Here is a 114598-nt window from a genome sequence, read left to right on the forward strand (position 1 = left end):
ACCACGTCGACGACGTGGCGCAGGACGTCTGCCTCGCCGTGCTGTGCGCCCTGCCCCGCTACCGCGACGAGGGCCGCCCCTTCGAGGCGTTCGTGTACGGCATCGCCGCCCACAAGATCGCCGACCTGCAGCGCGCCGCCATGCGCGGTCCCGCGTCCACCGCCGTCCCCGCCGACGTGCTCCCGGAGACCGCCGACGAGTCGCTCGGCCCCGAGGAGCGGGCCCTCCTCTCCAGCGACGCGGCCTGGGCCCGTGAGCTGCTCGCCTGCCTGCCGCCGCGCCAGCGCGAACTCGTGCTGCTGCGGGTGGCCGCCGGCCTGACCGCCGAGGAGACCGGCGAGGTGCTCGGCATGTCGCCCGGGGCCGTGCGGGTCGCCCAGCACCGCGCGCTCAACCGGCTCCGGGCGCTCGCCGAGGAGGCCGAGGACGCCCCCGGCCTCACCGCCTGAGCCCCGGCCTCACCGCCCGGGCCCCGACTTCACCGCCCGACCGCCGGCCTCGCCGCCCGACCTCCGGCCTCACCGCCCGACCCCCGACTTCACCGCCCGGGCCCCGACTTCACCGCCCGACCGCCGGCCTCGCCGCCCGGGCCCCGCGCCCTGCCCCGGCCCCGCCGCGCGGCTCCCACCGCCGCGCCCCGGCCCCCGCGCCCGGCCCCGCCCGGGGCGCGCCCCGGCCGCCGCGGCCCCCGTCCGGCACGCCCGCCTGCCGCGTCCCGTCCCCGGCGGACGCGCCACCGCGCCCCCACGGAGCGGCGCCCTGTCAAGGGGGCGCGGGAAAACATTCCGTGCCCCGGTAGCATGGAGTACCGGTGCCCGGGCGGAGCCCTCGGCGTCCCGCAGGGTCCAGCTGCCCCCAGCGCCCCCGAGCAGCCCCGTGCAGGTGCCGGTGCGAGCACGCGCGGGCGGACCGGGCCGGACGACCTCCGAACCCTCCGCCGCATCCCCCAGCGATCGCGTCCACTCCGCACATCGGATCGGTCGGGCCCACCACGGGAAGGTATCCATGTCCTCCAACGCCGCCGGCGTACCCGAGAAGTTCGCCATGCTCGGGCTCACCTACGACGACGTCCTGCTGCTCCCGGGCGCGTCCGAGGTGCTCCCGAACCAGGTCGACACCTCGTCCCGGATCAGCCGGAACGTCACCGTCAACGTCCCGCTGCTGTCCGCCGCCATGGACAAGGTCACCGAGTCGCGGATGGCGATCGCGATGGCCCGCCAGGGCGGCGCCGGCGTGCTGCACCGCAACCTCTCCGTCGAGGACCAGGTCAACCAGGTCGACCTGGTGAAGCGGTCCGAGTCCGGCATGGTCACCGACCCCATCACCGTGCGGCCCGACGCCACCCTCGGCGAGGCCGACGCCCTCTGCGCGAAGTTCCGCATCAGCGGCGTGCCGGTCACCGACGCCGCCGGGAAGCTCCTGGGCATCGTCACCAACCGCGACATGGCCTTCGAGTCGGACCGCGGCCGCCAGGTCCGCGAGGTCATGACCCCCATGCCGCTGATCACCGGCAAGGTCGGCATCTCCGGCGAGGACGCCATCGGGCTGCTGCGCCGCCACAAGATCGAGAAGCTGCCGCTCGTCGACGACGAGGGCCGCCTCAAGGGCCTGATCACGGTCAAGGACTTCGTCAAGGCCGAGCAGTACCCCAACGCCGCCAAGGACGCCGAGGGCCGCCTCATCGTCGGCGCCGCCGTCGGCGTCGGCGACGCCGCCTACGACCGCGCGCTGGCCCTGGTCGACGCGGGCGTGGACTTCCTGGTGATCGACAGCGCCCACGGCCACAGCCGCGGCATCCTCGACATGGTCGCCAAGGTCAAGGCCAACATCCGGGTCGACGTGGTGGCCGGCAACGTCGCCACCCGCGACGGCGCCCAGGCGCTCATCGACGCCGGTGCGGACGGCATCAAGGTCGGCGTCGGCCCCGGCTCCATCTGCACCACCCGCGTCGTGGCCGGCGTCGGCGTCCCGCAGGTCACCGCGATCTACGAGGCCGCCCTGGCCGCGCACGCCGCGGGCGTCCCGGTGATCGGCGACGGCGGCCTGCAGTACTCCGGCGACATCGCCAAGGCCATCGCGGCCGGCGCCGACACCGTGATGCTCGGCAGCCTGCTCGCGGGCTGCGAGGAGTCGCCGGGCGAGCTGCTCTTCATCAACGGCAAGCAGTTCAAGTCCTACCGCGGCATGGGCTCGCTGGGCGCCATGCAGGGCCGCGGCCAGGGCCGGTCCTACTCCAAGGACCGCTACTTCCAGGACAACGTCCTCTCCGAGGACAAGCTCGTCCCCGAGGGCATCGAGGGCCAGGTCCCCTACCGCGGCCCGCTCTCCTCCGTCGTCCACCAGCTCATCGGCGGCCTGCGCTCCTCCATGGGGTACGCCGGCGCCGCCGACATCCAGGAGCTCAAGGACAAGGGCCGGTTCGTCCGGATCACCGCGGCCGGCCTCAAGGAGAGCCACCCGCACGACATCCAGATGACCGTCGAGGCCCCGAACTACCAGGGCCGCTGACCCCGGTCCCGCCCCGCGCCGACGCCCGCCCGCCGCACCTCCTGCGGCGGGCGGCCGCCGTTCCGGGATACTGGAGTACGGCCGGGGCGCCGACGCGCCCCGCCGGGACGAACAGCAGACAGCGGAAGGGCTCGAAGTGACCGAGATCGAGATCGGGCGGGGCAAGCGGGGCCGGCGTGCGTACGCCTTCGACGACATCGCCGTCGTCCCGAGCCGGCGCACCCGGGACCCCAAGGAGGTCTCGATCGCCTGGCAGATCGACGCCTACCGCTTCGAGCTGCCGTTCCTCGCCGCCCCCATGGACAGCGTGGTCTCGCCCGCGCAGGCCGTCGCCATCGGCCGCCTCGGCGGCCTGGGCGTGCTCAACCTCGAGGGCCTGTGGACCCGGTACGAGGACCCCGAGCCGCTGCTCGCCGAGGTCGCCGCGCTCGCCGACGAGCGCGCCGCCACCCGCCGCCTCCAGGAGATCTACGCCGAGCCCATCAAGCCGGAGCTGATCGGGCAGCGGATCCGCGAGGTGCGCGACTCCGGCGTGGTCACCGCCGCCGCGCTCTCCCCCCAGCGCACCGCCGAGTTCTCCAAGGCCGTCGTCGACGCGGGCGTCGACGTCTTCGTCATCCGCGGCACCACCGTCTCCGCCGAGCACGTCTCCGGCGCCGCCGAGCCGCTCAACCTCAAGCAGTTCATCTACGAGCTCGACGTGCCGGTGATCGTCGGCGGCTGCGCCACCTACACCGCCGCCCTGCACCTCATGCGGACCGGAGCGGCCGGCGTCCTCGTCGGCTTCGGCGGCGGCGCCGCCCACACCACCCGCAACGTGCTGGGCATCCAGGTCCCGATGGCCACCGCCGTCGCCGACGTGGCCGCGGCCCGCCGCGACTACATGGACGAGTCCGGCGGCCGGTACGTCCACGTCATCGCCGACGGCGGCGTGGGCTACAGCGGCGACCTGGCCAAGGCCGTGGCCTGCGGCGCCGACGCCGTCATGATCGGTGCGGCGCTGGCCCGCGCCACCGACGCGCCCGGCCGGGGCTTCCACTGGGGCATGGAGGCCGTCCACGAGGAGCTGCCGCGCGGCAAGCGCGTCGACCTCGGCACCGTGGGCACCACCGAGGAGATCCTGCTCGGCCCCTCCCACACCCCCGACGGCACCATGAACCTCTTCGGCGCGCTCCGCCGGGCCATGGCCACCACCGGCTACTCGGAGCTCAAGGAGTTCCAGCGGGTCGAGGTCACCGTCGCCCCGCACACCGTCCACAACCACTGACACCGCCCAGGACGCGCGGGGGCCCGGACGCCGACGGCGTCCGGGCCCCGCGCACGCCGGGTCCCGCGGGACCGGGGCGGTCCTCAGGCGGCGGAGCCGATGCGCCGGGTCGGGACGAACCCCTCGTAGCCGGCGATGCCGTAGAAGAGCACGTCCATGACGCCCCGGGAGGCCTTCCACGCCTCGAAGGTCAGGTGGAGCTTGCCGCCGAGGAGGTCGGTCACCTCGTAGCCCAGCTCCTGGTGGGCGTGGAGGGCCACCCCGAAGAGCTGCCCGAGCAGCACGCCCAGCAGCGCCAGGACCGTGCCGGCCGCCGGCAGGACCGGGTTGCGGCCGCCGAGCCTGCCCGGGGCGAACGCGACCGCGGCGCCGATGCCGAGGGCGAGCCAGCCGATCTCGTGGTCGGTCGTCCTCATGACGAAGCCGTGGACCAGCGCGCTCACCAGCATCGCGCCCGCGCCGGCGGCCAGGGCCGCCGCGACGTTGGCCGGGGCGGCCGCGGGGGGCCGGGGCCTGGAGGTACGGGGAGGGCGGCGGCAGGGGGACGGCGGCCTGGCCGGCCGGGGCGGGTGCGGCTGCGGCCTCGACGGGCGCGGGCGCGGCCTCGACGGGCGCGGGCGCGGGCGTGGGCTGGTCCATGGGGTCCCCCGGTGAGGTGGTGAGGTGCGGGCGCGGCACGCCCCGGAGAGCCCGTGGGCGGCCGGTGCGCCGCGCGAGGACAACGGGGCGGAACGCCAGCAGTGCCCTCCGACGGTCCGACAGTGCTTTCGGCCTCCGGACACCGGGGCGAACCCGGCGCGGGCCCGGCGCGGGAACCGTTCGGCAGCCTCCCGCGTCCTTGCACGTGTGCGCCCGGGGGGCACACGCGTGCGCCGGTCCGGACCGTCGGGCGAGGGGCCGACTTCGGGTCCGACGGGGGTTCAGGGGATGATGGTCGCCCGGGCACCCGGGGTGCCGCGCCGCACGCGCACGCCGAACCGCCCGGACCACCGGTCCTCCGGCCGCGCCGCCCGCGCGGCCGCGGGCCGACGCACCGTCATGTCGACTGGCAGCAGTAGGGGATCGCATCCATGACCCAGGCGCAGGGCTCCACCGGCCGACTCCTCGCCGGCCGCTACCGGCTGGACTCGGTGCTCGGGCGCGGCGGCATGGGCACCGTCTGGCGCGCCGAGGACGAGATGCTGGACCGCGTCGTCGCGGTCAAGGAGCTGCGCTTCCACGGCGGCGTGGACGAGGAGGAGAAGCGCCGCCTCATCACCCGCACCCTGCGCGAGGCCAAGGCCGCCGCCCGGATCCGCAACAACGCCGCCGTCACCGTCTTCGACGTGGTCGAGGAGGACGACCGGCCCTGGATCGTCATGGAGCTCGTCGAGTCGCGCTCCCTCGCGGACGTCATCAAGGAGGACGGCCCGCTCGACCCGGAGCGCGCCGCCCGCATCGGCCTCGACCTCCTCGGGGTCCTGCGCAGCGCCCACGGCCACGGCATCCTCCACCGCGACGTCAAGCCCTCCAACGTCCTCATCGGCGACGACGGCCGGGTGGTCCTCACCGACTTCGGCATCGCCAGCGTCGAGGGCGACCCGTCGGTCACCTCCACCGGCATGCTCGTCGGCGCCCCCTCGTACATCTCGCCCGAGCGCGCCCGCGGCCAGAAGCCCGGCCCGCCCGCCGACCTGTGGTCGCTCGGCGCGACCCTGTACGCCATGGTCGAGGGCAAGCCCCCGTACGACCGCGGCTCGGCCATCTCGACCCTGACGGCCGTGATGACCGAGGACCTGAGGACCCCGCGCAACGCCGGACCGCTGCGCCCGGTGATCGAGGGCCTGCTGCGCAAGGACCCCGACGAGCGGCTGGACGAGCCGACCACCCGGACGATGCTGCGGCGCGTCGTCGCCGAGGCCCGGCGGCTCGCCGAGGCCGCCGCCGCCGCCGAGGCGGCCGTCGCGGCGACCGCGGTGCTCCCGGCCGCCGGCGCCGGGGACGCGAAGCCCGCCGGCGACGCGGCGCCCTCGGTGCCCCGCCAGGCCGGCGCGCCCGAGAAGGCCGCGCGGGCGGCCGGGGAGGGCGGCGCCCCGGCGGCGGACGCCTCCGCGGCGCCCGCGGCGAAGCGCGCGGCGGGCGTCCTCGGCGGACTGCTCGGCACGGTCCGGGTCGGCAGCCGTACGGCGGCTCCCGGGGGGGACGGGGACGCCGGACAGGGCGGCGAGGCCGGACAGGGCGGCGAGGCCGAGGGCTCCGCCCGGGCCGCGGTGCCCGGGGCCCGCCGGGCGCCGGGGAGCGCACCGGCCGAGGGTGCACCGGACCAGGCGTCGCCGGCTGGGGGCGGGGCCGGGCCGTCGGGGAGGGCCGCCGCGGCGAAGGCGGCCGGGACCTCCGGTGCCGGTGCCGGTGTCGGTGCCGGGAAGACCGGGTCCGGCGATGCGGCTGCGAGGAAGGCCGCGGCGAAGAGGACCACTGCGAAGAAGGCCGCACCCGAGGGGGCGGCGCCGAAGGGGGCCGCGTCCGCGCAGGCCGCCCGGCCCGCGGGCACCGCGGCCGCCGCCGGTGCCGCGGCGACCGCCGGGAAGGACCGGGACGCCGCCGGGGCGTCCGAGGCGCCCGCCACCGCCGTCCTGCCCGTCACCGACGCCGCGGGCCCCGCCGCCCCCGGCGGCGGCCTCGGGGACCGCATCCGGGAGTGGCGGTCCGCCCCGCCCGCCGAGCGCAGCCCCTCCCCGAAGGCCCTGGCGGCCGGCGCCCTGGCGCTCGTCGTGCTGGTGGCCGCCGTCCTCCTGGGCGTGCGGTCCATGGCCGACTCCGCCGGCGGCACGGACGGCTCCCGGGCCTCCGGCGGCCGCACCGCCGGCCCCGGCCCGAAGCCCTCCGGCTCCTCCCCGGCCTCCGCCGCCCCCGGCGGCGCGGCCTCGCCGGGCGCCTCCGCGTCCGCCCCGGACACCGCCGGCGGCGGTTCGCCCGCCGCCCAGCAGGGCTCCGGCCCCGCCGCCACCCCGTCCGGCGACGGCGGCGGCAGCGCCGGCGCGGACGGCACGGGCGCGGACGGCTCCGGGGACGCCGTCCCCGCCGGCTTCACCCGGTACACCAGCGACCGGGAGCACCTGTCCGTCCTGGTCCCCGAGGGGACGCACTACGTGAAGGACAAGGACCGCGGCGTCGAACTCCACTACAAGGACTGGGTCCTGATCCTCGACCACCGCGACGACGCCACCGGGGACGTGCTCGCGGACTGGCGCGACCGGGAGGCGAATGCCTCGAGCGGCTACCCGGACTACCGGGCCGTCGGCTCCGTCCACCGTGTCGGCTACCGCGGCTGGGACGCCGCCGACTGGGAGTTCACCTTCAACCGGCCCCCGGCCCTCAAGCGCGTGGTCAGCCGGGCGTTCCTGGTCGGCGGGGACACGGACAAGGGCTACCTCATCCAGTGGATCATGCCCGACGGCCAGTGGGGCACCAAAAAGGCCAGGAAGGCCCGCGACATCTCGTACGCGAGCTTCCGGGCCGAGGACTGACGCGGCGCGGCCGGGAGTCCGCACCCGGCCGCCGGGGCAGGCGCCGTCGGTGATCGTCGGCGCCGCCCCGTACGCTGGGCCGCCGTACGCCGAGCAGCGGAGGGAGGGCCAGTGCCATCGGAGTCGGGACGGCTGCTGGCCGGGCGCTACCGGCTGACGGGCCGTCCGGAGGGCTCCGGCGTGCCCGGGCGCCGCCGCGCCGTCGACACCGCGACCGGCCTGCGCGTCGTCCTGGAGGCGACCCCGCTCCCCGAGGTGGTCGGCGCCGAGCTGGTCGACGACCCCGCCGCGCACCCCGGGGACCCGGCCGGCCACCGCGCCCGTGCCCGGTACCCCCGTGACCGGTACGGGGACGATCCGTACGGGGGCGACCGGTACCCCCGCGACCGTCACGGCGACGACCGGTACGACGACCGGTACGACGACGGGGACGACACGGTCTACGCGGACTCCCGCCGCGGGGCCGCCTTCCCCGCCGCCTCCCCCGCCGCGCCCCCCGCCGCGGCCGCCCGCGCGGTGGACCACGCCGCGCGGGTCGCCGACGCGGTGCCGTCGCACCCCCGGCTGCTCCAGGTCTTCGAGGTGTTCGACCAGGACGGCTTCCTGTGGGTCGCCGGCGAGCACCTGCCCGGGGTGCCGCTGGCCCGTCTGCTGGAGCGGGGCCCGCTGCCGGTCCACCGCGCCGCCGAGGTCGCCTCCGACGTGCTGGGCGCGCTGCGCGCCGTGCACGCCGCCGGGATCGTGCACGGCAACGTCACCCCCGAGACCGTGCTCGTCTGCGAGGACGGCACGGCCATGCTGGGCGGCCTGAGCACGGGCGCCGCCCAGGAGACGCTGTGCGGCGGCCCCGGCGCCGACCTGCCCGGCGCCGCGGTGCCCCCCGCCGACTGGACGCCCGCCCGCCTCCGGGCCCGCGACGTCCGCGCCGGGCTGGCCGGCCCCCGCGCGGAGCGCTGGGCCCCGGAGCAGGCCGGCCCGCGCCCCTCCGGCCCGCAGCCCGCCGGGCCCGCGCCGCAGCCCGGCGCGGCGGTCGGGCCGCCCGCCGACGCCTGGGCGGTCGGGGTGCTGCTCTTCCGCATGGCGGCCGGGCGCGCGCCCTTCCCCGAGGACGGCACCGCCGCCCTCCTCGACGCCGTACGGGCGGGGCGCCCCGCCGCCGACCGGTCCTGCGGACCGCTGGCCCCCCTGGTCGACGCCCTGCTCCACCCGGACCCGGCGGCCCGTCCCGCACCCGCGCAGGCGCGGCAGCGGCTGGGGGAGCTGCTGGCCCGCGCGCCGGAGCCGTACGACCCGGACGCGGCGGGCGTCGCCGCGCTGCTGCCCGCCGTCCGCCCGGCGGCTCCCCTGGAGCGGCGCCGCCGGGGCGGTGCGCCGGTGCCCCGCCCCGGCCGCCCGCCCGCCCCCGCCCGGCACGCGCGCTCCGGGGCGCGCCCCGGACTGCTGGGTCCGCTGCTGGTCGGCGGCCTCCTGCTGGCCGTCCTGGCGGTCCTGCTCGGGGCGGCCCTGCTGTCGGGGTGACGGGCGCCCGCCGCGCGGTCCCGCCGCCGGGACGGGGCGCGCCCCCCCCGGGGCGGCCCTGCGGACGGGCGTGCGGCGTCCCGCTCCGCCGCCGGGACGGTCACGACCGGGTCACACGCGCGGGGGCGGGATGTGCCGCGCCGGAGAGGGCGCCTAACCTGTCACCAGGACGTGCCGGGCCGTCGGCTCCGGCACGCGCCGCGACCGGCGCCGGAGCGACGGGCGACGGGGGTCGTCGTGCAGCGCCGCACCGCCCGCCGGTGCGGCGGAGCGCAGACGAGGGGGACGACCCATGGGCACGCAGGACGGATCCGCGCCGGGCGCAGCCGCGGCCGGGGACCGCGCCGCGCCGGACGCCGGTGCCGCCGGGGACGGCGGGCGGCTGCTGGCGGGCCGCTACCTGCTCGGCGAGCGGCTGGGCCGCGGCGGCATGGGCACCGTGTGGCGGGCCGAGGACCGGATGCTGGACCGCGAGGTCGCGGTCAAGGAGCTGAGCGTCCGCCACCTCCCCGAGGAGGACCTGCAGGTCCTGCAGTCGCGGATGAAGCAGGAGGCCCGCGCCGCCGCGCGGATCAAGCACCCCGGCGTGATCACCGTCCACGACGTGCTGGAGCAGGACGGCCGCCCGTGGATCGTCATGGAGCTGGTCGACGGCCGCTCGCTGGCCGACGTCATCGCGCAGGAGGGCACCCTGCTGCCCCGCGACGCGGCCGGGGTCGGTGTCCAGGTGCTCGCCGCCCTGCACCGCGGCCACGAGGTCGGCGTGCTGCACCGCGACGTCAAGCCCGCCAACGTGCTGCTGGAGCGCGGCACCGGCCGGGTCGTCCTCACCGACTTCGGCATCGCCGTCCTGGAGGGCTCCTCGGCGCTCACCCGGACCGGGGACCTGGTCGGCTCGCCCGACTACCTCGCCCCCGAGCGGGCGCAGGGGCACCGGCCGGGACCGGAGTCCGACCTGTGGGCGCTCGGCGCCACCCTGTACGCGGCGGTGGAGGGCGACTCGCCGTTCCACCGCTCCTCGCCGCTGTCCACGCTGGCCGCCGTCGTCGGCGACCCGCTGCCCGAGCCGCGCCGGGCCGGTGCGCTCGCCCCGGTGCTGCGGGCGCTGCTGGAGAAGGACCCGCACGCCCGGCCCACGGCCGACGAGGCGATGCGGATGCTGGAGGCCGTCGCCGCCGGGCACACCATGGGCATCACCCCGGTGCCGTCCGCGGCGCTGCGCACCCCCACCCAGGCCGTCCCCGTGGTGGACCGCAGCGGCCGCCCCGACGGCGCGCCGGACGGCGCCCCGTCGCCCACCGCGCCCACCGCCGTCGTCCACGCGCCCGCGTACACGCCCGCGCCCGCGCCCGCGCACGTCCCCGCGGCCGCGCCGCTCCCGGCCGGGCCCGCCCCCGTCGGCGGCCCGGTCCGGCGGGCCGGCCGGGGCCGCCGCACCGGCCTGCTGGCCGCCGGGGCGCTGGTGGCCGCGCTGCTCGGCGGCGGCGCCGTGTACGCGGCGCTCCCGCACGGCAAGGGCCAGGAGGACGCCTCCGGGAAGACCGCCGGACTCGCCGGGCGGCCCTCCGCGGGCGGGCCCTCCCGGCGCGGGGCCGTCCCGCCGCAGTCCTCCCCCTCCGCGCCCTCCCCGGACCCGTCCTCCCCGTCCGGCCCGTCCGCGGACCAGGGCGCCACGACCGCCGACCCGGGCGCCCCGGCCCCCGACGGCTACACCTGGACCGACGACCCGGAGGGCTTCCGCTTCCTGCTCCCCAGCGGCCAGGCGTGGAGCCGCACCGTCAACCAGGGGCAGATCGACTACAGCCCGGACCCTCCCCAGAGCCGCCGGCACTTCATCCGGTTCGCGGTCACCCAGGGGCAGACGCAGTCCCCCCTGGAGCACGCCGAGTCCATGCAGCAGCAGGTCCGCCTCTCCCAGGGCTACCACCGCGTGCAGCTCGTGCCCAACGTCTTCAAGGGCCACGACGGCGCGGTGTGGGAGTTCACCTACGAGGCCACGGCGGGCCCCCGCCACGTGGTGGAGCAGCTGTACCGCGACGGGCAGGGCACCGAGTACGCCATCTACCTCTCCTACCCGGAGGAGGACTGGACGGCCGGGCAGCAGCGCTTCACCACCGTCCGCAACAGCTTCTCCGCCGCGGACGGCTGACCCGCGGGGCCCCCGCGCGTACGGTGGAGGGGAGGCCGGGAGCGGGCCCGCCCGCTCCGGTGCCGCGCGCCACGTGCCCGTGCTCCCCCTAGGAGGCCGCCATGGCCGTCACGGACCGGCTGCCGCAGCAGCCCCTGCAGGTCGACGCGGTGGTCGTGGGGATGGGGCCGGGGGGCGAGGAGGTCGCCGGGCGCCTGGCCGACGCCGGCCTGGACGTGGTCGGCGTCGACGAGCGGCTGGTGGGCGGCGAGTGCCCGTACTGGGGCTGCATCCCCTCCAAGATCATGGTGCGCGCCGCCGGCCTGGTCGCCGAGGCCCACCGCATCCCGGGCACGGTGGGCACCGCCATGGTCCACCCGGACTGGCGTCCCGTCGCGCGGCGGCTGCGGGCGGTCACCGACGAGTGGGACGACAAGGCCGCCGTGGACCGCTTCACCACCCGCGGCGGCCGGTTCGTGCGCGGCCGGGGCGTGCTGACCGCGCCGGGCGAGGTCACCGTGGAGACGCCGGACGGCGCCGAGGTGGTGCTGCGGCCGCGCCGGGCGGTCGTCCTCGCCGTCGGCTCCGAACCGGCCGTGCCGCCTGTGCCCGGCCTGTCCGCGGTCCCGTACTGGACCAACCGCGACGTCGTCGAGGCGGACCGGCCGCCCGCCTCCCTGCTGGTGCTGGGCGGCGGCGCCGTCGGCCTGGAGCTGGGCCAGGCCCTGCAGCGCCTCGGCACCGCGGTGACCGTGGTCGAGGCGGCGCCCCGGCTGCTCGGCCGGGAGGAGCCGGAGGCGGGGGAGCTGCTGGTGCGGGCGCTGACCGGGGACGGGCTGGAGGTCCACACCGGGACGGCGCTGACGTCGGTGGCGTACGACGGGGACCGGGTCACCGCCTGCTGCGTGCGCGGCGAACGGCTGGCGGCGGAGCGGCTGCTGGTGTCGGCCGGGCGGCGGGTGGACCTGGCGCGGTTCGGCGCCGGGGTGCTCGGGGTGGACGACACGGCGCCCGCGCTGCCGGTGGACGCCCGGATGCGGGTGCTCGCCCCCGGCGTGCCCGGGGCGTCCGGCCCCCGCGGGCCCGGTCCGGGCGTGTGGGCGGTCGGCGACGTGACGGGGCACGGCGCGTTCACGCACATGGCGGTGTACCAGGCCGACGTGGCGGTGCGGGCGATCCTCGGGCGGGGCGGCCCCCGGGCGGAGTACCACGCGGTGCCCCGGGTCACCTTCACCGACCCGGAGGTCGGCGCGGTGGGGCTGACGGAGGCCCAGGCCCGGGAGCGGGGGACCGCGGTCCGGGTCGGCCGGGCCGACACGGCGGCGACCGACCGCGGGCTCACCCACGGCCCGGGCGCCGACGGCTTCGTCAAGCTCGTCGCCGACGCGGACGCCGGGACCTTGGCCGGCGGCACGGTCGCGGGCCCGTACGCGTCGGAGATGCTGGGCGCGCTCTCGGTGGCGGTGGCGGCCCGGGTGCCGCTGGCCGAGCTGCGGCAGACCGTCTGGGCGTTCCCGACGTTCCACCGGGCGATCGGCGACGCGCTGCGGCAGCTCGCCTGAGCCGGCCGCCGGGCCGCCCGCCGACCGCGCCAGCAATCACTGGCGTTTTCTGCACCAAGTGGTTACCGCCGGGTACCCAAGGCGCCCCGCAGCGCCTACGCTTCCCGGCATGACGGACACCACGCTGGACAGTGAGAACGGTGCCGCGCCCCGTCGGCCCGACCACGACACCGCCCGGGACGGCAACCCCGCCGCGCCCGGCGGCGGCCGGACCGTCGCCGAGGCGGTCACCGCGGACCTCGTCACCCGCCTCGCCCGCGGCGTCACCGCCGCACCCGGGGCCGCCACCGCCCGCACCCGCGCCCCCCTCACCGGCGAGGTGCTGGCCGAGCTCCCCCTCTCCACCCCGGACGACGTCGCGGACGCCTACCGCCGCGCCCGCGCCGCCCAGCCCGCCTGGGCCGCGCTGCCGGTCCGCCGCCGCACCGCCGTCCTGCTGCGCTTCCACGACCTGCTCCTCGCCCGCCAGGACGAGGCCCTCGACCTGGTCCAGGCCGAGACCGGCAAGGCCAGGATCCACGCCTTCGAGGAGGTGCTGGCCGTCGCCGGCGCCGCCCGCCACTACGGCCGCGCCGCCGCCGGATACCTGAGGGACCGCCGCCGCGGCGGCGCGATCCCGGTGCTCACCCACACCGTGGAGGCCCGTCGCCCCAAGGGCGTCGTCGGCCAGATCTCGCCCTGGAACTACCCGCTGGAGCTCTTCGCCGGCGACGCCCTGCCCGCCCTCGCCGCCGGGAACGCCGTCGTCACCAAGCCCGACACCCAGACCGCGCTGACCGCCCTGTGGGCGCGCGAGCTGATCGTCGAGGCCGGACTGCCCGCCGACCTGTGGCAGATCGTGGTCGGCGACGGGCCCGTCGTCGGCCCCGCCGTGGTCGACGGCGCCGACTACGTCTCCTTCACCGGCTCCACCCGCACCGGCCGCGACCTCGCGCAGCGGGCCGCCGCCCGCCTGGTCGGCGCCTCCCTGGAACTCGGCGGCAAGAACGCCATGCTCGTCCTCGCCGACGCCGACCTCGACCGGGCCGCCGAGGGCGCGGTGCGGGCCTGCTTCTCCTCCGCCGGGCAGCTCTGCATCTCCATCGAGCGGCTCCTCGTGCACCGCTCCGTCGCCGACGCCTTCCTGGAGCGCTTCACCGCCCGGGTGCGCGCCATGCGCCTCGGGGGCGGCCTCGCCTACGGCGCCGACATGGGCTCCCTGGTCTCCGGGCGGCAGCTGGAGACCACCACCCGGCACGTCGCCGAGGCCGTGGAGAAGGGCGCCACCGTCCTGGCGGGCGGCCGCGCCCGCCCCGACCTCGGGCCGCTCTTCCACGAGCCCACCGTCCTCGACGGGGTCGAGGAGTCGATGGCCGTCTGCACCGAGGAGACCTTCGGCCCGGTCGTCTCCGTGTACCGCTTCGACACCGAGGACGAGGCGGTCGAGCGCGCCAACGCCACGCCCTACGGCCTCAACTCCAGCGTCTGGACCCGCGACACCCGCCGCGGCCGGGCCGTCGCCGCCCGCCTGCGCACCGGCACCGTCAACGTCAACGAGGCGTACGCCGCCGCCTACGGCTCCAGCGGCGCCCCCATGGGCGGCATGGGCGACTCCGGCCTCGGCCGCCGGCACGGCGCGGAGGGCATCCTCCGCTACACCGAGGCCCAGACCGTCGCCACCCAGCGGCTGCTGCCCATCGCGCCCTCCCTGGGGATGGACGACGAGCGGTTCGCCGCCCTCCTCACCCGCAGCCTCAGGGCGATGAAGGCGCTCCGCCTCAGGTAGCCCCGGCCGCGCCCCCCGCCGGCTCCGCCGGCCCGCCGTCCGCCCGTCCGCAACCCGCCCGCCCGCCGCCCACCCGCCCTGTTTCCGCCGCCCGCGCCGCGCGGTACCGCGGCATGCCCGGAAGGAGCCCCGATGACGAGCACCCCCGAGGAGCCCCGGCAGGCCCCGGAGCCCCCGCAGTCCCCAGGGCCCCGGCAGGCGGGGGAGTTCGACCACGACGTGATCGTGGTCGGCTCCGGCTTCGGCGGCTCGGTCTCCGCGCTGCGCCTGACCGAGAAGGGCTACCGCGTCGCCGTCCTGGAGGCCGGCCGCCGCTACGCCCCCGGCGACCTGCCGAAGAACTCCTGGGACGTCCGCAACTACCTCTGGGCGCCCGCCCTCGGCCTGTACGGCATCCAGCGCATCCACCTGCTGCGCAACGTCCTCATCCTTGCCGGGGCCGGCGTCGGCGGCGGCTCCCTCAACTACGCCAACACCCTGTACGTGCCGCCCAAGGCGTTCTTCGAGGACCGCCAGTGGCGCCACATCACCGACTGGCAGGAGGAGCTCGCGCCCTTCTACGACCAGGCGCAGCGGATGCTCGGGGTGCGGCCCAACCCCACCCTCACGCCCTCCGACGTCCACCTGCGCGCCGCCGCCGAGAAGATGGGCGTCGGCGACACCTTCCACACCGCCCCCGTCGGGGTCTTCTTCGGCGACGGGCAGGACGGCGACGGCGCGGCGAAGGCCGCCCCCGGCGCCGAGACCGACGACCCGTACTTCGGCGGCGCCGGCCCCCGGCGGCGCGCCTGCACCGAGTGCGGCGAGTGCATGACCGGCTGCCGCCACGGCGCCAAGAACACCCTCACCGAGAACTACCTCCACCTCGCCGAGCGCGGCGGCGCCGAGGTCCACCCCCTCACCACGGTCACCCGGATCACCGAGCACGGCGGCGGCTACGCCGTGCAGATCCGCCGCACCGACGCCCGGCGGGCCGGGACGCGCACCCTCACCGCCCGGTACGTCGTGCTCGCCGCCGGCACGTACGGCACCCAGTCGCTGCTGCACGGGCTGCGGGACGGCGGCCACCTGCCCCGGATCTCGCCCCGCCTCGGCGAGCTGACCCGCACCAACTCCGAGGCGCTGGTGGGCGCCCAGACCACCGACCGCCGCTACGGGCAGCGCGCCGACTTCACCCGCGGCGTCGCCATCACCTCCTCCGTCCACCCGGACGAGAACACCCACATCGAGCCCGTCCGCTACGGCAAGGGCTCCAACTCCATGGGCTTCCTGTCGGTCCTCCAGGTGCCCGGCGGCGGCCGCGGACCGCGCTGGCTGCGCTTCCTGGGCGCCGCCGCCGCCCACCCCGTCGCCTTCGCCCTGTCGATGAGCAAGCGCCGCTGGTCCGAGCGGACCATCATCGGCCTGGTGATGCAGTCGCTGGACAACTCCCTCACCGTCTCCGCGAAGCGCAAGGGGCTCGGGAAGGGCAAGCTGACGTCGCGCCAGGGGCACGGTGCGCCCAACCCGGGCTGGATCCCGGCCGCCGAGCAGGCCGCCCGCCTCCTCGCCGCCGAGATCAACGGCTTCCCCGGCAGCACCGTCGGCGAGATCTTCGACATCCCGCTCACCGCCCACTTCATCGGCGGCTGCGCCATCGGCGACAGCCCCGAGACCGGCGTCGTCGACCCCTACCACCGCCTGTACGGGCACCCGGGCGTCAGCGTCGTCGACGGCTCCGCCATCTCCGCCAACCTCGGCGTCAACCCCTCCCTCACCATCACCGCCCAGGCGGAGCGCGCCATGTCGATGTGGCCCAACAAGGGCGAGGCCGACCCCCGGCCGGCCCAGGGCGAGGCCTACCGCCGCGTCCGCCCGGTGGCGCCCGCGGCCCCCGCCGTCCCCGAGGCGGCCTTCGGCGCCCTGCGCCTGCCGCTGCTCCCCGTCCCGTCCGTGCCCGCGAGGCGGACGGCGGGGGAGCCCGGGGCCGCCGGCGCCTGACGGACGGGCCGGGGCGGACGCCGCCGCCCCGGCCCGCGGCCCCGGCCCGCGGCCCTGGCCCCGCCGGCGTGCTGCAACCCCGCGCGCGCCGGTGCCCGTCCGTGGCACGATGCCGCTGCCGTGCAGCGACTGCCAGCGGGGAGCCCATGAACGAGTCCGGCCGGGTGGAGGCGTTCAGCGACGGCGTCTTCGCCATCGCGATCACGCTGCTCATCCTGGAGATCAAGGTGCCGCCCCACGCGGGGGACCACCTGTGGCGCGCGCTCGCCCAGCAGTGGCCCTCGTACGCCGCCTACGTGGTCACCTTCCTGGTCATCGGCATCATGTGGGCCAACCACCACACCGTCTTCGGGTACGTCGCCAGGGTCGACCGGACGCTCGTCTTCCTCAACCTGCTGCTGCTCCTGGTGGTCGCGGCCCTCCCGTGGCCGGCCGCCCTGCTGGCGGAGTACCTGCGCGACGGCCGTGCGTCGCACGTGGCCGCGGCGGTGTACAGCGGGTTCATGGTGATGCACGCGGTCACCTTCGCCGTGCTGTGGTGGTGGCTGACCCGGAACGGCCACCTGCTCGACCCGACGGTGGACGTGGCCGCGGCGCGCCGGACGCGCGCCCGGTTCGCGGCGGGCAACGCCGTCTACCCGGCCCTGGTGGCGCTCTCGTTCGTCTCCGCGCCGCTGACCCTGGCCCTGCACGGGGTGATGGCGGTGTACTACGCCTTCAACCAGCTCTCCGTCCCCATCCGGGGGAAGGACGCGGAGGCCTGACGCGGCGGGTGCGCCCCGCCGGTCCCGACAGGAGGCGGCAGACCGTGGCGACGCAGGACGACCGGAGGCTCCCCGATCCCGCACCGGAGGACCCGGCACCCGAGGGCCCCGTGTCCGAGGACCCGGCCCCGGGGGCCCGGGCGCCCGGGGCCGCCGGCACCCGGGCCCGCGTCCCCGCGCCGGGGGCGCCCGCGGACGCGTCCGCACCCCCGGCTGGCGCCCCCGACCCGCTGCTGGACCACGTGCTCGCGCAGCTGGCCTGGTACGGGCGGTCGCGCGACCGGGCCCGGCGCACCCACCGGGCCGTGGAGCTCGCGCTGCTCACGACGACGTCGGCGACGGTGGTGGCCTCCGCGCTCTCCGCCCCGGCGTTCGCCACGGCCGCGGTCGCCGCCGGGAGCGTCTTCCTCACCGGACTGCGCCAGCTGCTCGGCCCGGGAGAGCGCTGGGCGTCCGCCGGTGTGGCGTGGCAGGAGCTCCAGCAGGCCGTGGTGCGCTACCGGCTGCTGCCGGAGGCGGAGCGGGACGCGGCGGCCCGCGAGGCGCTGCTGGCCCGCGCGGAGGAGGTCGCGCTGAACGAGACCAGGCTCTGGGCGGAGGGCCGCAGGGCGGCCCTGCCCGGCCCCGGCGCGGGAGGCTCCCCGGCGGGGTAGCGGCGGGCGGCGCCCCCCGCCCGGCCCCGGCGGCGAACCCGCCGGCGGCAGCAGGAGCGGCAAAGGCAAAGGGCCCCGCGGGGAGCGGGGCCCTTTGCCGTTCAGCACGCGGCGTCAGGGCAGCGCCGGTGCTGGGGGGACGGCGCCGGGGGAGGAGCGCCGTCCGGGGGAGTGGCCTGGGGTGCGCAGGGCCGGGGTGCGCAGGGCTGTGCGGGAGTGGCGTGGTCGGGAGTGGCGTGGTCGGGAGTGTTCCGGGGTGGAGCGGGTGGCGATGGGGCCTGGGCACGGTCGAGCGATCACTGAGCGTGAGGTGGCGAACGGTGCGACCGTGCCGGCCGCACGGGGTCGCGACCGGTACCGCCGGCTCCGCGACCGCGGTGGCGGTGAACCCCCTCATCAGCATCGTGGGGGACGGAGAGGGGTCCGTGCAACCGGTTCGGCACACTCGGTGACGTCCGTTCCGCCGGGGCGGGCGGCCGCCGGGCGCCGGGGTGGCGCGGCCTGGCGATCGTCACTCTGTGTAAGGATGCTCTCGGGGCGCGCGGGAGAGGTGCGCGCGCCCGTGGGGAGTGGTGGCGCGCCCCGCGTACGTTCGGGGAGGCGCCGTCGGCGGGACGGCCGGCCCGGGCGTCCCCGGGACCGGCCGCCCTTCCTTTTCAGTCGTGACCGGGCCGCTGTCCCCTGCTTTCCGATCACAGCACCGGCGCGGTGTCCCACGGCGCACGGTCCGTCCCGGCCGGCGCGAGCCGGTGGCGGGTCGGGCCGCGCGCCTCAACGCGACGGCGGACTGGAGGTTCCACGCGTGGTCCTGCGTGCCGTACGCAACGGCCCCGTGCGAGGGGCCGGCGCTCCGCCCTGGCTGGTGCGGGGGCGCTCGTACGGTCGCCGGGAACAACGAGCCCGGGCGGTGGCCGGTCACGCCCGCCGCCGCGGCCGAACGGGTGAAAGACCGGGTCGCCGCCTGTCGCACGGGCCCGCCCGCCCCCGGGGACCCGCCCCCCTGCGGTGTTCCGCTACCGACCGGTCCATAATGAGGGCATGTCCAGAGCAGCTCAGCACGTCTTCACCCAGGGCGCCGGCGGGTCCGGATGCCGTCCTGCTGCTGCCGCGTGAACGACTGACGCAGACTCCGCACAGGCGCCCCGGGCCGGAAGGTCCGGGGCGCCCGTCGTTCCCGAGGTCCGCCGGCCGGGCGCCCCGCCTCCAGGAACCCCAGGAACCCCAGGAACGAGGACCCCGTGAACGCCGACACAACCCCCGCCGCCCCCGCCCCCGCCCCCGCCCCCGCCCCCGCCCCCACCCCCGCCCCCGCCCCTGCCGCCCCTGCCGCCCCCACCCCCGCCGCCCCCGCCGTGGACGCGGACGGGGCCGAGGCCGTCATCGCCGCCGCCCGCGCCCGGATCGACGACCTCGACGCCCGCATCATCGACCTGGTCCGGCAGCGCAGGGCCGCCTCCGCCGAGGTCCAGGCGGCCCGGACCGCCGCCGGCGGCCCCCGCCTCGCCCTCACCCGCGAGCTGCAGGTCATGGAGCGCTTCCGGGCCGGGCTGGGCGGCCCCGGCGCCGAGATCGCCAGGCTGCTGCTGGAGCTGTGCCGCGGCCGCGCCTGAACCCGCCCCGCCGCCCCCTCGCGGCCCCCGTGCGCCCCTCCCCGGGCCGTCCGGCGGGCCGCGGGGCGGCGGCCGGTAGACTTGGGGTCCGACCCCCCCCGCACACCCGCCGGAAGGCCGCACGTGGCATCAGCGACCCCCGCACACTCCGACCAGGCGCCCGACACGGTCCTGGTCGTCGACTTCGGCGCCCAGTACGCCCAGCTCATCGCACGGCGGGTCCGCGAGGCCCGCGTCTACAGCGAGATCGTGCCGCACACCATGCCGGTGGCGGAGATGCTGGCCAAGGACCCCAAGGCGATCATCCTCTCCGGCGGGCCCTCGTCCGTGTACGCGGAGGGCGCCCCGGCGGTGCAGCGCGAGCTGTTCGACGCCGGCGTCCCGGTCTTCGGCATCTGCTACGGCTTCCAGGCGATGGCCCTGGCCCTGGGCGGCGACGTCGCCCGGACCGGCCTGCGCGAGTACGGCCGCACCCCGATGAGCGTCTCGCAGCCCGGCTCGACCCTCTTCGAGGGCGTCCCCGGCGACCAGTCGGTGTGGATGTCCCACGGCGACTCGGTCTCCGCGGCCCCCGAGGGCTTCACCGTGACCGCCGCCACCGAGGGCACCCCCGTCGCCGCCTTCGAGTGCGACGAGCGCCGCCTGTACGGCGTCCAGTACCACCCCGAGGTGCTGCACTCCACCCACGGCCAGCAGGTGCTGGAGCACTTCCTCTACCGCGGCGCCGGGCTCGCCCCGACCTGGACCACCAGCAACGTGGTCGAGGAGTCGGTCGAGGCGGTCCGCGCCCAGGTCGGCTCCAAGCGGGTCGTCTGCGGCCTCTCCGGCGGCGTGGACTCCGCCGTCGCCGCCGCCCTGGTCCAGCGGGCCGTCGGCGACCAGCTGACCTGCGTCTTCGTCGACCACGGCCTGCTGCGCAAGGGCGAGGCCGAGCAGGTCGAGAAGGACTTCGTCGCCGCCACCGGCGTGAAGCTCAAGGTCGTGGACGCGCAGGAGCGCTTCCTCTCCGCGCTCGCCGGGGTCACCGACCCCGAGGAGAAGCGGAAGATCATCGGCCGCGAGTTCATCCGGGTCTTCGAGCAGGCCGCCCGCGAGGTCGTCGAGGAGGCGGGCGCCACCGGTGAGCCGGTCGAGTTCCTCGTCCAGGGCACCCTCTACCCGGACGTGGTGGAGTCCGGCGGCGGCACCGGCACCGCCAACATCAAGTCCCACCACAACGTCGGCGGGCTCCCCGACGACATGCAGTTCCAGCTGGTGGAGCCGCTGCGGCGCCTCTTCAAGGACGAGGTCCGCATGGTCGGCCTGGAGCTGGGCCTGCCGGGCGAGATCGTCTGGCGCCAGCCCTTCCCCGGCCCCGGCCTCGGCATCCGCATCGTCGGCGAGGTCACCCGCGAGCGCCTGGAGCTGCTCCGCGACGCGGACGCCATCGCCCGCGCCGAGCTCACCGCCGCCGGCCTGGACCGCGACATCTGGCAGTGCCCGGTCGTGCTCCTCGCCGACGTCCGCTCGGTCGGCGTCCAGGGCGACGGCCGCACCTACGGCCACCCGGTCGTGCTGCGCCCGGTCTCGTCCGAGGACGCCATGACGGCCGACTGGTCGCGCGTCCCCTACGACGTGCTGGCGCGGATCTCGACCCGCATCACCAACGAGGTCGCCGACGTCAACCGCGTGGTGCTGGACGTCACCAGCAAGCCGCCGGGCACCATCGAGTGGGAGTGATCCCCACCTCCCGTCAACGGCCGCGCCGCCACCCGGTTTCCCACGGGTGGCGGCGCGGCCGTTTCCGCCCGCCTACGCTGGTGGACGGCCAGGATCCCGTGCCATGGGAGGAACCATGACCGCAGAGCCGCTGCCCCAGCCGAAGCAGTCGGCCGTCCCGGACTGGCTGATCCCGCCGGAGGACGGCTTCACCGCCGAGGACTTCCTGCGGATGGCCGCACTCCCGCCGCACTCGGAACTGATCGACGGGAGCCTGGTCTTCGTGAGCCCGCAGCGGAGTTTCCACTCCCTGGCGATGTACCTGCTGGAGCACGGCCTGCGCCGGACCGTCCCGGAGGACCTGCGGGTCCGGCGGGAGATGAGCGTGGTGCTCGGGCCGCGCCAGTGCCCCGAGCCCGACCTGCTCCTCGTCCGCGCGGAGGCGGTCGGGGGCTCCGAGGAGACCCACTACGGGGCAGCCGACGTCGTGCTCGCCGCCGAGGTCGTCTCCCCGGACTCCGAGACCCGCGACCGGGAGCGCAAGCCCCAGCTCTACGCGGCGGCGGGCATCCCGCACTTCTGGCGGGTCGAGCGCTCCCCGGAGGACGGCCGCCCGGTGGTCTACGTGTACGAGCGGGACCCGGCCACCCGGGCCTACGGGCTCACCGGCATCCACCACGACCGGCTGCGGCTCACCGTCCCCTTCGGGATCGACGTCGACCTGACGGGGATCGACCGGCTGTAGCGGAGCGGTCCGCAGACCGCGGTCCGGCGCCGGTTCCCTGACAGTGAACAGGGCGGACCGCTGAGCTGGGCCGCGCGGATCCGCCGGGGTTCCCCGCGTCCGACTTGTTGTCATGGACGTGCCGCACGGCTTCACTGCTGCCCATGACGACAACCCTCCGCAGAGTCCTGGTCGGCGCCGCGGCCGCCCTGTCCACCGTGCTCGTCACCGCCACCGACGCCTCCGCCGTCACCAAGCTCACCCAGGCCCAGGCCGAGTCCATGTTCCGCAACGCCGGGATCACCTGGTCCTCCTCCGGCGGCTGCACCAACCGCAACGTCTCCACCTGCACGTCGTTCGACCAGCTCAACCTCACCAGCGCCCAGGGCGCCGTCACCCTCAAGCAGGCCAGCGGCTGCGCCCTCAACATCACCGGCGGCACCGAGACCGGCCACGCCAGCGGCACCTACAGCCACTGGAACGGCTACAAGCTCGACTTCAGCCACTACACCTGCCTGACGAACTACGTGCACAGCGCCTTCTCCTACATCGGCCTGCGGGGCGACGGCGCCCCCCAGTACAAGTCCGGCGCGGGCAACATCTACGCCGACGAGGGCAGCCACTGGGACGTGACCTTCTACAACTGCGGCGGCTGCTGACCCGCCCGCACGACCGCGCCCGCACCCGACCGTCCCCCTCGGACGCCCCGGCCGCCGCACGGGTCACCCTCCGTACGGAACCCTTCACGGCCGGGCCGCGTAGTGACGTGTGGCCGGAGGTGCGCCGCCGGGGCCCGGCGGCGGAGGAGGACGGGAGGGTGCGGCATGGCGGACATGGCGGACTACGGGACGGTGGTCGCGCCCGGCGCGGGCCGGCGCAGGGCGCGGGCCCGGCCCGGCCCCGACGGCGGCGGCGGAGCCCGCGGCAGGGCGGCGCGCCACGCGCTCGTCCCGCTGCGGCTCTTCCTCGGGGCGACCTTCGTCTACGCGGGCCTGGACAAGCTGGCCGACCCGCACTACCTGGCGGGCGCCGCCGACGCGGCGTCGTTCGCCGCGCAGACCCGGGCGGTGAGGGCCGCCAGCCCGATCGGCCCGCTGCTCGACGCCGCCCTGCACACCCCCACCCCCTTCGCCCTGGCCATGGCCTTCGGCGAGCTCGCGGTGGGGCTCGGCGCGCTCCTCGGCTTCTGGACCCGGCTGGCCGCGCTCGGCGGCGCCCTGGTCAACCTCTCGCTCTGGCTGACCGTCAGCTGGCAGGTCCACCCGTACTACCTGGGCAACGACGTGCCGTTCCTGGCGGCCTGGGTGCCGCTGCTGCTGGCGGGGGCGCCGACCCTGTCGCTGGACGCGCTGCTGGCCGGCCGCTCCCGCCGGGAGCGCGCCTCGGGCGCCGCGCCGGGGACGGTCCGGCGGCGGGCGCTGGTCGACGCCGGGGTCGCGGCGGTCGCCGTGGCCGGCACCGGCCTGCTCGCCGGCTCACTGGCCGCCCGGCTCGGGCGCCGCGGGGGCGCGGCGGGCACGACCGCTCCGTCCCCGGGGACGCCGGGGGCGCCCGCAGCGTCCGCGCCGGGCGGCGCGCCGTCCGCCGGGGCCTCCGCGGCGCCCCCGCCGCCCGCCGGGGACGGCGGCGGGCCGACGGTGGCGGCGTCCGCGGTGGCGGTGGGCGGGGCGGTGAAGACCGCCGACCCGGCGACCGGCGACGCCGTCTACGTGCTCCAGCCGGAGCAGGGGCGGTTCACGGCGCTGTCGGCGGTCTGCCCGCACGCCCAGTGCGTGGTCAACGCCCCCAAGGACGGCAAGCTGGTCTGCCCCTGCCACGGCTCGCAGTTCGACGCGGCGACCGGGGCGCTGCTGGTCGGCCCGGCGACGCAGGGCCTGGCCCGGTACGGGATCACCCGCAGCGGCGACCGGATCCGGCTGGGGAAGCGGCAGGCCTGACGGCGGACGGGCGCCCGGACCCCCGGTCCGGCCCCGTCCCGGCCCCGGACCCCCGGTCCGGCCCCGTCCCGGCCCCGGACCGGCGCTCAGTCGGCGGCGGAGGAACCGGTCCCGGCGGCGTCCCGGCACAGGTTGCGGGCCTCCCCGGACAGCAGCGCGCAGAGCCGGTCCGCCGCCTGCCGGGAGTGGTGGTGCACCCGGTAGTAGCTGACCATCCCGGCGACGCACGGGCCGCGCTGGCCGGCCGGGGCCTCCTCGCACCGGTCGGCCGCCCACTGCTCCCGGTCGATGTTGTACTTCATGATCCGCGAGCCCATGCCCCGGGTGCAGGCCTCCCGGCCGCCGTCGCCCACGGGTGCGCCGCGGCACCAGGCCAGCCCGGCGGCGTAGGACTCCGGGTGGTGCGCGTAGTCGTGCCGCTGGAGGAAGTACACGGGGGCGTAGAAGTAGCAGGCGCCGCGGAAGGCGGCGGGCTGCTCCGGGCACGGGTACAGGGGCTCGGCGGCCAGGGCGCGGGCGGGCAGGTTCGCCGCCGCCCGGGGGTCGCTCCCGTCCGGTTCGAAGAGCTGCATGAAGACGCCCTCGGCGCAGGCGGTGACGGCGTAGGCGGCGGTGAACCGGGAGCAGAGCCGCTCGGCGCCGGCGACGTCCAGCCGGGTGACGAACATGGCGCCGTGCCCGATGCCGTGGATGCAGGAGGCGGACTGCTCCGGCGCGCAGAGGGTCGTCACGTCGGTGGCCGGGTGCGGGCTGTCGGCGAGGGTCTCCTCCACGATGCCGTGCAGGTAGCCGGAGCCGCAGACGTCGTCGCGGAAGCGGGCGGCGGCGGCGAAGTCGCCCCGGTACTTCACCAGGGCGGCGTGGCCGAGCTCGTGGGCGATGGGGTGGCAGTACCGGGCCGTGACGGGGTGGGCGCGGGTGGTGCGCTCCAGGTCGGCCAGGGCGCGGCCCGGGTCGGCGGCGTCCAGCTCGGCGGCCAGGCGGTCGCGCAGGGCGGTGCGGCTCCACGGGTCGGCGGCGGGCCGCCGGGACGGCGCGGGCGGCGCGGCGGTGCCACCGGGTGCGGGGCGGGCCGCGGCCGTCGGCTGGGGCGCGGCCGCCGCGGGCGGGGCGGGGGCGGACCAGTCGGTGGTGGCGACGGCGAACACGCCCGCCAGGTAGAGCGCGAACGCGGCGACGACGGCTGTCGGACGGATCAAGGCTGCCCCCGTGGCGTGCTGCGTACGTCCCTGCGGTCACCGGGGAGGACGCCGCACGGGCGGCGGGGGTTGCACGGGCCGGTGCGCCCGGCGCGGGGCGCCGCCACCGCGCCCCCGCGCCGACCCGGTCGCCCGCCGCCCGGCCCGGCGCCGCACTGCCCCGTCCCGCTGCCCCGTTTCGCTGCCCCGTCCGCCGGCTCCCTCCTGCTCCGGGCCGCTGGGCCGTACGGGTGGCGCGGGGCCGTCCCGGGGGCCGCTACGGTGCGGGCGGCCCGGGTGCGCCGCCGCGGGACGGGCCCTGGGGACCGGGCTCCGCGGCCGGGCCGGGGACGGTGACCGCCGGCCCCGTCCCGCCCGCCACGCCCGCCCCGTCCGCCGCGTCCCCCGCGCCGACGGCGTCGGCCGGCCCGCGGCCGCCGCGGCGCGCCATCCGGGCCACGGCCCCGGCCAGGCCCGCCGTGCCCAGCGCGATCAGGGCGACCGGGATCACGATGCGCCCGTTCACCGTCAGGTCGTTGACCGACGCGACCAGGTAGAGGACCGCTATGCCGGTGAACGCCGCCCCGGCGATCAGGGAGAAGACGTCGGTCTCGTGCCGCTTCATCGGCGGACCACCCTTATGGTTCCCAGCCCGACCTGGAGGTCGAGCGTGACGGTGCCCTTCGATTCTGTCCCGGGAGGCGGCGGCAGGTCGGCCCTCCGCTCGTTCCCGACCCCGCCGGAGCGGGTGCCGTCGGGGAGCCGGATGTCCCCGGCGCCGCTGCGCGCGGTCACCACCAGCCGCACGCCGGACGGCACGGTCACCCGCAGGTCGCCCGCCCCGAGCCGCACGCCGGTGGCGACGGTGCCCCCGGCCGGGTCGATGCGGCCGAGGTCGAGGACGGCGTCGCCCGCGCCCAGGCTGTAGGTCCGCTGCACCTGCGCGACCCCGGACGGCGCCCAGGTGCGGTCCCCGGCGGAGGCGTGCAGCGGCACGGCGGAGGTGCCGGAGGCGGCCAGTGCCGCGGTGGTCAGCAGCGCGGGGAGCACCAGGCCGCGCGCCCGGCCCCGGACGGTGGCGAGCAGCAGCGCCAGTCCCTGGACCAGCAGGACCGCCGCCAGCACGGTGGTCAGCCGGGCCCCGCCGCTCCCGCGGCCGGACAGGGCCCACACGGCCGCGCCCGCCGCGAGGGAGAGCGGCAGGGCGGCCGCGCCGAGCCCGCCCCGCCCGCGCCGCCCGCGCCGGCACCCGGACCCGTGGGGGTGCCGCCGGTACGGCGCGTCCGGCGCCGCGGCCGCCGGGGGGTGCGGGGCGCCCGCCGGGCCCGGCTTGCGCAGCGGGTCCCCCTGCGGGAGGTCCTCGCGCTGCCACCAGGCGGCGGGGGCGGTCGGCGGCACCGGCGCGTCGTGGGGCGCGTACGGGTTGCGCTCGGGGTGCCGGGGATCCCAGCGGTACCCGGTCGGGGACGGCGCGGCGCGCCGCACCTCCTCGCGCCCCTCCGCCAGGGCCGTCCGGAGGGCCGCGCGGGCCTCGGCCCACGCCTCCGCGGCGTCCCGGTGCCACGGGGCCCCGCCCCCGCCGTCCGGCCCTCCCGGACCGCCGGCGGTGCCGCCGCCGTCGGCGGTGCCGGCGGGCCGGCCGCGGACACCGGCGGGCGGGCGGCCCGGGCCGCGGCCCTCCTCCTGCCGGCGGCGCCGCTCGGGGTCGTAGCGCATCGCGAGGAAGACGAGCCCCCCGAGCAGCAGCACCGGGAAGAGGTGGTTGCCGTGGTCCATCCAGGAGAAGAAGACGCCGGTGCCGATGACGGTGAGCAGCACCGCGCCGATCGACTGGGCGTCGACGTGGCCGGTGAGGAGCCGCTGGATCTCCGGCCTGCGCTCCCCCTCGGCGGGCACGATCAGCCACGCCAGCCCGTACAGGAAGAGGCCGAGCCCGCCGGAGAGGCAGAGCACGGCGATCACCACGCGGAAGACCACGGGGTCGATGTCGAGGTGCCGGCCGAGGCCGCTGCAGACACCGGCCACCACCCGGTGGCGGTCGCTGCGCACCAGCGGGGGGCGGGCGCCCCCGCCGCCGCCGGGCCCTCCTGCCGCCGGGGAGCCGTCGGGGCCCGGGGCCGCCGTCGAGGCGCGCCCGTCGGCCGGCGGGGGTTGCGTGCGGTCGTCCGTCATGGATCCATCCTGCGGGTGCGGGGGGTCCCGGCCAACCCGTTCCGGCCCGGCCCGGACCCTGATCTCTCCCTGAGGAAGTCCGGGGCGCGACCCTGATGCGCACGCCCCCGCGGACGTGTGACGATCGGTGGCGTGGCAGCACCCGGTACCGAACCCCCCGTGGACACCGCCCCGTCCGAGCCTCCCGCGGCCCCCGCGCCGGCGCCCTCCGCGCCGTCCTCCCCGGGGCCGTCCTCCCCGGGCGCCCCGGCTCCCGGACCTGCGGGCGCGGCGGGCGCGGCGGGCGCGGCGGAGGAGCCGCCCCCGTACCGGCGGCTCTACCGCAGTCCCGAGCGGCGCGTGGTGGGCGGGGTCGCGGGCGGCCTCGCCGTCCACCTCGGCCTGCCGGTGGCGTGGGTGCGCGCCGCGTTCGTGCTGCTCTTCTTCGCGGACGGCATAGGCGTGCTGCTCTACGCCGCCTTCTGGTTCGTGGTGCCGCTCGGCATCGGCGAGCCCGCGCGCGGGGGCGGCCCCGGCCAGTGGGCGTACGTCGGCGGCGCCTTCGTCCCGGGCACCGGCGGGGAGCCGCTGCGCAAGCGCGGCGGCGGCCGGATCGGACGGCTGCGGGAGGCCCTGCAGCGGACCTTCCAGGGCGAGACCTTCGGCCTGCCCCCGGACGCGGCCGCCGCGGCCCCGCCGCGCCGCACCGGCCGGGAGAACGCGGGCCAGCTGGTGGCGCTGCTGGCCCTGGTGGTGGGCGTCCTCACGCTGCTCAACGCCCTGCACGTCCAGGCCGCCAAGCCGTACGTCTGGCCGCTGCTGACCATCGGCGCGGGCGTCGCGCTGGTGTGGCGGCAGGCCGACGACTCGCGCTGGCAGCGCTGGTTCGGCCTGGACGGCAGCCGCCGCCGCACCGCCGTGGCGCGGATCGGCGCGGGCGTCGTGCTGGTGGCCGCGGGCATCGTCGGGCTGCTGGTGCTGCAGGGGTCGGAGACCCAGCTCGGTGCGGTCCTGGAGGCGTCGCTCGCGGTGCTGGCGGGCGTGCTGGTGCTGGTGGGCCCGTACGCGCTGCGGATGTGGCAGGACCTGGGCGCCGAGCGGCGCGAGCGCATCCGGGCGCAGGAGCGGGCGGAGATCGCCGCCCACCTCCACGACTCGGTGCTGCACACCCTCACCCTCATCCAGCGCCACGCCGAGGACCCCCGCGAGGTCGCCCGCCTGGCCCGTGCGCAGGAGCGCGAGCTGCGGGTGTGGCTGTACCGGCCGGAGGCGGCCGCCGAGACCCCCGACACCCTGGCCGAGCGGGTCCGCAAGGTCGCGGCCGAGGTGGAGGACCTGCACGGGGTGCCGGTGGAGGTGGTCTGCGTGGGCGACTGCCCGATGGACGAGCGCCTCGTGGCGCAGATGCAGGCCGCACGCGAGGCCGTGGTGAACGCGGCCAAGTACGGTGGCGGGGGACCGGTCCAGGTCTACGCCGAGGTGGAGGGGGCGACGGTGTGGGTCTTCGTGCGCGACCGCGGCCCCGGCTTCGACCCCGAGGCGGTGCCCGAGGACCGGATGGGCGTCAGGGAGTCGATCATCGGCCGGATGCGCCGCAACGGCGGCCACGCGCGGGTGCGCCCCGCGCCGGCCGGCGGTACCGAGGTCGAGCTGGAGATGGAGAGGGCGGACGGATGACCGGGGCAGGGGAAGAGGCCGGGGCGGCACCGGGCCGCACGGCGCGGGTGGTGCTCGTCGACGACCACCGGATGTTCCGCACGGGGGTGCGCGCCGAGATCGGCGACACCGGGCGGACCGGCATCGACGTCGTCGGCGAGGCCGACGACGTGGAGCATGCGGTGCAGGTGGTCACCGCCACCCGCCCGGACGTGGTGCTCCTCGACGTGCACCTGCCGGGCGGCGGCGGCGTCGAGGTGCTCCGCCGCTGCGCGCCGCTGATGGCCGAGGGGGCGGACGGCGCGGCCGCGGTCCGCTTCCTGGCGCTGTCGGTGTCGGACGCGGCGGAGGACGTCATCGGGGTGATCCGGGGCGGGGCGCGCGGCTACGTGACGAAGACCATCACCGGCGCAGACCTGGTGGCGGCGGTCTTCCGGGTGGCGGACGGCGACGCGGTGTTCTCGCCGCGGCTGGCCGGCTTCGTGCTGGACGCCTTCGCGGCGACGGACACCCCGCCGGTGGACGAGGACCTCGACCGGCTCACCCAGCGGGAACGCGAGGTGCTTCGACTCATCGCACGCGGGTACGCGTACAAGGAGATCGCCAAGCAGCTCTTCATCTCGGTCAAGACGGTGGAGAGCCACGTGTCGGCGGTCCTGCGCAAGCTGCAGCTGAGCAACCGGCACGAGCTGACGCGGTGGGCGACCGCCCGTCGGCTGGTCTGACGGCCGGTCGCCCCGCCGCGGCGGGGCGGGGATGCGGCGTGCCGGTCCCGTGTGGGTCTTTTCACCCCCGCGGTCCGGACCCGGGGTCCGGCCCGCCGCGTGGGTAGGGTCGGCCGGGTCGTCGCCGAGTGCGGCGGCAGGCAGAAGACCCCGATCCGGAGAGACCGGCCCCATGCCACCGACTGTCACCCTGGTGAGACCCCCGGACCCCGACCGCGGCCCCGGACGCGCGCCCGACCGCCCGCCGGAGGGGCAGCAGGCCGGCCGCCCGCCCGAGGGGCGGCGGCCGGACCGCGCGCCCGGCGGACCGCAGCGCGTGCGGCCCGCCCGGCCGCGCCTGTACGTGCTCGACGGGCTGCGGCTGCTGGCCGCCCTCGGGGTGATGTCCTGGCACTACACCGGCATCCAGGAGCACGAGGCCATCTGGGGCGGCCGGACCCGGGACGCCGTCCCCGAGGCGCACGCGGTCGGCCAGTACGGCTGGATGGGCGTCGAGCTCTTCTTCCTCATCAGCGGCTTCGTCATCTGCATGTCCTGCTGGGGGCGCACCCCCAAGGACCTCTTCCGCTCCCGGGTGGTGCGGCTGCTGCCCGCCTACTGGGTGGGCGTGCTCGCCACCTCCGCGGCGCTCTTCCTCGTCCACCCGCCGTGGGTGAGCGGGCCCGGGCTCACCTTCAGCAAGGTGCTCGCCAACCTGACGATGGGGCAGTCCGGACTGAGGGCCGGCGACATCGACCCGGTGTACTGGACCCTCTGGGTGGAGCTGCGCTTCTACGTTCTCTTCGCGGTCGTCGCGGCCCTGGGCGTCACCTACCGGCGGGTCGTGCTGTTCTGCGGCGTGTGGATGCTCGCCGCGCTGCTCACCCCCCGCGCGGGCCTGCCGCTGCTGGACCTGGTGGTCATGCCGCAGTACGCGCCGTTCTTCATCGCCGGCGTGGCCATGTACCTGATGTACCGGGTGGGGCCCAACCCGCTGCTGTGGGGCATCGTGGGCTTCTCGTACCTGGTCGCCCAGTGGCAGATGCACACGCTGGTCATCCCCTACGTCAGCGGCTCCAAGCACCCGCTGTCGTTCCCTGTGGTGCTGGCGCTGCTCACCCTCGCCTTCCTGGCCGTGCTCGGCGCCGCGCTCGGCGTCTTCAGCAGGGTCCGCTGGAAGTGGCTCACCGCGGCGGGCGCGCTGACCTACCCGCTGTACCTCCTGCACCAGGAGCTGGGCTGGATCGCCCTGATGAAGCTGCGGGACACCATGCCCCCGTACGCGCGGCTCGCCGTGGTGGCCGCGGCCGTGCTGGCCGCCGCGTGGCTGGTGCACCGGCTGGTGGAGCGGCCCGCCTCCCGGGTGCTGCGGCGCTGGATCGACTCCTCGTTCGCGTCGCTGCGGGAGGCCGACGGCGCCGAGCGGGAGGAGCGGGCCGCCGCCCGCAGCGCCGCCTGACCCCGCCGCCCGCGGCGGCCGGGGGCGCCCCGGGGCCGCCGCGGGGGCGCGGGTAGCATCGCCCGCGTGGACGTCCTCATCAACTTCTTCGTGGCCCTGCACATCATCGGCATCGCCGCCCTGCTCGGCGGGTTCCTCACCCAGATGAAGGCGCTGCGGGCCGGCACCGCCCGGGTGGTGCCCGCGATGGTGCACGGCGCCCTGACCATGCTGGTCACCGGCATGGTGCTGGTGGGGCTGAACGAGGCCGACCACCACCACCCGAACATGGTCAAGATCGGGACCAAGCTGGCCGTCCTGGTCGCGGTCCTGCTGCTGGTGTGGGTCAACCGGGACGAGGAGAAGGCGTCCTCCGGCGTCGTCGGCGCGATCGGCGGCCTCACGATGCTCAACATCTTCATCGCCACCCTCTGGACCTGAGCCGCCCGCCGGGCCCGGGCCGCCCCGCCGGGCCCCGTGCCCGGACCGGCCTCCGCCCCGGCGCCGAACCCGGACCGGCCCCGCCCGGGCCCCGCCTCCGCACCGACCGCGCCTCCGCACCGGCCCGGCCCCGCCCCGCCCCCCCCCGCAAATCCCTCGCGCCGGCCGGACCGCGCGGGCCAGGATGGCCCCATGCAGCGCTGGGAGCACCTGGTCACCGACCACACCGTCCTCTCGGTGGTCGCCGGCTCGCGCGCCTTCGGCCTGGCCACCGAGGACTCCGACACCGACCGCCGGGGCGTCTACGCCACGCCCCCCGGCCTCCTGTGGCGGCTGGAGAAGCCGCCCGCGCACGTCGAGGGCCCGCTGCCGGAGCAGTTCAGCTGGGAGGTCGAGCGGTTCTGCACCCTGGCGCTGGCGGGCAACCCCAACGTCCTGGAGGTGCTGCACTCCCCGCTCGTCGAGCGCACCACCCCGCTCGGCGAGGAGCTGCGCGCCCTCGCCCTCGCCTTCCTCTCGCGCCGGGTCCACCGCACCTTCGTCCGCTACGCCGACGGCCAGGTCGCGAAGGCCGGGGCCCGGCGCGCCCGCGGCGGGGAGCCCAAGGGCAAGCACCTCCTCCACCTGCTGCGCCTCCTGGCGTCCTGCGTCCACCTGCTGGAGACCGGGGTACTCCGGGTGGACGTCGGCGCCGACCGGGAGGGACTGCTCGCCGTCGCCCGCGGGGAGGTGTCCTGGGAGGACGTCCTCGCCCGGCGCGCGGAGCTCGTCCGGCGCGCCGACGCCGCCCTGCCGGACAGTCCGCTGCCCGACGCGCCGGACACCGCCCGGGTCGAGGAGTGGCTGGTCTCGGTCCGGCGCCGGACACTGGACGCCGGGAGCGCGGACGGCGGGACGGCCGGGAAGGTGCGTGCATCATGAGGAGCGCCGGGGCGGCCACGGCGAGGGCCGCGGCAGAGGCGGCGGCGAGGGCCGTGGAGCGGGCCGCGGAGCGGGCGCCGGCGCAGGCCGCCGCGCGGGACGCCCTCGCGGCGGCCGGCGTGCCGGAGCTCGGCGGCGTGCTGAGCGAGGTGCTGGCGCAGGAGGTGGGGCAGCCCCTGGTCTTCGCCTCCGTCTCCGGCGCCCACCTGTACGGGTTCCCGTCCGCCGACTCGGACGTCGACCTGCGCGGCGCGCACCTGCTGCCGGTCGAGGACCTGGTCGGGCTGGAGACGCCCCGCGAGACCCTCAGCCGGATGTGGCTGCGCGACGGCGTCGAGATGGACCTGGTCACCCACGACCTGGCCAAGTTCGCCCGGCTCATGCTGCGGCGCAACGGCTACGTCCTGGAGCAGCTGCTGTCGCCGCTCGTCGTGCGCACCACCCCCGTCCACGCCGAGCTGGCGGCGCTCGCCCCCGCCGTCCTCACCCGGCACCACGCCCACCACTACCGCGGCTTCGCCCGCACCCAGTGGCGGCTCTTCGACCGCACCGACGAGCTCAAGCCCCTGCTGTACACCTTCCGGGCGCTGCTCACCGGCATCCACCTCATGCGCAGCGGCGAGGTGCAGGCCCACCTGCCGACCCTGGCCGCCGAGGTGCCCTCGGCGCCGCCGTACCTGGCCGAGCTGGTCGCCGCCAAGGCGGCCGCCGAGCACGGGCTGCGGCGCGAACTGTCCGGCGCGCCCGCGCCGGAGCGGCTGCTGGCCGACACGGAGGCGCTGCAGGAGGAGCTGGCCGCGGCCGAGGAGGCCAGCCGCCTGCCCGGCCTGCAGGGCGGCCACCGGGAGCTGCACGAGCTGGTGGTGCGCGCCCGCACGGGGGCCTGCCCGGGATCGGGTGAGGGGCGGACCGGCGCCGCGGGCAGGTCATAGACTCGGGAGGCGATGAGTAGCCTCTTTGACGACATCCCCCTCCCCGGCCTCGACGGGCCCCCCGCCTCCCGCCGGCCGGCCGGTGCGGCCCTCCCCGCCGCCTTCGCGGGCGACGAGCCGCCGCCCCACCCGGAGGAGGACGGCTTCGCGCCCTACGAGGAGGACATCCCCGCCGACCTCTTCGAGCGCGACTACACGGGTCCGGTGCAGCGCGACGCGTACCACGGCAACGGCGCGCCCCGCACCGTCGCCGACCCCGCGCAGCTGCTCGACGGCATGAACCCGCAGCAGCGCGAGGCCGTCGTCCACTCCGGGTCGCCGCTGCTCATCGTGGCCGGCGCCGGCTCCGGCAAGACCCGGGTGCTCACCCACCGCATCGCCCACCTGCTGGCCGCCCGCGGCGTGCGGCCCGGCGAGATCCTGGCGATCACCTTCACCAACAAGGCCGCCGGCGAGATGCGCGAGCGCGTCGAGCAGCTGGTGGGCCCGCAGGCCAGGGCGATGTGGGTCTCCACCTTCCACAGCGCCTGCGTGCGCATCCTGCGGCGGGAGAGCAAGCGGCTCGGCTTCACCTCCAGCTTCTCCATCTACGACGCCGCCGACTCCCAGCGCCTGATGGCCCTGGTCTGCCGCGACCTCGACCTCGACCCCAAGCAGTACCCGCCGAAGTCGTTCACGGCGAAGGTCTCCAACCTCAAGAACGAGCTCGTCGACGAGGAGGCCTACGCCGACCGCGCCGCCAACCCCATGGAGCGCAAGCTGGCCGAGGCCTACGCCCTCTACCAGCGGCGGCTCCGCGAGGCCAACGCGCTGGACTTCGACGACATCATCATGACCACCGTCCACCTGCTCCAGGCGTTCCCGGACGTCGCCGAGCACTACCGGCGGCGGTTCCGGCACATCCTCGTCGACGAGTACCAGGACACCAACCACGCCCAGTACATGCTGGTGCGCGAGCTGACCGGCGGCGCCGTCGGCCAGGCGCCGAAGCGGACCGTGGACGGCGAGCTCGTCAACCCGGCGGCGGAGGGCCTCGCCGCCGTCCCCCCGGCCGAGCTGTGCGTGGTCGGCGACGCCGACCAGTCGATCTACGCCTTCCGCGGCGCCACCATCCGCAACATCCTCCAGTTCGAGGAGGACTACCCGGACGCCGCCACCATCCTGCTGGAGCAGAACTACCGCTCCACCCAGACGATCCTCAGCGCCGCCAACGCCGTCATCGAGCGCAACACCAACCGCCGCCCCAAGAACCTGTGGACGGCCGGCGAGGACGGCGCCCGGATCACCGGCTACGTCGCCGACGACGAGCACGGGGAGGCCCAGTTCGTCGCCGAGGAGATCGACCGGCTCACCGATGCCGGCGACGCCCGGCCCGGCGACGTCGCCGTCTTCTACCGCACCAACGCCCAGTCCCGCGTCTTCGAGGAGGTGTTCATCCGCGTCGGCCTGCCCTACAAGGTCGTCGGCGGCGTGCGCTTCTACGAGCGCCGGGAGGTCCGGGACGTCCTCGCCTACCTGCGGCTGCTGGCCAACCCCGAGGACACCGTGCCGCTGCGCCGCATCCTCAACGTGCCCAAGCGCGGCATCGGCGACCGCGCCGAGGCGATGATCGAGGCCCTGGCGCTGCGCGAGAGGATCTCCTTCGCCCAGGCGCTGCGCCGCGTCGACGAGGCGTACGGCATGGCCGCCCGCTCGGCCAACGCGGTGAAGCGGTTCAACGACCTCATGGACAAGCTGCGCGGCGTCGCCGAGGGCGGCGCCGGGCCCGCCGCCGTCCTGGAGGCGATCCTGGAGGAGACCGGCTACCTCGCCGAGCTGCAGGCGTCCACCGACCCGCAGGACGAGACCCGGATCGAGAACCTCCAGGAACTCGCCGCGGTGGCCCTGGAGTTCGAGCAGGAGAACGAGGGCGGCACCCTCGCCGACTTCCTGGAGCAGGTCGCCCTCGTCGCCGACTCCGACCAGATCCCGGACACGGAGGAGGGCGAGGCGCAGGGCGTCATCACGCTGATGACCCTGCACACCGCCAAGGGGCTGGAGTTCCCCGTCGTCTTCCTCACCGGCATGGAGGACGGCGTCTTCCCCCACATGCGCGCCCTCGGCCAGGCCAAGGAGCTGGAGGAGGAGCGGCGGCTCGCCTACGTCGGCCTCACCCGCGCCCGCGAGCGGCTCTACCTCACCCGGTCCGTCATGCGCAGCGCCTGGGGCCAGCCGTCGTACAACCCGGCGTCGCGCTTCCTGGAGGAGATCCCCGACGCGCTGCTGGAGTGGAAGCGGTCCGGCGCCGCCGCGCCGCCGCCCTCCACGGGGATCCTGGGCGGGATCGGCGGGGCGCGCGGCGGCTCGTCGTCCCGGTCGTCCTCCGCCGCGACGGCGGTCGGGCCCCGGGCGGGCTGGGGCACGTCGGCCCGCCGGGTGCAGGAGCGGGAGGTGGTGGCGCTGGCCGTGGGCGACCGGGTCACCCACGACACCTTCGGCCTGGGCACGGTGGTCGAGGCGACCGGCGCGGGCGACAAGGCGCAGGCGACGATCGACTTCGGGGAGGCGGGGCGGAAGCGGCTGCTGCTGCGCTACGCGCCGGTCGAGAAGCTCTGACGGCGGACGGCGTCCTCCGGTCCCGGGTGCCGCGGGCGCCCGGGACCGGGCGCGTTCCGGGCCGGGGTGCGTCCTGGGCTGGAGAGCCTTCCGGGCCGGGTGCGTGCCGGGCCGGGGTGCCTTCCGGGCCGCGCCCGGGGACCTGCGGGAGCGGTCCGGCGGCGACGGCGGCGGATGCCGCCCGGGGGCACGTCCCCGGGGCGCGCACGGCGGCGGTGCCGCGGGCGGGCGTTCCCGGCGGGTGTGACGGGCGGGGCGTCGGCTCAGCGGGGGTCGATCCCGTGGCTGAGCATCCAGGGGAGCGGGTCCACGGCGGGGCTTCCCTCGCCGCCGGTGTGGACCTCGAAGTGCAGGTGCGGGCCGGTGCTGTTGCCGCTGCTGCCGGAGTAGGCGATGGTGTCGCCGGCCTTCACGCTGCCGGAGCGGATCCGGTACGAGCTGAGGTGGCAGTACCAGGTCTCGGTGCCGCTGGGGGAGGTGACGATCGCCATGTAGCCGTAGGCCGGGTTCCACTGGGTGCGCACGGTGCCGTCGGTCGCCGCCCGCACACTGGTGCCCCAGCTCACGGGGAAGTCGATGCCGGTGTGCAGCGCAGCCCAGTGCTCGCCGGCCATGCCGAAGGTGGCGGAGAGGCCGTGCACGGCCACCGGCATCACGTACTTGGGGCGCATCGCCTCCTTGCGCGCCCGCTCCGCCGCCTGGCGCGTCCTCAGGTCGATGCGGGCCTGGTCGCGGCTCACCCGCCCGGCGAAGTCGTCCGCGTTCCGGCGCAGCCCGGCGAGCTGGCTGTCCAGCATGGAGGAGGCCGCCGCGACCTTGGGCGACGCGGCCGCCGGGGCCTCGTCGGTGGCGTCCGCGGCCGTGTCGTGGGCGTGCCCCTGGTCGGGGACGCTGACGGTGACGGCTGCGGCGGCGGCCACGCCCATCACGGCGACGGAGGGGACGGCGATGGTCAGCAGCGCGGAGCGGCGGGCCGTCCGCGTCCGGCCCCTGGCGCCGCGGGCCGCGGCGCGTGCGGCGGCGCGGCCGCCCGCGGGTCCGGCCACCGCGAGGGCGGCGTCGTGCCCGTCCGGACCGTCGGCCCCGTGCCCGTCCTCCTTGTACCCGTCCTCCTCGTACGCGTCCTGCTCGTACGCATCGGCCCCGGGGGTGCCGGTGGCGTGCGTGTCGGCTGCGCCGTCCGGCTCGTCGCCGTACGTCCCCGCGTCGTCGTGGACGCCGTACCCGTAGGACCCGTGGGCGTCGTACGCCCCGGACTCCCCGGTGCCGTCGTACGCCGCGTAGGTCCCGCCGTCGTCGTACGGGTGGCCGTCCGGCCCCCCGTCCTGCCCCTCGTGGCGGTCCGCTCCGGACCCGGTGCCGCCGTCCTGCCCGTGCCCCGCGGCGGTGTACGCGTCCGCGTACGCCTCGGAGCCGGTGTCGCCGTCGCCGGTCCCGTACGCGCCCTCGTAGGGCTGCGCCTCGTCGTGGCGGGTCTGCGCGGGCACGTGGGCGTACGGCGTGCCGACGTAGCCGCTCTCGCCGTACCCCGCGTGCTGCGCCCCGTAGCCGTACCCCGTGCCGGCGTAGCCGCTCTCGCCGTACCCGCCGTCGCCGTACGCGCCCTCGCCGTACCCGGTGGTCCAGGTGCCCTGGGCCTCGAACTGCCCGGTGGTGTCCGCGGAGCTGAAGGCGGCGGTGGTCCAGGCGGTGTCCGCGGCGGCCCCGCCGGTGCCCCAGCCCCCGGTGCCGTGGTGGTGGACGCCTGCGCCGGTGTCCTGGTGCCAGCCTCCCCCGACCGCCCAGGAGGCGGACGGGTCGGCGGCGCCGTGGCCGTACCAGGTGCCGGACGCGTCGTGAGGGGCTCCGTCGTACGAGGGTTCCGGCGCTGCAGGGGGCGGGAAGACAGCCCCGGCACCATGGCCTTCGTACGCCACCGGCTCAACTTTCGCCTCGACAGCAGAGGAAACAGCGGCGACTGTATCCCGAAGGCCGGGCCGCGACAATGCTTCCTGGTGGCGGCGCCGGCCCGGGGCGGCGCCCGGAGGCGCGCCCGCGGCGGGCCGTCCCGGTCAGGCGGAGAGCCGGTCCGGGGGCGGCGGGGCGGTGAGCACGGAGCCGTCGTCTGAGGTCAGCCGTGCTTCCAGGAACCGTCCGACGCCCGACGCCACGTCGGCGTGCACGGTCAGCGCCAGATGGCCGGCGCCGGGCACCAGGATGTTCTCCGCGGCCAGGTCCGGATGGTCCAGACGGGCGAACCGGGACGGCAGGATCACCTGGTCCGCGTCGCTCCAGAACGCCGCGAACCGGGTCCGGCAGCCGGGCGCCGGCTCCCGCAGCTCCGCGATCAGGTCGCTGTCCGGGCGCAGTTGACGGGTGATCGGCAGCGGGCTCGGCAGCCGGGCGGCGAGCGTCCCCCCGTGGGGGCTGCCCAGCGTCACCAGGGAGTGCACGTGCTCGTCCCCGCCGAGCCGCTGCACGTAGTACCGGCCGATCAGCCCGCCGAGGCTGTGGCCGACCAGGGCGATCCGGCCGCAGCCGTGCAGCCGCCGCACCTGCTCCACGCGCCGTCCGAGCAGGGCGGCGGCGGACCGGACGTCCTCGGTGAGCGGGCTGTGGTTGAGGGCGTGCACGCGGTGGCCGCCGTCCCGCTCCAGGGAGCGCCGCAGCGCGGTGAAGACGGACCGGTTGTCGATGAAGCCGTGCACGAGGAGCACCGGGCCGGGGGAGGGGTGCAGGGCCGCGGTCGGGCCGTCGGGGGCGCCGGCCTCGGGCGGGACGTCCTGCCACCGCTCCTGGGGGATGCCGGCCGGGTAGCGCAGCAGGTGCCCGGCGAGCGCGGCCGCCTCGCCGCCCACGGTGCGGGCCGCGGCGGCGGCCCTGCGGAACGCTGCGCTCATGCCCCACCTCCGCGGCGAAGGGCCGGCGGGGCGGCACCGCCTCCCCTGCCCGGCCGGGGCGTCCGACCCCGCCGGTGCGCCCGCGTGCACCGGCGGGCCTGCGCTCCGGGCAGGCCGGAGCGCGCCCGCGGCGGGCGGAGGCGTGGAGGTGTGCGGCTCCCCGTTGCGTACCGCGCGTGCCCCTCGGCCGGGGCGGGCGGCCCCGTGGTGGACGCCGTGGCGGGGCGTGGGTGCGCGGCGACTGTCTGTGTCCCGTTGTGATTTTCCCCTCCCCCCGCCCCGCGAAACGGCACTCCGGCACAGGTGGCGCTACCCTCCCTTCAGGCGTTGTTATCGCCGGTTAACAGAGCCGTGTGAGGACCTGGAGGCAGGAATGGGAGTGTCCGGACCGATCCGCGTGGTGGTCGCCAAGCCGGGTCTCGACGGCCACGACCGCGGGGCGAAGGTCATCGCGCGCGCGCTGCGGGACGCCGGCATGGAGGTCATCTACACCGGCCTGCACCAGACGCCCGAGCAGATCGTCGACACCGCGATCCAGGAGGACGCCGACGGCATCGGCCTGTCGATCCTCTCGGGCGCCCACATGACGCTCTGCGCCAAGGTGGTGGCGCTCCTCAAGGAGCAGGACGCCGCCGACATCAAGGTCTTCGCGGGCGGCATCATCCCGGACGCCGACATCCCCGAGCTCAAGGCCATGGGCGTCGCCGACATCTTCACCCCGGGCACCCCGACCCGCGACGTGGTCGCCTGGGTGCAGTCCAACCTGCGCACCCCCTCCGCAGCCTGACGTACCGTCATCCGGCGGACGGCCGCCCGGACGGCCGCCCGGACGGCCGTCCGTCCGGCGGCCTGCCGTGCCCTCGCCCGCGGCGTGCGCGGCGCTCCCGGCGGCCGTGCCGCCGGGCGGCGGGCGCCGGCCGCGTCACCGTGCCGTCCGCGCGAGCGGCCCGTCCGGCGGGAGCGGGCCGAGCTCGGCCAGCATCGCCGCGCGGAAGCGCAGGGTGCACGCCAGCCGGCCGAAGGTCTCCGCCCACGCGGCCCCGCCCGTCCCCGCGGCCGCCAGCGCCTCCACCCCGTCGGCGGCCTCCGGCGCCAGGGCCCGCTCCGCCATCCCCAGCACCCCGCTGTGGCTCCAGGGGTAGGCGCCCGACCCGGCCGCCCGCTCCAGCGCCCCCACCACCGCCGCACCCAGCCCGGCCGTCCACGGGACCGCGCAGGCGCCCAGCATCTGGAACGCCTCGCCCAGGCCGTGCACGCCCACGAACGCCGCCGTCCAGGCCGCCCGCTCCGGCGGCGGCAGCACGGCCAGCAGCCGCGCCGGCGCCCCTGCGCGGCGTCCGCCGGGCCGCTCGTCCGGCGGGGGCGGCGGTCCCAGCAGCGCCCGCGCCCAGCCCGCGTCGTTCTGCCGCACGGCCGCGCGCGCCCACGCCTCCCGCAGGTCGTCGCCCCAGCCGTCGGAGACCGGCAGGGCCAGCAGCAGCTCCGGGGTGCGGCCCTTCTCCGCCGTCCACAGCGCGAGCGGCGCCGCCGCCACGATCTCGCCCAGCCACCAGGCCCGGTCGCCCCGGCCGGTGGGGGAGTGCTCCGCTATGCCGTCCCGCCGCATCGCCTCGTCGCAGGCGGCGGGCGGCTCCACCGCGAACACCTCGCCGCCGGGACCGCGTCGGAGCCGCACCGCCGCCCGCGCCCGCTCCGCCATGCGGCGGGCCAGGGCGGAGCCGGTGAGGGCGGAGAGCAGTTCGGCGGCCGTCAGCCGCACGTTCCTGCTGCGGTCGTCGAGCGCCGCCTCCAGGAACGGCTCGTCGTCGGGGGAGAGGCCGTCCTGCAGGGCGTCCAGGAAGAGCAGCCGGTCCTCGGCGCGCTCGGCCGCCCAGGTGGAGCGCAGCAGCCGCAGGCCGGCGGCCGGGTCGCTGCGGCGCAGCCGGGTGAGGTGGGTGACCCGCTCGGCGAACAGGCCCTCCTCCCAGATCCCGCCGCCGTCCGCCGTTCCGCCGCCGTCCGCCGTCCCGCCGCCGGGGGCGGGTGGCGGGGAGGCCTGGCCCTGCGGCCGCTGTCCTCCCGGCCCCTGCGGTGGTCCGGCCGTCCCGGCAGCCCCCGCCGCCCTGCCCGCCCCGCCCGCGCCCGGTGCCGTCCGCAGCACGAACCGCCAGTCGGGGTTGCGCTCCGCCAGCCAGCGGCCGAGCGGGCCCGCCAGGGCCACCGCGTCCGGGCGCAGCTCGCTGCGGGACCGGGCGGCGTCCAGCAGCGCGGGCACCAGCGGCGCCGGCACCCGGAAGCCCCGCGCACGGGCGGCGTACAGCCACTGCGGCAGCAGCTCGGGGAGGCCCGCCGGGGTACCGGACCCGGCCGACCCCGCGCGCCCGGCCGGGCCGCCCCGCTCCGCGAGCAGCATGCCGAGGCGTGTCGCGGCGGGCCCGGGCAGCGGCGGACGCGGGTCGTCCGGGGCCGCCCCGGGGAGGGCCCCGCGGGGCGCCGGCCGCAGCCCGGCGCGGCGCTGCACGGTGCCGAGCGCGGCCAGCGCGAGCAGCGTGGCGGCGGGCTCGGTCCGTGCGGCGGCCGCGGCCCCCGCGGCCCGGGAGAGGGCGGGTGCGCCCCCGGTGCCGGGCAGCGCCCGACGACCGGTCCCGAGCAGCGCCGTGGCCACGAGCTCCTCCCAGCCGTCGGGCCGCGGCTGCTGGTGCCGCCCTGCCACGGGCGGCCTCCTCCGGTTCTCGGCCTCGGTGGCCCGCGCCCCGGGGACGCGCACCTCGGCGCCCCCCGCGCCTCGGACCGGGGGGCGCCCGCCGTCGCGGGCCCCGCCCGTCACGTGCGCAGCCCCGTCGGGATCCCGTCCGCGTCCCAGACGGTGACGGGGGCGAAGCCGCGGTGACCGCACTCGCCGAAGACGGTGACCGGCCGCCCGCCCGAGACGGCGGCCAGCCGCCACAGCCCCGGACCCGCCGCGGAGCCCGGCGCGTGCACCGGTATCCACCCGCCGCCCTCCCCGTCCCCGCCGTCGCCGTCGCCGTCGCCGTCGGCCAGCCGCCACCCCTCCGGGCCGGGCACGGGAACCACGTCCGCGAGCACCACGGGCCAGGAGTCCAGCCACGGGTCCCCGGCCAGCGCGGCGCCGTACTCCGCCATCGCCCCGCCCACGGTGACGCCCGGCGGGACCCCGCCGCCGGGCACCGGCGGAGCGGGCGGCCCCGCCCCCGGGCCGAGGACGGCGCGCAGCGGCCGTGCGCCCGGGTGGTACGCCAGGTCGGCCTCCACCACCAGCCCCACCGGCAGGGACAGGTCCGCCGCCCGGCCCGCCCGGCCGTGGGAGAGCAGCAGGGCGATGCGGCCGGTGGCGGTGCCCCGCAGCCACAGGCGGCGGGTGGCGAGCCGTTCGTCGGCCGTGTCGTGCGCCCCCAGCACCAGCCACCGGTCGCGGACCGCCGGGACCGTGCGCAGCACCTCCGCGGCCTCCACCGTGAAACCGACGCGGGAGCGCACCGTCGCGGCGAGCGGCGCGGGCAGCCGGTCCACACGCCCGTAGGCGGCGGCGAGCAGGTCGAGCAGGGCGTACTCCTCCAGCAGCCGGCCCGGCCAGTCCGGGCCGGACGCGGGCACCGCCGCCAGCTCCCGGACCCGCGAGGCCAGCCCGGGGGCCTGGGCGTCGACCATGCGTGCGGCCACGCCGTCCCAGGCACTGCGGCCCGTCCCCTCCTCCCCGGCGAGGCCGCGGCGCACCCCGTCGGCGAGCCGCAGGCGCAGCTCGGCCGCCCCCGCCGCGACCCGGTCCGCCCGCAGCCCGGCGCGCCGGGCGGCCTGCGCCCCGGCAGCCGCCCCCGGCGGGGCCGCCCGCGATGCCAGGGACGCCCCAGCACCGCACGGATCCTCGCCGGGTGCGGCCGCGAGGATCCGCTCCGGCACCCGCCGTCCGTCGTCCGAAGTCACCGACATGCCCCCGACGGTAGGCGCCGCCACTGACAACGCCGCCCGCCCGCCGCGGCCCGCTCCCCGGCCGCACCGCCCCGCCGGCGGAAGGCCGGGTGATCCGCCCAGGCCGGCCGGAGCCCCGCGCCGCCGCGCCGACCGGGCTGGGCTCACGGCGCCGACCGCCGGGTCGGCACTCAGGGGGAAAGGTCCACGAGCGGGCATGAAGGTACTCATCTCGGGTGGCGCCGGATACATCGGCAGCACCGTCGCCTCCGCCTGCCTGGACGCGGGCATCACCCCGGTGATCCTGGACAGCCTGGTGACGGGCCGGCGGGAGTTCACCGAGGGCCGCCCCTTCCACCAGGGCGACATCGCGGACGGCCCCCTGGTGGACCGGGTCTTCGCCGAGCATCCGGAGATCGAGGCGGCCGTCCACTGCGCGGCGCTGATCGTGGTCCCCGACTCGGTCGGCGACCCGCTCGGCTACTACCGGGCGAACGTGGCCAAGAGCCTGGACTTCGTCGGCCACCTGGTCCGCAACGGCTGCCAAAAGATGATCTTCAGCTCCTCCGGCTCGATCTACCTGCCGGGGGAGGACCTCAGCGTGGACGAGGACTCCGGGATCGCCCCGCAGAGCCCCTACGCGCGCACCAAGGCGGTCTGCGAGGGCATGTTCGCCGACATCGCCGCCACCCAGCCGATCCGGATCCTCTCGCTGCGGTACTTCAACCCCATCGGCGCCGACCCCCGGATGCGCACCGGACTGCAGCTGCGCCGGCCCGGCCACGCACTCGCAAGCTCATCGAGGCCCACGACGAGGGTGTGCCGTTCCGGATCACCGGCACCGACTGGCCCACCCGCGACGGCTCGGTGATCCGCGACTACGTCCACGTCCGGGACCTGGCCACCGCGCACGTGGCCGCGCTGCGGAGGTTCGAGGCCGTACTGGACGGCGCCCGGTCCTCGGTGATCAACCTCGGCACCGGTACGGGCACCACCGTCACCGGGCTGGTCACCGCCTTCAACAGCGTGGTCGGCACCCCGGTCGCGGTCGTCGGGACGGGCCCGCGCCCGGGCGACGTGGCCGGCGCCTTCACCCGTAGCGGCCGGGCCGGGCGGCTGCTCGGGTGGGAGCCGCAGTTCGGCATCGTCGAGGGCATCCGCGACTCGCTGCGCTGGGCCGAGATCCGCGACCGGCTGCTCGCCCCGCAGCCCCGGGCGCAGCCCGGGCCCCGGGGGAGGCCGGGCTGCGCCCCCGGGTCCCGGCCGGTTGCGTCCTGCGGCCGCCTTCCCCGCGCCGACTCCGGCTGCCGGCCTCCCCGTGCGTCCCGGGCGGACGGACCGGGCCCGCGCCCGGCCGGGTCCCCGCCCGGGAAGAGCACCCTCCGGACAGGCGGCCGTCGCCTCGGCTGCCCGGCTCGGCCGTCGCCGCGTCGGCCGGCTCCGGCGTGGACGCCCGGGCCGGCACGCCCGGACCCGACCGGGCGCCGAGCCCTCCCACGGGCACCCGCCCCCGCCCGGCGGCCCCGGCGGGGCCGAGGCGACGGCGCCGCTCCGGGAGCCCCCGCCCCCAGGGCCGGGCGGCATTGTCAGTGGCGGGGTGCATGGTGGATCGCGCAGGCCGAGGAAGCCGGCAAAGGGGAGCGTCCCCGCGCCCGGCGGTCCCGCCCTGACCGTGGACCGCCCTCTGCCGACGTTCTCCGAACCGACCCCCGCCGCACGCCGCCCTGCCACAGGTGCGCCCGGCGGCCCGCTGGAAGGAGTCCCCATGGCCGCGCCGACCGACGCCCCCGCCACCCCTCCCGCCGCGCCCCGTACCGGTGTGCCCGGTGCCACCGGCGCCTCCGGCCCGGGGGCGGCCCCGGTGCTGCGCCCCCACGCGGAGGAGGCCTTCGCGGACGAGCTGGCGGCACTGGCGGCCTGCGACGACCGGCCCCGCCCCGAGCGCTGGCTGCTCTCGCCGTGGGCGGTCGCCACCTACCTGCTGGGCGGCGAGCTGCCGGACGGCACCGTCGTCAGCCCCAAGTACGTCGGCCCCCGCCGCGTCGTCGAGGTCGCCGTCGCCACGCTGGCCACCGACCGGGCCCTGCTGCTGCTCGGGGTGCCCGGCACCGCCAAGACCTGGGTCTCCGAGCACCTGGCGGCCGCCGTGAGCGGTGACTCCACCCTGCTGGTCCAGGGGACCGCGGGCACGCCGGAGGAGGCCGTCCGCTACGGGTGGAACTACGCCAGGCTGCTCGCCGACGGCCCCGGCCGGGACGCCCTGGTGCCCTCCCCGGTGATGCGGGCCATGGCCGAGGGGAAGGTCGCCCGCATCGAGGAGCTCACCCGCATGCCGGCCGACGTGCAGGACAGCCTCATCACCGTCCTCTCCGAGAAGACGCTGCCCGTCCCCGAGCTGGGCGGCGAGACCCGCGCGGTGCGCGGCTTCAACCTGGTGGCCACCGCCAACGACCGCGACCGCGGCGTCAACGAGCTCTCCGGCGCCCTGCGCCGCCGCTTCAACACGGTGGTGCTGCCGCTGCCCGCCTCCGTCGAGGACGAGGTCGACATCGTGACCCGGCGGGTCCGTGCGCTCGGCCGCTCCCTCGACCTGCCCGAGCCGCCGCGCGGCGCCGAGGAGATCCGGCGGGTCGTCACCGTCTTCCGGGAGCTGCGCGACGGCGTCACCGCCGACGGCCGCAGCCGGGTCAGGTCGCCCACCGGCACCCTCTCCACCGCCGAGGCGATCTCCGTGGTGACCGCAGGGATCGCCCTGGCCGCCCACTTCGGGGACGGCGTGCTGCGCGCCGCCGACGTGGCCGCGGGCATCCGCGGCGCCGTGGTCCGGGACCCGGTCTCCGACCCGGTGGTCTGGCAGGAGTACCTGGAGGGCGTCGTGCGTGAGCGCGACGGCTGGAAGGACTTCTACCGCGCCTGCCGGGAGGTGGGCTGAGTGGCCGCGGCCGGCCTCCCCGCCACCGCGGTGCTCGGCGTGCGGCACCACGGGCCCGGTTCGGCCCGTGCGGTGGCCGCCGCCCTGGCCGCACTGGAGCCCGACGCGGTCCTCGTCGAGGGGCCGCCGGAGGCCGACCCGATCCTGGCGCTCGCGGCCGACGCGGACATGGTCCCGCCGGTCGCGCTGCTGGCCCACCCGGCGGACGAACCGGGGCGGGCCGCCTTCTGGCCGTTCGCCTGCTTCTCGCCGGAGTGGGTGGCCCTCCGCCACGCGCTGGGGCGCGGCACGCCCGTCCGCTTCATCGACCTCCCCGCCGGCCACGGCTTCGCCCTGGCACGGGAGCGGGAGGGTCAGGGGGAGCCGGGCGGGGCGCCCCCCGGCGACGCCCCGCCCGGCTCCCCCGACGGCCCCCGCCCCCCGTCCGGTGCCGGGATCCCCGTCGCGTCCGACCCCATCGCCGCCCTGGCCCGGGCCGCCGGGCACGACGACCCCGAGCGGTGGTGGGAGGACGTCGTCGAGCACCGCGGGCCCGGCGGCCGCGGCGGCGTGGACGACCCGCTCGCCCCCTTCCGCGCCGTCGCCGAGGCCATGGCCGCCCTGCGCGAACCCGCCTCCGGGGGAGCCGCCCCGGCAGCCGGCGGCACCCGCGACGACGCGCTGCGCGAGGCGTACATGCGGCAGCAGATCCGGGCGGCCCGCCGCGCCGGGCACACCCGGATCGCCGTGGTCTGCGGCGCCTGGCACGTCCCCGCCCTGGAGCGCATGCCGACCGCGGCGCACGACCGCGGGCTGCTCCGCTCCCTGCCCCGGAGGGTCCGCACGGAGGCCACCTGGGTGCCCTGGACCCACCGCCGCCTCGCCCGGCACAGCGGGTACGGCGCCGGCGTCGCCTCGCCCGGCTGGTACCACCACCTCTTCACCGCACCCGACCGGCCCGTCGCCCGCTGGACGACCCGGGCCGCCGCCCTGCTCCGCGAGGCGGGGCACCCGGTCTCCCCGGCCCACGTCATCGAGGCCGTGCGGCTCGCCGAGACCCTCGCCGCCCTGCGCGGCCGCCCCCTGGCGGGCCTCACCGAGACGCTCGACGCCGTCCGGGCCGTCCTGGGCGACGGCGCCGAGGCCGCCCTCGCACCGGTCCGCGAACGCCTGGTGGTCGGCGACGCCGTGGGCAGGGTCCCGGACACCGCCCCCGCCGTGCCGCTGCAGCGCGACCTCACCCGCCTGCAGCGCACCCTGCGCCTGCGCCCCGAGGCCGCCGAGCGCCACCTTGACCTCGACCTGCGGGGCGGCACCGACGCGGCCCGCAGCCGTCTGCTGCACCGGCTCCTGCTCCTCGGCGTCCCGTGGGGCGAACCCGCCGCCTCCACCGTCGCGGGCACCGGCACCTTCCGCGAGTCCTGGCGCCTGCGATGGGACCCCGGTCTGGCCGCCCGCGTCGTCGAGGCCGCACCCTGGGGCACCACCGTCGCCGCTGCCGCGGAGGCCCGCGCCCGCGACACCGCCGCCCGGGCGTCCGCCCTCGCCGACCTGACGGCCCTCGCCGAGACGTGCCTGCTCGCCGACCTGCCCGGCGCCCTCCCCTCCGTGGTGAGGGCCGTCGCCGACCGGGCGGCCCTCGACACGGACACCGCCCGCCTGGCCGAGGCACTCCCCGCCCTGGTGCGGGCCCTCCGGTACGGCGACGTCCGGGGCACGGACGCGGGCGCGCTGCGCGGCGTCGCCGAGGGGCTGGCGGTGCGGATCTGCGTCGGCCTGCCCCCGGCCTGCACCGGACTGGGCAGGGACGCCGCCGAGGCCGTGCGGGCCCGCCTCGACGCCGTGCACGCCGCGGTGGCGCTGCTCGACGAAGGGGGGTCCCGCGGCCTCGGCGACCGGTGGGCCGCCGCCCTGCGGTCGCTGGCCGGCGGGCAGCCGGGGGAGCGGACCGCCGGCGTGCCCGGCCTGCTGCGCGGCCGCGCCGTCCGGCTGCTCCTCGACGACGGCGCGCTCCCCGTCGAGGAGGCGGCCCGGCACATGGCCCTGGCCCTCTCCACCGCGTCCGGTCCGGCCGACGCCGCGGACTGGGCCGAGGGCTTCCTGTCCGGCGGCGGCATGCTCCTGGTCCACGACGACCGGCTGCTCGGCCTGCTCGACGACTGGCTCGCCGCCGTGCCCCACGACGCCTTCACCGAGGTGCTGCCGCTGCTGCGCCGCACTTTTGTTGGGTTCGAGGCCGGGGTCCGGCACGCCGTCGGGGCACGGGTCCGCTCCGCCCGCGCGGGCGCGCCCGCCGGCCCCCGGTTCCCCGGCGGCTCCGGCAGCGCCGCCCCGGGCTTCGCCCCGGAGCCGGACCACGCGCGGGCGGATGCCGTCCTTCCGGTCCTCGCCCTGCTGCTCGGCCTCCCCGGTCCGGGCGACCCCGGCGCCCCGGACGGCCCCGCGGGGCCGGACGCCCCGGACGCACCACCCGCACGCGCCCCCGCCTTGGGCGCCTCGGACGCCCGCGCCACCCCGAGGGGCTCGTGACGCCGCGCACCCGTCGCCCCGGGGTGGCCGGGAACCCCCGGAGCCCCGCCCCCCCGGAGGTCCCCGGCCACCCCGGGCCTCCGCCGCCCTGCCGCCCCCGTACCGGTCGGCTCTGCCTCCCGGCCGTTCCGACGGGTCCGGCGGGCCTGACCGGCCGGTCCGGCCCTGCTGCCCGTGCCGGGTCCGCCGCCCCGCCCGCCGGCTCGTCACCCCGTCCCTGTTCCCGCCGCCCCCGCTCCCCTTCCCGTTCCCCTGTCCCCGTTCCCGCAGAGAGGCCCGCCGGATGACCGCACCGCCGCCGCTCCCCCTCCCCGGGCCCTCCGCCCCGGATGCCACCGCCGACGAGGAGCGGCTGCGCCGCTGGCGGCTGGTCCTGGGCGGCGACCGGGACGGCACCGGCCGCGGCCTCGTCGGCCGGGACGCCGCCATGGACCGCGCGCTGGCCGCCCTCTACCGCGGCGACGGCCGGGATCCGGCCGTCGCCGGCCGCGGTGGCGCCCGCGGGGCGGGTCTCGGCGCGTCGGCGCCGCAGGTCGCCCGCTGGCTGGGAGACATCCGGGAGTACTTCCCGGGCACGGTCGTGCAGGTGATGCAGCGGGACGCCATCGAGAGGCTGGGACTCTCCCGGCTGCTGCTGGAGCCCGAGATGCTGGCCGCGGTCGAACCGGACGTGCACCTGGCCGCCACCCTCATCTCCCTGCGGCACGCCCTGCCGGACGCCGTCCGGGAGGCGGCCCGCGCCGTGGTCGGCGCCGTCGCGGCGGACCTGGAGCGCCGCCTCTCCCACCGCACCCGCACCGCCGTCGGGGACGCCCTGGACCGGAGCGCCCCCACCCGCCGCCCCCGCCACCGGGACATCGACTGGAACCGCACCGTCCGGGCCAACCTCGCGCACTACCGGCCGCCCGCCGACGGCGGTCCGGGCGGCGGCACCCTCGTCCCCGAGCACCTGGTCGGCCGGGCCCGGGCCCGGGGCGCGGTGCGGAAGGAGGTCGTCCTCTGCATCGACCAGTCGGGGTCCATGGCCTCCTCCGTCGTCCACGCCGCGGTCCTCGGGGCGGTCCTCGCCTCGGTGCCCGCCCTCGGCACCCGGCTGGTCGTCTTCGACACCTCGGTGGCGGACCTCACCGACCGGATCGCCGACCCGGTGGACGTCCTGTTCGCCGCCCGCCTCGGCGGCGGTACGGACATCGGACGGGCCCTCGCCTACTGCCGGTCGCGCATCACCCGGCCCGCCGACACCGTGGTGGTCCTGGTCAGCGACCTCCACGACGGCGGTGCCCGCGGGGAGGCCCTGCGCCGGGTCGCCGCGATGAAGACCGCGGGTGTGCGGGTCGTGGCCCTGCTGGCGCTGTCGGACGAGGGCGCCCCGGAGTACGACCGGGAGCACGCCGCGGGGCTGGCCGCCCTGGGCGTGCCCGTCTTCGCCTGCACGCCCGACCGCTTTCCCGAGGTCATGGCCGCCGCCCTGGAGGACCGGCCGATCCCGCTCCCGGCCTCCGTTCCGGCCTCTGTCCCGGTCTCCGGTCCGGGGGCCGCCCCGGCCTCCGACGCCGGGTGACGGCCTCGGACGGGAACCCCGGGCGGTCGGCCCGGGGTCCGGGCAGCCCCTCCCCTCCCGGAAGGACCGCAGGCCGGGCGGCAGGGAGCCGGGCAGCCGGGCGACGGGGAACGGGGCGGCCCGTGCCGCGCGCTCCGGGCCGGGCGCTCCGGGCCGTGTGTTCCGGGCCGCGCGCTCCTGGGAGGGACGGGTCACCGGCAGGTGTCAGGGGCCGAGCGCTGCCGGGGGGAGCGGCAGCGCCGCCCAGACGGTCTTCCCGGACAGGCCCGGCCGGGGGGCCGTCCCCCACGCCTCGGCGAAGGCCTCCACCAGCAGCATGCCCCTGCCGTGCTCGTCCTCCTCGCCGGCGGAGGCGACGAGCGGCAGCCGCAGCCGGCCCTCGTCGTCCACCTCCAGGAAGAGCGTCCCCCGGGCGCTCCAGATCCGGCAGTGCACACGGTGACTGTCCGTGTGCGTCACCGCGTTGCCGACCAGCTCGGAGATGCACAGCTCGGCGTCCTCGACGAGCGCGCCGCCCAGCCGCCACATGGCCGCCGTGATCCGGACGAAGCGCCGGGCGGTGGAGACGGCCTCGGGTGCGCCGGGAAGGGTCGCCGCCGCCTGACGGTCCATGGGCCAGAGCGTGCGGGCGGCGCCCAGCGCGGCCGCGCGGTCCGCCGCCGCGCCGGACGGCGCGGCGGCGGACCTGGGGCCGTCGGGGTCGTCGTCCGGGTCGGGGTCCGGGTCGGGGTCCTTGTCCGCGCTCCTGCTCCGGGCGCGGTGACGTGCGCTGTGCATCCGATGTCCACTACGCTGAGTAATGAAATGGTGACCTGAATCACACTCCCCGAGCGCGGGGCCAAAAGCAAGCCGCATGGAGGACTTGTCGACTCCGTGTGGAGGTTTCCGGGTGTGCCCCCCGGGCGCGCGGCCCGGTCCGCACGCCCGCTGTGACGGTTCTCACCAAGTCGGACCCCCCTCCGGTGGAAACGTCCCTGTCACACGGGGATAGCCTGCAAGACGGACATGCCGCGTGCTCGGCCGACGTGTGCGCAACAGCGATGTGGTGGACGCAAGGACTCCTGCGTACCTCTCCGTCACGAAGACCACAGCGACGACCCCGCGGCGGCACGCTCACAGACACACAACCGCGATCACGAACAAGGACGGACGCGCGTGGACCTGTTCGAGTACCAGGCGAGGGACCTCTTCGCCAAGCACGGTGTACCGGTGCTGGACGGTGAAGTCATCGAGACCCCGGAGGCCGCGCGCGCCGTCGCCGAGCGCCTCGGCGGCCGCGCCGTCGTCAAGGCGCAGGTCAAGACCGGCGGCCGCGGCAAGGCGGGCGGCGTCAAGCTCGCCGCCGACCCTGAGGACGCGGTGGCGAAGGCCGGCCAGATCCTCGGCATGGACATCAAGGGCCACACGGTCCACAAGGTGATGCTGGCCGCCACCGCGGACATCGCCGAGGAGTACTACGTCTCCTTCCTGCTCGACCGCAGCAACCGCACCTTCCTGGCGATGGCCTCGGTCGAGGGCGGCATGGAGATCGAGGAGGTCGCGGTCAACAACCCGTCCGCGCTCGCCAAGATCCCGGTCGACGCCAACGAGGGCTGCACCGCCGAGAAGGCCGCCGAGATCGTCGCCGCCGCGAAGTTCCCGGCCGACGTCGCCGACCAGATCGCCGAGGTCCTCCAGCAGCTGTGGAAGGTCTTCGTCGCCGAGGACGCCCTGCTGGTCGAGGTCAACCCGCTGATCAAGTCCGGTGACGGCAGGATCATCGCCCTGGACGGCAAGGTGTCCCTGGACGCCAACGCCGACTTCCGGCAGCCCGGGCACGAGGCGCTGGAGGACAAGGCCGCCGCCAACCCGCTGGAGGCCGCCGCCAAGGCCAAGGGCCTCAACTACGTCAAGCTCGACGGCGAGGTCGGCATCATCGGCAACGGCGCGGGTCTCGTCATGAGCACCCTGGACGTCGTCGCCTACGCCGGCGAGGCCCACGGCGGCGTCAAGCCCGCCAACTTCCTCGACATCGGCGGCGGCGCCTCCGCCGAGGTCATGGCCAACGGCCTGGAGATCATCCTCGGCGACCCGGACGTGCGCTCCGTCTTCGTCAACGTCTTCGGCGGCATCACCGCCTGCGACGCCGTCGCCAACGGCATCGTGCAGGCCCTGGAGCTCCTGAAGTCCAAGGGCGAGGACGTCACCAAGCCGCTCGTCGTCCGCCTGGACGGCAACAACGCGGAGCTCGGTCGGCAGATCCTGACCGACGCGAACCACCCGCTGGTGCAGCAGGTGGACACCATGGACGGAGCGGCCGACAAGGCCGCCGAGCTCGCGGCTGCGAAGTAAGGGACACGGTCGAACCATGGCTATCTTCCTCACCAAGGAAAGCAAGGTCATCGTCCAGGGCATGACCGGCTCCGAGGGCATGAAGCACACCCGCCGCATGCTCGCGTCCGGCACCGCCATCGTCGGTGGCGTGAACCCCCGCAAGGCCGGCACCACCGTGGACGTGGACGGCAGCGAGGTCCCGGTCTTCGGCAGCGTCAAGGAGGCCATCGAGGCCACCGGCGCCGACGTGACCGTCATCTTCGTGCCGCCGAAGTTCACCAAGGACGCCGTCGTCGAGGCGATCGACGCCGAGATCGGCCTGGCCGTCGTCATCACCGAGGGCGTGCCGGTCCACGACACGGCCGCCTTCTGGGCGTACGCGGGCGCCAAGGGCAACAAGACCCGGATCATCGGCCCCAACTGCCCCGGCCTGATCAGCCCCGGACAGTCCAACGCCGGCATCATCCCGGCCGACATCACCTCGGCCGGCCGCATCGGCCTGGTGTCCAAGTCGGGCACGCTGACCTACCAGATGATGTACGAGCTGAGCGACCTCGGCTTCTCCTCGGCGGTGGGCATCGGCGGCGACCCGATCATCGGCACCACCCACATCGACGCCCTGCAGGCCTTCCAGGACGACCCCGACACCGACCTGATCGTCATGATCGGCGAGATCGGCGGCGACGCGGAGGAGCGCGCGGCGGCGTACATCAAGGAGCACATCACCAAGCCGGTCGTCGGCTACGTGGCGGGCTTCACCGCGCCCGAGGGCAAGACCATGGGCCACGCCGGTGCCATCGTCTCCGGCTCCTCCGGCACCGCGCAGGCCAAGAAGGAGGCGCTGGAGGCCGCGGGCGTGAAGGTCGGCAAGACCCCGTCCGAGACCGCCCGCCTGGCCCGCCAGCTCCTCCAGGGCTGATCCGCCGCCGCGCCGCCCGGCCGTACCGGGCCGGCGGCGCGGCAGCCGGGCACGCCGCCGAGGGCGCCCCGCCCGGACCTCACGGTCCCGGGTCGGGCGCCCTCGGCGCGTCCCGGTCCGCGGGCGTGCCCGGGGCCGTGCCCGCGGGCGGACCGCCGTCCCGGTCCGCTCCCGCGCCGGCCCCTCCTCCGTCCGGGTCCGGCACGGCGTCCGGCCCCGGGCACGACGTGTCGAGTCCGGCCGTGCAGGCCGACGCCGGCTCCCCCGGACCGCGGTGGTCCCCCAGCAGCCGCGACGGCCCGACGCCCAGCGCGGTGGCCAGCGCCGTGACCACGGCGCCCGCGACCAGCAGGGCGGCGCCGCCGGCGACCGCGCGGGTGCGGACCGCGCTCTGCCGTCGCACCTGCTCGGCCGTGGCGGCGGGCGGTGCCGCCCGGCACCCGCGCTCCGCCGCCTCCCGCAGCAGGCCGCCGATCCGCCGGCCGACGGCGTCACCGGCCGGTCCGCCGACAGCCCTGCCGTCCCGGCCGCCGCTCCGCCCGTCGTCCCGTCCGTCGGACACCGCTCCGAGCGCCGTCATCCCCGACCCCGCCGCCCCGGACAGCACCTCGGACAGCACCCCGGGCACCGCCCCTGCCAGCGCCTCCCGTGCCGCGGCGATCCGCCGCTGGGTGGCGGGGACGCTCGCCTCCGTCTCGGCGGCGGTCTCCGCCGTGTCCACCCCCGCCACGTCGTGCAGCACCAGCGCGGCCCGTCTGCCGCGGGGCAGGCGCAGCAGGGCGTCCGCCAGCGCGTCCCCGACCGCGTCCGCCCCGCCGACCGCCTCCGCCCCGCCGACCGCCTCCGCCCCGCTGACCGCCTCCGTCCCGGAAGCCGCCCCGCCGCGTCGGCGCCGCCCGCCCCGGGCGGCCCGCCGCCACGGGGCGAGCGCGTCCGCGTACAGCGCCGCCCGCACCCACTGCCCCGGCTCCGCGGCCTCCGCCACGTCGGGCCAGTGGTCCCAGGCGGCCGCGAAGGCGCGCCGGACGCACGCGTCCGCCCGGCGTGCGTCGCCCAGCAGCAGGAAGGCCTGCCGCAGCAGCGGCCCGGCCGCAGCCCCGTACAGGGCGTCGAAGGCGGCTCGGTCCCCGGCGGTGCGGTGGTTCCGGACGCCTTCGCGCAGGCCGGCCACCGACCACCCCGCGGAGGCGGGCTCCCCGGGCGCCTCGCCCCAGGTCGGCCATCGGGTCGGAGATGTGTGCATATCCATATGATCTGCGACACGTCGACCATTCCGCCCTTCGGCGCGTGCGCCCTCCGCCCTGCCAGCATGGTCGGACATGACCTCCCTCACCGGCGGCCGGGCCCCGGCCACCCCCCGGACCCCCCGGAAACCGGGGCCGTCCCGAACCGGCCCCCCGCCCGGAGCGCCGCCCGGCCCCCCGCCCGGTCCACCGGCGGTCTCCGCGCTCCCGACCGGCCTCGCCGCCGGGGCCGCCGCCGCACTCGGCGGCCTCGCACTGACCGCGGCGCCCGTCCTGCTGCTGTGGGTCGTCTCGCCCTACGTCCAGGACGGTGCGGGGGGCGCCGTGCACCTCGCCGCCTGCCTGTGGCTGCTCGCCCACGGCGCCGACCTGGTCCGTGCCACCGCGTCCGGCCCGGACGCCCCCACCGCGCCCGTCGGCGTGGTCCCGCTGCTCCTCACGGCGGCCGTGCTGGTCCTCCTGCACCGTGCCGGCCGCCGTACCGGACGGGCGCTCTGCGACGCCGCCGGGTGCCCGTACGGCGCGGAGCTGCCGCTCCGCGCCCTCGCCGCCGCCCTGCCCGCCGTCTGCGGCGGCTACGCGGCCGTGGCGGCCGTCGCCGCCGCCGTCGCCTCCGGGGACGCCGGGCTGCGCGCCCGGCCCGTGCCCGCGCTGGCGGCCGCGGTGCTGGTGGCGGTGGTCGGCGCCGCTGCCGGCCTCCGCTCCGCGGCCCGCCCGCGGCGGCCGGAGGCCCCGCGGGCCCTGCTGCGTCTGCGGGCCCTGCTGCGGCGCCCGGGCGGTCCGGCCGGACCGCCTTCCGGCCGGTGGAGCCGCTGGGGCAGCCGGGGCCGGTGGCGGCCGACGGAGCGGTTCTTCCCCCGGGAGGCCGCGGTCCCGGTCCTGCGGGCCGCGCTCGCGGGGTGGGCCGCCCTGGCGGGGGTGGGGGCGGCGGTGCTCGGCGCGTCCCTGCTCCTCCACGGCGACGCGGCCGGGCGCGCCGTGCCGGCCCTCGCCCCCGACCTGCCCGGGCAGGTCGGCCTGGTGCTGCTCTGCCTGTCCCTGTACCCGGACGCCGTGGTGTGGAGCGCCGCCTACGCGCTCGGGCCCGGCTTCGCCCTCGGCGGCGGCACGGTGGCGCCGTACGCCGCGTCCCCCGGGCCCGTACCGGGCCTCCCGCTGCTGGCCGCGCTGCCGCTGCCCGGGCCGCACGGGGTGCCGGGACCCCTCGGGTGGGCTGCCCTCGCCCTGCCGCCGCTGGCCGGCGCCGCGCTCGGGGCGGTCCTCGGCAGGGCAGCGGCCCGCAGGGACTGGCGCCCGGCGGCCACCGCCGTCGCGGCATGCGCGGCCGCCCTCGCCGCCGGCGCCGCGTTCGCGGCCTGCGCCGCCGCCTCCGGCGGGGCGCTCGGCACCGGGCGGCTGGCCGTCCTCGGGCCGCCGCCGTGGCCGACGGGCGCGGCGGCCGCCGCCTGGACCGCGGTCTCCGGGGCGCCGGTCGCCCTGCTGGTCTGCTGGGTCCTGCGCCGCCGCGCCGTACGGGCCGTGCCCGGCGCCCCCGGCGGTGACGCGGACCGGCGGCGGCGCAGGACCTGACCGCCCCCGGCGGCCCGTGCCGTCCCGCCGCGCCGTGCCGCCGTGCCGGGCGCCCTGCCCGGTGCGGGCGTCAGGCGCTGTTCAGGGCCGGGCCCCGTGCACCCAGGCCGGGGCGAGCGTGCTGCAGCTCTGCTCCGCCCTGTGGGTGAGGGCGTCGGCCATGCAGTCGTAGTAGTCCTTGTAGACCAGGTGCACCGCCCACGACGAGGCGACCAGCGCGAGGGCCACACCGCCGGTGACCAGGCCGCCGACGGCGGCGGGCACCTGGGGCCGGGGCGGCCGGACGGCCGCCCAGCCCGGGGGCGGCAGGGGTGCGGGCTGCTGCCCGGCGGGCGGCGGGGCCGCGGGACCGGGCGCCGCCGCACCGGGTGCCGCCCCGTCGGGTCCGGTGCCGGCCGCGGCCGCCGCGGCGTCCCGCGGGGTGCCGCGCAGGGCGGAGACGCCCCAGTAGACCGCCAGGGCGCCGAGCAGCAGGCCGAGGTAGGGGATGTCGAAGAGCATGAAGAACATGCCCCACATGCCGCACAGCAGCGCGTAGCGGGCCCTGCGCTGCACCGGGTCGGTGGGGTCGTACCGCTGCTGCGGGCCGCCGGACGGGTACGGGCCGCCGGGGCGGCCCTGCCAGCCCGGACTCCAGGGGTGCGGCGGGGGCACCGGGGGCCGGCCGGGGGGGCCGTCCGGGCGGTCGCCGCCCTCCCCGGGCCGCCCGCCCTCGGACCCGCCCGGCCCGTCCGCGCCGGTCCCGCCGCCGGCCGGCGGCGGAGGCGTGCGCGGCTGCCAGGGCCGGTCGGGGGCGTCCGCCGGCGGCGGCGCGAAGGGGTCGCGCTCACCCGTGCTGTTGCCGCTGCTCATCAGTCGTCCGTCCGTCTTCCCCGGTGGTCCGTTGCCGCTTCGCCCCGCCCCGCCTGTGGCGGCCGTCGGGTCCGTCCTCCTCATGATCCCCCAGGAGGCGTGCCCGACGCCCCCCCCGCCGGACCCTGATTCCGGGGCGGTCGCCGTGCGCCCGTCCGCACACGCTAAGCCCCCGCTCCGTCCGCGCCGCCGCCGGGTGCCGTCCGAGGGGCCGCAGGCGCCCCCGTCCGCCTCCGGATCCGCGTCCGGAGGGCCTCCGCGCCCGCCTCCCCGCCGCCCTCCTCACCGCCCCGGGACCCCGACCGCGAGATCCCTCTCTCATCTACGCGCGTTGCGCCCGTCTCCGGGTGCGGAGCGCCTCCGACGTGCCGTTATCGTGGTGACGGCTGGGGCGGCCCGCGGGTTCCCCGAGGCCCCGCAGCGCGGCGGGACGGCCTCGCCGCGTCCTCCCCCCACGCCGACGCCCTCCCCGCCCCCGCATGTCCCGACTGCCAGCCCGCCCCGCCCCCACCCGGGTCCGACCGCCCGGGGCCGCCCCCCGCAGGCCCCCGGCAGCGGCCGGCGCCCGTCCCGGGGCTGCGGGCGACGGATGATCCCGGAGAACCGAGCAGTGGCCGCCGACGCGCCCCCCGTCCTCACCTTCCCGCCGCCGTCCCCGGGGCCCGCCCGCCTGGTCGTCCTGGTCTCCGGCTCGGGCACCAACCTGCAGGCCCTGATCGACGCCTGCGCCGACCCCGCCTACGGCGCCGTGATCGTCGCGGTCGGCGCCGACCGCGACGGCATCGCCGGCCTGGAGCGCGCGGAGCGGGCCGGCATCCCCACGTTCGTCCGCCGCGTCGGCGACTTCGCCGACCGCGCCGCCTGGGACGCCGCCCTCACCGCCGCCACCGGGGAGTACGCGCCCGACCTGGTGGTCTCGGCCGGCTTCATGAAGATCCTCGGCAAGGAGTTCATGGCCCGCCACGAGGGCCGCATCGTCAACACCCACCCCGCCCTGCTGCCCTCCTTCCCCGGCGCCCACGGCGTCCGCGACGCCCTCGCGTACGGCGTCAAGGTCACCGGCTGCACCGTCCACCTGGTCGACGCCGGGGTGGACAGCGGCCCGATCATCGCCCAGGGCGTCGTCGAGGTCGCCGAGGACGACCACGCCGACGGCGGGGAGGCGCTGCACGAGCGCATCAAGACTGTCGAGCGCACCCTGCTCGTCGACGTCGTGGGCCGGCTGGCCCGCGAAGGCCACCGCATCGAGGGACGAAAGGTACGGATCCCTGCATGACCGCCGCCGGTAGCACCCCGCCCCCCACCTCCGAGGACGTCCGCCCCATCCGCAGGGCGCTGGTCAGCGTCTACGACAAGACCGGCCTGGAGGAGCTGGCCCGGGGCCTGCACGCCGCCGGGGTGGAGCTGGTCTCCACCGGCTCCACCGCCGCCCGGATCTCCGCCGCCGGGGTCCCGGTGACCGAGGTCGCCGAGCTGACCGGCTTCCCCGAGTGCCTGGACGGTCGCGTCAAGACCCTGCACCCGCGGGTGCACGCGGGCATCCTCGCCGACCTGCGGCTGGAGTCCCACCGCACGCAGCTCGCCGACCTGGGCGTCGAGCCGTTCGACCTGGTGGTCGTCAACCTGTACCCGTTCCGGCAGACCGTCGCCTCCGGCGCGACCCCGGACGAGTGCGTCGAGCAGATCGACATCGGCGGCCCCTCCATGGTCCGCGCCGCCGCCAAGAACCACCCCTCGGTCGCCGTGGTCGTCGACCCCGCCCGCTACGCCGACGTGCTCTCCGCCGTCGCGTCCGGCGGCTTCGACCTGGCCGCCCGCCGCCGCCTGGCCGGCGAGGCGTTCGCCCACACCGCCGCCTACGACGTGGCGGTCGCGTCCTGGTTCGCCGACGGCTACGCGCCGGCCGACGACGAGGCGTTCCCGGTCTTCCTCGGCTCCGCCTGGGAGCGCCGCGCGGTCCTCCGCTACGGCGAGAACCCCCACCAGGCCGCCGCCCTCTACACCGACGGCAGCGGCACCGGCCTGGCCGGCGCCGAGCAGCTGCACGGCAAGGAGATGTCCTACAACAACTACGTGGACACCGACGCCGCCCGCCGCGCCGCCTACGACCACGACGGTCCGACCGTCGCGATCATCAAGCACGCCAACCCGTGCGGCATCGCCACCGGCGCCGATGTCGCGGAGGCCCACCGCAAGGCGCACGCCTGCGACCCGGTCTCCGCCTACGGCGGCGTGATCGCCGTCAACCGCCCGGTCTCCGTCGCCATGGCGGAGCAGGTCGCGGGGATCTTCACCGAGGTCGTCGTCGCCCCCGACTTCGAGGAGGGCGCGGTCGAGGTCCTCGCCCGCAAGAAGAACATCCGGGTGCTGCGCGCCCCCGGCGCCCCGGACGCCGCCGTCGAGGCCCGCCCGGTCTCCGGCGGCGTGCTGCTCCAGCAGGCCGACCGCATCGACGCCCCGGGCGACGACCCGGCCACCTGGACGCTCGCCACCGGCGAGGCGCTCTCCGGGGCCGAGCTGGCCGACCTGGCGTTCGCCTGGCGGGCCTGCCGGGCCGTCAAGTCCAACGCGATCCTGCTGGCGAAGGACGGCGCCACCGTCGGCGTCGGCATGGGCCAGGTCAACCGGGTCGACTCCGCGCGCCTCGCCGTGCAGCGGGCCGGGGAGCGCGCGGCCGGCGCCTTCGCGGCCTCCGACGCGTTCTTCCCCTTCGCCGACGGCCTCCAGGTGCTGGTCGAGGGCGGCGTGCGGGCGGTCGTGCAGCCGGGCGGCTCGGTCCGCGACGAGGAGGTCGTCGCGGCGGCCCGCGAGGCCGGGGTCACCATGTACCTCACCGGCACCCGCCACTTCTTCCACTGACCCCTCCGCCGACGCAGGACGGCCCGCCACCCCCGTACGCGGGGTGGCGGGCCGTCGGCGTTCCGGCGCGGGTCCGCTACTTCCTGATGACCAGGGTGTGCGCGGCCTTGTCGTGCCAGCCCTGCTGGCGGCCGGAGTTGTCGAAGAACGGCGACAGCCAGACCAGCAGGCCCGGCAGGTAGCACAGGGCCCAGCCGACTATCGGGATGATGAACCGGACGAAGGAGGACCCGAGGCCCGGGTTCTGACCGGTCGTCTCGTTGACGACGCGCAGCCCGACCATCCGCTTCCCGAGCGTCGCCCCGGCGAAGGCGACCATGAGCCACTCGTAGCAGAGCTGGAGCACGAAGATGACCAGCATCAGCACCATCGTCACACCCAGGACGCCCATCGAGGCGCTCGGGCTCAGCTCGTACTGCCCGGTGGTCGGGTTGTACTCGGTCTTCGCCTTGGCGCCGATGCCGACGGCGCCTGCCACGCCGGCCACCATGAGGATCCAGCAGACGACGCCCACCAGCACGCCGTCGATCAGCCGCGCGCCGAACCGGGCGCCCATCGACGCGATCTGCGGCGTCCCGTAGGGCACCGCGCCGTAGGGCGGCTGCTGCGGGTAGCCGTAGGCGGCGGCCGCGTTGGGGTCGTAGCCGGGCTGCCCCTGCGGGTAGGCGTAGCCCGGCTGCTGCGGCTGCTGCGGGTACGCATAGCCCGGCTGCTGCGGCTGCTGCGGGTACGCATAGCCCGGCTGCTGCGGGTACGCGGAGCCGGGCTGCTGGGGCGGCTGCTGCTGGGGGTAGCCGTAGCCCGCCTGCGGCTGCTGGGCGTAGGGGTCGTTCGGGCCGGGCGGGTAGCTCATGTCTCCTCCGGTGCGTACGGGACGGATGCCGTGTGCCGTGCGTGCCGGACGCGCGTGCGGCATACGGCGTGTGTGAGGGGGTGCCGGGGCGCGTCCGGCACGGCGGTCACTGCGACCGGATGACGACCGTCTTCATGATCTTGTCGGAGAAGGTCTGCTTCTTCTCGTCCCAGATCGGCCAGAGGTAGCCGAGGTAGCAGGGTATGCCGTCGACGATGTGCAGGAGGCGGCGGCCGAACGCGGCGCCGAAGCCGATCACCTGGCCGTCCGCCTCGCGCAGCACCCTGGTCCCGACGACCTTCTTGCCCGGGGACTGGCCGGTCGTGCCCTCCTGGCGGCAGACGAACAGGCCGAGCCCGAGGGCGGTCAGCAGGCCGACCAGGGTGAGGAGCGCCCCGGTGCCGCCGCCGACGGCCCGGCCGGTGCCCGCGAGCACCGCGTAGGGGCCGAAGGTGATCAGCCAGTCGATGACGAACGACCCGGCCCGCAGGCCCCAGTGGGCCAGCACCGGCTGCGGCTGGCCGCCGTAGTACCCGCCCTGCGGGTAGGCGGGGTACCCGGCCTGCGGCTGTCCCTGGGGGTAGGCGTAGGCCGAGGCGTCGTACGGCTGGCCCTGCGGGGCCTGGCCGTAGCCGGCGGGCTGCTCGTAGGGGTTCCCGGATGCGGGCGGGTAACTCACGGCGTCTCCTGAGGGGTGAGGGGCGGAACGGGACGGGTGCAACGGACGGGACGTGCGGGGCGGCCGGCGGCCCCGGAGGTTATCGGACGGTCATGACAGCAGGAGGCCGAGGCGGTGCAGCTGCCAGCACCACGACAGCGCCGCCGCCGCGACGAGCAGGGCGGTGCGCAGGGGCGCCGGCGCCGTCCGCCAGAGCCGCCGGGTGCCCAGGGGCTCCAGCGCCAGCGCGGCGGCGGCCGCCGCGGTGAACGGGTTCGCGGCCGCGGCCGCCGCCCAGTGGCCCTGTCCGGCCTCGATGAAGACGGTCGTCGAGCCGCAGACGGGGCAGGGCACGCCGGTGAGGCGTCGCAGCGGGCAGAGGACGCCGGGGTCGTGGACCTGGTGCAGCCGCGCCACGGCGAGGGCCGCCGCCGCGCCGGCCGCGACGCGCAGCAGCGTCCGGAGCACGCGGCCCCCGGCCGCGTCCCCGCGCGCCCACCACTCCCGGACGCCCTGGGGAAGGACGGCGCGCCCGGAACCCGCCGGAATCATTCCCAGGTCTTCGCCGCCGCCGGCAGGACCGCCGCCGGGGCGGTGCCGGCGAGGGCGGCGGGGTGGGCGGTGCCGGCGGGGTGGGCGGGGGCGGCGGACCCGCCCTGCCGCGGCTGCCCGCCGCGGCGGCCCGGCCGGCGCGGCGTCTCGTGCGGATCCCTCACGTTCTCCCCCGGTTCCCCTCGTACCGCACGCCCCGGCGGTGCGCGGGAGCCGGGTGGCGGCGGACGACGTCCGGGCCCATCGTCACGGGGGCGGCGTCCGCCTGTCCAGTCACCCTGTGGGGCGGGCACGCAACCGTGGCGCAACCGCAACCTGATCACGACGTCCCGTCCGGTGTCGGCGGCTCCGCGCGCGGGAAGGGGCGGGCGGATGCGCGCTCCCGGCCGCCCATCCGGGAGGATGGGGGCATGACCGCCCAGATTCTCGATGGCAAGGCCACCGCAGCAGCGATCAAGTCCGAACTCGCCGAGCGCGTCGCGGCGCTCAGGGCCCGGGGCGTCACCCCCGGCCTGGGCACCGTCCTGGTCGGCGACGACCCCGGCAGCCACTCCTACGTCCGCGGCAAGCACCGCGACTGCGCCCAGGTGGGCATCGCCAGCATCCGCCGCGACCTGCCGGCCGACGCCACCCAGGCCGACGTCGAGGCCGCGGTGCGCGAACTCAACGAGGACCCGGCCTGCACCGGCTACATCGTCCAGCTCCCGCTGCCCAAGGGCCTGGACCCCAACCGGGTCCTGGAGCTGATGGACCCGGCCAAGGACGCCGACGGCCTGCACCCGGTGAACCTGGGCCGCCTGGTCCTCGGCATCGAGGCACCCCTGCCGTGCACCCCCAACGGCATCCTCGAACTGCTCCGCCGCCACGGCGTGCAGACCCGCGGCGCCCACGTGGTGGTCGTCGGCCGCGGCGTCACCGTCGGCCGCTCCATCGGCCTGCTGCTGACCCGCCGCTCCGAGAACGCCACGGTCACCCTCACCCACACCGGCACCCGCGACCTCTCGGCCGAGCTGCGGCGCGCCGACATCATCGTGGCCGCCGCCGGCGTGCCGCACCTCGTCAAGGCGTCCGACGTGCGCCCCGGCGCGGCCGTGCTGGACGTCGGCGTCAGCCGCACCGAAGCGGGCCTGGTCGGCGACGTCGACCCGGGCGTGGCGGAGGTCGCCGGCTGGCTGTCGCCCAACCCGGGCGGCGTCGGCCCCATGACCCGGGCCATGCTGCTCGCCAACATCGTCGAGGCGGCCGAGAAGGCCGCCGACGCCGCGCAGAACTGAGGAGCCGGGGGATGCCGATGGGTGCCGTACGGAGCCGGTCGCGGCGCAGGCCGCCGCTGCGGACCACGGGCACGCTGCCGCCCGAGGGCGCGGCGCCGGCCGCGGACCGGGACCGGCCGCTGCCGGTCCGGCAGTGGCCGATCAGCACGGTGATCGCCGTCGCCGCGGCGGGCCTGGCGGTCACCGCCGCGGACCGCTTCCGCGTCGGCGCCCTCGTCGTCGGCGCCGCCCTGCTGCTCGGGGCGGCCCTGCGGGCGCTGCTGCCGGAGGTGGGCATGCTCGCGGTGCGCAGCCGCTTCACCGACGTGGCGCTGCTGTGCGTGCTGGGCGGTGCGATCGTGCTGCTCGCCCTGATGGCGCAGCCCCACCCGTGGATCCACGTCCCGTTCCTGGACCGGATCACCGGGCTGCTGGGCCGCCCCACCTGACGCGCGGCGGCCGGGCCCCGCGGCCCGGTCCGCGACGCCTCGGCGCCCCGCCCCTCCGCGACGGAGGGGCGGGGCGCCGCGCTGCCGGGGCTCCGCCGCGCCGTCCGGGGTCACCGGGCGGCGGGCGGCCCCGCGGCGTCAGCCGCGGCCGAAGGCGCGGCCGCCCTCGCGACCGCCCTCGCGGCCGCCCTCGTGGCGGCGGTCGTCACGGCGGTCGTGGCGCCGGTCGTGGCGCCGGTCGTCACGGCGGTCGTGGCGGTCGTGGCGCACGTGGTGCCGGCGGTCGTGGTGGCGCCCGTAGCGCCCGTAGCCGTGGCGGCCGTGGCGGCCGTGGTGCCGGGCGTGCTCGACGTGCTCCGCGTGCCGGGCGTGCTCGGAATGCTCGGAGTGCGCGGAGGGCGCGCCGGTGGCGGCCGGGACGTCGGTGGTCACGGCACCGGCCGCACCCGCCGAGCCGAGGACGAGTCCCCAGCCCGCGACGGCGAGGGTGGCCGCGACGGCCAGGCGCTTGGCGGTAGAGCGAGTGGTCATGGAATCTGCACCGTTCCTTTGGCTGAAGGCGGAAGCCGGGGGCGCCGCCCCTGCGGGACGCCCACCCCTTCCGTCACCCAGAGTTGCCCGCCGACAGCGGAGCGGGTATCCAGAAGGAGGCGCCTGGGACGGAAGGGAAGTCCCAGCCCCTGGGCCTGCGGGGACGCCCATCGCGTACGGAGAACCTGGGACGGGGATGGGACATGGCCCGCTGGCAGCCGCTGCCCGGCACGCTCGATCCGGATCTGCACCGCCTGGTCGAGCAGTTGCGGCGGCTCAAGGACCGCAGCGGACTGACCCTGTCCGCCCTCGCCGCGCGCACCCCGTACAGCAAGTCGGCGTGGCAGCGGTACCTCAACGGGCTGAAGTTCCCTCCGCGGCAGGCGGTGGAGGCCCTGGGGCGGATCGCCGGGGCCGACGCCCCGCGCCTGCTGGCGCTCTGGGGGCTCGCCGAGCGCAGCCGTCTGGACGCCGCGCACCGCTGCGGGCCCACGGCCCCCGCGCCGCCCCCCGCGCCGCAGGCCCCGCCCGCCGTCCCGGCCCCGCCCGTGCCGTCCGCCGCCCCCGGGCGGCGGCTGCCCGGCCCGCCGCCCGACGGCCCGCCCCCGGCCCGCCGGCCCTCCGTGCGGTCCCTGCTCCTGCGGCCGGGACGCCGTCCCCGGCAGGCGCGCCCCGCCGCCCCCGCCCTCGCACCGGCGCTCGCCGTCCTGCTCGCGGTCCTGCTCTGCGCCGCCGCGCCCGCCCTCGGCGGCCCCGGCGCCCGGACCGTCCGCGACACCGTCCGGTCCCTGCTGGACGCCCCCGTCCCGGCCCCGCCCGTCAGGGCCCCCGCCCCGGCGGACGCCGGCACCCCGGGACCCGGCACCCCCAGTCCCGGCACCCCGAGGCCCGGCGCCCCGAGGCCCGGCGCCGCGCAGGCCGCCGCCCGGTCGGCCGGACCCCGGCCCGCCGCGTCCCGTCCCGCCTGCCGCGCCTCCGCCTGCCAGGGCCGCGACCCCCTCCGGGAGGGCTGCGCCCGCGACGCCCGCACCGCGAACAGCGCCCGGCTGCCGGGCGGTGAGCTGCGGCTGCGGTGGAGCACCCGCTGCGCCGCGGCCTGGGCCGACCTCGTCGCGTCGGGGCGTCCGCTGTCCGACGCCACCCTCGTCGTCCAGGGCCGCGACGGGGTCCTGCTGGCCTCCCGGGCGTCCGCCGGACGGAGCCCGATGCTCGCCGCCGCCGTGCCCGGCAGTGCCGTCGCCTGCCTCGTCGCCGGCGTGGCCGAGGCATGCACCGGCAGCGGCCGCGCCGGGCCCCCGCTGCTGCTGCCCGCGATCCCCGCGTCCCCCGCGGCCGCACCCCCGGCGTCCGCGGCGGCGCACCGGCCCGGCGGGGTGCGGCCCGACGCCACGGGGGCCGGCGGGGTGCGGCCCGGCGGACCGGGCGGCGGCCTCCCGGGTGTCAACCTCCGGGGCGCCACCCCGCCCCCCTCCGTCCTGGGATAGCCTGGCCAGCGGTCTCTCGAAGTCGAGAGACCGATCAGGGTCCGGCATGGCGGGCGTGCTCTGCCGGAGCACTGACCCCTCACTCAGGCATCAGCTGGAGAAGGCAGACCATGACCCGCACTCCCGTCACCGTCACCGTCACCGGCGCGGCCGGCCAGATCGGCTACGCGCTGCTGTTCCGCATCGCGTCGGGCCAGCTGCTCGGTGCCGACACCCCGGTCAAGCTGAACCTCCTGGAGATCCCGCAGGGCCTCAAGGCCGCCGAGGGCACCGCCATGGAGCTCGACGACTGCGCCTTCCCGCTGCTGCGCGGCATCGAGATCACCGACGACGCGAACAAGGCGTTCTCCGGCGCCAACGTCGCCCTCCTGGTCGGCGCCCGCCCCCGCACCGCGGGCATGGAGCGCGGCGACCTGCTCTCCGCCAACGGCGGCATCTTCGGCCCGCAGGGCAAGGCCATCAACGACAACGCCGCGGACGACATCAAGGTCCTGGTGGTCGGCAACCCCGCCAACACCAACGCCCTGATCGCCCAGCAGCACGCCCCGGACGTCCCGGCCGAGCGCTTCACCGCCATGACCCGCCTGGACCACAACCGGGCCGTCGCCCAGCTCGCCAAGAAGCTCGGCGCCGACGTCTCCGAGATCCGGCGCCTCACCATCTGGGGCAACCACTCCGCGACCCAGTACCCGGACATCTTCCACGCCGAGGTCGCCGGCAAGAACGCCGCCGAGGCCGTCAACGACGAGACGTGGCTGGCGGAGGAGTTCATCCCGACCGTCGCCAAGCGCGGCGCCGCCATCATCGACGCCCGCGGCGCCTCCTCGGCCGCCTCGGCCGCCAACGCCGCCATCGACCACGTCCACACCTGGGTCAACGGCACCGCCGAGGGCGACTGGACCTCCATGGGCATCGTCTCCGACGGCTCCTACGGCGTGCCCGAGGGCCTCATCTCCTCCTTCCCGGTCACCTGCAAGGACGGGAAGTTCGAGATCGTCCAGGGCCTGGAGATCAGCGACTTCTCCCGCGCCCGCATCGACGCCTCCGTCAAGGAGCTCGCCGAGGAGCGCGACGCGGTCCGCTCCCTCGGCCTCATCTGAGCCGGACGCCCGCGCCCCGCGGCGCACGGCGGCCCGCAGCGCGCACGGCGGCCCGCCGCCCCTCCCCGGGGCGGCGGGCCGCCGCGCGTCCGCGCCTCAGCCGACCGGGAACGCCACGTCGCACACCGCGTCGTCCGGCCCCGCCGCCGCCCAGTCGGCGAAGTACACCTCCCGGCCCGGGCCCGTGCGGCGGCGTCCGCCCGCCGCGATCCACTGCGCCACCGCGTCGTACGCCGAGAGGACCTGCGGATACGCCACCTGCGCCTTCACCAGCCGGGTGTACGCCTCGCGGTGCTCCGGCTCCCGGCGGGACGCGGTCCCCGCCGGGACCGTCCGCCCGCCGGCGACGGGCACGCACACCTCCACCGGCCCGTCGCCGTCCTCGGTCACCTCGCCGTGGTGGACGACGAACGGCGCCGCCGCCACCCCGCCCAGCGGCCGGGCCGCCTCCTCCAGCCGGCGCGTGGCCTCCCCGATCCAGCCGGGCAGCTCCGCCACCCGCACCGCGCGCCGCTCGGTGAGCACCCACTGCTCCGGGACCTCCCGCTCGCGGATCTCGAACATCCCCGTCCTCCCTTCGTCCCCCGCCAACCGGGTGCGGAGGTGCACGGCCGGCTCCCGCTGCGCCGCGACCCGGCGCTCCACCGGCTCCCAGGACGCCCCGGCCCCGGCCGCCGCCTCGGCGCCGGGCAGCGCCGGCACCCCGGCGGCGTCCGCCGGCGGCATGTCCGGCCGCCGCAGCAGGGCCACGAGGCGGGCGTCGGCCGGCCGGTCCTCCCGGCACCAGTGGCAGCCGGCGGCGTCGACCTCCGCCGGCATCACCAGCCCCGGCCGGTCGTACAGCCGCAGCGCCCTCACCGACAGCCGGGACCGGCGGGCGGACGCGCCGGCGGACAGCAGGGCCCCGTCGTCCCCCACGGGTGCACGCCTCCGCGCCGGACCCCGTCGGCCCGGCCCTCTCGAGGTTCCCGCCTGCCCCGGGGGGAGAGTCAAGCGGACAGTCGAGCGCGGTCCGCCAGCAGCCCGCACAGCAGGTCCAGGGCCCCCGTGAAGGCATGGTCGGGCGGGGTGCCGTAGCCGACCACCAGCGCGGGCGGGTACGGGTCCCGGTCGGCCGGGTCGCGGTAGCGCCCCAGGGTGTGCAGGGCCAGGCCGCGCCGGGCGGCGCGCGCCGTCAGCGCCTCCCCGCCCGTGTGCGCCGGGCCCTCCCCGGCGAGCCGCGGCGGCAGCTCCAGGACCGCGTGCAGGCCCGCCGCGATCCCGGTCACGGCCACGTCCGGGGCGTGCTGCGCCACCGCCGCCGCCAGCCGGTCGCGGCGGCGCCGGTAGTGCAGCCGGGCCCGGCGCACCTGCCGGTCGTATCCGCCGGAGTCGATCAGCTCGGCGAGGGCCAGCTGCTCCAGGACGGGGGAGTGGTGGTCGGAGAGCCGCTTCTCCGCCACCACGGCGTCCAGCAGCCGCGGCGGCACCGCCAGCCAGGCCAGCCGCAGCCCGGGCGCGAGGCTCTTGCTGGCCGTCCCCGCGTACACCACGTGCTCCGGGTCCAGGCCCTGCAGGGCGCCCACCGGCTGCCGGTCGTAGCGGAACTCGCCGTCGTAGTCGTCCTCCACCAGGACCGCGCCGGTGCGCCGCGCCCACGCCACCGCGGCGGTCCGCCGGTCCGGGCGCAGCGGCACCCCTGCCGGGAACTGGTGGGAGGGGGTCAGCAGCGCCGCGGCCGGGCCCGCCGCCAGCAGGTCGGTGCGGGCGCCGCCCGCGTCCACCGGCAGCCGGTCCACCGCCAGGCCCGCCGCCTCCAGGACCCGCCGGGTGTCGTGGAGGCCCAGGGCCTCGACCGCGACCCGCCGGCCGCCCAGCCGGTGCAGCGCCCGCCCCAGCACCCCGGCCGCCTGCACGAAGCCGGTGCAGACCACGACCAGCTCCGGGTCGGTGCGCACCCCCCGGGTGCGGGCCAGGTACCCCGCCAGGGCGCGCCGCAGCTCCGGCAGCCCCTGCGGGTCGGTGTAGCCGAGCACGCGGTGGGGTGCGGCGTCCAGGGCCCGCCGGGTCGCGGCGAGCCAGGCGGTGCGGGGGAAGAGCGACAGGTCCGGACTGCCGGGCCGCAGGTCGTACGGGAGGGAGCCGTCGCCCGGTGCCGCGAACGGGTCGTCCGGGGCGGACCGCCCCCGTGGCGCGCGTCCGGCCCGCGGCGCGCCGTCCGGCCGCTCCGCCACCCGCGTCCCCGAGCCCTGGCGCGCCGTCAGCCAGCCCTCGGCGACGAGCTGCCCGTACGCGTCGGCCACCGTGTTGCGGGCCAGCCCCAGGTCGCGGGCGAGCGTCCGCGACGACGGCAGCCGGCTCCTCGGCGCGAGCCGCCCGCCCCGCACCGCGTCGCGCAGCGCCCGCTCCAGGGCCGCGCGCACCCCGGGGCCCGGGGCGAGGTCGAGGTGCAGGTCGCTGCCAGGAATGGCCCGTGGTCCCATGCCCCAAGTGGACCACGCCCGCGGGCCGCCCCGCCCCTAGCGTGGAACCCATGACGACGACAGCACCCGCCCTCGACGACGCCCCCGTCCCCGCGCCCGCGCCGCGCATCCGCCTCCAGCAGGTCCCCGGCTTCTACGAGGCCATGACGGCCCTGGACAAGGCCGCGGCCGACGGCCTCGACCCGGTGGTGGCCGAACTGGTCCGCACCCGCGCCTCCCAGCTCAACGGCTGCGCCTTCTGCCTCGACATGCACAGCCGCGACGCCCGCCGCCGCGGCGTGCCCGAGCACAAGCTCCACACCCTCGCCGCCTGGCGCGAGACCCCCTTCTTCACCGCCCGCGAGCGCGCCGCCCTGGCCCTCACCGAGGCCGTCACCCGCCTCGGCGACCACGGCGTGCCGGACGAGGTGTACGACGAGGCCGCCCGGCGGTTCGAGGAGTCCGAACTGGCGCGCCTGCTCGCCCTGGCCGTCGCCATCAACGCCTGGAACCGCATCGGCGTCGCCAGCCGCATGTCCCCGGCGCCCCGCCACGACCACGCCTGACACCCGCAGGCCTGACACCCGCAGGCCTGACACCCGCACGCCTGACACCCGCACGCCTGACACCCGCACGCCTGGCGTCCGCACCCCCGACGTCCGGCGCAGCACCCCCTCTGCCGCCGCAGCGGCCCGGCCGCTAGGGTGGTCGGCCGGTACGGACGCGGCCCCTCGGGCCGCACGGTCCGGCCGCCCCCTGCGGCGGCCGGCGGACACGGGGAGCGGAGCACCATGGCGGACACGGCGGCGACCGGCGCGAGACGCAAGCGGTCCCATGCCTTCCAGCTCGGCGTCGTCAGCGCCGTCGCCCTCGCCCTGACCTCCTGCGGCAGCGACGACAGCCCCGACCTGCGCTGCGTCGACACGAAGACCTTCAAGAACGTCGCCGACCGCCTGTGCAACGGCCAGCCCGGCAACGGCTACGCCTCCACCGACCGCTACCAGTGGTACGAGGACGACCACGACCACCACGGCACCGCCGCCGCCGGCGGCTACTACGGCCACCGCTACACCGGCCCCCGGGTCTCCAAGAGCTCGCACAAGAGCTCCGGCTTCCACTGGGGCGGCTTCGGCGGCCACGGGCACAGCAGCGGCGGCTGAGCGGCCGATGCAGCGCCACCGCACCGAGCCCCGCCCCGGCTGGCAGCAGACCGTCGAGGAGCAGGGCCTGATCTACCCGCTCACCCGCCACCCCGACGGCTCGCTGCGCCCCTACTGGGACGAGTCGGCCTACTACTCCTTCACCCTCCCCGAGGTCGAGGCGCTGGAGGGGGTCGTCGAGGAGCTGCACCGCCTCTGCCTGGAGGCCGCCGCGCACATCGTCGCCGAGGACCGCTTCGCCGACCTCGGCATCACCGACCCGTCGGTCGCCGCCGCCGTCGCCGGGTCCTGGCGCCGCCGCGCCGAGCAGCCCAGCCTGTACGCCCGCTTCGACCTGCGGTACGACGGCACCGGACCGGCCAAGCTGCTGGAGTACAACGCCGACACCCCCACCTCGCTGGTGGAGGCCGCGAGCCCCCAGTGGTTCTGGATGGAGGAGCGCTTCCCCGGCGCCGACCAGTGGAACTCCCTCCACGAGCGCCTCGTCGCCGCCTGGCGCAGCCAGGCCCGGCTGCTGCCGCCCGGCCACCCCGTGCACTTCGCCCACTCGCACGACGACGAGCTCGGCGAGGACCAGATGACGGTGGTCTACCTCATGGAGACCGCCCGGCAGGCCGGCCTCGACACCCGCTCCCTCGCCGTCGAGGACATCGGCTGGGACTCCCTCGCGGGCCGGTTCGTCGACCGGCAGTGCCGCTTCCTGCGGACCGTCTTCAAGCTCTACCCGTGGGAGTGGCTGGTCTCCGACGCCTTCGGCGCGCACGCCCTGCGCACCGCCGACCTGGGCGGCGGCACCGGCTCCACCCTGTGGATCGAGCCGGCCTGGAAGATGCTGCTCTCCAACAAGGCGCTGCTCGCCGTGCTCTGGGAGCTCAACCCCGGCCACCCCAACCTGCTCCCCGCGTACCTCGACGGCCCGCGCGGCCTGGCCCGCTGGGCGGCCAAGCCGCTGCTCGGCCGGGAGGGCGCCGGCGTGCTGCTCCACGACGGCACCGGGCCCGCCCCCGTGCCGGACCCGGCGGTGCGCCACTGCTGGCAGGAACTGGCCCCGCTGCCCGACTTCGACGGCAACCGGACCGTCCTGGGCGCCTGGGTGGTGGAGGACGAGCCGGCCGGGCTCGGCATCCGCGAGTCCGCTGGGCCGGTCACCGACGAGTACGCGCGCTTCCTGCCGCACGTCATCCTCTGACCGGCCGCCCGGCCCGGCCGCGGGCATCCGTTGCGCCTTCGTGACCGCACGGAGCGCAACCTCCGCGCCGATACCGCTTCGTCCCCGGAAACCGCTGGCCAGGGGCTTGATCGGCGACTTCAATGATCACCCATGCCCTTCCTGTCCTCCCTGGCGGCCCTGCCCCGCGTGATGCGCCACGGTGCGGCCGTCGGCGCCGACCTGCCGCCCGACGCCGCCGTGGTGCTCGACGCCCCCGACGCACCCCTGCAGGCCGCGCTGACCGCCGCCGGGGCCGGCGACTTCGGACCGGCCCGCGCCCTCCTCGCCGCCACCCGGCGCGACGCCCGGTGGGAGCGGCGCGACGGCGACGTGGCGAAGCTCGCCGGCTTCGCCCTGCACAACCCGGGCTGGCTCCACGCCTGGCTCGACGCCGAGCCCGACGACCCTGACGCCGTGCTGGTCAAGGCGGACCTGTGCATCCGCCAGGCGTGGGAGGTCCGCTCCGGGGCCAGGGCCGAGCGCGTCGCGCACGACCAGTTCCAGGCCTTCTTCGCCCTCCTGGGAGACGCCGCCCCCGTCATCCGCCGGGCAGCCGAGCTCAACCCCGCGGATCCCGTTCCGTGGAGGATCGCCCTCACCCATGCCCGCGGCTCCCAGGCCCCTCGTGCGGTCTTCGACGCCCACTGGGAGGAGGCGGCTGCCCGAGCCCCCTGCCACTACGGCTGCCACGTCTCCGCCCTGCAGTACCTGTGCCGCAAGTGGTACGGCTCCCACGAGGAGATGTTCGCCTTCGCGGAGCGCGCCGCCGACCAGGCGCTCCCGGGCTCCCGTCTGCACGCCCTCCCGCTCCTCGCCGCGGTCGAGTACCGGGTCGTCGACGGCGTGCGGGAGGGAGCGGATCCCGCCTTCGACGCGCGTGCCGAGGCCGCGGTCCGCCGCGCCCTCGACCTGTCCGCCTCCTTCGCGCCGGGAGACCCGGAGGCCGCCGGCTTCCGCAACCACCTCGCGCTGATGCTGCTCCTGGCCGGGGACGGCCGCACCGAGGAGGCGCTGGAGGCCTTCCGGGCGACCGGCGTGCACGCCACCCGGCTCCCGTGGGCCTACTTCGGCGATCCGCGCGAGCAGTTCCTCACCTTCCGCCGGGCTGTACGGACCCGGGCCGCCGCACGCACCCCGTTCTTCTCCCGCCCGTCCGTCCCGGCCCCCCGGCCCTCCGGGGACGCCGGGGACGCCGACCGGGCCCCGCGCACCCTCGCCGTCTGCGCCGCCCCCCTGCCCGAGGTCGCCGAGGCGGCCCTGCTGTGCCGGACCGGCCTGCTGCTCGCCCCCGAGGGCGCCCACACCCTCGTGGAGCCCGGCCGCGACCCCGAGCCTCCCGCCGGGCGCCCGGGCGCGGACCGGCTCACCTCCGCCGCCGAGTCCCTGACCGCGGGCGAGAAGTGGCCCGTCCTCGTGCTCACCGCCGCCGACGGCGGCCGCCGGGGTGTGACACTCGTCCGCAGGGGCGCGGCGCGTGCCGTCCACCAGTGGGACCCGGGCGCGCCCGTCCCCTCCCACGAGGAGGCCGACCGGACCGCCCGGGCGCTCGCCGACGCCTTCGGCGTGGCCGACCCCCGGCCGCTCACCGCCCTGCTGCGCGGCACCGACGACCCCGTCCGGCGGCAGGCGGACCTCGTGGCCGCCCTCGGCCTGCCCGCCCTGCCCCCCGGCTTCGGCGACCGCCCCCGCGTCCTCGCCGACCGGCCGGACGCACGGGCCGTCGCCCGCCGCGGCCTGGCGGCCGGCATCCGCGACACCCTCGCCACCGGACCGGGGGAGCTGCCGCCCGACCCCCGGGAGCCCGCCCCCGCCCCCCTGCCCGCCCGCTGGTGGGCCCTGCGCGTGCTCGGCCTGCTGGTCTTCGCACCCGCCGCCGTCTACGCGTGGTGGTCACCGCAGGTCGGCGCCGTACGGGCGGTCCTCGCCACCGTCGCCGCGCTCTACGTCGGCGGGCAGCTGGCGGATGCCCTGCGCCGCCGCCGGGGCGGCCCGGGCGGCCCGGCCTGAGTCCGCCGGGGCGGGCGCCGCAGGACGCCCGCCCCGGCACCCGCTCTCCTCCGGCCCGTGCGGCTCAGCCCGTCAGCACCTCCCGCAGCTGCCCCAGCGCCCATGCCAGGTCCTCCTTGGCGACCACCAGCGGCGGGGCGATCCGCACCGTCGAGCCGTGGGTGTCCTTCACCAGCACCCCCCGCTCCATCAGCAGCTCCGACACCCGCCGCCCCGAGCCGAACGCCGGGTCCACGTCCACCCCCGCCCACAGCCCGCGCCCGCGCACCGCCCGCACGGCCCCGTCCGCCGCCAGCGCCGCCAGCTCCCCGTGCAGGTACGCGCCCAGCTCCGCGGACCGCTGCTGGTACTCGCCGGTCCGCAGCAGCGCGATCACCTCCAGCGCCACCGCGCACGCCAGCGGGTTGCCGCCGAAGGTCGAGCCGTGGCTGCCCGGCGTGAAGACGTCCAGCACCGCCCGCGACGACACCACCGCCGACACCGGCACGATGCCGCCGCCCAGCGCCTTGCCCAGCACGTACACGTCCGGCACCACGCCCTCGTGCTCGCAGGCGAAGGTCCGGCCGGTGCGGCCCAGGCCGGACTGGATCTCGTCCGCGACCAGCAGCACGCCGCGCGCCGCCGTCACCTCCCGGACCGCCGCCAGGTAGCCGGGCGGCGGCACCACCACGCCCGCCTCGCCCTGGATCGGCTCCAGCAGCACCGCCACCGTGTCCTCGTCCACGGCGGCCTCCAGCGCGGCCCGGTCCCCGTAGGGCACGACCGTGAAGCCCGGCGTGTAGGGGCCGAAGCCCTCCCGGGCCTCGGGGTCCGTCGAGAAGGAGACGATCGTCGTGGTGCGGCCGTGGAAGTTGCCCGCCGCCACCACGATCCGCGCCCGGCCCGGCGGCACGCCCTTCACCGTGTAGCCCCACAGCCGGGCCGCCTTCACCGCCGTCTCCACCGCCTCCGCGCCGGTGTTCATCGGCAGCACCGCCTCCATCCCGCACAGCTCCGCCAGCTCCGTGCAGAACGCGGCGAAGCGGTCGTGGTGGAAGGCGCGCGAGGTCAGGGTGACCCGGTCCAGCTGCGCCCGGGCGGCGGCGACCAGCCGGGGGTGGCGGTGGCCGAAGTTGAGCGCCGAGTAGCCCGCCAGCAGGTCCAGGTAGCGGCGCCCCGCCACGTCCGTCATCCACGCGCCCTCCGCCTCGGCGACCACCAGCGGCAGCGGGTGGTAGTTGTGGGCGCTGTGGGCGTCCGCGGCCGCGATGAGACCGGCGGTCGGGTCGGGGGCGGCGGTCGGGTCGGGGGCGGCGGCCGGGCCGGGTGCGGGGCTGTGCGGATCGCTCATGGCTTCTCTCCACCGGGTCGCCGTTGACCGAGGGCGGGGCCCGTGGCCGTGCGGCCCCTGCCTCGACTGTAGGGGCCCGCGCCCGCCTCCGGCAGGGCCCGGCGGGCCCGCCCGGCCGGGCGGGACCACGGGCGCCGGCGGGTTCCTAGACTTCCCCTGTGAACGACACCCTCGGGGACGCCGCGCTCGTCCTGGTCTTCATCCTGGTCGGCGGCCTCTTCAACGTGGCCGAGATCGCCCTCATCTCCCTGCGGGAGGGCCAGATCCGGGCCCTCGCCGAGCGGGGCACCAAGCGGGCCTCGCGGGCGGCCCACCTGGCCGGCGACCCCAACCGCTTCCTGGCCGCCGTGCAGGTCGGGGTGACCTGCATGGGGTTCCTGTCGGCGGCCTTCGGCGCCGAGACCCTCGCGGGCAAGGCCGCCCCGCTCTTCGAGGACCTCGGCCTGGCGCCGGGGATCGCCGACACCGTGGCCCTGGTGGGGCTCACGCTGGTGATCTCCTACGTCTCCCTCGTCCTCGGCGAGCTGACCCCCAAGCGGATCGGCCTCCAGCGGGCCGAGCCCATCGCCCTGCTCGCCGCGCCCGCCGTGGACGTGATCTCGGTCGTGCTGCGCCCGGCGATCTGGCTCCTCTCCCGCTCCACCAACCTCATGGTGCGGCTGCTGGGCGGCGACCCCAGGGCCGGCCGGGACGCGATGAGCCAGGAGGAGCTGCGCGGCCTGGTGGCGTCCAACACCGAGCTGGGCGCCGACGAGCGGCAGCTGATCGCGGAGGTCTTCGCGGCGGGGGAGCGGCAGCTGCGCGAGGTCATGGTGCCCCGCACCGAGGTCACCTTCCTCGACGCGGACCGCGCGCTGGACGAGGTCCGGGCCGAGGTCGGCCGCTACCCGCACTCCCGCTACCCCGTGGTCGACGGCTCGTACGACACGGTGGTCGGCTTCGTGCACGTCCGCGACCTGTACCGGCCCGACGACGGCTCCGGCGCCCCGGCCCGCACGGTGCGGGACCTGGCGCGCCCGGTGAAGCTGCTCCCGGACACCAACCGCGTCCTGCCGTCGATGTCGGAGATGCGCCGCGAGGGGCACCACCTGGCGATCGTCGTCGACGAGTACAGCGGCACGGCGGGCATCGTGACGCTGGAGGACCTCGTGGAGGAGGTGGTGGGCGAGATCCGCGACGAGTACGACCAGGCCGCCACCGCCACCCTGCGGCTCGCGGGCGGCGGCATGGAGGTGGACGGACTGCTCAACCTCGCCGACTTCGCGGAGGAGACCGGCGTCGAGCTGCCGCAGGGCCCGTACGAGACCGTCGCCGGCTACACGGTCGCCGCCCTCGGCCGCCTGCCGGCCGTCGGCGACCAGGTCGCGGCCGCGGGCGGCTACCGCCTCACCGTCGCCGCGCTCGACGGCCGCCGCATCGCCCGTGTCCGCGTCACCGCTGCGGGCGTCCCCGCGCCGGGTGCGCCGGGTGCGGCCGGTCCCGCCGAGCCCGTGCCCGGTCCGGGCCGACCGGGACCCTCCGGAGCGGCCCGTCCGTGACACCGGGGCCGCCGCCCGCGCCCCTCCGGGGGCGGGCGGCGCGCGGAGCGGTCATGGTGGAGGGGAGGACGTACGGACCTGACGGAGAGGAGCGGCCGCCATGGCGTACGAGATGCGGGCCGAGTACGACGCCGAGGACGGCGCGATCAGGCACTGGCACATGGTGGAGGACGGCGGGGTCCGGGCCCTGTGCGGCCGCGACCTCGACCCCGGCGCGCCGACCCAGTCCGCGGACGCCTGGGGCAGCGAGGCGGCCGAGCCGTTCTGCCACAGCTGCGGGGCGCTGTACCTGCGCCAGGTGCCCTGAGCCGGGCCGCCCCGGGCCGGGCCGCCCCGGCTCCCCGGCCGGACCCGCGCGCCCGGCCCCGCGCCGGCGCCCCGCCGCACCGGGGCGGGCGACCCGGTCAAACACGACGAGTCGGAACCTGTCGCAGAGCCGCCCGCCTTTCCTGAGAGAATGGGCGGCATGGTCACTGATCGCCCGCGCGTGCTCTCCGGCATCCAGCCCACCTCCGGCTCGTTCCACCTGGGGAACTACCTGGGTGCGGTACGCCAGTGGGTGGCCCTGCAGGAGACCCACGACGCCTTCTACGCGGTGGTGGACCTCCACGCGATCACCGTGGACCAGGACCCGGCGGTGCTGCGTGAGAACAGCCGGGTCTCCGCCGCGCAGCTGCTGGGCGCGGGCCTCGACCCGGAGCGCTGCACGCTCTTCGTCCAGTCGCACGTGCCGGAGCACGCCCAGCTGGCCTGGGTGATGAACTGCCTCACCGGCTTCGGCGAGGCCTCCCGGATGACCCAGTTCAAGGACAAGGCCGCCCGGCAGGGCGCCGAGCGGGCCTCGGTGGGCCTGTTCACCTATCCGATCCTGCAGGTCGCCGACATCCTGCTGTACCAGGCCGACGCCGTCCCGGTCGGCGAGGACCAGCGCCAGCACGTGGAGCTCACCCGCGACCTCGCGGAGCGCTTCAACACCCGCTTCGGGAAGACCTTCACCGTCCCGGCCCCGTACATCGTCAAGGAGACGGCGAAGATCTACGACCTGCAGGACCCGGCCGTCAAGATGAGCAAGTCGGCGTCGTCCCCCAAGGGCCTCGTCAACCTGCTCGACGACCCGAGGTCCAGCGCCAAGAAGCTGCGGAGCGCCGTCACCGACACCGACACGGTGATCCGCTACGACGAGGACAAGAAGCCCGGCGTCTCCAACCTGCTCCTCATCTACTCGGCGATCACCGGCCGTTCGGTGCACGAGCTGGAGCGGCACTTCGAGGGCAAGCTGTACGGCGCGCTGAAGACCGAGCTGGCCGAGGCGTTCACCGACTGGGTCACCCCCTTCCAGGAGCGGACCCGGGCCTACCTGGACGACCCGGCGGAGCTCGACCGGGTGCTGGCCCGCGGCGCGGAGAAGGCCCGCGAGACCGCCTCGGTGACGCTGGCCGCCGTCTACGACCGCGTCGGCTTCCTCCCCGCGAAGCACTGACCCGCATGGACACCGGAGCCGCCCCGGCGGACGGGGAGGGGGCGCCGCGGAGCGTCGTCATCGGCGTGTCCATCGCCGTCCCGGACCCCTTCGGCAAGGAGGTCCAGGACGCCCGGGACTCCTTCGGCGACCCCCTCGCCCGCTCCATACCGACCCACGTCACCCTGCTGCCGCCGACCGAGGTCCCGGTCGCGGACCTGCCCGCCGTGCAGGAGCACCTGCGCACGGTCGCCGCCCGGCACCGGCCGTTCCCGATGCTGCTGCTGGGCACCGGCACCTTCCGCCCGGTGTCCCCGGTGGTCTTCGTGCGCGTCGAGGAGGGCATGCAGGAGTGCCGCGAGGTGGAGGCGTCGGTGCGCTCCGGGCCGCTGGCACGCGAGCTGAACTTCCCCTTCCACCCGCACGTGACGGTCGCGCACAACCTCCCCGACGACGCCCTGGACCGGGCGTACGAGGAGATGAGGGGCTTCCGGGCCTCGTTCGAGGTGCCCGGGTACAGCCTGTACCGCTTCGGCGCCGACGAGGTCTGGCGGCCGCTGCACGCGTACGCGTTCGGCGCGTCCTAGGGGCGGGCGGCACGCGTCCACGTGCCGCCCGGCCCGGGCCGGGCGGCGGGGCAACGCCGGGTGTCCGCCCGGTGTCGGCGAGGGGGACGCGGGGCCACGTTTCACCCTCCGGCGGGCGTGTCCCCTGCGCCGTACGGTCGTTGAGGCAGGTGACGGACCGGCTGTCGGCCGGTCCGCCTGCCCGCAGGCGGAGGAAGGCACCCGCGGCCCGGGCACCCGCGTACCGTGCCCGTCGACCCGATGTGGATGCCCATGCCCCGGTTCAGCATCATCGTCCCCGCGTACAAGGTCCAGGCCTACCTGGGCCCGTGCATCGACTCGGTCCTCACGCAGTCGTTCGAGGACTTCGAGCTGATCGGCGTCGACGACCGCTCCCCGGACGCCTGCGGCGAGATCTTCGACGAGGCCGCCGCCCGCGACGACCGCGTCACCGTGCTCCACCTGCCGGAGAACGTCGGCCTGGGCCGGGCCCGCAACGCCGGGCTGGAGGCGGCCACCGGCGAGTACGTGCTCTTCCTGGACAGCGACGACACCCTCACCCCCGGCGCCCTCCAGGCCGTCGCCGACCGGCTGGCGGCGTGCGACGACCCCGAGATCCTCGTCTACGACTACGCGCGCACCTACTGGAACCGGAAGGTGCGCCGCAGCCGCGACGCGGAGCTCTTCTCCCGCCCCGGGCCGGACGTCTTCGCGGTCGACCGGCGCCCCGAGCTGCTCGGCCTGCTCATGGTCGTCTGGAACAAGGCCTACCGCCGCGACTTCGTCGAGCGGCAGGGGCTGCGCTTCCCGCCCGGCTACTACGAGGACACCCCCTGGACCTACCCGGCGATGCTCGCCGCCGAGCGGATCGCCCTGCTCGACCGGGTCTGCGTCCACTACCGGCAGCGCCGGCAGGGCAACATCCTCTCCACCAGCAGCCGCAAGCACTTCGACGTCTTCGACCAGTACGACCGGGTCTTCGCCTTCCTCGACTCCCGCCCCGACCTGGAGCGGTGGCGGCCGGTCGTCTACGGCCGGATGCTGCACCACCTGCACACCGTCGTCAGCCGCCCCGACCGGGTGCCCGCCGACGCCCGCCGCGAGTACTTCCGCCGCGCCGCCCGGCACTGCCGCCGCCACCGCCCCGCCGGGTACCGGCAGCCGCCCGGCCCTGAGGCCGCCCGCCTGCGGCTGCTCGCCCGCGGCCGCCGCCGCGCCCACTCGGCACTGCGCGCCCTGGAGTGGGTGCGCCGCACCTCCCCGACGGCGCTGCGGCGGCTGCGGCACGCGGTGGGCCGCCCGCTGCTCGGCGCCTACCAGCGGCTCCAGCACCGCCTCCCGGTCCGCCGCGACCTGGCCGTCTTCGCCGCGTACTGGAACCGCGGGCCGTCCTGCAACCCGGCCGCGATCCACGCGAAGCTGCGCGAGCTGGCCCCGCACGTCGAGACGGTGTGGGTGGTCGACCGGCGGCGCCGCGCCGAGGTCCCGCCCGGCGTGCCCTTCGTCCACCCCGGCTCCCGCCGCCACCGGGCGGTGATGGCCAGGGCGAGGTACTTCGTCAACAACGTCAACTTCCCCGACTCCGCGGTCAAGCGGCCGGGCACGGTCCACCTGCAGACGCACCACGGCACGCCGGTGAAGTCCATGGGCCTGGACCTGCAGGGGTACCCGGCGGCGCGGATGGACTTCGAGCGGCTGCTGGAGCGGGTCGACCGCTGGGACTACAGCCTCAGCAGCAACCGCTTCTCCACCCTGGCGTGGGAGCGGGCCTACCCGGCCGGCTACACCACGCTGGAGTACGGGTACCCGCGCAACGACGTCTTCTACACGGCCACCGCCCAGGACGTCCTGGACGCCCGCGCCGAGCTCGGCATCCCGGACGGCGCGGTGGCGCTGCTCTACGCCCCCACCCACCGCGACTACCGCACCTCCTACCGGCCGCGGCTGGACCCCGACCGCCTGATGCGCGCCCTCGGCCCCGGCTACGTGCTGCTCACCCGCTCCCACTACTTCCACGACCGGCAGGACGCGGCCGGCCTGCAGGGGGACGGCGCCGCCGGGGGCCGGGCCGGCGCGGTGGTCGACGTCTCCGGCCACCCCTCGGTGGAGCGGCTCTGCCTGGCGGCGGACGCCCTGGTCACCGACTACTCCTCCGTGATGTTCGACTACGCCAACCTGGACCGGCCGATCGTCGTCTACGCCGACGACTGGGAGGTCTACCGGGAGTCCCGCGGCGTCTACCTCGACGTGCTCTCCGGCCGCCCCGGCGAGACGCCCGGCGCGGTGGCCCGCAGCGAGCAGGAGCTGCTGGAGGTGCTGGCCTCGGGTGCGTGGCGGGGCGAGGCGGCGGCGGAGCTGCGCGCCGCCTTCCGGGCGCGGTTCTGTGAGTTCGACGACGGGCGCGCCGCCGAGCGGGTGGTGCGCCGCGTCTTCCTGGGCGAGACCGCGCCGCTGCCGCACGTCCCCCCGGCCGACCGCACCCCGGCCCCCGACCCGGTGCAGGCCCTGGTCCGGTGCGGCCGCTCGGTGCCCGCCCAGGGCGGCGACCGGCTCGCGGAGGCGCTCAGCTCCTCCGGCTGAGCGGGGGCGGCCCGGGCGGCGGCCCGCGCGGCGGGCGTGCGGATCCGCCGGCAGGCGGGTCGGCGGGCAGGTGGGCGGACAGGCAGGCGGGCGGACAGGCAGGCGGCAGGGGCCGCGGGTGTGGCCGGACGGCCGAGGGGTAGGCGCCGATCATGGACTTCCTGACCCGGCTGCCGGTCGTCGGCCCCCTGGTCGCCCGCCTGCTGCGCACCAGGGCCTACCGCGTCTGGGACCACGTGAACGGCCTGGGCGGGAACCGGCTGGCCGGGGCGATCACCTTCTTCGGGTTCCTCGCGCTCTTCCCCCTGCTCACCCTGGCGATGGCCCTCGCCGCGGCGGCCCTCTCGGACCAGCAGGTCGCGGACATCCAGAAGAAGATCGCCGAGCAGATCCCCGGCATCGCCGACTCCCTGGACCTGGGCGCCCTGGTCCGCAACGCGGGCACCGTCGGCCTGGTCAGCGGCCTGCTGCTGCTGGTCTCCGGCCTCGGCTGGGTGGACACCATGCGGGCGTCCATCCGGACGCTCTGGCAGCTGGACGCCGAGCCGGGCAACCCGGTGCTGCGCAAGCTGCTCGACGTCGGCGTCCTCGTCGGCCTCGGCGTGGCCACCGCCGTCTCGCTCGGCGCCTCCGCCCTGTTCAGCGCCCTCACCGGGCAGGTCGCGGAGGCCCTGGGCCTCCAGCGCAGCGGCGTGGGCTCCTGGCTGCTGGGGCTGGCCGGGTTCGCGATCGCCGTGGGCGCCGACATGATCCTCTTCGCCTACCTGCTGACAGCCTTCCCCCGGATCACCGACCAGAGCCGGCGCACGGTGCTGGCGGCCTCCCTGATCGGCGCCGTCGGCTTCGAGGTGCTGAAGGTGCTGCTCTCGTCGTACATCAGCGGGGTGGCCGGCAAGTCCATGTACGGGGCGTTCGGCGTGCCGGTGGCCCTGCTCCTGTGGATCAACTTCGTCACCCGGCTGCTCATGTACTGCGTCGGCTGGACGGCGCTGGCCGACCCCGAGGCGGCGCGCCGGCGCGCCCGCGAGCAGGCGCTGCACGCCTACCGCGAGGCGGGCGGCGAGGAGTCCGCGCCCTCCGGGGCCGGCGGCGCACCGGACCTCCGCAAGGGGTCCGGCACGCCCCCGCCGGGGGAGGTGCGGCCGGGACCCGGCAGGGGCCCGCGGCCGGCACCCGGGGGCGGTGCGTCGGGCGGCTGACCACCGCGCCCGTCAGCCGCGGCGGTCCGTCAGCCGCGGCCGCCCGTCAGCCGCGGCCGCGCGGGAGCCGCCTCCTGCGCCGTCCGCCGACCGCGGTGGAGCCGGTCCGGCCGCCCCCGCCCGCCGCCGTGGAGCCCCCTGCCGTCGCGGACCCTGTTCCGGACCCCGCCACCGGCGCGGCCGCCCAGGCCGCGCGCCGCCGGGCGCGGGCCCGGCCGCGGGCCACGCCCCAGCCGCCCGCCGCCAGCACCGCGGCGATGCCGCCCGCCACCCAGCCCGTGGGGACCCCGTCGGTGCTGCCCGCCTGCACGGCCGCCGCGCCGGCGCCCGCGCCCGCGCCCGGACCCGGCCGCGCCTGCCGGCCGGTGCCCGCGGGCGCCGGGGACGCGGCGCCCGCCGTCCGCGGGCCGACCAGGGTACCCACCGGCTCGACCCGGCCCAGTGCGGAGAAGCCCCAGTCCAGCAGGGCCCCGGTCTCCAGGTAGACCTGGTTGGGGTGCACCGGCTCGGGGTGCATCACGGTGACGATGAGGGTGTGGCCGCCGTGCACCGCGGCACCGGTGAAGGTGTTGCCCGCGTTGCTGGTGAATCCGTTCTTCACGCCGATCAGGCCGGGGTACGGCGTCATGCCCCACGCGCCGGTGAGCAGCCGGTCGGTGTTCTGGATCTCGAAGCTCTGCCGCTTGTGCGTCTTCGGGTCGACGTCGCCGGGGAACGACGCGGTCCGCGTCGAGCAGTACGAGCGGAAGTCGGGGTCGCGCAGCCCGTCCCGGGCGAAGAGCGTGAGGTCGTACGCCGAGGACACCTGCCCCGGCGCGTCGTACCCGTCCGGGCTCACCACGTGGGTGTCGCCGGCCTGCAGCGCGTCCGCCCGGGCCTGCATGTCCCGGACGGTCTTCGCCACGCCGCCGTTCATGTGGGAGAGCACGTGGACCGCGTCGTTGCCGGAGCGCAGGAACACCCCGCGCCACAGGTCCTCCACCCGGTACTCCAGGTGCTCCTTGATGCCGACCAGGCTGCTGCCCTCGCCCATGTCGGCCAGCTCCTCCGGCTCCACCACGTGCCGGGCGTGCCGGGGGACCCGGGGCAGCACGGTGTCGGCGAAGAGCATCTTCAGCGTCGAGGCGGGGGGCAGCCGCCAGTGGGCGTTCCTGGACGCCAGCACCTCGCCGGTGGTGGCGTCGCTCACGATCCAGGAGAGGCCGGTGATCTCCTTCGGGAGCTCCGGCGCGCCCGCCAGAGGCCGCACCTGGACGCCGGGCAGGCCCAGCAGTTCGCCGCCCACGGCGGACATCCGCTCCGGCGGCGCCGGGCGCCTGGAGGCCTTCCCGGACGGCTTGGGCGAGGGCTTCGAGGCGGGCTTCGCGGCGGGCCGGACCGGGGGTCCGGCGGCGGCCGGTGCGGCGCAGGGGAGGACGGCGGCGGAGGCGGCGGCCACGGCCAGGCAGGCGGCGAGGGCGCGGCCGCGGCGGCGTCGGGAGGCGGGCGGGGGAACCGCTGCGGGGGATATGCCGCCGGTCGGCCGGGCACCCGCGGAGTCGTCGGCGCTGGTCACGTCGTGACGGTACCCGGCGGCGCGCTCCGTGCGTCAACCCGGCCGTCAGGGTCCCCCTTTCGACGGAACCGGCCCCCGCCGTCCGGCGGGTGCGGGCCGCCCGGAGCGCCTCCCGCACCGCCCCCGCGGCCCCGGAGCGCCTCCCGCACCGCCTCCGCACCGCCCTCCGCACCGGCCCTGTCCGGTCCGCGCCCCGGGCCGCCCCGCCGTCCGGTCCCGCACCGCAACCGCCCATACTGGACACGCCCCTGCCGCATCCGAGGACCCCTGGACGCCACCGATGAGACTCAGCCGCCGCACCTCCTGGTTCCTGGCCGCCTTCGGCGTGTGGAGCTGGATCATCTGGACGACCTTCGTGAAGAACCTCTGGAAGGACTCCTCCGGCCAGGCCTTCACCGGCGGCGGCCACGCGCACCCGACCGCCTACTTCTGGATCCACCTCGCCCTGGCCGTCACCTCCTTCGTCCTCGGCACCCTGGTGGGCCTGGTGGGGCTGCGCGGCCTGCGGGCCGCGCGCAGCACCCCGGCCGCCTGACCCGGAGTCCCGCCCCGCGTCCCGCACCCCCGGCCCGGCTCCCGGCCCGGCTCCGGAAGCGGGGCGCGGGGCGCGGGGCGGGCGGGGCGCCGGACACCGGGGATTACCGGACATTTAACGTTCCACGGGCATCCGATGGGCCGGCTCCGTCGTCAGAACTGGTGACATCCGCTCGCTGAGCACCGAGGACCCACGTGACCACGCCAGGTACCCGCACCCCGGGAGCCCCCTCCGCACGCACCGCACCGGATCCCCCCGGCGGCCGCGCGCTGCCGCGGCCGTTCCGCGCCCCCGGCGCGGCCGTGGCGCTGCCGCCCGCCGGGGTGATGCTGGCGCTCGGCCTCTGGCGGCTGGAGGGCCGGGGCCCGTGGCGGGACGAGGCCGCCACCCTCGACGCGGCGACGCGCGGCTGGTCCGAGACCTGGCACCTGCTCCAGCACGTCGACGCGGTCCACGGCCTCTACTACCTCCTCATGCACGGGGTCCTCCTCGTGTTCGGCGACGGCCTCACGGCCCTGCGCCTGCCGTCGGTGCTGGCGATGGCGGGGGCCGCCGCCGGGGTGGCGCTGATCGGCCGCCGGCTGGCGGGCCCCGTGACCGGGCTCACGGCGGGCCTGCTGTTCGCCGTCACCCCCTTCGCCTCCAGGTACGCCCAGGAGGGCCGGTCGTACGCCCTGGTCACCGCAGGGGTGGTGGGGGCCGGCCTGCTCCTGCTGCGGGCCTGGGAGCGGCCCACCGCGCGCCGCTGGGCCTGCTACGCCGCCTGCGTGCTGCTGGTGGGCCTGCTCCACGAGTTCGCCCTGCTGGTCCTGCCCGCCCACGGCGCGGCCGTCCTGCTGACCCGCGGCGCGGGCCGGCGGGTCCGGCTGGCCTGGACGGCCTCGGCGGCCGCGGCCGCGGCCTGCGCCGTACCGCTGGCCCTCCTCTCCAGCTCCCAGGCCGCCCAGGTGGTCTGGCTGCCGCAGGTCGACGGGCGGACGCCGCTCGCCCTGCTGGAGAGCTTCGCCGGCCCCGCCCCCAGGGTGACGGCCGCCGTCCTCACCCTCGCCGTGCTCGGCCTCCTCGTGCCCCTGCGCCGCCCGGGCGCCCCCGTGACGGTGCGCGCCCTCACGCTGCCCTGGCTGCTGCTGCCCCCGGCCCTGCTGATGGCGGTGTCGCTGGCCACCCCGCTGTACTACGACCGCTACGTCCTCTACAGCCTGCCCGGCCTGACCCTCCTCGCGGGGGCCGGCCTGGAGGGCGCCGTCCGCGCGGCCGTCCGCCCGCTCGCCCCGTCCGTGCGCCGGACCGCAGCCGTGGCCGCCGGGGCGGTGCTCGCCGCCTCCGCGGCGGCCGGGGTGCTCGCGACGGAGCTGCACCAGCAGCGCCACCTGCGCACCCCGCTCGCCCGCGCCGACGACTTCCGCGGGGCCGCGGACGTGCTCCGCGCCGGGGCGCGGCCCGGCGACGCGGTGCTCTTCGCGCCGGACCTGCGCCGCTCCCTGGAGGCCGTCTACCCCGACGCCTTCCGCGGCACGGCCGACGTGCTGCTGGCGCGGACCCCCGACGCCTCCGGCACCTTCGCGGGGGTGGAGGTCCCCGTCGCGCGGTTCGCGGAGGTGCTGCTTCCGCACGCCCGGGTGTGGATGCTCGCCGGCCGCGGGCGCTGGACCACGGGGCAGGACAGGGAGCAGGAGCTGCAGCGGGTGCTGGACGCCCACTACCGCCGCACCGCGGAGACCCGCGTGCGGGGTTTCGTCGTGCAGCTCTGGACGCGCCGCTGACGCGCTCCCGCCCGGCTCCGCGCGGGCGGGGCCCCGCACACGCCGGAGGGGGCGGACCCGGGATCTCCCGGGTCCGCCCCCTCCGGCGTGCGGGCCGCCGTGCGGCGGCCGCGGACGGTCAGAAGCGGCGCGTCACCAGCGCCCGCTTGACCTCCTGGATCGCCTTGGTGACCTCGATGCCGCGGGGGCAGGCCTCGCTGCAGTTGAAGGTGGTGCGGCAGCGCCACACGCCCTCGCGGTCGTTGAGGATCTCCAGCCGCTGCTCGCCGCCCTCGTCGCGCGAGTCGAAGATGAAGCGGTGGGCGTTGACGATGGCCGCCGGGCCGAAGTACTGGCCGTCGTTCCAGAAGACCGGGCAGGACGACGTGCACGCCGCGCACAGGATGCACTTGGTGGTGTCGTCGAACCGCTCGCGGTCCGCCTGGGACTGCAGGCGCTCACGCGTCGGGTCGTTCCCCTTGGTGATGAGGAACGGCATGACGTCCTTGTACGCCTGGAAGAAGGGGTCCATGTCCACGACCAGGTCCTTGAGGACCGTGAGGCCCTTGATGGCCTCGACCGTGATGGGCTTCTCCGGGCTGACGTCCTTGATGAGCGTCTTGCAGGCCAGCCGGTTGCGGCCGTTGATGCGCATGGCGTCCGAGCCGCAGATGCCGTGCGCGCAGGAGCGGCGGAAGGTGAGGGTGCCGTCCTGCTCCCACTTGATCTTGTGGAGGGCGTCCAGGACGCGCTCCTTGGGGTCGGCGAGCAGCTCGTAGTCCACCCACACCGGCTCCGGGTGCTCCTCCGGGTTGAACCGGCGGATGCGGACGGTGATCGGGATCAGGCCGGACGCGGCCTCCGCTCCGGCCTCCGGACCGGCCGACGGCTGCTTCTCAAGCGTGGGGGTGCTCATCAGTACTTACGCTCCATCGGCTGGTAGCGGGTCTGCACGACCGGCTTGTAGTCCAGCCGCACCGTGGTGTTCCCGTCGGCGTCGACCTCCCGGTACGCCATGGTGTGGCGCATGAAGTTGACGTCGTCGCGGTTGGGGTAGTCCTCGCGGTAGTGGCCGCCGCGGGACTCGTTGCGGGCCAGCGCGGAGACGGCCAGCACCTCGGCCAGGTCGAGCAGGTTGCCCAGCTCGACGGCCTCCAGCAGGTCGGTGTTGTACCGCTTGCCCTTGTCCTGCACGGAGACGTTCTTGTAGCGCTCCTTGAGGGCGGCGATGTCGGCGACCGCCTGCTTCAGGGTGGCCTCGGTGCGGTAGACCATGGCGTTGGTGTCCATGGACTCCTGCAGCTCGCGGCGGATCTCCGCGACCGACTCGGTGCCCTCGCCGCTGCGCAGGCGCTCCAGCAGCTCCTCGACCTGGGCGGCCGGGTCCGCCGGCAGCTCGGTCCAGTCGGCGGTGGAGGCGTACTCGGCGGCGGCGATGCCGGCCCGGCGGCCGAAGACGTTGATGTCCAGCAGCGAGTTGGTGCCGAGGCGGTTGGCGCCGTGGACCGACACGCAGGCGACCTCGCCGGCGGCGTAGAGGCCGGGGACGACGTCGGTGTTGTTCCGCAGCACCTCGCCCTCGACGTTGGTCGGGATGCCGCCCATCTCGTAGTGCGCCGTGGGCTGGATCGGGATCGGGTCCGTGTAGGGCTCGATGCCGAGGTAGGTCCGCGCGAACTCGGTGATGTCGGGCAGCTTGGCGTCCAGCTGCTCCGGCGGCAGGTGGGTGAGGTCCAGGTAGACGTGGTCGCCGTCGGGGCCGCAGCCGCGGCCCTCGCGGATCTCGGTGTAGATCGCGCGGGAGACCATGTCGCGCGGGGCGAGGTCCTTGATGGTCGGCGCGTAGCGCTCCATGAAGCGCTCGCCGTCCTTGTTGCGGAGGATGCCGCCCTCGCCGCGGGCGCCCTCGGTGAGGAGGATGCCCATGCGCCAGATGCCGGTCGGGTGGAACTGGAAGAACTCCATGTCCTCCAGCGGCAGGCCCCGGCGGTACACGGCGGCCTGGCCGTCGCCGGTCAGGGTGTGCGCGTTCGAGGTGACCTTGAAGAACTTGCCGTTGCCGCCGGAGGCGAAGACGACGCTCTTGGCCTGGAAGACGTGGAGCTCGCCGGTGGCCAGCTCGTACGCCACGACGCCGGCCGTCCGGCCCTCGTTGAGGAGGAGGTCCAGGACGTAGAACTCGTTGAAGAACTCCACGCCGTGCTTGACGCAGTTCTGGAACAGCGTCTGCAGGATCATGTGGCCGGTGCGGTCCGCGGCGTAGCAGGACCGGCGGACGGCCGCCTCGCCGTGGTTGCGGGTGTGCCCGCCGAAGCGGCGCTGGTCGATGCGGCCCTCGGGGGTCCGGGAGAAGGGCAGGCCCATCTTCTCCAGGTCGAGGACGGCGTCGATGGCCTCCTTGCACATGATCTCGGCGGCGTCCTGGTCGACCAGGTAGTCACCGCCCTTGACCGTGTCGAAGGTGTGCCACTCCCAGTTGTCCTCCTCGACGTTGGCGAGGGCGGCGCACATGCCGCCCTGGGCCGCGCCGGTGTGGGACCGGGTGGGGTAGAGCTTGGTCAGCACGGCGGTGCGGCTGCGCTGCGTCGACTCGATGGCGGCGCGCATGCCGGCGCCGCCGGCGCCGACGATGACGGTGTCGTACTTGTGGATCTGCATGGGGGTCTCGTTCGCCTCGTCTGCTGCCGCTTAGATGTTCGGGTCGAAGGTGAAGATCACCAGCGTGCCGAGCAGCACGGTGAAGACGGTCGCGACCAGCAGCAGCGACTTCAGCCACAGGCGGGTGTTGGCCCGCTCGGCGTAGTCGTTGATGACGGTGCGCAGGCCGTTGGAGCCGTGGAGCATGGCCAGCCAGAGCATCAGCAGGTCCCAGCCCTGCCAGAAGGGCGAGGCCCAGCGGCCGGCCACGAAGGCGAAGCTGATCTTCGACACGCCGCCGTCCACGACCAGCTGGATCATCAGGTGGCCGATGACCAGGACGACGAGCACCACGCCGGAGAGGCGCATGAACAGCCACGCCCACATCTCGAAGTTGCCGCGGGTCACCCGCGGGGTCCTCGGGGTGCGGGCGCGCGGCGGCTCGATGACGTGCACGCCGTCGGCGGACAGGCCCTTGCCGGTGTGCGGCTGGGAGGAGGAGACGAGCTCCACCGGGGAGGTCTCAGTGGACATCGCGGATCACTTCCCGAACCAGGTCGTGAGGGTGTGCTGCAGCACCGGGTAGAAAGCCCCGGCCATCAGCAGGGCCCACAGGCCGACGACGCTCCAGAGCATCTGCCGCTGGTAGCGGGTGCCCTTGGACCAGAAGTCCACCGCGATGACCCGCAGGCCGTTCAGCGCGTGGAAGAGGATGGCGGCGACCAGGCCGTACTCCATCAGGTTGACGAACCAGACCTTGTAGGTCGCGATGACGTTGTCGTACGCCTCGGGAGAGACGCGGACGAGCGCCGTGTCGAGTACGTGGGCGAAGAGGAAGAAGAAGATGAGTACGCCGGTGACTCGATGAGCCACCCACGACCACATGCCTTCCCGGCCGCGGTACAGCGTTCCAGCCGGCACGGAAAACCCTCCGGAAGCAGGATCGGGGCTCGGCCGGCTTCGGTGTCGGTCAGCCCGGCCGGGTACGGTCCACCGGCCGGTGCCATCGTAGCGACGCCGGGAACGCACCAGCCTGCCGGGGGTCCCGACCGGCGCGGATCCGCCCCGACCGGGTCAGTCCGGACGGGCCTCCCGGCCCCGCGGACGCCCCTCCCTCAGGCCGGCGCGCCCGCCCCCGTAGGGCTCGCCACCAGGTGTTCCAGGCGTCCGAGGGCGATCCGCCGCAGCTCCTCGGCCGCCACCAGCCGCTCCTCGTCCGGGTCGTTGCCGAGCCGGCCGCGGACCGACGCCAGCACCGCGTCCAGCATCTCCTCCGGCGGGCACGCCTCCAGGCAGACCACGAAGACGTGGCCGAACCGCGCCTCGTACGCGGCGTGCGCCGCCTGGAGCGCCGTGCGCGCCGCCTGGCTGCCGGGGGCCCGCATGCCCAGCAGCGAGTGCGGCATCCAGCTCTCGTCCGCCAGCGCCTCGGCCAGGTCGGCGGGCCGCAGGTCGTACGAGGCCTCGCTGGCGGCCGCCAGCAGCGACTCCACGTCGGGGTAGGGGCGGTGGGCGGCCAGCCGCAGCGCCCAGCGGGTGCTGCCGCAGCAGGCGAGCAGGGCCTCCTCGGCCGCGCCGTGGTCCGCGTCGTTGAACCTGCGCAGGCCCGCGGGGGCCTGCGCCTGGGCCGGCGGCCGGGGCGCCGGGACGTCGCTGGACAGCGGGTCCTCCTCATGAGGGGTGGGAGGCCGGGGGAACCGGGGGGCGGGGAAGGCCGGGCCCCTCCCCGGGCGGGTGCCGTGCGGTGGAGGGGGACCGGCGGCACTGCGGGAATGCTGCGGTGGCGGTCTGCACGGGGCGGGCCGTGCGGGACAGGCTAGTGCGGGGACAGGGCAGGGTCGCGGCCCCCGCGCCTGCGCGGACAGGGCCGCTCCCAAGGTACTGGCCCCGCCGGGCCTCCGCGCCGCCGATCCCGGAATTCACCCGATCCGGGTGTCGCGCGGGAGCGCGTTCACCCCTTCGGGTGCTCCCGGTGCACCTTGTGCTGCGCCGCCTGCGCGCGGGGGCGCACCACCAGCAGGTCCACGTTGACGTGCGGGGGCCGGGTGACCGCCCAGACCACCGTGTCCGCCACGTCCTCGGCGGTGAGCGGCTCGGCGACGCCCGCGTACACCGCCGCCGCCTTCTCCTCGTCCCCGCGGAAGCGGTTCACCGCGAACCCCTCGGTGCGCACCATGCCCGGCGCGATCTCGATCACCCGGATCGGCTCCCCGCACAGCTCCAGCCGCAGCGTCGCCGCGATCGCGTGCGCGCCGTGCTTCGCCACGACGTACCCGCCGCCGCCCTCGTACGCCGTGAAGCCGGCCGTGGAGGAGAGCACCACCACCGTGCCGTCGCCGCTCGCCCGCAGCGCCGGCATCAGCGCCTGCGTCACGTGCAGCACACCCATCACGTTCACCTGGTACATGGCCAGCCAGTCGCCCGGGTCGGAGGACTCCACCGACTCCGCCCCGATCGCCCCGCCGGCGTTGTTGACCAGCACGTCCACCCGGTCCAGGGACGCCGCGAAGGCGTCGACGGCGGCCCGGTCGGTGACGTCCAGCACCCGGGCCCCGCCGCCGAGCTCCTCGGCCAGCGCCTCGATCCGCTCCGCGCGCCGCGCCGCCAGCACCACCCGGTAGCCGGCCGCCGCCAGTCCCCGCGCGGTGGCCGCGCCGATGCCGCTGCTGGCCCCGGTGACCACCGCCACCTTCCGCCCGTCCATGCCTGTCCCCTTCCGTGCCCCGTGCTGCTCTTCCGTGCCGGGTTCTTCCGTGCCGGGTCCCCGCGCCCCGCCTGCCCCGGATCATCGCAGGCCGGTGTGAGCAACCTCCCAGGGGATGCGCCTGTGCGGCCGTGCGCGGCACGATTACAGTGCGTGGCGCCGCAGGAGCGGGGACCGGCCGTGCGGGACCGGCTCCGACTCCCACCGCCCTGCACCGGGCGGGGCGGCCCGACCCTCACCCCAGCGGCCCTCACCCCCAGCGGAGGAACCCCATGGCACTCTCGGAGTCCGGACTCCCCATCGAGCCGCTCTACGGCCCGGAGGCCCTGGAGGGCTGGGACCCCGCGACGAAGCTGGGCCGGCCCGGGGAGTACCCCTTCACCCGCGGCGTGTACCCGTCCATGTACACCGGCCGCCCGTGGACCATGCGCCAGTACGCGGGCTTCGGCACCGCCGCCGAGTCCAACGCCCGCTACAAGCAGCTCATCGCCAACGGCACCATGGGCCTGTCGGTCGCCTTCGACCTGCCCACCCAGATGGGGTACGACTCCGATGCGGCCATCGCCCACGGCGAGGTCGGCAAGGTCGGCGTCGCGGTCGACTCCGTCGAGGACATGGGCGTGCTCTTCGGCGGCATCCCGCTGGGCGAGGTCTCCACCTCCATGACCATCAACGCGCCCGGCTCGCTGCTGCTGCTCCTCTACCAGCTCGTCGGCGAGGCGCAGGGCGTGCCGTCGTCGAAGCTCACCGGCACGATCCAGAACGACGTGCTCAAGGAGTACATCGCCCGCGGGACCTACATCTTCCCGCCCAAGCCGTCGCTGCGCCTGATCGCCGACGTCTTCCAGTACTGCCGGGCCGAGATCCCCCGGTGGAACACCATCTCGATCTCCGGCTACCACATGGCCGAGGCCGGGGCGACGCCCGCGCAGGAGATCGCCTTCACCCTCGCCAACGGCATCGAGTACGTCCGCACCGCCGTCGCGGCCGGCATGGACGTCGACGACTTCGCCCCCCGGCTCTCCTTCTTCTTCGTCTCCCGCACCACCCTGCTGGAGGAGGTCGCGAAGTTCCGCGCGGCCCGCCGCATCTGGGCCCGGGTGATGCGCGAGGAGTTCGGGGCGAGGAACCCCAAGTCGCTCATGCTGCGCTTCCACACCCAGACCGCGGGCGTGCAGCTCACCGCCCAGCAGCCCGAGGTCAACCTGGTCCGCGTCTCCGTCCAGGCCCTGGCGGCGGTCCTCGGCGGCACCCAGTCGCTGCACACCAACTCGTTCGACGAGGCCATCGCCCTGCCCACCGAGAAGTCCGCCCGCCTCGCGCTGCGCACCCAGCAGGTCATCGCCTACGAGACCGACGTCACCCACACGGTCGACCCCTTCGCGGGCTCCTACGTGGTCGAGTCGATGACCGACGAGGTCGAGGCCGCCGCCGTGGAGCTCATGGCCAAGGTCGAGGACATGGGCGGGGCGGTCGCGGCCATCGAGCGCGGCTACCAGAAGGCCGAGATCGAGCGGAGCGCCTACCGCGTCCAGCAGGAGACCGACTCCGGCGAGCGGACCGTCGTCGGCGTCAACCGCTTCCAGCTCGACGCGGAGGAGCCCTACGAGCCGCTGCGGGTCGACCCGGCCATCGAGGCCCAGCAGGCCGAGCGCCTCGCCAAGCTCCGCGCCGACCGCGACTCCTCCGCCGTCGACCGCGCCCTCGCCGCCCTGAGCCGCGCCGCCGAGGGCACGGACAACGTCCTGCACCCGATGAAGGAGGCGCTGGCCGCCCGCGCCACCGTCGGCGAGGTCTGCGACGCCCTGCGCGGCGTCTGGGGCACCTACACCCCGGTCGACAGCTTCTGACGGGGCGGCGGAAGGGGCCGGGGCCCGGGATCGCGGCGATCCCGGGCCCCGGCTTCCGTGCGGTGGTGCCGCTGGGCCGTGGTGTGCCGTGGTGTGCCGTGGTGCTGCGGCGGTGTGACGCGGGGTCAGCGGCGCGGCAGGTAGGACGTCAGGTAGTCCTTCGCCGGGGAGCCGACACCGGTGGCGGTGTCGTAGCCGCGGACGGCCCTGAGGCCGAAGTCCGCCCCGATCCGGTACAGCCGCACCCGCAGGCTGCCGTCGACCACGCCGAGGTCCACGACATTGCCGAGCTTGGCGTGCACGGCCGTGTCGTCGACGTCGTGGTACGCCGAGGTGCCGGCCTGGTCGTAGATGCCCGGGTTGGCGAAGCCGACGGCCCGGCCGTGCCGCGCCTGGATCGCGTCGGCGAGCAGGCCCGCGTACTCCGGCGAGGAGACCGAGGTGCCGCCGTAGCCGCCCTCGCCGTACCCGGTGCCGTCGTCGTAGCCGACCAGCACGCTGGTGACCAGGTCGCCGTTCATCGAGACGTCCGGGAGGGTGCGCATCGGCCTCTTCGCCTTCGCCCCGGTCATCAGGGTGGTGGAGACCGACGCCGGCACCACGCCCTTCTGGTACCACGGCTGCGCGAAGTCCTCGCTGGTGCCGCCGCCGCCGCCGAAGTAGAAGCGGCCCGGGAAGGGGTTCCAGCTCCTCTGGTCGGCGGAGAGCACCGAGCGCCGGTCGCCCATGCTGGTCTCGAAGCCGTACCGGCCGCGCGAGGAGGAGGTGCCGAGCGCGGTGCCGCCGACGCCGGTGACCCAGACCGAGGAGGCCGGCCACTGGGTCTGCGCCCGGGTGGTGGTCGGGTCGCAGTTGACGCCGGTGGCGGCGGCCCCGGGGGAGTCGTCGCCGCAGTCGCCGGTGGAGAAGGTGAAGCCGATGCCCTCGGCGGCGCCGAGCATGAAGACCTGCTCGTCGGCCTTGACCACGGCCGGGTCGATGTCGCCCGCCGTGGAGTGCATGATCTCGCCCCACGAGTTGGTGACGACGTCGGCCAGGTGCTCGTCGACGACCTTCGCCATGGCGTCGTACAGGTCGCCGTCGTAGCAGGAGTTGCCGCCGACGTAGACGACCTGGGCGTCGGGCGCGAGGCCGTGGACCATCTCCACGTCCAGCGCCTCCTCGCCGGCCCAGCCGGCGGGACCGCCGCACTCGTCCTCGTGCGTCCACTGCCCCGGCGTCATGTACTCGGTGTACTGGCCGGCGCGGAACGCCCGGTCGCCGTGGGCGGTCGCGAAGTGCGAGGCGTCGGCCGCCATGGTGGGCAGGCCGTACGCGTCGATGACCGCGACCTTCGCGCCCCTGCCCGTCAGCCCGCTGTCGTTGACGCCGTAGGCCTCGCGGAGCTGCTTGGGGGTGTAGGAGCACGGCGCGAACGGCTCGTTCGCCTCGTACCCGGCAGGCGCGCCCTTGGCCGTGCGCTCCCCGTACTTGGCGGAGCAGGTCGGGACGGTCGGCAGGCCCTTCTGCGCCGGGACGCCGGAGGCGGCGCGGGCGAAGAGGGAGGCCGACCGCCGGCTGCGGTCCACCGGCACGGCCTGCGAGACGGCCTTGTGCACCGTGTCGCTGAGGCCGCTGACGCCGAGCACGGCGCCCGCGACGGACCCGGGCAGCACCGCGTCGGAGGCCGGGGCGCGGTGGACGCCCCCGCCGGTGCGGTAGGTGTGGATGCGGGTGCCGAAGGCCTTCTCCAGCGCCGCGGTGGTGCCGGAGACCTCCACGTAGTGGGCGGTGGTGCGGCCGACCCTCAGACCGCTGCCGGCCAGCCAGGCGTGGACGGCGTCGACCTGCGCGGCGGAGGCCCCGAAGCGGGCCCGCGCCTGTGCGGGCGTCAGGTAGCGGCCGTACTGCGGGGAGGCCGGGTCGGAGACGGCGCGGGCGTACGCGGCCAGCCCGGCCGGGTCCTGCCCGGCGAGGTAGACGCGGACGTCCGCGGTGGAGTTCGCGGAGGCGGCGCCCCGGTCGGCCGAGGCGGTGGCCCAGGCCGGGTGGGTGCCGGCGAGCCTCCGGGCGGCCCCGGTCGGGGCGGCGGCGGAGGCGGCGGCCGCGGGGGCCGCGAGGGCGAGCGATCCCGCGATCAGAGCCGTGGCGGACGCCGCCACGGATATGCGGGAGAGCCGCCTGCGGGCAGCTTGCGGCACGTGGGTTCCCCCAGTTCGGTCATGGGGCGGCAGCGCCCTGTGCCGGGCGCGGCGGCCGTGGGACTGGTGGTCGCACCTGGGACAGGAGTGCGACAGAGGTGCCGTTGATGTGCATATGCACCGAAGGTGGCGTCTCAAGGGCCGGGGGAGAAGCTTTGCCGTGACATGACCCGGTCGTGTCCCGCCGGGCTGCCGGTCGTTGCACGGGACGGCCGGTCCGGAGCCGCCGGTCCGGACCGGCCGGTCCTGAGCCGCCGCTCCCGGCCGGCGCCCGGGGCGCCGCCCGGTGCGGTCCGGGTCGGCCGGGGGCCGCGGCGGGCGCTCCCCGCGGTGTCCGGGCGGTGTCCGGGCGGTGTCCGGCCGGGAGGCGCGGCTCCTCGGCCGGGGCGGCGGAGGCCGCCGGGGCGGGAGGCGGCCGCGGGGGCGGGAGAGCCGGCGGGGCGGCGCCGGAAGGGGTCGCCCGGGAAGGTGGCGTAAACCACAAGTCATACCCGAACCCGCCGCTCACCATGCGCCGGGTGGGGGACTTTTTCGCCCCGGGGGGTCGGTAATTACGACGATCACCGGCTGGACAAGCGGATCGGTCGTAACCTAGTTGAGGTGAACCACCCAACGCCCGGGAGTGTCGCCTCCCCCCTCGACCCGGTATCGGACGACCCCGCCGCGGACCATGCACCGGCCGCGGGCCTCCCCGGCGCCGATCTCCCCGGCTCCGGACTGCCCGCGCCCGACCTCCCCGGTGCGGACCTCCTCGGCACCGACCTCCCCGGGGCCGACCTCCTCCGGGCCCGGGTCCGCGCGCACGCCGCCGAGCTGGTGGCCTTCCGCCGCGACGTGCACATGCACCCCGAGCTGGGCCGCGAGGAGTTCCGCACCACCGCGCTGCTCGCCGAGCGCCTGACCCGGGCCGGCCTGCAGCCCCGCGTGCTGCCCGCCGGCACCGGCCTGGTCTGCGACATCGTCCCCGAGGGCACGCCGTCGGGCACCCCGCTGCTGGCGTTCCGGGCGGACATCGACGCGCTGCCCATCGACGACGCCAAGACCGACGTCCCGTACCGCTCCACCGTGCCCGGCCGGGCCCACGCCTGCGGCCACGACGTCCACACCGCCGTGGTGCTGGGCACCGCGCTGGTGCTGGCCGAGGCGGCGGAGGCGGGCCGGCTGCGGCAGCCGGTGCGGCTGGTCTTCCAGCCCGCCGAGGAGGTCATGCCGGGCGGGGCGCTGGACGTCATCAAGGCCGGCGGCCTGGAGGGCGTGGGCCGGATGTTCGCCGTGCACTGCGACCCGAAGGTCGACGTGGGCCGGGTGGGCCTGCGCGTCGGGGCGATCACCTCGGCCTGCGACCGCCTGGTGCTCTCCCTCGACGGGCCCGGCGGGCACACCGCCCGGCCGCACCTGACCACCGACCTGGTGGGCGCCGTCGCCCGGATGGCCGCCGACCTTCCGGGTGCTCTCGGTCGGCGGGTGGACCCCCGCTGGGGCGTCAGCCTGGTCTGGGGCCGGATCACCTCCGGCTCGGCCGCCAACGTGATCCCGCAGCACGCCGAGCTGGAGGGCACCGTCCGCTGCCTGGAGCTGGCCGGCTGGCGCGAGGCGCCCGAGCTGCTGCACGAGCTGATCGCCCGGATGGCCGAGGCCCACCGGGCCAAGTGGGAGCTGACCTACCACCGCGGGGTGCCGCCGGTGGTCAACGAGGCCGAGTCGGTCGCCCAGCTGGACGCCGCGATGCACGCCCGCTTCGGCGGGCCGCGCACCACCGTCGTGGAGGACACCGAGCAGAGCCTCGGCGGCGAGGACTTCTCCTGGTACCTGGAGAAGATCCCCGGCGCGCTGGCCCGGCTCGGGGTGCGCGACCCCGCCGAGTCCGGGGTCCGCGACCTGCACCAGGGGACCTTCGACGTGGACGAGCGGGCGATCGGCGTGGGCGTGGAGCTGTTCTGCTCGCTGGCGCTGGAGCACGCGCGCGCCCTCTGACCCGCGCCCCCTGACCGGGGGCCGCCGGGAGGGGTACGGTACGGGAGCGCAAGGGGTCGAAAGGGCGGTGTCACCGCCCGTTCCGCCCGCTATACGCCCCGTCCCGCCACGGTTTGATAACAACCGCCCCTTCCGGCGAAGCCGTAACACAACTGTGTTCTACGCGCGTTACGGTGGCGTTCGATCACGCCAGACAGGTGCGTGTCGGAAGGAGAAACTCCCTTGCGCCGAGTAACCAAGCTCGCCGCGGTTGTGCTCAGCGGTTCGCTGGGCATCGCCACGCTCGCCGCCTGCGGCAGCACGTCGGACAGCAGCTCCACCACCAGCCCCTCCGGTTCGGCCGGGGCCGGTGCCGCCGGCGGCGGTGTCAAGGTCGGCATGGCCTACGACATCGGCGGCCGCGGCGACCAGTCCTTCAACGACTCGGCCGCCCGCGGTCTCGACCAGGCCAAGCAGCAGCTCGGCGTGGCCACCAAGGAGCTCTCCGCCGGCGCCAACGAGACCCCCGCCGACAAGACGCAGCGTCTGAAGGACCTGGCCGAGGCGGGCTACAGCCCGATCATCGCCATCGGCTTCTCCTACGCCGACGCCGTCAAGACGGTCGCCAAGGAGCACCCGAACACCAAGTTCGCGATCGTCGACTCCGTCGTCGACGCCCCGAACGTCACCAGCCTGGTCTTCACCGAGGAGCAGAGCTCCTACCTCGCCGGCGTGGCCGCCGCGGCGAAGTCGAAGACCCACAAGATCGGCTTCATCGGCGGCGTCAACGTGCCGCTGATCAACAAGTTCGAGGCCGGCTTCACCGCGGGCGTCAAGGCGACCGACCCGAGCGCCACGGTCACCCCGCAGTACCTCTCGCAGCCGCCGGACTTCAAGGGCTTCACCTCGCCCGACCTGGGCAAGGCCGCCGCGCAGGGCATGCTGGACAAGGGCGTCGACGTCGTCTACGCCGCGGCCGGCAGCTCCGGCAACGGCGCGATCGAGGCCGTCGCCGCCAAGAAGGCCTGGGCCATCGGCGTCGACTCCGACCAGTACAAGCAGGACGCCCTCGCCAAGAGCAAGGACGCGATCCTCACCTCGGCGATCAAGAACGTCGACGTCGCGGTCTTCGACTTCATCAAGTCGGTCAAGGACGGCTCGGCGAAGACCGGCACCGTCACCTTCGACCTGAAGAGCGGCGGTGTCGGCTACTCCAAGACCAACACCGCCGCCCTCGACGCGGCCACCGTCGCCAAGATCGAGAAGGCCAAGCAGGACATCATCGACGGCAAGGTCACGCCGCCGACCACCGTCAAGCAGTAACGCCGGTCCCTGCCCCCCGGGGCAGGTTCCGCACCGACGGTCGAGGGGCCCGCCGAACGCGCCGCGCGCGGCGGGCCCCTTCCCGTACCGGGCGGGGCCGGGCCGGACGACACGTCCCGGCACCGGACCCGGTCCAGGCCATGCCCCCCACCCGCACCGTCCGAGTTCTGCCTCGCGTCCACCCGGGGCGGATGCCACAGCCCCTCCAGGAGTGCGCCATCACTGCTCCGAGCGCCCGCAAGGGCGAACCCCCAGCCGGCGCCGGGACCGAGCCTGCCGCCGTCGAACTGCGCGGTATCACCAAGCGCTTCCCCGGCGTCGTCGCCAACCACGACATCGACATCACGGTCCGCCGCGGCACCGTCCACGCCCTCGTGGGCGAGAACGGCGCCGGCAAGTCGACCCTGATGAAGATCCTCTACGGGATGCAGCGCCCCGACGAGGGCACCATCACCCTCGACGGCGAGCGCGCGGACCTGCACACCCCGGCCGACGCCATCGCGCGCGGCATCGGCATGGTGCACCAGCACTTCATGCTGGCCGACAACCTCACGGTGCTGGAGAACGTCGTCCTCGGCGCCGAGAAGCTGCACGGCATCTCCGGCCGGGCCCGTGCCCGGATCATGGAGATCTCGGACGCCTACGGCCTCGGCGTGCGCCCCGACGTGCTGGTCGAGCACCTCGGCGTCGCCGACCGCCAGCGGGTGGAGATCCTCAAGGTCCTCTACCGCGGCGCCCGCACCCTGATCCTCGACGAGCCCACCGCCGTCCTGGTGCCGCAGGAGGTCGACGCGCTCTTCGACAACCTGCGCGGGCTGAAGTCCGAGGGCCTCACCGTCATCTTCATCTCGCACAAGCTCGACGAGGTGCTCTCCGTCGCCGACGCGATCACCGTCATCCGGCGCGGCACCACCGTCGCCAGCGTCGACCCGCGCGAGGTCAACTCCCGCCAGCTCGCCGAGCTGATGGTCGGCAGCGAGCTGCCCTCCCCGGAGACCCGCGAGTCCACCGTCACCGACGTGCCGATGCTCACCGTCGACGGCCTGCGGCTCAGCGAGGTCGACCCGGACGGCGTCGACCGCGTCGTCCTCGACGGCATCGGCTTCACCATCCACAAGGGCGAGGTCCTGGGCATCGCCGGCGTGGAGGGCAACGGCCAGGCCGAACTGGTCGAGGCCATCATGGGCATGCGCAGGCCCGACGCCGGCACGGTCACCCTCGACGGCGCCGACCTCTCGCACGCCCTCACCCGGGCCCGCCGCGAGGCCGGCATCGGCTACATCCCCGAGGACCGCCACCGGCACGCCCTGCTGCTGGAGGCCCCGCTCTGGGAGAACCGGATCCTCGGCCACGTCACCGAGGAGCCCAACAGCCGCCGCGGCGTCCTCAACCCGGGCGCGGCCCGCCGCGACACCGAGCGGATCGTCGCCGAGTACGACGTGCGCACCCCCGGCATCGACGTCACCGCCTCCTCCCTGTCGGGCGGCAACCAGCAGAAGCTGATCGTCGGCCGCGAGATGAGCCACCGGCCCCGGCTGCTCATCGCCGCCCACCCGACCCGCGGCGTGGACGTCGGCGCCCAGGCCCAGATCTGGGACCACATCCGCGAGGCCCGCCGCGAGGGCCTGGCGGTCCTCCTGATCTCCGCGGACCTCGACGAGCTGATCGGCCTGTCCGACACCCTCCGGGTCATGTACCGCGGCCGCCTGGTCGCCGACGCCGACCCGGCCACCGTCACCCCCGAGGAGCTGGGCTCCGCGATGACCGGCGCCGCCCGCGGCCACCTGGAGAGCCCCGCCGGGGAGTCCGGCACCGCCGAGCCCGTCGCCGGCCCCGGCGAGGCCCCCGCCTCCGACGGGCCCGCCTCCGGCGAGGCCGCCACCACCGGGCAGGACGGCACCACCGGGCAGGACGGCACCACCGAGCAGGCGGAGAAGTAGCCCCATGAACAAGTCCCTGAAGAAGCTGGACGGGGAGCGGCTGCTCCTCGGCCTCGCGGCCCCGGTGCTCGCCGTGGTCACCGCCCTGGTCGTCACCGCCCTGGTGCTGCTCGCCTCCGGCAAGGACCCCTTCCAGGCGTTCTCCGAGATGCTGGACTACGGCGCCAAGGCCGACAGCCAGGTCTACATCCTCAACAAGGCGACCACCTACTACCTCGCGGGTCTCGCGGTCGCCCTGGGCTTCCGGATGAACCTGTTCAACATCGGCGTGGACGGCCAGTACCGCATGGCGGCCTTCTTCGCCGCCGTGGTCGGCGCCCAGCTGCACCTGCCGGGCGTGCTGCACGTCCTGGTGATCGTGCTGGTGGCCATGCTGGTCGGCGCCATGTGGGCCGGCATCGCCGGCGCGCTCAAGGTGACCCGCGGCGTGAGCGAGGTCATCTCGACCATCATGCTCAACGCGATCGCCACCTACCTGATCTCCTACCTGCTCAACCCGAGCCGGCTCGCGAACCTGGACTCCTCCGGGAACGTCGCCACCCCGCTCATCCCCGACTCCGGCCACTTCTTCTCGTTCGCGACGAAGGGCGGCCCCCTGTGGGGCTTCCTCCTCGTCGCGGTCGTCGCCGGCGTCGCCTTCTGGTGGGGCCTGTCCCGCACCCGCTTCGGCTTCGACCTGCGCACCGCCGGCGGCTCGGACAGCGCCGCCCTCGCCAGCGGCGTCAACGTCAGGCGGATGGTCGTCACCGCCATGCTGATCTCCGGCGCCATGGCCGGCCTGGTCGGCATGCCGGAGCTGCTGAACAACTCCTACCAGTACAGCCTCAACTTCCCGGCCGGCGTCGGCTTCACCGGCATCTCGGTGGCCCTCCTCGGCCGCAACAACCCGATCGGCGTCGCCGTCGGCGCACTGCTGTGGGCCTTCATCGAGCGCGCCACCGGCCACCTGGAGATGGCGGGCTACGACAAGGAGATCGCCGGCGTCATCCAGGGCGTCATCGTCCTCGCCGTCGTGGTCGCCTACGAGCTGGTCCGCCGGTACGGGCTGCGCCGCCAGCAGAGCCGGGTGGGCCGCGAGCTCGCCGCCCAGGCCGTCCAGACCCAGAACCAGGAGGTGCCGGCGTGAGCGCCCCCAGCCCCACCGGCGACAAGACCGCCGAGGCCCTCGCCGGAACCACCGGCGCCGGCCAGGCCGCCCGCCTGACCGGCCGCCGCAGGCTCTCCCCGGCGGTGGTCCTGCTGATCGTCGCGGGCGCCCTGGTGGCGGTCTCGGCCGTGCGCGCCCTCACCGGCGCCCAGGACGTCACCTCCCCCGGCCAGATCGCCGGCGCCCTCACCATGGCCGTGCCGATCGGCCTGGCCGGCCTCGGCGGCCTGTGGGCCGAGCGGGCCGGCGTGGTCAACATCGGCCTCGAGGGCATGATGATCCTCGGGACCTTCTTCGGCGCCTGGGCCGGCTGGCAGACCAGCCCCTGGCTCGGCGTGCTGGCCGGCATGGTCGGCGGCGCGCTCGGCGGCCTGGTCCACGCCTTCGTCACCGTCACCATCGGCGTCGACCACATCGTCTCCGGTGTGGCCATCAACATCCTGGCGCTGGGCGCCACCCAGTACCTCGCCAAGCTGGTCTTCGCCGACAAGCCGGCGGGCAGCCCCAAGCAGTCCCCGCCGATCGACGACATCGGCAGCGTCTCGCTCCCGTGGGTCTCGGACTGGCTGGACAAGGTCGCGGCGCACCACTGGTTCCTGGTCTCGGACGTCGCGGGCATCCTCGGCGGCCTCACCACCGACGTGTCGCTGCTGACGCTGCTGGCGGTGGCCCTGCTGATCGGCACCTTCTTCGCGCTCTGGAAGACCGCCTTCGGCCTGCGGCTGCGCTCCTGCGGCGAGAACCCGACCGCCGCCGAGTCCCTCGGCGTCAACGTCTACCGCTACAAGTACCTGGCCGTCATCGCCTCCGGCGCCCTGGCGGGCCTCGGCGGCGTCTTCATCGCCATGGTCCCCTCGCACATCTACAACGAGGGCCAGACCGGCGGCCGCGGCTACATCGGCCTCGCGGCGATGATCTTCGGCAACTGGCGGCCGGGCGGCCTCGCCATGGGCGCGGGCCTCTTCGGCTACACCGACTCGCTGCAGCTCCGCAACGGCGGCCCCTCCGTCCACGCCCTGCTGCTCCTGGTCGCCGTGCTGCTGCTGGTCATCGCCCTGTGGCGGGCCTACCGCCGCCGGTGGACCGCCGCCGTCGTCAGCGCGGTCGCCGGCGCGGGGCTGCTGGTCTGGTACGCCACGACCGACACCGTGCCGATCGAGTTCGTCGGCGCCACCCCGTACGTGGCCACGCTGCTGGTGCTCTCCCTGGCCTCGCAGCGGCTGCGGATGCCCAAGGCGGACGGCCTCGTCTACCGCAGGGGACAGGGCAAGTGACGCCCGCCCGGGACGCGGACGCGGCCGTCGACTGGGAGGGCCTGCGGGCCGCCGCGCGGGACGCCATGGCCCACGCGTACGTCCCGTACAGCAAGTACCCGGTCGGCGCCGCCGCCCTGGTCGAGGACGGCCGCACGGTCACCGGCTGCAACGTGGAGAACGCCTCCTACGGGCTCGGCCTCTGCGCCGAGTGCGGTCTGGTCTCCGCCCTGCACCTCAGCGGCGGCGGCCGGCTGGTGGCTTTCACCTGCTGCGACGGCGAGGGCGAGCGGCTCATGCCGTGCGGCCGCTGCCGCCAGCTGCTCCACGAGCACGGCGGCCCGGACCTCCTGGTCGACCTGCCGTCGGGCATCCGCCCGATGCGCGAGGTCCTGCCCGACGCCTTCGGCCCCGAGCGGCTCCCGGGCCGCTGACCCGGCGGTCCCCCGGCCCGGCGGCCCGCCGATCCGGCGGTCCGCCGGCCCGGCGGTCCCTGCACACCCGAACGCACCCCGGCGGGTCTTCCCGACGGGTGCCCCCGAGGAGTGTCGCGCCCGGTCCCGGCCCACCGGCCCCGGCCGGGGCGCGACACTCCTCGTGCTTCCTCCCCACAGCAAGGAACCCCATGGACGCCATCTCCGTGATCCGGACCAAGCGCGACCGCGGCGAGCTGACCGACGCGCAGATCGACTGGGTGATCGACGCCTACACCCGCGGCGACGTCGCCGACGAGCAGATGTCCGCGCTCGCCATGGCGATCCTCCTCAACGGCATGAACGCCCGTGAGATCAGCCGCTGGACCGATGCCATGATCCGCTCCGGCGAGCGGATGGACTTCTCCTCCCTGCCGCTGCCCACCGCCGACAAGCACTCCACCGGCGGCGTCGGCGACAAGATCACCCTGCCGCTCGCCCCGCTGGTCGCCGCCTGCGGCGCCGCCGTCCCGCAGCTCTCCGGCCGCGGCCTCGGCCACACCGGCGGCACCCTGGACAAGCTGGAGTCCGTCCCCGGCTGGCGGGCGCTGCTCTCCAACGACGAGATGATGCGCACCCTGCGCGACTGCGGCGCCGTGATCTGCGCCGCCGGCGACGGCCTCGCCCCGGCCGACAAGAAGCTGTACGCCCTGCGCGACGTCACCGGCACCGTCGAGGCCATCCCGCTGATCGCCAGCTCCATCATGAGCAAGAAGATCGCCGAGGGCACCGGCGCCCTGGTCCTCGACGTCAAGGTCGGCTCCGGCGCCTTCATGAAGAACCTCGACGACGCCCGCGAGCTCGCCCGCACCATGGTCGGCCTCGGGAGGGCCGCCGGCGTCGAGACCCGCGCCCTGCTCACCGACATGTCCACCCCGCTCGGCCTCACCGCGGGCAACGCGCTGGAGGTCCGCGAGTCGCTGGAGGTGCTGGCCGGCGGCGGCCCCGCCGACGTCGTCGAGCTCACCCTCGCGCTCGCCCGCGAGATGCTCGCCGCGGCCGGCGTCCACGGCAAGGACCCGGCCGACGCCCTGCGCGACGGCTCCGCCATGGACCACTGGCGCCGGATGATCGCGGCCCAGGGCGGCGACCCCGACGCGGAGCTGCCCGTCGCCCGCGAGCGCCAGGTCGTCACCGCCCCCGCCTCCGGCGTGCTCACCGGCCTCGACGCGTACGCCGTCGGCGTCTGCGCCTGGCGCCTCGGCGCGGGCCGCGCCCGCAAGGAGGACCCGGTGCAGGCGGGCGCCGGCGTGGAGATCCACGCCAAGCCCGGCGACACCGTCACCGAGGGGCAGCCGCTGCTCACCCTCCACACCGACACCCCCGAGCGCTTCGCCTACGCGGCCGAGGCCCTCGACGGCGCGGTCTCCGTGGCCCCGGCGGGCACCGCCTTCACGCCGTCCCCGATCGTCCTGGACCGGATCGTCTGACGGAGCGTCATGTGTGCGGGGGGTCCGCGGCCGTCCGGCCGCGGACCCCCCGCACGCCCCGGGCCGACGGCCTCGGGGGCGAGCGTGTTCTCCACGAGGTCGAGGGAGCGCAGGCCGCGCAGCGCGGCGACCGCCTCGGGCAGCCGGTCCAGTCCGGCGTGCGGGGCGACCGGGGCGGCCGCGGTGCCGTCGACCGTCCGCAGCGCCCCCTCGGGCAGCCCCTCCGGCTCCGGCGCGCCGGCCGGCCGCCGGGGCCGTCCGCCCCCGGGCGGTGCGGCGTCAGCCGTCGCCGCCCTCCTCGCGCAGGCCCACGCAGTCCAGCGTCCAGAAGGTCTCCGCGTAGACGAAGGTGCCGGTCATCCACGGTTCGTACGCGGGGAGCCGGGCGGCCTGGAAGGCCGGGGGAGGGATGCGCAGCGACGGGGAGCGGAAGCCGGCGGTGTCGGCGCGCTCGAAGCCGCGGGCGCCGTACTAGCCCGGTGGGCCCTCCAGGAAGACCAGCGGTGCCTCCGCGGCCGCGGCGGCGGCCAGGGCGTGGGCGACGAGCCGGGTGCCGATGCCGCGGCCCTGGTGCTCGGGGAGCACGCCCAGGGGTGAGAGGGTGAGGACGTCCACGATCCGCGACGGGGCGTCCAGACGGCCCGCGCTGAGCATCACGTGGCCGACCACCCGGCCGTCGTGCACGGCGACGAAGGAGAGCGGCTCCAGGGCTGCGGGGGCGGTCCGCAGCGCGTCCACCAGGCCCGGGACGCGGACGGCGTCGCCGAAGGCCCGCGCGTGGACCTCGCGGATCAGGGCGTGGTCGGCGGACGTCTCGGGGCGGATCACCGGCTCCGCTGCGGGAGTTCCTGTCACGGCGGCGCAGACTAGCGGCGGCGGCCCGCCGGGGCCACCGGATTGTCGCGGGCCGGCCGGTGCATGCCGACGGGCGCGGGGGCGGGCGGACCGGCCTCCGGGGCGCGGGCCGGTCAGGGGCGGCGGGCGACGGTGACGATCTCGGGGGAGGCCGCGGTCAGCGGGCTGCGGTCCCAGTCCCCGTACTGCTCCTCCACCGCCAGGCCCGCCCCGGCCAGGAAGTCCGCCAGCGCCTCCGGCCCGAGGAACCGCAGGGTGCTGCGGCTCACCCGCGGGCGGTCCCAGGCGGGGCCGGTGTAGGTCTCGGTGAAGCGGACGACGCCCCCCGACGCCTCCTCCACCGCGTGCGAGACCCGTACCGGGCGTCCGGCGGCGTCCACGGCCTCCACCGCGCGGTCCGGGGTCCAGCGCTCCCACGCCCGGGCGGCCGGGTTGCGGGTCTCGAACGCGAAGCGGCCGCCGGGGGCGAGGGCGGCGCGGACGGCGGCGAGCGCGGCCCGCACCTCGTCGTCGCCGACGAGGACCTGGAAGGCGTGGCCGGTCATCACCGCCAGGTCGAACTCCTCGCGCCACCCGGCCGTGCCGAGGTCGCCGAGGACCCACTCCACGTCAGGCCGCGCCCGGGCCCGGTCGAGCATCGCGGCGGCGGGGTCGAGCCCGCACAGCCGCCCGGTGCGGCCCTCCTCGCGGGCCCGGCGCAGCAGCGCGCCCGTCCCGCAGCCGACGTCGAGCACGGAGGCCGCAGGCATCACGAGGCCCAGGTGGAAGTCGTCGCACGGCCGCCAGGGGTTGAGCACGTCGTACAGGGCGGCCAGGTCCGGGTCGGAGAAGGCGAGGTCGGGCACCGCGCCAGTCTGCGCCCCGGACCCGCCCCCGGCGACCGGTTTTCCGCCCCCGGCGGCCCCGCTGCCCGGGCGCGGACCGGGGGGCCCGCCCCGCCCCCGCCCCGCGGACCGGCTCCGCACGGCGGCGGACGGGGACGGCTCCGCCCCGACCGCATCCGTCCGGGCGGGGTCCGGCGCCCTGCGGCTAGGCGGAGCCCGACAGGGCGCGGACGCCCGCCCGGCGGTCGGCGAGGGCGCGGCGGGTGGCGTACAGGGTGATGCCGGCCGCGAGGACCATCGCGGTCAGGCCGACGGCGGCGGTGCCCGGCCACCCGGCGGCGTGGAAGGCGTCGGCGCCGAGGGTGCCGCCGAGGCTGTTCCCCGTGTAGTACGCGATCAGGTACAGCGCCGACGCCTGGGCGCGGCCGGTCGCGGCGGTCCGCCCGACGGACGAGGAGGCCACCGCGTGGCCGGCGAAGAAGCCGCCGGTGATCAGGACCAGGCCGAGCAGGGCGCAGGCGAGGGTGTCGCCGAGGCTGACCAGCAGGCCCGCCACGGTGGTGCCGGTCGCCGCGTACAGGGCGCCGCGCCGGCCGAGCCGGCCCGCCAGCCGCCCGGCGCCCGCCGAGGTGGCGGTGCCCACCAGGTAGACGGCGAAGACGGAGGCGGCGGCCGACTCGGGCAGGCGGAAGGGCTCGGCGACCAGCCGGTACCCGGCGGTGGTGTAGACGGCGCCGAAGACCGCCATGAAGAGCGCGCCCAGCGCGTACAGCCGCGCCAGCAGCGGGTTGCGCAGGTGCCCGGCGACGGTGCGGGCGAGCGCCCGCGGGTCGACCGGGGCGCGGCGGAAGTGCCGGGCGGCGGGCACCAGCAGCCGGAAGGCCGCCGCGCAGGCGAGGGCGAGGACGGCGGTCGACGCCACGCCCCAGCGCCAGCCCCAGGCGGCGGCGGTCCAGCCGGACAGCAGCCGCCCGCCCATGCCGCCGATGCTGTTGCCGGCCACGTACAGGCCCATGGCGCCCGCCAGGGCGGAGGGGTGCACCTCCTCGGCGAGGTAGGCCATGGCGGTGGCGGGCAGCCCCGCGAGGGCGGCGCCCTGGAGGGCCCGCAGCGCCACCAGGGCGGTGAGGTCCGGGGCGAAGGGCAGCGCGAGGCCGATCAGTGCGGCGCCGGACACCGAGGCCGTCATGACGGCGGTCCGCCCGTACCGGTCGGAGAGCGCGCTGGCGGGCAGCAGCGCCGCGGCCAGGCCCAGCGTGGCGGCGGACGCGGTCCAGCTCGCCTGCCCGGGGGTGAGGCCGAGGTCGGCGGAGAGGACCGGCAGCAGGCCCTGCGTGCAGTACAGCAGCACGAAGGTGGCCATGCCCGCGGCGAAGAGGGCCAGGTTGGCGCGGCGGTAGCCGCGCTCGCCGGCGCGGTGGCGGAGGTCGGGGACGGCGGCGGCACGGGCGTCCGGCGGCACGGCCGCGGACGCCCCGGTACTGGCGGCTGGCATGGTCCGAACGTAGGACGGTGCCGTTCGATGCGTCCAATGCATGCGGCGGGCAGAATCGATGCCGTGGCGTATGAGACCAGGCAGGAGCCGCAGGACCTTCCCGGGATGCTCGCCGAGCTGGGACCGGACGGTCCCGCGGGACTGCTGGCGCCCCGGCTCGCCCGGTTCGCCGCGGTGGCCCGGCTGGAGCACGTGACCCGGGCCGCGCAGCTGCTGGCCGTGCCGCAGCCGACCCTCAGCCGCACGGTGGCGCGGCTGGAGGAGGAGCTGGGGGTGGCGCTGCTCGCCCGGCAGGGGCGCACGGTGCGGCTCACCCGGGCGGGCCGGGTGCTGCTGGGCTCGGTCGAGCGGGCGCTGGCCGAGCTGGAGCGGGGCGCGGAGGCGGCGCGGGCGGAGGCGGACCCGGAGGCCGGGCGGGTCGTGTTCGGCTTCCTCCACACCATGGGGACGGACGCGGTGCCGGCGCTGCTGCGCGGCTTCCGCGCCGACCACCCCCGGGTGCGGTTCCAGCTCGTGCAGGACTACGTCGCCGCCATGCTGGGGCGGCTGCGCTCCGGCGAGCTGGACCTGTGCCTGGTCTCGCCGCTGCCGGACGCGCCCGACCTGGAGGCCCGCCCGCTGGACGAGCAGCGCCTCCACCTGGCCGTCCCGGCCGACCACCGGCTGGCCGGGCGCCGCCGCGTCCGGCTCGCCGAGGTGGCGGACGAGCCGTTCGTCGCGGTGGAGCGCGGGTACGGGCTGCGGGTGCTCCTGGAGGGCTTCTGCGAGGAGGCCGGGTTCGCGCCCCGGGTGGCCTTCGAGGGGGAGGACGCGGAGACGCTGCGCGGCCTGGTCGCGGCGGGGCTCGGCGTGGCGCTGCTGCCCCCGGCGCTGGTGCCGCGGCCCGGGGTGGTGGAGCTGGACGTCACCGCGCCCCGCACCCGCCGCGCCATCGGGCTGGCCTGGGTGGCGGGCCGCCCGGCGACGCGGCCGGTGGCCGAGTTCCGCGACTTCGTCCTGTCGCGGCGCGGACGGCTGCTCGACCACGACTGAGGGAGGGGCGCGGGCCGGGGGCGCACCATCGCACCGTCCACGGTGCGGAGGAAGGCCCTGCCGCCGTTCCCGGCCCGCGCGTGCACGGTGCCGGTGCCGGTGCCGGTGCCGGTGCCGGTGAGCGTGCCGTCCTCCGGGCCGGGGTTCGTGTCGCCCTGCGGAGGGGGCCCGCCGTCCGGAGGGGCGGGCGGCGTTCCGGCCCCCGCCCGGCGGCGGGAGCGGTGCGTCCGGGGCCGGTGGCGGTGGAGGCCGGTACCGCCCGGCGGACGCCGGGTGCTCCGGGGAACGATACCGACTCGAAACGCCACTTCTACGCGCGTAGGCGCTATCGTTGGCCAATGGAGAACACGATTGCCACCGGCGCGGGCACGGCCCCGCACACCCCCACCGCGGACCAGATCCGCCGCGCCCCCAAGGTGCTGCTCCACGACCACCTCGACGGCGGCCTGCGCCCGCGGACCATCGTGGAGCTCGCCGCCGCGTGCGGCTACGAGGGCCTGCCCACCACCGACCCCGACAAGCTCGGCCTGTGGTTCCGGGAGGCCGCCGACTCCGGCTCCCTGGAGCGCTACCTGGAGACCTTCGCCCACACCTGCGCCGTGATGCAGACCCGTGAGGCGCTGGTCCGGGTCGCCGCCGAATGCGCCGAGGACCTCGCCGCCGACGGCGTCGTCTACGCCGAGGTGCGCTACGCCCCCGAGCAGCACCTGGAGGCCGGGCTCACCCTGGAGGAGGTCGTCGAGGCCGTCAACGAGGGCTTCCGGCTGGGCGAGCGCCGGGCCCGCGAGAACGGGCACCGCATCCGGGTCGGCGCGCTGCTCACCGCCATGCGCCACGCCGCCCGCTCGCTGGAGATCGCCGAGCTCGCCAACGCCTACCGCGACCGCGGCGTGGCCGGCTTCGACATCGCCGGCGCCGAGGCGGGCCACCCGCCCACCCGGCACCTCGACGCGTTCGAGTACCTCAAGCGGGAGAACAACCACTTCACCATCCACGCCGGGGAGGCCTTCGGCCTGCCCTCCATCTGGCAGGCGCTCCAGTGGTGCGGCGCCGACCGCCTCGGCCACGGCGTCCGCATCATCGACGACATCACGACCGGCCCCGTCGGCGAGGTGCGGCTGGGCCGGCTGGCGGCGTACGTGCGGGACCGGCGCGTCCCGCTGGAGATGTGCCCCACCTCCAACCTGCAGACCGGCGCCGCCTCCTCGTACGCGGAGCACCCCATCGGCCTGCTGCGCCGCCTGCACTTCCGGGTCACGGTCAACACCGACAACCGGCTGATGAGCGGGACCAGCATGAGCCGCGAGTTCCAGCACCTGGTGGACGCCTTCGCCTACACCCTGGACGACCTGCAGTGGTTCACCGTCAACGCGATGAAGTCCGCGTTCCTGCCGTTCGACGAGCGCCTGGCCATGATCAACGACGTGATCAAGCCCGGCTACGCGGAGCTCAAGGCCGAGTGGCTCTTCGGCGGTGCCGAGCGGGTGTGACCGCGCGCCGCGCCCGGCGCGGCCCCGCCGTCCGCCCCCTCCGGGGCCCGTCCGGGGCCCGTCCGGCGCCCGTCCCCCGTCCGGCGCGCGTTGCGCCGTGCGGGGGACGCCGTTTGTCCGGCGGCGACCGGCGTCACTACGGTGGGTGCTCCACAGCACACGAGGCGTAGCAGGGCGCACCCCCCGGCGCCGCACGCCACCAGCACCACGAGGAACCCCCATGAAGAAGGCCGCCCTCAGGACCGCAGGCACCGCCGTGCTCGGAGCCGCCCTCGCGGCGGGAGCCGCGGGCACCGCCGCCGCAGCCCCGGCCGCGCAGGCCGGCGCCCTGCCGCTCCCCGCCGGGAGCGCCCTCGCCGGCAGTCCCGTCACCGGCACCCTCGGACAGCTGCCCCTCGCCGGGACCGTCGGCAGCACCCTGGGCGACCTCAACCCCGGCACCGGGGCCCGCATCGCCTCGGAGGGCCTCCAGACGCTCCAGCCGACCCTGGCCGGCGCCGCCCAGGCCGCCGGGCACCTGGCCGAGCAGAACCGGCCCCGGCAGCACCGGGCCGGCGGCGTCTCCGTGACCCCCGGTGCCCGCGGCAACTCGGTCGGCGGCCCGGTGGGCCAGGTCCTGGGCGCCCTGGGCGGCGGGGGGCTCGGCGGCGGCCTCGGCGGCAACGGCGGGGCCGGGAACGGCTTCGGCAACGGCTTCGGCGGCAACGGCACGGGCGCCGGAGGGGCGAACGGCGGCGGCCTCGGCGGCTTCGGCGGCCTGGGCGGCATGCTCGGCGGCTGACCGCGCTCCGCGCGCGGCGGAGGCCCGCCCCCCGGAACCTGCCGTCCCGGGGGGCGGGCCTCCGTGCCGTCCGGGGGCGGGCCCCCGGAGCCCGGCCCCGCGCCCGGGGCGCCGCCGGCCGGTCACGGCTCCTGGGGGAGCAGCAGCCACAGGGCCAGGTAGAGCAGGAACTGGGGACCCGGCAGCAGGCAGGAGGCCAGGAAGACCACCCGCACCGTCCACGGGGTCAGGCCGAAGCGCTCCGCGAGTCCGGCGCAGACGCCGGCGACGACGCGGTGGTGGCGGGGGCGGGCGAGCGTGGTCATGGGGATCTCCTCCTGCGTTCCGGCCGGCCCCTCCAGGCCTGCCGTCCGCCTCGATCCTCCGCCGCGGCGGCACGTCCGGCATCGGTCCGTACGCCGATCCGCGACCCCCGGATCCCCCGGGGTCACGCCGGTCCCGTTCCCGGGGGGCCGTCAGGGGCCCTCTCGGGGTCACCGGCCGGTCCGAGCCGTTCCGGCCCGGTCCCGCCCCGGCCCCTGCCGTACCCGCCCGGGCCGCACCGGAACCGACCGCTCCCGCCCCGGCCGCACGCGCCCCGGCCGGCCGCGCACGGGCCGCCGGTCCGCCCGTCCGGGAGCGCTCAGGACGGTCCGCGGGCCTGCGCCACCTCGTACGGCGCCGGGGCGGCGGCCGCGTCCTGCACCGGCCGCCGGCGGCGCGGGAGCAGGCCGCCCGCCGGGGCGGCCGCCGCACCCCCGGGTCCGCCCGCCGCACCCTCCGGGGCGTCCGCCTCCGACGGGCCCGGCCGGCCGCCGCGGCGGCGCAGCCGGGCCCGTGCCGCGGGCACCACGGCCAGGTGGGCCGCGGCCACGCCGAACAGGCCCAGCAGCACGTCGTCCACGTCGAGGACGTGCCCGGGCACGCACGTCTGCAGGAACTCCAGCCCGGTGCGGATCAGGCCCGCCGCGGCCAGGGTCCGCAGCAGCGACGGCAGCCAGCGCACGCCCGTCCTGCCGTCGGCGAGCGGCAGCAGCACCCCGAGCGGCGCCATGGCCAGCACGCCCAGGGCGAGGCGGCGGTAGCTCTCCGCCGTGCCCGCGGACAGGTCGCGGCCGATGGAGGCGAAGGGCCGCAGGTTGGCGTCGTACACCCAGGCGACGGGCACCGGGCGGAGGGCGAACCAGGCCACGACCGCCAGGTGGACGCCGAGCAGCACCAGGCCGGCGGTGCGGAGCGCCGGGGTCGCGGGCGGCCGCGGCGACGCCCAGACCGCCGGTGCGGCCCTCCGCCGTCCCTGTCCGGGCTGCCGGCCGTCCCCGGCCCGTACGCCGGTGCCTCCTCGCTGCACGTGCGGAAGGACGCGCGGTACGGACCGGGCGGTTCCGCGCGGGAACGGTCCGTTCCGCGGACCCGGCGTCCGGCGCCGGACCGTCCGGTCCCGTCCGGGGCCGGCCGGCGGCGGCCCCGCCGGTGTCAGGGGCGGGCGTCCCGCAGGCAGCCGGGGGTCGCCGAGGGGCGGGCCGTCGGCGGCGCGGCGGGGCCGAAGGCCGTGGGGGAGCCGGGCGCCGTCGGCTGCTTGGCGGCGAAGGGCGCGGCCAGGGCGCCCGCCACGGCGGTCCCGCTCGGGGCCGCGGTGACGTCGGCGGGCGCCGTCGGACACGCGGTGCGGCTCGCCGGGGCGCCCGCGTCCACGGGCACGGCCGTGGGCCGGATGCCGCACGCGGCCACCGAGGCGCCCAGCAGCACGACCACCGCCGCGCCCCTGCAGGCGCTCCGCACCCCACCGCTCACCGCTGTCCCCTTCCCGCGCCCGCGCCCTTGCCCGCGCTCCCGTCCTGCACACCCGCACCGCCTGCGGCGCCCCCGGCGTCCCCGGCGCTCCCGCGCCCGCCGCTCCCGCCCGGCGGGTCCGCGTCGGCCGGTCCGCCGCCCGGCCCGCCGGAGGGCTCCTTCGGCAGGACCAGGGTGAACACCGCCCCGCCCGGCGAGCCGTCGGGCTTCGCGGGGGCGTTCGCGGCGGTGATGGTACCGCCGTGGATGCGGGCGTTCTCCATCGCGATGGAGAGGCCGAGCCCGCTGCCCTCGGACCGCGCCCGGCCCTTGTCGGCCTTGTAGAACCGGTCGAAGACGTGCGGCAGCACGTCCTCGGGGATACCGGGCCCACTGTCCCGGACCTCGACGACGACCTGCTCCTCCGGCGGGAGCACGGCCCGCCCCTCCGCGGTCCGCACGTGTGCGGGGCGCGGCTCGGTGCGCACCCGCACCACGACCGGCGAGCCGCCGTGCTTGAGGGCGTTGCCGATCAGGTTGGCGAAGACCACGTCCAGCCGCCGCGGGTCGACCCGGGCGACCATGCCGCGCGGGGCGTCCAGCTCCACCGCGTCGAACCAGGCCCGCCCGTCGATGCAGGACATGATCAGGTCGGCGATGTCCACCTCGTCCGCGACCAGCTTCGCCGTCCCGGCGTCGAACCGGGTGACCTCCATGAGGTTCTCCACCAGGTCGGAGAGCCTGCGCGTCTCGCTGACGACCAGCCGCACGGCGGGCTCGATCATCGGGTCGAGCGCGTCGGCCTCGTCCTCCAGGATGTCCGTCACGGCGGTCATCGCGGTCAGCGGGGTGCGCAGCTCGTGCGACATGTCGGCGACGAACCGGCGGCTCGCCGCCTCCCGCGCGCTCAGCTCCTCGACCTGGGCGGCCAGCGCCTCGGCGGTGCTGTTGAAGGTCCGCGCCACGTCGGCCAGCTCGTCGGCGCCGCGGACCTCCAGCCGGGTGTCCCAGCGGCCCTCGCCCAGCCGGCGCGCCGCCTCGCCGAGCCGCTGCACCGGCCGCAGCACGGTGGCGGAGGCGGCCTGCGCCAGCAGCGCCGAGCCCACGAGGGCGAGCAGGGCGGCGATGCCCAGCGACCAGGCGAGCGTGTCGAGGTCGGCCCGCTCGTCGCCCAGCGACTTGAACATGTACGCCGTGGGCCCGGTCGGCACGATGCGGGTGCCGCCGACCAGGAACGGCTCGCCGTCCAGGACCACCCGCTGCCAGTACAGGTGGTAGCGGTAGCTGTTGCCGTCCCCCAGGGGGCGTGCGACCGGCACCGCGGCCCGCAGGGCGGCCGGGACGCGGGCCAGGGTGAACTGCTCGGGCAGGGACGAGGCCGTGCAGTCGGGGTGGGCGGCGTCGACCACCACGACCTGGTAGTTCAGGCCGGGCGGCGGGCTGGCCACCACCCGGGCCAGGGCCTGCAGGTCCCGGCAGTCCGGTGCGAGCGGCATCTCCGAGACGTTGCGGGTGAGGGAGTCGCGGAAGTCGTTGAGGGCGCTGTCCTGGGCCCGCTTGAGGACGGCGTCCCGGTTCAGCCAGTACGCGATCCCCGACGCCGACACCGCCGCGGTCAGCGCGACCAGGGCGAACACCGCGATCAGCCGTATCCGCAGCGACGTCAGCCGCATCCGGCGGCCCGGCCGCTCGCCTTCCGCCACGCCGCGCGGCGGGGCGGTCTCCTGATAGTCCGTCACGTCCGCATTCCGTGGGGTCCGGTCCCGCCGCCCGGAGGGGGCGGGACGCTGCTACGAGGGGGGGTCGAGCCGGTATCCGACCCCGCGCACGGTCCGGATCAGCGTCGGCGACGACGGTACATCCTCCACCTTCGCCCGCAGCCGCTGCACGCAGGCGTCCACCAGCCGGGAGTCGCCCAGGTAGTCGTGCTCCCACACCAGCCGCAGCAGCTGCTGGCGGGAGAGGGCCTGGCCCGGGCGGCGGCTGAGCTCCAGCAGCAGCCGCAGCTCGGTCGGGGTGAGCTGCAGGTCCTCGCCGTTCTTGGTGACCGTCATGGCCGCCCGGTCGATCACCACCGACCCGTACGCGGCCGAGTCGGA

95 protein-coding genes and 1 pseudogene (2 of these 96 running past the window's edge) are annotated in these 114598 nt (G+C 76.8%); 61 read left to right on the forward strand and 35 right to left on the reverse strand.

What is annotated here, in order from left to right; genetic code table 11:
• From shbA to ACFY07_RS05685, 3 genes are all read left to right on the forward strand, one after another.
• Positions 1-449: the 3' portion of an RNA polymerase sigma factor ShbA gene (gene shbA / locus ACFY07_RS05675; RefSeq protein ID WP_390867522.1), read on the forward strand. It extends 289 nt beyond the left edge of the window; only the last 449 of its 738 coding nucleotides appear in the window; its start codon lies off the left edge, out of view; its stop codon occupies positions 447-449.
• Positions 450-1005: 556 nt separating this feature from the next.
• Positions 1006-2508: an IMP dehydrogenase gene (guaB, locus tag ACFY07_RS05680; RefSeq protein ID WP_230648673.1), complete on the forward strand. Its 1503-nt coding sequence runs from the start codon at positions 1006-1008 to the stop codon at positions 2506-2508.
• Positions 2509-2644: 136 nt separating this feature from the next.
• Positions 2645-3775 (forward strand): GuaB3 family IMP dehydrogenase-related protein, encoded by a 1131-nt coding sequence (locus ACFY07_RS05685; RefSeq protein ID WP_230648670.1) that lies wholly within the window; start codon positions 2645-2647, stop codon positions 3773-3775.
• An 83-nt stretch (positions 3776-3858) separates the two neighbouring features.
• On the opposite strand, the gene ACFY07_RS05690 is transcribed toward ACFY07_RS05685, so the two are convergent.
• Complete coding sequence (locus ACFY07_RS05690; protein ID WP_390867523.1) at positions 3859-4218, reverse strand: hypothetical protein; 360 nt, start codon at positions 4216-4218, stop codon at positions 3859-3861.
• A 627-nt stretch (positions 4219-4845) separates the two neighbouring features.
• Between ACFY07_RS05690 and ACFY07_RS05695 the strand changes: the two genes are divergently transcribed.
• From ACFY07_RS05695 to ACFY07_RS05760, 14 genes and pseudogenes are all read left to right on the forward strand, one after another.
• Positions 4846-7281, forward strand: coding sequence for a serine/threonine-protein kinase (locus ACFY07_RS05695; protein ID WP_390867524.1), 2436 nt, complete (start codon positions 4846-4848; stop codon positions 7279-7281).
• Positions 7282-7392: 111 nt separating this feature from the next.
• The gene (locus tag ACFY07_RS05700) at positions 7393-8799 is read left to right on the forward strand and encodes a hypothetical protein (RefSeq protein ID WP_390867525.1); all 1407 of its coding nucleotides are present in this window, start codon (positions 7393-7395) and stop codon (positions 8797-8799) included.
• Positions 8800-9091: 292 nt separating this feature from the next.
• Positions 9092-10948 (forward strand): serine/threonine-protein kinase, encoded by a 1857-nt coding sequence (locus ACFY07_RS05705; RefSeq protein WP_390867526.1) that lies wholly within the window; start codon positions 9092-9094, stop codon positions 10946-10948.
• A gap of 101 nt (positions 10949-11049) precedes the next feature.
• Positions 11050-12489, forward strand: coding sequence for a dihydrolipoyl dehydrogenase family protein (locus ACFY07_RS05710; protein WP_390867527.1), 1440 nt, complete (start codon positions 11050-11052; stop codon positions 12487-12489).
• 109 nt (positions 12490-12598) lie between these two features.
• Entirely contained in the window at positions 12599-14254 is a 1656-nt protein-coding gene (locus tag ACFY07_RS05715; protein ID WP_390867528.1) for a succinic semialdehyde dehydrogenase, read from the forward strand.
• 132 nt (positions 14255-14386) lie between these two features.
• Positions 14387-16234 (forward strand): FAD-dependent oxidoreductase, encoded by a 1848-nt coding sequence (locus ACFY07_RS05720; RefSeq protein WP_390867529.1) that lies wholly within the window; start codon positions 14387-14389, stop codon positions 16232-16234.
• A 146-nt stretch (positions 16235-16380) separates the two neighbouring features.
• On the forward strand, positions 16381-16998 hold the full coding sequence (locus tag ACFY07_RS05725; protein ID WP_390867530.1) for a TMEM175 family protein: 618 nt from the start codon (positions 16381-16383) through the stop codon (positions 16996-16998).
• A 44-nt stretch (positions 16999-17042) separates the two neighbouring features.
• Positions 17043-17651 carry a DUF4231 domain-containing protein gene (locus ACFY07_RS05730; protein WP_390867531.1) on the forward strand — a complete coding sequence of 203 codons (609 nt, stop codon included), beginning with the start codon at positions 17043-17045 and terminating at the stop codon, positions 17649-17651.
• A 1238-nt stretch (positions 17652-18889) separates the two neighbouring features.
• The gene (locus tag ACFY07_RS05735) at positions 18890-19261 is read left to right on the forward strand and encodes a chorismate mutase (protein ID WP_390867532.1); all 372 of its coding nucleotides are present in this window, start codon (positions 18890-18892) and stop codon (positions 19259-19261) included.
• Positions 19262-19384: 123 nt separating this feature from the next.
• Positions 19385-20980 carry a glutamine-hydrolyzing GMP synthase gene (guaA, locus tag ACFY07_RS05740; protein WP_390867534.1) on the forward strand — a complete coding sequence of 532 codons (1596 nt, stop codon included), beginning with the start codon at positions 19385-19387 and terminating at the stop codon, positions 20978-20980.
• Between the two features lie 115 nt (positions 20981-21095).
• The gene (locus ACFY07_RS05745) at positions 21096-21704 is read left to right on the forward strand and encodes a Uma2 family endonuclease (RefSeq protein ID WP_390867535.1); all 609 of its coding nucleotides are present in this window, start codon (positions 21096-21098) and stop codon (positions 21702-21704) included.
• Positions 21705-21847: 143 nt separating this feature from the next.
• Positions 21848-22342, forward strand: coding sequence for a hypothetical protein (locus tag ACFY07_RS05750; protein WP_230648635.1), 495 nt, complete (start codon positions 21848-21850; stop codon positions 22340-22342).
• A 174-nt stretch (positions 22343-22516) separates the two neighbouring features.
• Positions 22517-23059, forward strand: a pseudogene (locus ACFY07_RS05755) (DoxX family protein); the annotation flags it as partial.
• A 294-nt stretch (positions 23060-23353) separates the two neighbouring features.
• Positions 23354-23620 (forward strand): Rieske (2Fe-2S) protein, encoded by a 267-nt coding sequence (locus ACFY07_RS05760; protein ID WP_390867671.1) that lies wholly within the window; start codon positions 23354-23356, stop codon positions 23618-23620.
• Positions 23621-23706: 86 nt separating this feature from the next.
• On the opposite strand, the gene ACFY07_RS05765 is transcribed toward ACFY07_RS05760, so the two are convergent.
• The 3 genes from ACFY07_RS05765 to ACFY07_RS05775 all read right to left on the reverse strand — a co-directional run bounded on the left by ACFY07_RS05765 (position 23707) and on the right by ACFY07_RS05775 (position 26970).
• Entirely contained in the window at positions 23707-24819 is a 1113-nt protein-coding gene (locus ACFY07_RS05765; RefSeq protein WP_390867536.1) for a hypothetical protein, read from the reverse strand.
• Positions 24820-25075: 256 nt separating this feature from the next.
• Positions 25076-25423: a hypothetical protein gene (locus ACFY07_RS05770; RefSeq protein WP_390867537.1), complete on the reverse strand. Its 348-nt coding sequence runs from the start codon at positions 25421-25423 to the stop codon at positions 25076-25078.
• Positions 25420-26970: a PspC domain-containing protein gene (locus tag ACFY07_RS05775; protein WP_390867538.1), complete on the reverse strand. Its 1551-nt coding sequence runs from the start codon at positions 26968-26970 to the stop codon at positions 25420-25422. The genes ACFY07_RS05770 and ACFY07_RS05775 overlap by 4 nt, the downstream gene beginning before the upstream one ends.
• Before the next feature lie 159 nt (positions 26971-27129).
• Here ACFY07_RS05775 and ACFY07_RS05780 point away from each other — a divergent pair, with 159 nt between their 5' ends.
• From ACFY07_RS05780 to pcrA, 7 genes are all read left to right on the forward strand, one after another.
• Positions 27130-28626, forward strand: a complete 1497-nt coding sequence (locus ACFY07_RS05780; RefSeq protein WP_390867673.1) for a PspC domain-containing protein — start codon at positions 27130-27132, stop codon at positions 28624-28626.
• Positions 28623-29330, forward strand: a complete 708-nt coding sequence (locus ACFY07_RS05785; RefSeq protein ID WP_230648621.1) for a response regulator transcription factor — start codon at positions 28623-28625, stop codon at positions 29328-29330. The genes ACFY07_RS05780 and ACFY07_RS05785 overlap by 4 nt, the downstream gene beginning before the upstream one ends.
• Positions 29331-29502: 172 nt before the next feature.
• The gene (locus ACFY07_RS05790) at positions 29503-30768 is read left to right on the forward strand and encodes an acyltransferase family protein (RefSeq protein WP_390867539.1); all 1266 of its coding nucleotides are present in this window, start codon (positions 29503-29505) and stop codon (positions 30766-30768) included.
• A 66-nt stretch (positions 30769-30834) separates the two neighbouring features.
• The gene (locus ACFY07_RS05795) at positions 30835-31188 is read left to right on the forward strand and encodes a hypothetical protein (protein ID WP_230648616.1); all 354 of its coding nucleotides are present in this window, start codon (positions 30835-30837) and stop codon (positions 31186-31188) included.
• A gap of 192 nt (positions 31189-31380) precedes the next feature.
• On the forward strand, positions 31381-32109 hold the full coding sequence (locus ACFY07_RS05800) for a DNA polymerase beta superfamily protein (protein WP_390867540.1): 729 nt from the start codon (positions 31381-31383) through the stop codon (positions 32107-32109).
• Positions 32106-33041 carry a DNA polymerase beta superfamily protein gene (locus tag ACFY07_RS05805; RefSeq protein ID WP_390867541.1) on the forward strand — a complete coding sequence of 312 codons (936 nt, stop codon included), beginning with the start codon at positions 32106-32108 and terminating at the stop codon, positions 33039-33041. The genes ACFY07_RS05800 and ACFY07_RS05805 overlap by 4 nt, the downstream gene beginning before the upstream one ends.
• 12 nt (positions 33042-33053) lie before the next feature.
• Positions 33054-35636, forward strand: a complete 2583-nt coding sequence (pcrA, locus tag ACFY07_RS05810) for a DNA helicase PcrA (protein ID WP_390867542.1) — start codon at positions 33054-33056, stop codon at positions 35634-35636.
• 263 nt (positions 35637-35899) lie between these two features.
• Here the strand turns inward: pcrA and ACFY07_RS05815 are convergent, their stop codons facing one another.
• The gene (locus ACFY07_RS05815) at positions 35900-37552 is read right to left on the reverse strand and encodes a peptidoglycan DD-metalloendopeptidase family protein (RefSeq protein WP_390867543.1); all 1653 of its coding nucleotides are present in this window, start codon (positions 37550-37552) and stop codon (positions 35900-35902) included.
• Between the two features lie 135 nt (positions 37553-37687).
• Positions 37688-38515, reverse strand: a complete 828-nt coding sequence (locus tag ACFY07_RS05820) for an esterase/lipase family protein (protein WP_390867544.1) — start codon at positions 38513-38515, stop codon at positions 37688-37690.
• A gap of 373 nt (positions 38516-38888) precedes the next feature.
• Between ACFY07_RS05820 and ACFY07_RS05825 the strand changes: the two genes are divergently transcribed.
• The gene (locus ACFY07_RS05825; protein WP_230648607.1) at positions 38889-39302 is read left to right on the forward strand and encodes a cobalamin B12-binding domain-containing protein; all 414 of its coding nucleotides are present in this window, start codon (positions 38889-38891) and stop codon (positions 39300-39302) included.
• Between the two features lie 135 nt (positions 39303-39437).
• Here the strand turns inward: ACFY07_RS05825 and ACFY07_RS05830 are convergent, their stop codons facing one another.
• Together ACFY07_RS05830 and ACFY07_RS05835 are read right to left on the reverse strand one after the other, a co-directional pair.
• Positions 39438-41207, reverse strand: a complete 1770-nt coding sequence (locus tag ACFY07_RS05830) for a DUF5691 domain-containing protein (protein WP_390867545.1) — start codon at positions 41205-41207, stop codon at positions 39438-39440.
• A 110-nt stretch (positions 41208-41317) separates the two neighbouring features.
• The gene (locus ACFY07_RS05835; protein ID WP_390867546.1) at positions 41318-42442 is read right to left on the reverse strand and encodes an SWIM zinc finger family protein; all 1125 of its coding nucleotides are present in this window, start codon (positions 42440-42442) and stop codon (positions 41318-41320) included.
• Positions 42443-42638: 196 nt separating this feature from the next.
• Here ACFY07_RS05835 and ACFY07_RS05840 point away from each other — a divergent pair, with 196 nt between their 5' ends.
• The 4 genes from ACFY07_RS05840 to ACFY07_RS05855 all read left to right on the forward strand — a co-directional run bounded on the left by ACFY07_RS05840 (position 42639) and on the right by ACFY07_RS05855 (position 49422).
• Positions 42639-43292, forward strand: coding sequence for an NAD-dependent epimerase/dehydratase family protein (locus ACFY07_RS05840; RefSeq protein WP_390867547.1), 654 nt, complete (start codon positions 42639-42641; stop codon positions 43290-43292).
• Positions 43293-44186: 894 nt separating this feature from the next.
• Positions 44187-45353, forward strand: coding sequence for an AAA family ATPase (locus ACFY07_RS05845; RefSeq protein WP_390867548.1), 1167 nt, complete (start codon positions 44187-44189; stop codon positions 45351-45353).
• Positions 45354-47861, forward strand: a complete 2508-nt coding sequence (locus tag ACFY07_RS05850) for a DUF5682 family protein (protein WP_390867549.1) — start codon at positions 45354-45356, stop codon at positions 47859-47861.
• Between the two features lie 283 nt (positions 47862-48144).
• Positions 48145-49422, forward strand: a complete 1278-nt coding sequence (locus tag ACFY07_RS05855; protein WP_390867550.1) for a VWA domain-containing protein — start codon at positions 48145-48147, stop codon at positions 49420-49422.
• Between the two features lie 204 nt (positions 49423-49626).
• Here ACFY07_RS05855 and ACFY07_RS05860 read toward each other — a convergent pair whose 3' ends face one another.
• The gene (locus ACFY07_RS05860) at positions 49627-50199 is read right to left on the reverse strand and encodes an ATP-binding protein (RefSeq protein ID WP_390867551.1); all 573 of its coding nucleotides are present in this window, start codon (positions 50197-50199) and stop codon (positions 49627-49629) included.
• Positions 50200-50577: 378 nt separating this feature from the next.
• Between ACFY07_RS05860 and sucC the strand changes: the two genes are divergently transcribed.
• Together sucC and sucD are read left to right on the forward strand one after the other, a co-directional pair.
• The gene (gene sucC, locus ACFY07_RS05865; RefSeq protein WP_390867552.1) at positions 50578-51753 is read left to right on the forward strand and encodes an ADP-forming succinate--CoA ligase subunit beta; all 1176 of its coding nucleotides are present in this window, start codon (positions 50578-50580) and stop codon (positions 51751-51753) included.
• A gap of 16 nt (positions 51754-51769) precedes the next feature.
• On the forward strand, positions 51770-52654 hold the full coding sequence (gene sucD, locus ACFY07_RS05870; protein WP_230648594.1) for a succinate--CoA ligase subunit alpha: 885 nt from the start codon (positions 51770-51772) through the stop codon (positions 52652-52654).
• Between the two features lie 79 nt (positions 52655-52733).
• On the opposite strand, the gene ACFY07_RS05875 is transcribed toward sucD, so the two are convergent.
• Positions 52734-53897: an RNA polymerase sigma factor gene (locus ACFY07_RS05875; RefSeq protein ID WP_390867553.1), complete on the reverse strand. Its 1164-nt coding sequence runs from the start codon at positions 53895-53897 to the stop codon at positions 52734-52736.
• A 76-nt stretch (positions 53898-53973) separates the two neighbouring features.
• On the opposite strand from ACFY07_RS05875, the gene ACFY07_RS05880 reads away from it, so the two are divergent.
• Complete coding sequence (locus tag ACFY07_RS05880; protein ID WP_390867554.1) at positions 53974-55467, forward strand: DUF6350 family protein; 1494 nt, start codon at positions 53974-53976, stop codon at positions 55465-55467.
• Between the two features lie 81 nt (positions 55468-55548).
• Here ACFY07_RS05880 and ACFY07_RS05885 read toward each other — a convergent pair whose 3' ends face one another.
• Positions 55549-56319, reverse strand: a complete 771-nt coding sequence (locus ACFY07_RS05885) for a hypothetical protein (protein WP_390867555.1) — start codon at positions 56317-56319, stop codon at positions 55549-55551.
• Positions 56320-56908: 589 nt separating this feature from the next.
• Here ACFY07_RS05885 and purN point away from each other — a divergent pair.
• Together purN and purH are read left to right on the forward strand one after the other, a co-directional pair.
• Positions 56909-57595: a phosphoribosylglycinamide formyltransferase gene (gene purN / locus ACFY07_RS05890; RefSeq protein WP_374228075.1), complete on the forward strand. Its 687-nt coding sequence runs from the start codon at positions 56909-56911 to the stop codon at positions 57593-57595.
• Positions 57592-59178 carry a bifunctional phosphoribosylaminoimidazolecarboxamide formyltransferase/IMP cyclohydrolase gene (gene purH / locus ACFY07_RS05895; protein ID WP_230648587.1) on the forward strand — a complete coding sequence of 529 codons (1587 nt, stop codon included), beginning with the start codon at positions 57592-57594 and terminating at the stop codon, positions 59176-59178. The genes purN and purH overlap by 4 nt, the downstream gene beginning before the upstream one ends.
• A gap of 76 nt (positions 59179-59254) precedes the next feature.
• Here the strand turns inward: purH and ACFY07_RS05900 are convergent, their stop codons facing one another.
• From ACFY07_RS05900 to ACFY07_RS05915, 4 genes are all read right to left on the reverse strand, one after another.
• Entirely contained in the window at positions 59255-60031 is a 777-nt protein-coding gene (locus tag ACFY07_RS05900) for an RDD family protein (RefSeq protein WP_390867556.1), read from the reverse strand.
• Between the two features lie 106 nt (positions 60032-60137).
• On the reverse strand, positions 60138-60710 hold the full coding sequence (locus tag ACFY07_RS05905) for an RDD family protein (RefSeq protein ID WP_390867557.1): 573 nt from the start codon (positions 60708-60710) through the stop codon (positions 60138-60140).
• A 90-nt stretch (positions 60711-60800) separates the two neighbouring features.
• Entirely contained in the window at positions 60801-61157 is a 357-nt protein-coding gene (locus ACFY07_RS05910; protein WP_390867558.1) for a DUF2752 domain-containing protein, read from the reverse strand.
• Positions 61158-61237: 80 nt separating this feature from the next.
• Positions 61238-61405 (reverse strand): hypothetical protein, encoded by a 168-nt coding sequence (locus ACFY07_RS05915; RefSeq protein ID WP_390867559.1) that lies wholly within the window; start codon positions 61403-61405, stop codon positions 61238-61240.
• Positions 61406-61651: 246 nt separating this feature from the next.
• Between ACFY07_RS05915 and ACFY07_RS05920 the strand changes: the two genes are divergently transcribed.
• Together ACFY07_RS05920 and ACFY07_RS05925 are read left to right on the forward strand one after the other, a co-directional pair.
• Positions 61652-62515, forward strand: a complete 864-nt coding sequence (locus ACFY07_RS05920) for a bifunctional methylenetetrahydrofolate dehydrogenase/methenyltetrahydrofolate cyclohydrolase (RefSeq protein ID WP_230648583.1) — start codon at positions 61652-61654, stop codon at positions 62513-62515.
• Positions 62516-62526: 11 nt separating this feature from the next.
• Positions 62527-62943 (forward strand): DUF3017 domain-containing protein, encoded by a 417-nt coding sequence (locus ACFY07_RS05925; protein ID WP_230648582.1) that lies wholly within the window; start codon positions 62527-62529, stop codon positions 62941-62943.
• A gap of 138 nt (positions 62944-63081) precedes the next feature.
• On the opposite strand, the gene ACFY07_RS05930 is transcribed toward ACFY07_RS05925, so the two are convergent.
• On the reverse strand, positions 63082-63474 hold the full coding sequence (locus tag ACFY07_RS05930; protein ID WP_390867560.1) for a hypothetical protein: 393 nt from the start codon (positions 63472-63474) through the stop codon (positions 63082-63084).
• Positions 63475-63677: 203 nt separating this feature from the next.
• On the opposite strand from ACFY07_RS05930, the gene ACFY07_RS05935 reads away from it, so the two are divergent.
• Both ACFY07_RS05935 and ACFY07_RS05940 read left to right on the forward strand, forming a co-directional pair.
• A complete protein-coding gene (locus ACFY07_RS05935; RefSeq protein ID WP_390867561.1) occupies positions 63678-64958 on the forward strand; it encodes a helix-turn-helix domain-containing protein in 1281 nt (426 codons plus the stop codon).
• A 110-nt stretch (positions 64959-65068) separates the two neighbouring features.
• Positions 65069-66058 carry a malate dehydrogenase gene (locus tag ACFY07_RS05940; RefSeq protein ID WP_230648578.1) on the forward strand — a complete coding sequence of 330 codons (990 nt, stop codon included), beginning with the start codon at positions 65069-65071 and terminating at the stop codon, positions 66056-66058.
• A gap of 96 nt (positions 66059-66154) precedes the next feature.
• Here the strand turns inward: ACFY07_RS05940 and ACFY07_RS05945 are convergent, their stop codons facing one another.
• Both ACFY07_RS05945 and ACFY07_RS05950 read right to left on the reverse strand, forming a co-directional pair.
• The gene (locus ACFY07_RS05945; RefSeq protein ID WP_390867562.1) at positions 66155-66976 is read right to left on the reverse strand and encodes a MerR family transcriptional regulator; all 822 of its coding nucleotides are present in this window, start codon (positions 66974-66976) and stop codon (positions 66155-66157) included.
• Between the two features lie 71 nt (positions 66977-67047).
• On the reverse strand, positions 67048-68520 hold the full coding sequence (locus ACFY07_RS05950; RefSeq protein ID WP_390867563.1) for a PLP-dependent aminotransferase family protein: 1473 nt from the start codon (positions 68518-68520) through the stop codon (positions 67048-67050).
• Between the two features lie 50 nt (positions 68521-68570).
• Between ACFY07_RS05950 and ACFY07_RS05955 the strand changes: the two genes are divergently transcribed.
• The 4 genes from ACFY07_RS05955 (at position 68571) to ACFY07_RS05970 (ending at position 72876) form a co-directional block, all read left to right on the forward strand.
• The gene (locus tag ACFY07_RS05955) at positions 68571-69065 is read left to right on the forward strand and encodes a carboxymuconolactone decarboxylase family protein (RefSeq protein ID WP_390867564.1); all 495 of its coding nucleotides are present in this window, start codon (positions 68571-68573) and stop codon (positions 69063-69065) included.
• Between the two features lie 225 nt (positions 69066-69290).
• On the forward strand, positions 69291-69659 hold the full coding sequence (locus ACFY07_RS05960; protein WP_390867565.1) for a hypothetical protein: 369 nt from the start codon (positions 69291-69293) through the stop codon (positions 69657-69659).
• Positions 69660-69666: 7 nt separating this feature from the next.
• Positions 69667-70848, forward strand: coding sequence for a glutathionylspermidine synthase family protein (locus ACFY07_RS05965; RefSeq protein ID WP_390867566.1), 1182 nt, complete (start codon positions 69667-69669; stop codon positions 70846-70848).
• 132 nt (positions 70849-70980) lie between these two features.
• Complete coding sequence (locus ACFY07_RS05970) at positions 70981-72876, forward strand: hypothetical protein (protein ID WP_390867567.1); 1896 nt, start codon at positions 70981-70983, stop codon at positions 72874-72876.
• 64 nt (positions 72877-72940) lie between these two features.
• Here ACFY07_RS05970 and rocD read toward each other — a convergent pair whose 3' ends face one another.
• A complete protein-coding gene (gene rocD, locus ACFY07_RS05975) occupies positions 72941-74206 on the reverse strand; it encodes an ornithine--oxo-acid transaminase (protein ID WP_390867568.1) in 1266 nt (421 codons plus the stop codon).
• A gap of 158 nt (positions 74207-74364) precedes the next feature.
• On the opposite strand from rocD, the gene ACFY07_RS05980 reads away from it, so the two are divergent.
• From ACFY07_RS05980 to ACFY07_RS06005, 6 genes are all read left to right on the forward strand, one after another.
• Complete coding sequence (locus tag ACFY07_RS05980) at positions 74365-75744, forward strand: hemolysin family protein (protein WP_390867569.1); 1380 nt, start codon at positions 74365-74367, stop codon at positions 75742-75744.
• 100 nt (positions 75745-75844) lie between these two features.
• On the forward strand, positions 75845-76051 hold the full coding sequence (locus ACFY07_RS05985) for a hypothetical protein (protein ID WP_390867570.1): 207 nt from the start codon (positions 75845-75847) through the stop codon (positions 76049-76051).
• Positions 76052-76210: 159 nt separating this feature from the next.
• Positions 76211-77224, forward strand: a complete 1014-nt coding sequence (gene trpS, locus ACFY07_RS05990) for a tryptophan--tRNA ligase (protein ID WP_230648563.1) — start codon at positions 76211-76213, stop codon at positions 77222-77224.
• Positions 77225-77229: 5 nt separating this feature from the next.
• Complete coding sequence (locus ACFY07_RS05995) at positions 77230-77790, forward strand: 2'-5' RNA ligase family protein (RefSeq protein ID WP_390867571.1); 561 nt, start codon at positions 77230-77232, stop codon at positions 77788-77790.
• Positions 77791-78042: 252 nt separating this feature from the next.
• Complete coding sequence (locus ACFY07_RS06000; protein ID WP_390867572.1) at positions 78043-80349, forward strand: CDP-glycerol glycerophosphotransferase family protein; 2307 nt, start codon at positions 78043-78045, stop codon at positions 80347-80349.
• A 152-nt stretch (positions 80350-80501) separates the two neighbouring features.
• Positions 80502-81548: a YihY/virulence factor BrkB family protein gene (locus tag ACFY07_RS06005; protein WP_390867573.1), complete on the forward strand. Its 1047-nt coding sequence runs from the start codon at positions 80502-80504 to the stop codon at positions 81546-81548.
• Positions 81549-81594: 46 nt separating this feature from the next.
• Here the strand turns inward: ACFY07_RS06005 and ACFY07_RS06010 are convergent, their stop codons facing one another.
• On the reverse strand, positions 81595-83103 hold the full coding sequence (locus ACFY07_RS06010; protein ID WP_390867574.1) for a D-alanyl-D-alanine carboxypeptidase family protein: 1509 nt from the start codon (positions 83101-83103) through the stop codon (positions 81595-81597).
• 280 nt (positions 83104-83383) lie between these two features.
• Between ACFY07_RS06010 and ACFY07_RS06015 the strand changes: the two genes are divergently transcribed.
• Both ACFY07_RS06015 and ACFY07_RS06020 read left to right on the forward strand, forming a co-directional pair.
• Positions 83384-83638 (forward strand): SCO4848 family membrane protein, encoded by a 255-nt coding sequence (locus ACFY07_RS06015; protein WP_390867575.1) that lies wholly within the window; start codon positions 83384-83386, stop codon positions 83636-83638.
• A gap of 194 nt (positions 83639-83832) precedes the next feature.
• On the forward strand, positions 83833-85401 hold the full coding sequence (locus ACFY07_RS06020; protein ID WP_390867576.1) for a glycosyltransferase family 39 protein: 1569 nt from the start codon (positions 83833-83835) through the stop codon (positions 85399-85401).
• Between the two features lie 118 nt (positions 85402-85519).
• On the opposite strand, the gene ACFY07_RS06025 is transcribed toward ACFY07_RS06020, so the two are convergent.
• From ACFY07_RS06025 to ACFY07_RS06050, 6 genes are all read right to left on the reverse strand, one after another.
• On the reverse strand, positions 85520-86296 hold the full coding sequence (locus tag ACFY07_RS06025) for a succinate dehydrogenase iron-sulfur subunit (RefSeq protein WP_230648552.1): 777 nt from the start codon (positions 86294-86296) through the stop codon (positions 85520-85522).
• Positions 86296-88038, reverse strand: coding sequence for a succinate dehydrogenase flavoprotein subunit (sdhA, locus tag ACFY07_RS06030; protein WP_390867578.1), 1743 nt, complete (start codon positions 88036-88038; stop codon positions 86296-86298). The genes ACFY07_RS06025 and sdhA overlap by 1 nt, the downstream gene beginning before the upstream one ends.
• Before the next feature lie 30 nt (positions 88039-88068).
• Positions 88069-88551 (reverse strand): succinate dehydrogenase hydrophobic membrane anchor subunit, encoded by a 483-nt coding sequence (locus ACFY07_RS06035; RefSeq protein WP_390867579.1) that lies wholly within the window; start codon positions 88549-88551, stop codon positions 88069-88071.
• A 6-nt stretch (positions 88552-88557) separates the two neighbouring features.
• Positions 88558-88938, reverse strand: a complete 381-nt coding sequence (sdhC, locus tag ACFY07_RS06040) for a succinate dehydrogenase, cytochrome b556 subunit (RefSeq protein ID WP_390867580.1) — start codon at positions 88936-88938, stop codon at positions 88558-88560.
• Between the two features lie 194 nt (positions 88939-89132).
• Entirely contained in the window at positions 89133-89894 is a 762-nt protein-coding gene (locus ACFY07_RS06045) for a 2-oxo-4-hydroxy-4-carboxy-5-ureidoimidazoline decarboxylase (protein ID WP_390867581.1), read from the reverse strand.
• Positions 89895-89968: 74 nt separating this feature from the next.
• Positions 89969-90721, reverse strand: coding sequence for an SDR family NAD(P)-dependent oxidoreductase (locus ACFY07_RS06050; RefSeq protein ID WP_390867582.1), 753 nt, complete (start codon positions 90719-90721; stop codon positions 89969-89971).
• Between the two features lie 272 nt (positions 90722-90993).
• Between ACFY07_RS06050 and ACFY07_RS06055 the strand changes: the two genes are divergently transcribed.
• On the forward strand, positions 90994-92571 hold the full coding sequence (locus ACFY07_RS06055) for a methylmalonyl-CoA mutase (protein ID WP_230648544.1): 1578 nt from the start codon (positions 90994-90996) through the stop codon (positions 92569-92571).
• Positions 92572-92696: 125 nt separating this feature from the next.
• Here the strand turns inward: ACFY07_RS06055 and ACFY07_RS06060 are convergent, their stop codons facing one another.
• Positions 92697-94751 (reverse strand): protease pro-enzyme activation domain-containing protein, encoded by a 2055-nt coding sequence (locus tag ACFY07_RS06060; RefSeq protein ID WP_390867583.1) that lies wholly within the window; start codon positions 94749-94751, stop codon positions 92697-92699.
• A gap of 717 nt (positions 94752-95468) precedes the next feature.
• Between ACFY07_RS06060 and ACFY07_RS06065 the strand changes: the two genes are divergently transcribed.
• From ACFY07_RS06065 to ACFY07_RS06095, 7 genes are all read left to right on the forward strand, one after another.
• The gene (locus tag ACFY07_RS06065) at positions 95469-96725 is read left to right on the forward strand and encodes an amidohydrolase (RefSeq protein ID WP_374228083.1); all 1257 of its coding nucleotides are present in this window, start codon (positions 95469-95471) and stop codon (positions 96723-96725) included.
• Positions 96726-96947: 222 nt separating this feature from the next.
• Positions 96948-98027 carry a BMP family protein gene (locus ACFY07_RS06070; RefSeq protein ID WP_390867584.1) on the forward strand — a complete coding sequence of 360 codons (1080 nt, stop codon included), beginning with the start codon at positions 96948-96950 and terminating at the stop codon, positions 98025-98027.
• Positions 98028-98218: 191 nt separating this feature from the next.
• Entirely contained in the window at positions 98219-99967 is a 1749-nt protein-coding gene (locus tag ACFY07_RS06075; RefSeq protein WP_390867585.1) for an ABC transporter ATP-binding protein, read from the forward strand.
• Between the two features lie 4 nt (positions 99968-99971).
• The gene (locus tag ACFY07_RS06080; protein WP_390867586.1) at positions 99972-101093 is read left to right on the forward strand and encodes an ABC transporter permease; all 1122 of its coding nucleotides are present in this window, start codon (positions 99972-99974) and stop codon (positions 101091-101093) included.
• A complete protein-coding gene (locus tag ACFY07_RS06085; RefSeq protein WP_390867587.1) occupies positions 101090-102388 on the forward strand; it encodes an ABC transporter permease in 1299 nt (432 codons plus the stop codon). The genes ACFY07_RS06080 and ACFY07_RS06085 overlap by 4 nt, the downstream gene beginning before the upstream one ends.
• A 65-nt stretch (positions 102389-102453) precedes the next feature.
• Positions 102454-102801 (forward strand): cytidine deaminase, encoded by a 348-nt coding sequence (locus tag ACFY07_RS06090; protein ID WP_230649066.1) that lies wholly within the window; start codon positions 102454-102456, stop codon positions 102799-102801.
• A gap of 191 nt (positions 102802-102992) precedes the next feature.
• On the forward strand, positions 102993-104270 hold the full coding sequence (locus ACFY07_RS06095; RefSeq protein ID WP_390867588.1) for a thymidine phosphorylase: 1278 nt from the start codon (positions 102993-102995) through the stop codon (positions 104268-104270).
• A gap of 471 nt (positions 104271-104741) precedes the next feature.
• Here the strand turns inward: ACFY07_RS06095 and ACFY07_RS06100 are convergent, their stop codons facing one another.
• The 3 genes from ACFY07_RS06100 to ACFY07_RS06110 all read right to left on the reverse strand — a co-directional run bounded on the left by ACFY07_RS06100 (position 104742) and on the right by ACFY07_RS06110 (position 107444).
• Positions 104742-105125: a GNAT family N-acetyltransferase gene (locus ACFY07_RS06100; RefSeq protein ID WP_390867589.1), complete on the reverse strand. Its 384-nt coding sequence runs from the start codon at positions 105123-105125 to the stop codon at positions 104742-104744.
• Between the two features lie 113 nt (positions 105126-105238).
• The gene (locus ACFY07_RS06105) at positions 105239-105970 is read right to left on the reverse strand and encodes a class I SAM-dependent methyltransferase (protein WP_390867590.1); all 732 of its coding nucleotides are present in this window, start codon (positions 105968-105970) and stop codon (positions 105239-105241) included.
• A gap of 184 nt (positions 105971-106154) precedes the next feature.
• Positions 106155-107444 carry an MFS transporter gene (locus tag ACFY07_RS06110; protein WP_390867591.1) on the reverse strand — a complete coding sequence of 430 codons (1290 nt, stop codon included), beginning with the start codon at positions 107442-107444 and terminating at the stop codon, positions 106155-106157.
• 105 nt (positions 107445-107549) lie between these two features.
• On the opposite strand from ACFY07_RS06110, the gene ACFY07_RS06115 reads away from it, so the two are divergent.
• From ACFY07_RS06115 to ACFY07_RS06125, 3 genes are all read left to right on the forward strand, one after another.
• Positions 107550-108476, forward strand: a complete 927-nt coding sequence (locus tag ACFY07_RS06115; RefSeq protein ID WP_390867674.1) for a LysR family transcriptional regulator — start codon at positions 107550-107552, stop codon at positions 108474-108476.
• Between the two features lie 338 nt (positions 108477-108814).
• Positions 108815-109966, forward strand: a complete 1152-nt coding sequence (locus tag ACFY07_RS06120) for an adenosine deaminase (protein ID WP_390867592.1) — start codon at positions 108815-108817, stop codon at positions 109964-109966.
• A 220-nt stretch (positions 109967-110186) separates the two neighbouring features.
• Entirely contained in the window at positions 110187-110747 is a 561-nt protein-coding gene (locus ACFY07_RS06125) for a hypothetical protein (RefSeq protein WP_390867594.1), read from the forward strand.
• A 122-nt stretch (positions 110748-110869) separates the two neighbouring features.
• On the opposite strand, the gene ACFY07_RS06130 is transcribed toward ACFY07_RS06125, so the two are convergent.
• The 5 genes from ACFY07_RS06130 to ACFY07_RS06150 all read right to left on the reverse strand — a co-directional run.
• Positions 110870-111052 (reverse strand): PspC domain-containing protein, encoded by a 183-nt coding sequence (locus ACFY07_RS06130; protein ID WP_390867595.1) that lies wholly within the window; start codon positions 111050-111052, stop codon positions 110870-110872.
• Between the two features lie 317 nt (positions 111053-111369).
• Complete coding sequence (locus ACFY07_RS06135) at positions 111370-112077, reverse strand: VanZ family protein (RefSeq protein ID WP_390867596.1); 708 nt, start codon at positions 112075-112077, stop codon at positions 111370-111372.
• A 125-nt stretch (positions 112078-112202) separates the two neighbouring features.
• A complete protein-coding gene (locus tag ACFY07_RS06140) occupies positions 112203-112520 on the reverse strand; it encodes a hypothetical protein (RefSeq protein WP_390867597.1) in 318 nt (105 codons plus the stop codon).
• Complete coding sequence (locus tag ACFY07_RS06145) at positions 112517-114172, reverse strand: ATP-binding protein (RefSeq protein ID WP_390867676.1); 1656 nt, start codon at positions 114170-114172, stop codon at positions 112517-112519. Before ACFY07_RS06145 ends, ACFY07_RS06140 begins: the two co-directional genes overlap by 4 nt.
• Before the next feature lie 117 nt (positions 114173-114289).
• Positions 114290-114598 carry the final stretch of a response regulator transcription factor gene (locus ACFY07_RS06150; RefSeq protein ID WP_111491002.1) on the reverse strand. 369 nt of this gene lie beyond the right edge of the window, so only the last 309 of its 678 coding nucleotides appear in the window; its start codon lies off the right edge, out of view; its stop codon occupies positions 114290-114292.

Origin of the sequence: Streptomyces sp. NPDC001380 (genome assembly GCF_042895785.1) — a bacterium.
In the GTDB taxonomy this organism is placed as follows: domain Bacteria; phylum Actinomycetota; class Actinomycetes; order Streptomycetales; family Streptomycetaceae; genus Peterkaempfera.

Excerpts from the sequence above, each read along its gene's own strand:
- ACFY07_RS06145 (WP_390867676.1), bottom strand. The coding sequence starts at position 114,172 with ATGCGGCTGACGTCGCTGCGGATACGGCTGATCGCGGTGTTCGCCCTG.
- ACFY07_RS05925 (WP_230648582.1), top strand. The coding sequence starts at position 62,527 with ATGCCGATGGGTGCCGTACGGAGCCGGTCGCGGCGCAGGCCGCCGCTG.
- ACFY07_RS06110 (WP_390867591.1), bottom strand. The coding sequence starts at position 107,444 with ATGCCAGCCGCCAGTACCGGGGCGTCCGCGGCCGTGCCGCCGGACGCC.
- ACFY07_RS05790 (WP_390867539.1), top strand. The coding sequence starts at position 29,503 with ATGCCACCGACTGTCACCCTGGTGAGACCCCCGGACCCCGACCGCGGC.
- ACFY07_RS05935 (WP_390867561.1), top strand. The coding sequence starts at position 63,678 with ATGGCCCGCTGGCAGCCGCTGCCCGGCACGCTCGATCCGGATCTGCAC.
- ACFY07_RS05845 (WP_390867548.1), top strand. The coding sequence starts at position 44,187 with ATGGCCGCGCCGACCGACGCCCCCGCCACCCCTCCCGCCGCGCCCCGT.
- ACFY07_RS05695 (WP_390867524.1), top strand. The coding sequence starts at position 4,846 with ATGACCCAGGCGCAGGGCTCCACCGGCCGACTCCTCGCCGGCCGCTAC.
- ACFY07_RS05820 (WP_390867544.1), bottom strand. The coding sequence starts at position 38,515 with ATGAGCGCAGCGTTCCGCAGGGCCGCCGCCGCGGCCCGCACCGTGGGC.
- purH (WP_230648587.1), top strand. The coding sequence starts at position 57,592 with ATGACCGCCGCCGGTAGCACCCCGCCCCCCACCTCCGAGGACGTCCGC.
- ACFY07_RS05950 (WP_390867563.1), bottom strand. The coding sequence starts at position 68,520 with ATGGGACCACGGGCCATTCCTGGCAGCGACCTGCACCTCGACCTCGCC.
- ACFY07_RS05725 (WP_390867530.1), top strand. The coding sequence starts at position 16,381 with ATGAACGAGTCCGGCCGGGTGGAGGCGTTCAGCGACGGCGTCTTCGCC.
- ACFY07_RS05875 (WP_390867553.1), bottom strand. The coding sequence starts at position 53,897 with ATGCACACATCTCCGACCCGATGGCCGACCTGGGGCGAGGCGCCCGGG.
- rocD (WP_390867568.1), bottom strand. The coding sequence starts at position 74,206 with ATGAGCGATCCGCACAGCCCCGCACCCGGCCCGGCCGCCGCCCCCGAC.
- ACFY07_RS06000 (WP_390867572.1), top strand. The coding sequence starts at position 78,043 with ATGCCCCGGTTCAGCATCATCGTCCCCGCGTACAAGGTCCAGGCCTAC.
- ACFY07_RS05800 (WP_390867540.1), top strand. The coding sequence starts at position 31,381 with ATGCAGCGCTGGGAGCACCTGGTCACCGACCACACCGTCCTCTCGGTG.
- ACFY07_RS05785 (WP_230648621.1), top strand. The coding sequence starts at position 28,623 with ATGACCGGGGCAGGGGAAGAGGCCGGGGCGGCACCGGGCCGCACGGCG.
- ACFY07_RS05955 (WP_390867564.1), top strand. The coding sequence starts at position 68,571 with ATGACGACGACAGCACCCGCCCTCGACGACGCCCCCGTCCCCGCGCCC.
- ACFY07_RS06090 (WP_230649066.1), top strand. The coding sequence starts at position 102,454 with ATGGCCCACGCGTACGTCCCGTACAGCAAGTACCCGGTCGGCGCCGCC.
- ACFY07_RS05880 (WP_390867554.1), top strand. The coding sequence starts at position 53,974 with ATGACCTCCCTCACCGGCGGCCGGGCCCCGGCCACCCCCCGGACCCCC.
- ACFY07_RS05705 (WP_390867526.1), top strand. The coding sequence starts at position 9,092 with ATGGGCACGCAGGACGGATCCGCGCCGGGCGCAGCCGCGGCCGGGGAC.
- ACFY07_RS05825 (WP_230648607.1), top strand. The coding sequence starts at position 38,889 with ATGGGAGTGTCCGGACCGATCCGCGTGGTGGTCGCCAAGCCGGGTCTC.
- purN (WP_374228075.1), top strand. The coding sequence starts at position 56,909 with ATGATCCCGGAGAACCGAGCAGTGGCCGCCGACGCGCCCCCCGTCCTC.
- trpS (WP_230648563.1), top strand. The coding sequence starts at position 76,211 with ATGGTCACTGATCGCCCGCGCGTGCTCTCCGGCATCCAGCCCACCTCC.
- ACFY07_RS05855 (WP_390867550.1), top strand. The coding sequence starts at position 48,145 with ATGACCGCACCGCCGCCGCTCCCCCTCCCCGGGCCCTCCGCCCCGGAT.
- ACFY07_RS05710 (WP_390867527.1), top strand. The coding sequence starts at position 11,050 with ATGGCCGTCACGGACCGGCTGCCGCAGCAGCCCCTGCAGGTCGACGCG.
- ACFY07_RS06080 (WP_390867586.1), top strand. The coding sequence starts at position 99,972 with ATGAACAAGTCCCTGAAGAAGCTGGACGGGGAGCGGCTGCTCCTCGGC.
- ACFY07_RS05960 (WP_390867565.1), top strand. The coding sequence starts at position 69,291 with ATGGCGGACACGGCGGCGACCGGCGCGAGACGCAAGCGGTCCCATGCC.
- ACFY07_RS05885 (WP_390867555.1), bottom strand. The coding sequence starts at position 56,319 with ATGAGCAGCGGCAACAGCACGGGTGAGCGCGACCCCTTCGCGCCGCCG.
- ACFY07_RS06120 (WP_390867592.1), top strand. The coding sequence starts at position 108,815 with ATGGAGAACACGATTGCCACCGGCGCGGGCACGGCCCCGCACACCCCC.
- ACFY07_RS05985 (WP_390867570.1), top strand. The coding sequence starts at position 75,845 with ATGGCGTACGAGATGCGGGCCGAGTACGACGCCGAGGACGGCGCGATC.
- ACFY07_RS05835 (WP_390867546.1), bottom strand. The coding sequence starts at position 42,442 with ATGTCGGTGACTTCGGACGACGGACGGCGGGTGCCGGAGCGGATCCTC.
- ACFY07_RS05940 (WP_230648578.1), top strand. The coding sequence starts at position 65,069 with ATGACCCGCACTCCCGTCACCGTCACCGTCACCGGCGCGGCCGGCCAG.
- ACFY07_RS05995 (WP_390867571.1), top strand. The coding sequence starts at position 77,230 with ATGGACACCGGAGCCGCCCCGGCGGACGGGGAGGGGGCGCCGCGGAGC.
- ACFY07_RS05860 (WP_390867551.1), bottom strand. The coding sequence starts at position 50,199 with ATGCACAGCGCACGTCACCGCGCCCGGAGCAGGAGCGCGGACAAGGAC.
- sucD (WP_230648594.1), top strand. The coding sequence starts at position 51,770 with ATGGCTATCTTCCTCACCAAGGAAAGCAAGGTCATCGTCCAGGGCATG.
- ACFY07_RS05775 (WP_390867538.1), bottom strand. The coding sequence starts at position 26,970 with ATGACGGACGACCGCACGCAACCCCCGCCGGCCGACGGGCGCGCCTCG.
- ACFY07_RS05805 (WP_390867541.1), top strand. The coding sequence starts at position 32,106 with ATGAGGAGCGCCGGGGCGGCCACGGCGAGGGCCGCGGCAGAGGCGGCG.
- ACFY07_RS05930 (WP_390867560.1), bottom strand. The coding sequence starts at position 63,474 with ATGACCACTCGCTCTACCGCCAAGCGCCTGGCCGTCGCGGCCACCCTC.
- ACFY07_RS06125 (WP_390867594.1), top strand. The coding sequence starts at position 110,187 with ATGAAGAAGGCCGCCCTCAGGACCGCAGGCACCGCCGTGCTCGGAGCC.
- ACFY07_RS06075 (WP_390867585.1), top strand. The coding sequence starts at position 98,219 with ATGCCACAGCCCCTCCAGGAGTGCGCCATCACTGCTCCGAGCGCCCGC.
- ACFY07_RS05840 (WP_390867547.1), top strand. The coding sequence starts at position 42,639 with ATGAAGGTACTCATCTCGGGTGGCGCCGGATACATCGGCAGCACCGTC.
- ACFY07_RS06115 (WP_390867674.1), top strand. The coding sequence starts at position 107,550 with ATGCTCGCCGAGCTGGGACCGGACGGTCCCGCGGGACTGCTGGCGCCC.
- ACFY07_RS05900 (WP_390867556.1), bottom strand. The coding sequence starts at position 60,031 with ATGAGCTACCCGCCCGGCCCGAACGACCCCTACGCCCAGCAGCCGCAG.
- ACFY07_RS05750 (WP_230648635.1), top strand. The coding sequence starts at position 21,848 with ATGACGACAACCCTCCGCAGAGTCCTGGTCGGCGCCGCGGCCGCCCTG.
- ACFY07_RS05715 (WP_390867528.1), top strand. The coding sequence starts at position 12,599 with ATGACGGACACCACGCTGGACAGTGAGAACGGTGCCGCGCCCCGTCGG.
- ACFY07_RS06005 (WP_390867573.1), top strand. The coding sequence starts at position 80,502 with ATGGACTTCCTGACCCGGCTGCCGGTCGTCGGCCCCCTGGTCGCCCGC.
- ACFY07_RS06035 (WP_390867579.1), bottom strand. The coding sequence starts at position 88,551 with ATGTCCACTGAGACCTCCCCGGTGGAGCTCGTCTCCTCCTCCCAGCCG.
- ACFY07_RS06050 (WP_390867582.1), bottom strand. The coding sequence starts at position 90,721 with ATGGACGGGCGGAAGGTGGCGGTGGTCACCGGGGCCAGCAGCGGCATC.
- ACFY07_RS05720 (WP_390867529.1), top strand. The coding sequence starts at position 14,387 with ATGACGAGCACCCCCGAGGAGCCCCGGCAGGCCCCGGAGCCCCCGCAG.
- ACFY07_RS05770 (WP_390867537.1), bottom strand. The coding sequence starts at position 25,423 with ATGAAGCGGCACGAGACCGACGTCTTCTCCCTGATCGCCGGGGCGGCG.
- ACFY07_RS05970 (WP_390867567.1), top strand. The coding sequence starts at position 70,981 with ATGCCCTTCCTGTCCTCCCTGGCGGCCCTGCCCCGCGTGATGCGCCAC.
- ACFY07_RS06025 (WP_230648552.1), bottom strand. The coding sequence starts at position 86,296 with ATGAGCACCCCCACGCTTGAGAAGCAGCCGTCGGCCGGTCCGGAGGCC.
- guaB (WP_230648673.1), top strand. The coding sequence starts at position 1,006 with ATGTCCTCCAACGCCGCCGGCGTACCCGAGAAGTTCGCCATGCTCGGG.
- ACFY07_RS06015 (WP_390867575.1), top strand. The coding sequence starts at position 83,384 with ATGAGACTCAGCCGCCGCACCTCCTGGTTCCTGGCCGCCTTCGGCGTG.
- ACFY07_RS06130 (WP_390867595.1), bottom strand. The coding sequence starts at position 111,052 with ATGACCACGCTCGCCCGCCCCCGCCACCACCGCGTCGTCGCCGGCGTC.
- sdhA (WP_390867578.1), bottom strand. The coding sequence starts at position 88,038 with ATGCAGATCCACAAGTACGACACCGTCATCGTCGGCGCCGGCGGCGCC.
- ACFY07_RS05920 (WP_230648583.1), top strand. The coding sequence starts at position 61,652 with ATGACCGCCCAGATTCTCGATGGCAAGGCCACCGCAGCAGCGATCAAG.
- ACFY07_RS05745 (WP_390867535.1), top strand. The coding sequence starts at position 21,096 with ATGACCGCAGAGCCGCTGCCCCAGCCGAAGCAGTCGGCCGTCCCGGAC.
- ACFY07_RS05965 (WP_390867566.1), top strand. The coding sequence starts at position 69,667 with ATGCAGCGCCACCGCACCGAGCCCCGCCCCGGCTGGCAGCAGACCGTC.
- ACFY07_RS06055 (WP_230648544.1), top strand. The coding sequence starts at position 90,994 with ATGGCACTCTCGGAGTCCGGACTCCCCATCGAGCCGCTCTACGGCCCG.
- ACFY07_RS06095 (WP_390867588.1), top strand. The coding sequence starts at position 102,993 with ATGGACGCCATCTCCGTGATCCGGACCAAGCGCGACCGCGGCGAGCTG.
- pcrA (WP_390867542.1), top strand. The coding sequence starts at position 33,054 with ATGAGTAGCCTCTTTGACGACATCCCCCTCCCCGGCCTCGACGGGCCC.